This is a genomic window from Halolactibacillus miurensis, assembly GCF_900116255.1.
GTDB lineage: Bacteria > Bacillota > Bacilli > Bacillales > Amphibacillaceae > Halolactibacillus > Halolactibacillus miurensis.
On sequence record NZ_FPAI01000001.1, the window covers coordinates 57,672 to 173,014 of the forward strand.

Annotated in this window: 88 protein-coding genes and 3 pseudogenes (1 of these 91 only partly in view); 74 read left to right on the forward strand and 17 right to left on the reverse strand. The window is 37.3% G+C overall.

The window, feature by feature from the left end:
- From BM390_RS00265 to BM390_RS00335, 14 genes are all read left to right on the forward strand, one after another.
- Positions 1-314 carry the 3' portion of a hypothetical protein gene (locus BM390_RS00265; RefSeq protein ID WP_177220582.1) on the forward strand. 253 nt of this gene lie to the left of the window's left edge, so 314 of the gene's 567 nt are visible here — the last part of the coding sequence; its start codon lies off the left edge, out of view; it ends in the stop codon at positions 312-314.
- Between the two features lie 413 nt (positions 315-727).
- On the forward strand, positions 728-2,434 hold the full coding sequence (locus tag BM390_RS15345) for an IS200/IS605 family accessory protein TnpB-related protein (protein ID WP_177220583.1): 1,707 nt from the start codon (positions 728-730) through the stop codon (positions 2,432-2,434).
- A gap of 145 nt (positions 2,435-2,579) precedes the next feature.
- Positions 2,580-3,506 (forward strand): ABC transporter ATP-binding protein, encoded by a 927-nt coding sequence (locus BM390_RS00280; RefSeq protein ID WP_089852682.1) that lies wholly within the window; start codon positions 2,580-2,582, stop codon positions 3,504-3,506.
- Positions 3,503-4,324, forward strand: a complete 822-nt coding sequence (locus BM390_RS00285) for an ABC transporter permease (RefSeq protein ID WP_062320057.1) — start codon at positions 3,503-3,505, stop codon at positions 4,322-4,324. The genes BM390_RS00280 and BM390_RS00285 overlap by 4 nt, the downstream gene beginning before the upstream one ends.
- A 483-nt stretch (positions 4,325-4,807) precedes the next feature.
- Positions 4,808-5,239, forward strand: a complete 432-nt coding sequence (locus BM390_RS00290; protein WP_062320058.1) for a DUF5412 family protein — start codon at positions 4,808-4,810, stop codon at positions 5,237-5,239.
- A gap of 41 nt (positions 5,240-5,280) precedes the next feature.
- Positions 5,281-5,853, forward strand: a complete 573-nt coding sequence (locus BM390_RS00295) for a GNAT family N-acetyltransferase (RefSeq protein WP_062320060.1) — start codon at positions 5,281-5,283, stop codon at positions 5,851-5,853.
- 74 nt (positions 5,854-5,927) lie between these two features.
- Entirely contained in the window at positions 5,928-6,923 is a 996-nt protein-coding gene (locus BM390_RS00300; protein ID WP_062320062.1) for a virulence RhuM family protein, read from the forward strand.
- 155 nt (positions 6,924-7,078) lie between these two features.
- Positions 7,079-8,038 carry an AAA family ATPase gene (locus BM390_RS00305; RefSeq protein ID WP_062320063.1) on the forward strand — a complete coding sequence of 320 codons (960 nt, stop codon included), beginning with the start codon at positions 7,079-7,081 and terminating at the stop codon, positions 8,036-8,038.
- Positions 8,038-10,470, forward strand: a complete 2,433-nt coding sequence (locus tag BM390_RS00310; RefSeq protein ID WP_089852683.1) for a S8 family peptidase — start codon at positions 8,038-8,040, stop codon at positions 10,468-10,470. The genes BM390_RS00305 and BM390_RS00310 overlap by 1 nt, the downstream gene beginning before the upstream one ends.
- A 207-nt stretch (positions 10,471-10,677) precedes the next feature.
- Positions 10,678-12,270: a type I restriction-modification system subunit M gene (locus tag BM390_RS00315; RefSeq protein WP_062320070.1), complete on the forward strand. Its 1,593-nt coding sequence runs from the start codon at positions 10,678-10,680 to the stop codon at positions 12,268-12,270.
- Positions 12,263-13,507: a restriction endonuclease subunit S gene (locus BM390_RS00320; protein WP_062320072.1), complete on the forward strand. Its 1,245-nt coding sequence runs from the start codon at positions 12,263-12,265 to the stop codon at positions 13,505-13,507. Before BM390_RS00315 ends, BM390_RS00320 begins: the two co-directional genes overlap by 8 nt.
- A 12-nt stretch (positions 13,508-13,519) precedes the next feature.
- Positions 13,520-16,681: a type I restriction endonuclease subunit R gene (locus BM390_RS00325; RefSeq protein WP_089852684.1), complete on the forward strand. Its 3,162-nt coding sequence runs from the start codon at positions 13,520-13,522 to the stop codon at positions 16,679-16,681.
- 571 nt (positions 16,682-17,252) lie between these two features.
- Positions 17,253-18,713: a hypothetical protein gene (locus BM390_RS00330; RefSeq protein ID WP_246806766.1), complete on the forward strand. Its 1,461-nt coding sequence runs from the start codon at positions 17,253-17,255 to the stop codon at positions 18,711-18,713.
- 813 nt (positions 18,714-19,526) lie between these two features.
- Positions 19,527-20,192, forward strand: coding sequence for a hypothetical protein (locus tag BM390_RS00335; RefSeq protein WP_062320078.1), 666 nt, complete (start codon positions 19,527-19,529; stop codon positions 20,190-20,192).
- 513 nt (positions 20,193-20,705) lie between these two features.
- Here BM390_RS00335 and BM390_RS00340 read toward each other — a convergent pair.
- Positions 20,706-21,212 carry a YehS family protein gene (locus BM390_RS00340; RefSeq protein ID WP_062320080.1) on the reverse strand — a complete coding sequence of 169 codons (507 nt, stop codon included), beginning with the start codon at positions 21,210-21,212 and terminating at the stop codon, positions 20,706-20,708.
- 325 nt (positions 21,213-21,537) lie between these two features.
- On the opposite strand from BM390_RS00340, the gene BM390_RS00345 reads away from it, so the two are divergent.
- The 14 genes and pseudogenes from BM390_RS00345 (at position 21,538) to BM390_RS00410 (ending at position 37,900) form a co-directional block, all read left to right on the forward strand.
- Positions 21,538-23,274, forward strand: a complete 1,737-nt coding sequence (locus BM390_RS00345) for a methyl-accepting chemotaxis protein (protein WP_089852686.1) — start codon at positions 21,538-21,540, stop codon at positions 23,272-23,274.
- Positions 23,275-23,394: 120 nt separating this feature from the next.
- On the forward strand, positions 23,395-23,592 hold the full coding sequence (locus BM390_RS00350) for a hypothetical protein (RefSeq protein ID WP_062320089.1): 198 nt from the start codon (positions 23,395-23,397) through the stop codon (positions 23,590-23,592).
- 217 nt (positions 23,593-23,809) lie between these two features.
- Positions 23,810-24,103 (forward strand): 5-methylcytosine restriction system specificity protein McrC, encoded by a 294-nt coding sequence (locus BM390_RS15825; RefSeq protein ID WP_062320091.1) that lies wholly within the window; start codon positions 23,810-23,812, stop codon positions 24,101-24,103.
- A 548-nt stretch (positions 24,104-24,651) separates the two neighbouring features.
- Complete coding sequence (locus BM390_RS00360; RefSeq protein ID WP_062320093.1) at positions 24,652-26,358, forward strand: sensor histidine kinase; 1,707 nt, start codon at positions 24,652-24,654, stop codon at positions 26,356-26,358.
- A gap of 3 nt (positions 26,359-26,361) precedes the next feature.
- Complete coding sequence (locus tag BM390_RS00365) at positions 26,362-27,876, forward strand: response regulator (protein WP_062320095.1); 1,515 nt, start codon at positions 26,362-26,364, stop codon at positions 27,874-27,876.
- A 148-nt stretch (positions 27,877-28,024) separates the two neighbouring features.
- On the forward strand, positions 28,025-29,347 hold the full coding sequence (locus BM390_RS00370) for an ABC transporter substrate-binding protein (protein ID WP_062320097.1): 1,323 nt from the start codon (positions 28,025-28,027) through the stop codon (positions 29,345-29,347).
- 22 nt (positions 29,348-29,369) lie between these two features.
- Complete coding sequence (locus BM390_RS00375; RefSeq protein ID WP_062320098.1) at positions 29,370-30,257, forward strand: carbohydrate ABC transporter permease; 888 nt, start codon at positions 29,370-29,372, stop codon at positions 30,255-30,257.
- Positions 30,254-31,084 (forward strand): carbohydrate ABC transporter permease, encoded by an 831-nt coding sequence (locus tag BM390_RS00380; protein WP_062320100.1) that lies wholly within the window; start codon positions 30,254-30,256, stop codon positions 31,082-31,084. Before BM390_RS00375 ends, BM390_RS00380 begins: the two co-directional genes overlap by 4 nt.
- Before the next feature lie 10 nt (positions 31,085-31,094).
- Positions 31,095-32,381 (forward strand): glycoside hydrolase family 125 protein, encoded by a 1,287-nt coding sequence (locus BM390_RS00385; RefSeq protein ID WP_089852687.1) that lies wholly within the window; start codon positions 31,095-31,097, stop codon positions 32,379-32,381.
- A gap of 20 nt (positions 32,382-32,401) precedes the next feature.
- Positions 32,402-33,793, forward strand: a complete 1,392-nt coding sequence (gmuD, locus tag BM390_RS00390) for a glycoside hydrolase family 1 protein (protein WP_089852688.1) — start codon at positions 32,402-32,404, stop codon at positions 33,791-33,793.
- Positions 33,786-34,685 carry an ROK family protein gene (locus tag BM390_RS00395; protein WP_177220585.1) on the forward strand — a complete coding sequence of 300 codons (900 nt, stop codon included), beginning with the start codon at positions 33,786-33,788 and terminating at the stop codon, positions 34,683-34,685. The genes gmuD and BM390_RS00395 overlap by 8 nt, the downstream gene beginning before the upstream one ends.
- Positions 34,686-34,813: 128 nt before the next feature.
- Positions 34,814-35,719 carry an ROK family protein gene (locus BM390_RS00400; RefSeq protein WP_062320107.1) on the forward strand — a complete coding sequence of 302 codons (906 nt, stop codon included), beginning with the start codon at positions 34,814-34,816 and terminating at the stop codon, positions 35,717-35,719.
- A 363-nt stretch (positions 35,720-36,082) separates the two neighbouring features.
- A pseudogene (locus tag BM390_RS15865) lies at positions 36,083-36,331 on the forward strand (IS1634 family transposase); the annotation flags it as partial.
- Positions 36,332-36,386: 55 nt separating this feature from the next.
- Positions 36,387-37,900, forward strand: a pseudogene (locus BM390_RS00410) (IS3 family transposase).
- A 349-nt stretch (positions 37,901-38,249) separates the two neighbouring features.
- On the opposite strand, the gene BM390_RS00415 reads toward BM390_RS00410, so the two are convergent.
- On the reverse strand, positions 38,250-39,062 hold the full coding sequence (locus BM390_RS00415) for a MurR/RpiR family transcriptional regulator (protein WP_062320114.1): 813 nt from the start codon (positions 39,060-39,062) through the stop codon (positions 38,250-38,252).
- A gap of 225 nt (positions 39,063-39,287) precedes the next feature.
- Between BM390_RS00415 and BM390_RS00420 the strand changes: the two genes are divergently transcribed.
- From BM390_RS00420 to BM390_RS00495, 16 genes are all read left to right on the forward strand, one after another.
- Positions 39,288-40,610 (forward strand): family 4 glycosyl hydrolase, encoded by a 1,323-nt coding sequence (locus tag BM390_RS00420; protein ID WP_062320116.1) that lies wholly within the window; start codon positions 39,288-39,290, stop codon positions 40,608-40,610.
- A gap of 14 nt (positions 40,611-40,624) precedes the next feature.
- Entirely contained in the window at positions 40,625-42,178 is a 1,554-nt protein-coding gene (locus BM390_RS00425) for a DUF3604 domain-containing protein (RefSeq protein ID WP_089852690.1), read from the forward strand.
- 18 nt (positions 42,179-42,196) lie between these two features.
- A complete protein-coding gene (locus tag BM390_RS00430; RefSeq protein WP_089852691.1) occupies positions 42,197-43,564 on the forward strand; it encodes a PTS transporter subunit EIIC in 1,368 nt (455 codons plus the stop codon).
- Between the two features lie 61 nt (positions 43,565-43,625).
- Complete coding sequence (nagB, locus tag BM390_RS00435; protein ID WP_062320123.1) at positions 43,626-44,360, forward strand: glucosamine-6-phosphate deaminase; 735 nt, start codon at positions 43,626-43,628, stop codon at positions 44,358-44,360.
- A gap of 29 nt (positions 44,361-44,389) precedes the next feature.
- A complete protein-coding gene (locus BM390_RS00440) occupies positions 44,390-45,769 on the forward strand; it encodes a sulfatase family protein (RefSeq protein WP_062320125.1) in 1,380 nt (459 codons plus the stop codon).
- A 3-nt stretch (positions 45,770-45,772) separates the two neighbouring features.
- Positions 45,773-46,240, forward strand: coding sequence for a PTS sugar transporter subunit IIA (locus BM390_RS00445; protein WP_062320127.1), 468 nt, complete (start codon positions 45,773-45,775; stop codon positions 46,238-46,240).
- Between the two features lie 119 nt (positions 46,241-46,359).
- Positions 46,360-47,139, forward strand: a complete 780-nt coding sequence (locus BM390_RS00450; RefSeq protein WP_062320129.1) for a sulfite exporter TauE/SafE family protein — start codon at positions 46,360-46,362, stop codon at positions 47,137-47,139.
- 21 nt (positions 47,140-47,160) lie between these two features.
- Complete coding sequence (locus tag BM390_RS00455; protein WP_062320131.1) at positions 47,161-48,087, forward strand: formylglycine-generating enzyme family protein; 927 nt, start codon at positions 47,161-47,163, stop codon at positions 48,085-48,087.
- Between the two features lie 26 nt (positions 48,088-48,113).
- Positions 48,114-49,364 (forward strand): anaerobic sulfatase maturase, encoded by a 1,251-nt coding sequence (locus BM390_RS00460; RefSeq protein ID WP_062320133.1) that lies wholly within the window; start codon positions 48,114-48,116, stop codon positions 49,362-49,364.
- 537 nt (positions 49,365-49,901) lie between these two features.
- Positions 49,902-51,158, forward strand: coding sequence for a M20/M25/M40 family metallo-hydrolase (locus BM390_RS00465; protein ID WP_062320135.1), 1,257 nt, complete (start codon positions 49,902-49,904; stop codon positions 51,156-51,158).
- 36 nt (positions 51,159-51,194) lie between these two features.
- A complete protein-coding gene (locus tag BM390_RS00470; protein ID WP_062320137.1) occupies positions 51,195-51,986 on the forward strand; it encodes a DUF3100 domain-containing protein in 792 nt (263 codons plus the stop codon).
- Complete coding sequence (locus tag BM390_RS00475) at positions 51,983-52,474, forward strand: hypothetical protein (protein WP_062320139.1); 492 nt, start codon at positions 51,983-51,985, stop codon at positions 52,472-52,474. The genes BM390_RS00470 and BM390_RS00475 overlap by 4 nt, the downstream gene beginning before the upstream one ends.
- Positions 52,475-52,741: 267 nt before the next feature.
- Positions 52,742-53,440 carry a dihydropteridine reductase gene (locus tag BM390_RS00480; protein ID WP_089852692.1) on the forward strand — a complete coding sequence of 233 codons (699 nt, stop codon included), beginning with the start codon at positions 52,742-52,744 and terminating at the stop codon, positions 53,438-53,440.
- Positions 53,441-53,893: 453 nt separating this feature from the next.
- Positions 53,894-55,825, forward strand: a complete 1,932-nt coding sequence (locus tag BM390_RS00485) for a sensor histidine kinase (RefSeq protein WP_089852693.1) — start codon at positions 53,894-53,896, stop codon at positions 55,823-55,825.
- A gap of 4 nt (positions 55,826-55,829) precedes the next feature.
- A complete protein-coding gene (locus tag BM390_RS00490; protein WP_089852694.1) occupies positions 55,830-56,981 on the forward strand; it encodes a response regulator in 1,152 nt (383 codons plus the stop codon).
- A 151-nt stretch (positions 56,982-57,132) separates the two neighbouring features.
- Positions 57,133-61,794, forward strand: a complete 4,662-nt coding sequence (locus BM390_RS00495) for an InlB B-repeat-containing protein (RefSeq protein WP_089852695.1) — start codon at positions 57,133-57,135, stop codon at positions 61,792-61,794.
- A 516-nt stretch (positions 61,795-62,310) separates the two neighbouring features.
- On the opposite strand, the pseudogene BM390_RS15870 reads toward BM390_RS00495, so the two are convergent.
- Positions 62,311-62,439, reverse strand: a pseudogene (locus BM390_RS15870) (AAA family ATPase); the annotation flags it as partial.
- 529 nt (positions 62,440-62,968) lie between these two features.
- On the opposite strand from BM390_RS15870, the gene BM390_RS00500 reads away from it, so the two are divergent.
- From BM390_RS00500 to BM390_RS00525, 6 genes are all read left to right on the forward strand, one after another.
- Positions 62,969-63,310: a hypothetical protein gene (locus BM390_RS00500; protein ID WP_062320150.1), complete on the forward strand. Its 342-nt coding sequence runs from the start codon at positions 62,969-62,971 to the stop codon at positions 63,308-63,310.
- A 69-nt stretch (positions 63,311-63,379) separates the two neighbouring features.
- Positions 63,380-64,231 (forward strand): AAA family ATPase, encoded by an 852-nt coding sequence (locus BM390_RS00505; RefSeq protein WP_186808957.1) that lies wholly within the window; start codon positions 63,380-63,382, stop codon positions 64,229-64,231.
- Between the two features lies 1 nt (position 64,232).
- The gene (locus tag BM390_RS00510; RefSeq protein WP_062320154.1) at positions 64,233-65,318 is read left to right on the forward strand and encodes an McrC family protein; all 1,086 of its coding nucleotides are present in this window, start codon (positions 64,233-64,235) and stop codon (positions 65,316-65,318) included.
- Positions 65,319-65,538: 220 nt separating this feature from the next.
- Positions 65,539-66,666, forward strand: a complete 1,128-nt coding sequence (locus BM390_RS00515; RefSeq protein ID WP_062320155.1) for an NAD(P) transhydrogenase subunit alpha — start codon at positions 65,539-65,541, stop codon at positions 66,664-66,666.
- Positions 66,667-66,669: 3 nt separating this feature from the next.
- The gene (locus BM390_RS00520) at positions 66,670-66,975 is read left to right on the forward strand and encodes an NAD(P) transhydrogenase subunit alpha part 2 (protein ID WP_062320158.1); all 306 of its coding nucleotides are present in this window, start codon (positions 66,670-66,672) and stop codon (positions 66,973-66,975) included.
- Positions 66,972-68,372, forward strand: coding sequence for an NAD(P)(+) transhydrogenase (Re/Si-specific) subunit beta (locus BM390_RS00525; RefSeq protein WP_062320160.1), 1,401 nt, complete (start codon positions 66,972-66,974; stop codon positions 68,370-68,372). The genes BM390_RS00520 and BM390_RS00525 overlap by 4 nt, the downstream gene beginning before the upstream one ends.
- 103 nt (positions 68,373-68,475) lie before the next feature.
- Here the strand turns inward: BM390_RS00525 and BM390_RS00530 are convergent, their stop codons facing one another.
- The 7 genes from BM390_RS00530 to BM390_RS00560 form a co-directional block, all read right to left on the reverse strand.
- Complete coding sequence (locus BM390_RS00530; RefSeq protein ID WP_177220587.1) at positions 68,476-69,297, reverse strand: DUF4097 family beta strand repeat-containing protein; 822 nt, start codon at positions 69,295-69,297, stop codon at positions 68,476-68,478.
- A gap of 5 nt (positions 69,298-69,302) precedes the next feature.
- Positions 69,303-69,869: an HAAS signaling domain-containing protein gene (locus BM390_RS00535; protein WP_062320164.1), complete on the reverse strand. Its 567-nt coding sequence runs from the start codon at positions 69,867-69,869 to the stop codon at positions 69,303-69,305.
- 13 nt (positions 69,870-69,882) lie between these two features.
- Complete coding sequence (locus tag BM390_RS00540) at positions 69,883-70,518, reverse strand: response regulator (RefSeq protein WP_089852697.1); 636 nt, start codon at positions 70,516-70,518, stop codon at positions 69,883-69,885.
- Positions 70,493-71,563 (reverse strand): sensor histidine kinase, encoded by a 1,071-nt coding sequence (locus BM390_RS00545; protein ID WP_062320165.1) that lies wholly within the window; start codon positions 71,561-71,563, stop codon positions 70,493-70,495. The genes BM390_RS00540 and BM390_RS00545 overlap by 26 nt, the downstream gene beginning before the upstream one ends.
- Positions 71,560-72,276 (reverse strand): cell wall-active antibiotics response protein LiaF, encoded by a 717-nt coding sequence (gene liaF, locus BM390_RS00550; protein ID WP_062320168.1) that lies wholly within the window; start codon positions 72,274-72,276, stop codon positions 71,560-71,562. Before liaF ends, BM390_RS00545 begins: the two co-directional genes overlap by 4 nt.
- A gap of 72 nt (positions 72,277-72,348) precedes the next feature.
- A complete protein-coding gene (locus BM390_RS00555) occupies positions 72,349-72,978 on the reverse strand; it encodes a PspA/IM30 family protein (protein ID WP_062320170.1) in 630 nt (209 codons plus the stop codon).
- 28 nt (positions 72,979-73,006) lie between these two features.
- Positions 73,007-73,312: a lmo0954 family membrane protein gene (locus tag BM390_RS00560; RefSeq protein ID WP_089852698.1), complete on the reverse strand. Its 306-nt coding sequence runs from the start codon at positions 73,310-73,312 to the stop codon at positions 73,007-73,009.
- A gap of 362 nt (positions 73,313-73,674) precedes the next feature.
- Here BM390_RS00560 and BM390_RS00565 point away from each other — a divergent pair, with 362 nt between their 5' ends.
- From BM390_RS00565 to BM390_RS00580, 4 genes are read left to right on the forward strand one after another with little or no spacing between them, the layout of a single operon-like run.
- The gene (locus BM390_RS00565; protein ID WP_062320174.1) at positions 73,675-74,175 is read left to right on the forward strand and encodes a PTS sugar transporter subunit IIA; all 501 of its coding nucleotides are present in this window, start codon (positions 73,675-73,677) and stop codon (positions 74,173-74,175) included.
- Positions 74,176-74,177: 2 nt separating this feature from the next.
- The gene (locus BM390_RS00570) at positions 74,178-75,026 is read left to right on the forward strand and encodes a PRD domain-containing protein (protein ID WP_062320176.1); all 849 of its coding nucleotides are present in this window, start codon (positions 74,178-74,180) and stop codon (positions 75,024-75,026) included.
- 5 nt (positions 75,027-75,031) lie between these two features.
- Entirely contained in the window at positions 75,032-76,600 is a 1,569-nt protein-coding gene (locus tag BM390_RS00575; RefSeq protein WP_089852699.1) for a PTS transporter subunit EIIC, read from the forward strand.
- An 18-nt stretch (positions 76,601-76,618) separates the two neighbouring features.
- Positions 76,619-77,980, forward strand: a complete 1,362-nt coding sequence (locus tag BM390_RS00580) for a family 4 glycosyl hydrolase (protein ID WP_062320178.1) — start codon at positions 76,619-76,621, stop codon at positions 77,978-77,980.
- Positions 77,981-78,209: 229 nt separating this feature from the next.
- Here the strand turns inward: BM390_RS00580 and BM390_RS00585 are convergent, their stop codons facing one another.
- Genes BM390_RS00585 through BM390_RS00600 form a run of 4 tightly spaced genes read right to left on the reverse strand, consistent with a single transcriptional unit; the run spans position 78,210 to position 85,457 of the window.
- Positions 78,210-80,303 (reverse strand): DUF5054 domain-containing protein, encoded by a 2,094-nt coding sequence (locus BM390_RS00585; RefSeq protein ID WP_062320180.1) that lies wholly within the window; start codon positions 80,301-80,303, stop codon positions 78,210-78,212.
- 12 nt (positions 80,304-80,315) lie between these two features.
- Positions 80,316-82,796 (reverse strand): glycoside hydrolase family 38 N-terminal domain-containing protein, encoded by a 2,481-nt coding sequence (locus BM390_RS00590; RefSeq protein WP_089852700.1) that lies wholly within the window; start codon positions 82,794-82,796, stop codon positions 80,316-80,318.
- Positions 82,793-83,698 (reverse strand): ROK family protein, encoded by a 906-nt coding sequence (locus BM390_RS00595; RefSeq protein ID WP_062320186.1) that lies wholly within the window; start codon positions 83,696-83,698, stop codon positions 82,793-82,795. The genes BM390_RS00590 and BM390_RS00595 overlap by 4 nt, the downstream gene beginning before the upstream one ends.
- Before the next feature lie 16 nt (positions 83,699-83,714).
- Positions 83,715-85,457, reverse strand: a complete 1,743-nt coding sequence (locus BM390_RS00600) for a class I mannose-6-phosphate isomerase (RefSeq protein WP_089852701.1) — start codon at positions 85,455-85,457, stop codon at positions 83,715-83,717.
- Positions 85,458-85,590: 133 nt separating this feature from the next.
- Here BM390_RS00600 and BM390_RS00605 point away from each other — a divergent pair, with 133 nt between their 5' ends.
- The 4 genes from BM390_RS00605 to BM390_RS00620 all read left to right on the forward strand — a co-directional run bounded on the left by BM390_RS00605 (position 85,591) and on the right by BM390_RS00620 (position 88,261).
- Positions 85,591-86,319: a GntR family transcriptional regulator gene (locus tag BM390_RS00605; RefSeq protein WP_062320188.1), complete on the forward strand. Its 729-nt coding sequence runs from the start codon at positions 85,591-85,593 to the stop codon at positions 86,317-86,319.
- A 67-nt stretch (positions 86,320-86,386) separates the two neighbouring features.
- Positions 86,387-87,373: an NAD(P)/FAD-dependent oxidoreductase gene (locus BM390_RS00610; RefSeq protein ID WP_062320190.1), complete on the forward strand. Its 987-nt coding sequence runs from the start codon at positions 86,387-86,389 to the stop codon at positions 87,371-87,373.
- Between the two features lie 127 nt (positions 87,374-87,500).
- Complete coding sequence (locus BM390_RS00615) at positions 87,501-87,833, forward strand: DUF378 domain-containing protein (protein WP_062320192.1); 333 nt, start codon at positions 87,501-87,503, stop codon at positions 87,831-87,833.
- Positions 87,834-88,039: 206 nt separating this feature from the next.
- Entirely contained in the window at positions 88,040-88,261 is a 222-nt protein-coding gene (locus tag BM390_RS00620) for a hypothetical protein (protein WP_062320194.1), read from the forward strand.
- A gap of 123 nt (positions 88,262-88,384) precedes the next feature.
- Here the strand turns inward: BM390_RS00620 and BM390_RS00625 are convergent, their stop codons facing one another.
- The 3 genes from BM390_RS00625 to BM390_RS00635 are packed head-to-tail and all read right to left on the reverse strand — an operon-like array spanning position 88,385 to position 91,652.
- Positions 88,385-89,287 (reverse strand): ROK family protein, encoded by a 903-nt coding sequence (locus tag BM390_RS00625; protein WP_062320294.1) that lies wholly within the window; start codon positions 89,285-89,287, stop codon positions 88,385-88,387.
- On the reverse strand, positions 89,280-90,671 hold the full coding sequence (locus tag BM390_RS00630; protein WP_062320196.1) for a glycoside hydrolase family 1 protein: 1,392 nt from the start codon (positions 90,669-90,671) through the stop codon (positions 89,280-89,282). The genes BM390_RS00625 and BM390_RS00630 overlap by 8 nt, the downstream gene beginning before the upstream one ends.
- A 57-nt stretch (positions 90,672-90,728) precedes the next feature.
- Entirely contained in the window at positions 90,729-91,652 is a 924-nt protein-coding gene (locus BM390_RS00635; protein ID WP_062320198.1) for an ROK family protein, read from the reverse strand.
- A 344-nt stretch (positions 91,653-91,996) separates the two neighbouring features.
- Here BM390_RS00635 and BM390_RS00640 point away from each other — a divergent pair, with 344 nt between their 5' ends.
- The 16 genes from BM390_RS00640 (at position 91,997) to BM390_RS00715 (ending at position 115,310) form a co-directional block, all read left to right on the forward strand.
- Positions 91,997-92,947: an ABC transporter permease gene (locus tag BM390_RS00640; protein ID WP_089852702.1), complete on the forward strand. Its 951-nt coding sequence runs from the start codon at positions 91,997-91,999 to the stop codon at positions 92,945-92,947.
- A 12-nt stretch (positions 92,948-92,959) separates the two neighbouring features.
- Positions 92,960-93,868, forward strand: a complete 909-nt coding sequence (locus BM390_RS00645; protein WP_231631384.1) for a carbohydrate ABC transporter permease — start codon at positions 92,960-92,962, stop codon at positions 93,866-93,868.
- Between the two features lie 98 nt (positions 93,869-93,966).
- A complete protein-coding gene (locus BM390_RS00650) occupies positions 93,967-95,574 on the forward strand; it encodes an extracellular solute-binding protein (RefSeq protein WP_062320200.1) in 1,608 nt (535 codons plus the stop codon).
- Positions 95,575-95,641: 67 nt separating this feature from the next.
- Positions 95,642-98,770 (forward strand): alpha-mannosidase, encoded by a 3,129-nt coding sequence (locus tag BM390_RS00655; RefSeq protein ID WP_062320202.1) that lies wholly within the window; start codon positions 95,642-95,644, stop codon positions 98,768-98,770.
- A gap of 56 nt (positions 98,771-98,826) precedes the next feature.
- On the forward strand, positions 98,827-101,529 hold the full coding sequence (locus BM390_RS00660; protein ID WP_089852703.1) for an alpha-mannosidase: 2,703 nt from the start codon (positions 98,827-98,829) through the stop codon (positions 101,527-101,529).
- Positions 101,526-102,827 (forward strand): glycoside hydrolase family 125 protein, encoded by a 1,302-nt coding sequence (locus tag BM390_RS00665; RefSeq protein WP_062320204.1) that lies wholly within the window; start codon positions 101,526-101,528, stop codon positions 102,825-102,827. Before BM390_RS00660 ends, BM390_RS00665 begins: the two co-directional genes overlap by 4 nt.
- 75 nt (positions 102,828-102,902) lie before the next feature.
- Complete coding sequence (locus tag BM390_RS00670; protein WP_062320206.1) at positions 102,903-103,772, forward strand: sugar phosphate isomerase/epimerase family protein; 870 nt, start codon at positions 102,903-102,905, stop codon at positions 103,770-103,772.
- A 10-nt stretch (positions 103,773-103,782) separates the two neighbouring features.
- Entirely contained in the window at positions 103,783-104,616 is an 834-nt protein-coding gene (locus BM390_RS00675) for a hypothetical protein (protein WP_089852705.1), read from the forward strand.
- Positions 104,613-105,596 carry a Gfo/Idh/MocA family protein gene (locus BM390_RS00680; protein WP_246806732.1) on the forward strand — a complete coding sequence of 328 codons (984 nt, stop codon included), beginning with the start codon at positions 104,613-104,615 and terminating at the stop codon, positions 105,594-105,596. Before BM390_RS00675 ends, BM390_RS00680 begins: the two co-directional genes overlap by 4 nt.
- Positions 105,597-105,606: 10 nt before the next feature.
- Entirely contained in the window at positions 105,607-106,482 is an 876-nt protein-coding gene (locus tag BM390_RS00685) for a sugar phosphate isomerase/epimerase family protein (protein ID WP_062320213.1), read from the forward strand.
- Positions 106,475-107,536, forward strand: a complete 1,062-nt coding sequence (locus BM390_RS00690) for a Gfo/Idh/MocA family protein (RefSeq protein WP_089852706.1) — start codon at positions 106,475-106,477, stop codon at positions 107,534-107,536. Before BM390_RS00685 ends, BM390_RS00690 begins: the two co-directional genes overlap by 8 nt.
- Positions 107,537-107,548: 12 nt before the next feature.
- Entirely contained in the window at positions 107,549-108,850 is a 1,302-nt protein-coding gene (locus BM390_RS00695; RefSeq protein ID WP_062320215.1) for an alpha-L-fucosidase, read from the forward strand.
- Positions 108,851-108,888: 38 nt separating this feature from the next.
- The gene (locus BM390_RS00700) at positions 108,889-109,509 is read left to right on the forward strand and encodes a YesL family protein (protein WP_062320216.1); all 621 of its coding nucleotides are present in this window, start codon (positions 108,889-108,891) and stop codon (positions 109,507-109,509) included.
- Between the two features lie 39 nt (positions 109,510-109,548).
- Positions 109,549-111,741, forward strand: a complete 2,193-nt coding sequence (locus BM390_RS00705) for a helix-turn-helix domain-containing protein (protein WP_177220588.1) — start codon at positions 109,549-109,551, stop codon at positions 111,739-111,741.
- A 14-nt stretch (positions 111,742-111,755) separates the two neighbouring features.
- On the forward strand, positions 111,756-112,787 hold the full coding sequence (locus BM390_RS00710; protein ID WP_062320223.1) for a Gfo/Idh/MocA family protein: 1,032 nt from the start codon (positions 111,756-111,758) through the stop codon (positions 112,785-112,787).
- Between the two features lie 12 nt (positions 112,788-112,799).
- Complete coding sequence (locus BM390_RS00715; protein ID WP_062320225.1) at positions 112,800-115,310, forward strand: beta-mannosidase; 2,511 nt, start codon at positions 112,800-112,802, stop codon at positions 115,308-115,310.
- Positions 115,311-115,343 lie beyond the last annotated feature (33 nt).

The following is a 115,343-nucleotide window of genomic DNA, read 5'->3' on the forward strand; positions in this document are numbered from 1 at the left end:
TAAGAAAATACAATCGTCCCGCTGGTAAAGTTAAGATTAGTCAAGGCGTCAGTATTACTACATCATATAATGCCGAGGCAGGAATTTCGGCAAAACTACTTGAGTCAAAGTTGGGATTTTCAGTATCCTCAACAGATACATTCCAAATTGAATGGGAGGGAACATATTCGTATCCAGTAACATTAAAAGTGTACCCCATTTATCAAAATATAACCGGAGAAATTTGGGATGAGGATATTAAATATGATGACTTTGTTGGAAAGTTCACAGTTAAGAGAGCTTTAGGAGATGATGTAAGAGTATATAGACAATAATGGAATAAATCTATATGTCTAGAGTACAGAATACCGCTTAAAAAAAGTGGCGTTCTGTGCTAATAATTGTTTTAAGAGAATCATTGTTAAATGCATTTGGTCATAGAGATTACAGGATACTAGGTACAAATATGCTCAAGCAGTATAAAGATAAACTAATTCTAACTAATCCTGGCCAATTTATTGGTGGCATTACGGAAAAGAATATTCTTCATCATCCACCAGTAGCAAGAAATGACCATTTAATGGATTTATCGCTTTAGGGCGAGAAGACACCTTCCTCAAGTGCGTCAGCACTAGGTGGGTGATGAATCGTTTGTTTTGAATATTTTTGAAGTGACAAACATATATTCTGCGTGGTATAATTAAAGCATTAACAATGATCGTCACAAAACAAAGAGAGGGTGGGTATCATGGGCATGAAGGCCATTTTTTCAAATCGCTTATATAAGCATAAGCTCGACCCTGATTTTGTTACGTCCATGGATCACACCCTCCGGGTGTTTAATCAAGCTAAACATTTTCGCTATCAAGCGGAGGTCCGTGAGCTTAGGGGCTCGAAAGAGAAAAGTTCCGTCTCCATCCATCAACGGTTAAAGCAACGTTACGACTTAAATGATTATTATGCGAACAGTGCTGTTCAACAAGGACGCGCGCTTCTATCCGCGCAAAAAGAATTAAAGACAATGTATATACGTAATAAAAAAGAACAAATCAACGCAGTAAAAAGAAAAATAAAAGCGACGAAGGCGCGCTTGACGACCCTTCAAAAGATAAAAGGCTCTTTTGTCAAAGGAACGCCGATGTTTAACAAAACGTCACGTGAACAACAAAAAGGGGCCTTTTTTGTTGTGACATATAAGCATTCCACACGCTTATTTTACTGTGCTTATGATTTTGAACATCAATACCTTGATGTTGAAATCAAACACCTAAAGGCTCGTTTGGGTCAGTTGAACTTTAAGAAAGATCGATATGAAAAACAATTGATTGGATTGTCAAACAAAGTGGCGGGTGTGTGTTTCGGGAGTAAAAAACTCGCGCGCGGCCGGTTAACACAAACGTCTTATCACGCTCATCCTGAGCGTTGGCAGAAAGATTGGGTAGCGGCGCGTTACGGTAAGATGACCATTTCGGGAAGGAAAGACGCCAAATCAGGTAACTTTGTCTTTCATTATCACCCAGAGATGCATACCCTTACCTTCAAAGCGATCGACCAATGCGTCATTCGTCTCGCTGACGTTGTTTTTCCTTATGGTCAAGATCATGTTAATCACGCCATTCAGACACAAATGAACCTGAAAGATAAGAAAAAGTACGGGAAGCCTATTGGATGGTCGCTTGAGGATCATGGTGACTACTATATCGTTAAATGCTTAATCGATGTGCCGGCTACACCCTATCTGAATATCTCAACATCAACGGGTATGGTTGGTGTTGATTTGAATGTGAATCATATCGCAGTCGCCAATATCAACGCCATAGGTCAATGTGTGGATGCCTTTATCCTCCCGTTTAACTTAGAGGGTAAAACCAGTGGACAGCAGGCGAAAATAATAGAAGCAGAGGTCATTGCCCTCGTTGACTATGCCGTTAAACATCATAAACCACTCGCTATTGAAAGATTGGATACGACACGGTCCAAAGTGTCGCGTCCTTATGGAAACAAAAAAGCGAATCGACGAATGAGTCAGTTTGCTTATCAAAAGATGATCCAAGCAATCAAGTCAAGAGCTGAAAAAATGGGGGTGGCTGTCTACATTGTTAACCCTGCTTATACAAGTCAAATTGGCAAGATGAAATATATGAAGCGGCTCGGTGTGTCCATTCACATGGCAGCCGCTTATGTCATTGCCCGACGGGCAATGGGCTTTAAAGAAAAACTCCCACCGATGTTGTATTCACTTGTTCCAGAGCAGAAACAAGGTCTACACCATTGGACGCAATGGGCGTATATGACGCGTACCCTGTCTTTTGTCAGAACCCATGTGTTCTACCAGACAGAACGATTCGACCAAAGCAAGTTGTGTTCCTGGGACACACTATTTCCCCAACATGCTTTAACAGATGTTGAGAAAATAGGTTTGCGGCGGTTGGAGAGTAGAAAAACCTATGCTTAGTTGAATGAGCATGGGTCCCCTTTAGGGTGTCCTTACGGAATCCCCTTCCTCAAACATTCGTGAGAATGTTAGGTGGGGGTAGTTCAATAAGTCGATGTGAGTTAAATGCGATGTAAGGTAAAAAAAACGAACAGGAGAACTCATTATGAAGTCAATCATTGAAGTGAGAAACTATACTAAAAAATATGGAGATTTTACGGCAGTAGATGATGTCTCATTTGAAGTAGAAGAGGGCAGTATATTTGCCTTTTTAGGACCAAATGGAGCGGGTAAAAGTACAACAATCAATACCTTATGTACGATGATGGAAAAAACAGCCGGCACACTGTTGATTGACGGAAAAGATGTTTCAACTGAAAAAGATGCCGTACGCCAAGCAATCGGCGTTGTTTTCCAATCACAGACATTAGATGAAAAAATGACGGTAAGTGAGAATTTGAAGATGCACTGTGTTTTTTATGGGGTACCAAAAAAAGAGGTCAAGGATCGAATCAATTTTGTATTGGATCTTGTTGATCTCGTTGATTGGCAGAATAAAAGTGTGTCTAGTCTTTCGGGTGGAATGAAACGTCGAGTAGAAATAGCGCGTGCCTTGTTACATTACCCAAAAGTATTATTTTTAGATGAGCCCACAACCGGCTTAGATCCACAAACACGAAATAGAATGTGGGAATACATTACCAGACTTCAAAAAGAAAAAAACATTACCATCTTTCTGACAACGCATTATATGGATGAGGCAGAAATTTGTGATAAGGTAGCTATCATGGATGACGGTAAAATAATGGTAAACGACACACCTGAGAACTTGAAGCGGCTTTATACGAAGGATAAAGCTATTGTACAGGTAAGTAATTCAGACCTTTTTGAAGCAGCTTTGAATAGAGATGAGCATACGTACAAAAGGGACAAAGAAACTTTTTATATTGATATAGATAGTATTCAACATTTTCTGGAGTTTATTGAACCGTTCAAGAATGAAATAAATAATCTTGAAATCAAAAAAGGGACGCTGAACGATGTCTTCTTAGAAATTACAGGTAAAGAGATTAGAGAGGAATCTGCACAATGAGAACAATCACAGCGCTATGGCTCAGGAACATTAGAGGGTTCGTTCGTGATCGAGTTAAACTTATCACATCACTAATTATTCCTTTCTTTTTCCTTTATATTTTCAGATCGATTTTTAAAACAGATCAGGTAGAAGACCCAACCGCATTCTTACTCGCAGGAATCATTGTAGCAACAGTATTCCAAACGTCCTTGAATATTGCGACCTCGACCATTGATGATACTGTCTCAGGTTATATGAAAGAGATTTTAGTGAGCCCAACCAGTCGTTTTCAAGTAGCTCTCGGACAAATTCTATCTGCGGCTACCATCGCAACAACCCAGGGAATTTTGATACTAATAATCGGTTTCTTTACTGGCTTAAGTTTTGATCATTGGTATACCTTTATTTATGTTCTATTGATTTTGATGTTAGTCGGATTAGTTTTTTCTGGGTTAGGTTTATTCTTAGCTTCAATGGTCAAAAGCTCTTCTACTTTTCAAGTCGTCCAACAAGCTGTCGTTCTTCCGTTTACTTTCTTATCCGGAGCGTATATTCCATTGGCCTTTTTACCTAATGTTCTTCGGTCTTTTGCGTATTTTAATCCTATGACCTATACTACCGCCATCTTTCGAACGATTATGTTAGAAAAAGGTGGATTGACACAGACAGAGTGGGTGGAACTGGGTTTGGCGTTTGATTTGAACGGCTTCATAATCACACCTTGGATGAGTGGAATCATTATTATAGCTTTCGGCGCTTTATTCTTATTCCTAGCGACAAATGCTTTTGTTCGAGCAGACTTTAACAAAATTTCACGCAGTCCAGGTGAAAGCTAAAAGGAATTTTTTTCTCACACCGTAAGCAGGATTCTTCAGGAATTTCGTGGTTTATAAAAAATGAAAAGACAAGAAATAGAAGCGGAAAAAGAATTATGAGGTGCTATAGCAAATTATTAATACACTCTACATTAAACAAACTATTACGATAATTATTTTAATGCGTTATTAAATGGCTTGAACAAGTTAGTGCTAAGCTATATGACTTCAAGCAAAGATAATGATGTTCGTTATATATCAAAACAGATGTTACAACGAAAGGAATAATCTGATTAACTAAATGGAGCTAACATGGCACAATCATTAATTATATTATTAAGAGAACTTGAATTGAAGGATGTAGAATAGAAGTTGAAGTAGTTACTATCTCTAATGTTATTATAATAGTATAGAGGTTGCAGTTATATAAAGGTGGTCAATCAACGCTTTGAGTCATGAGTTAATTCGGTGAGTTTTACATAGATACTTGTTAGGGGGAGCTCTATGAAAAGATCTAAAATGATAATCATAGGTGTGTTAGTAGTTGGTGTAATAGCCGTAGGTGTATACTTTTCACTTTTCCACGTGAATCTTGATCAATATGATTTTCACCAAACACTCACCTTTGAAGTATCCCCAGATGGTCAGTATCAAGTAGAGCTTATTTTGTTAGGAAAACAAGAAGAGCGTTATGATGAAGAAGGAAATGTAATTACTAACAAAAATGAGTCTTACGACCAATACGCAAGGCTTTGGTATGAACCAGAGACAACAGAAGATGGATCGACTATCTGGCATGATAAGCATACTAAAATAATATACTATGAGAAAAATTGTACGGAGGATAATATTGAATGGCTTGATGACGATACAATTATCATTAATGATATGAGATTGAATATTCACAGGGATGTTTATGATTATAGAAGAAAATAGAGGCACTAAATGAATGATCTGACTAACCTAAAGGAGCTAACATGGCAGAATCACCAAATATAATATTAAGAGAATTAAAGTTGAAAGACTTAGAAGACTATTTGTATTGGAATCATCCATCTCGGGAATTCCATAAATATAATGGACCTTATTACAAGAAGCTAAGTGAATCTGACTTACAGGAATATATTGAGGATATAAAAGAGCGGTTGTTGCAGGGTGAAAAGAATGTACTCAAAAATAAAAAGGTCATAGTCAATAAAGAGATAGATGAGATCATCGGTCAAGTGAACTGGTACTGGAAGTCAGTAGAAACACTTTGGATGGAAATCGGTATCGTTATCTTTAATGAAAACTATTGGGGAAATAACATAGGTTCAAAAGCGTTAAGCATGTGGAATGATGAGATCTTTTCTGTTAATCCAAAACTTGTGAGACTTGGATTATCTACTTGGTCTGGAAATAAACGAATGATGAAACTGGCTGAAAAACTGGGGTTTAAGAAAGAAGCGGTATATAGAAAGGCGCGAATCGTAAATGAACAATACTATGATTCGATAAGTTATGGGATATTAAAAGAGGAATGGATCACGCAAAAGACAAACCGAGAATAAAAAACTTAAAGGTCTAGATGTTCTCGCAAGGTTTTGTTTTCAAGAAAACGAATCAAAAACAGGAGGTGAATGAATTGGAGAATGAAAGCAATTTACTTATTTATCAAACAGAAGACGGACACACCAAAATTGATGTAAGGTTAGAAAATGAAACAGTTTGGATGACACAGAAGGCAATCGCAGAATTATTTCAAACATCACCTCAAAATATTACGCTTCATGTGAAAAACATCTATGAAGAACGGGAATTAGACGCAGAAGCAACTTGTAAGTTTTACTTACAAGTTCAAAATGAGGGAACAAGAGAAGTAAAAAGAAAAGCCAAGCATTACAATCTTGAAATGATTCTAGCCATTGGTTACCGCGTTCGCTCCCATAGAGGGACACAGTTTCGTAAGTGGGCGACAGAACGTTTGAATGAATATCTCGTTAAAGGATTTACGATGGATGATGAACGTCTAAAAGACATGCGTAACTTCGGAGAAGATTATTTTGATGAATTACTTGAACGTATTAGAGATATTCGTTCATCAGAGAAGCGGTTCTATCACAAGATTACGGATATTTATGCGACTTCAGTAGACTATGATCCTAATGCAGAGGTCACACAACAATTCTTTGCGACCGTTCAAAATAAATTACACTTTGCTATTCATGGTAAAACAGCAGCTGAACTTATCTCAGATCGAGCGGATGCAGAGAAAGCCAATATGGGGTTAACCAATTGGGACGGTGATAAAGTACGGAAGAAAGATGTGAAAGTGGCTAAGAATTACTTATCTGAAAAGGAATTAAAGTCACTCAATCGCATTGTTACAATGTATTTAGACTATGCTGAAGACCAAGCAGAGCGGCAACGCCCATTGCACATGAAAGATTGGACTGACAAATTAAATGCCTTTCTACAATTTAATGATCGTGACATACTCGAGAACGCTGGTAAGGTGTCAAGAGCAGTTGCTGAAAAAATTGCTGTTGATGCATACGATAAATTTAATCAGTATCGAATTAATCAGGTTAAAGATGATGACTTTGATCAATTTATTGAAAATAATCATTTGAATAAGTAAGAGATATTGAGTATATACATCAGGAAGGAGTTTTAGACACTTCACCTGTAGATATTTGGTGTATTAATAATACGGAAATAATCTCAATAGATATCATATTAATAATAAAATTGGTATACTAAAGAAGAGCGCAAATTAGAAAAGGGGTGTCATAAATGGCAAATGCAGATCAAATAAAAAGTTTAATTAAATCACATTACAGCCATGATGAAAATAGGTTTGATACCCTCGTGAAACAACTTGCTGCGTATGAAGCGCGGAAAGGGAACACCAATTTAGCCAAAGATTTAAAAAACATTGCTGATGAATCGAGAAAAACAGAAAATAACATCATTCAATTTTCTAAAAGTAATGATTTAATCGAATTCAAAGAGCCAAAAATTAATTTAAGTGATATGGTATTAAATGAAAAATTATCAAGTAAGTTAACTAAAATTATTAATGAAAACAAGAATAGCGGTAAACTCAGAAAGCATGGATTAAAACCAAACCAAACAATACTGCTAGCGGGAGATCCGGGAACAGGAAAAACAATGACGGCGTCTGTCCTAGCAAAAGCTTTAAATATGCCATTAGGTATCATATATACCGATAAACTAACAACAAAATATATGGGAGAGACAACAGCGAAATTACGTAAAGTATTTGATACGATTGAACATATGAACGCGGTCTATCTCTTTGATGAATTTGATGCGATCGGTGGCGAAAGATATAGAGATAGTGATGTAGGCGAAATTCGACGCGTGTTAAATACGTTCCTACAATTAGTCGAGAATGTTCATTCGCGCAGTTTGATATTAGCCGCAACCAACTCTGTAACAAGTCTAGATAAAGCGTTATATAGAAGGTTCGATGACATATTATTCTATGACAAACCTTCTCACGATGAGATCAAACAACTTATGTCTAAACGACTGAATAACTATTATCCAGAAAAAAATTATGATGATTTTGTAGAGATGGCTCAAGGTTTAAGTCATTCAGAAATAGTCACAGCATGCGATAACCTAATCAAAGACTGTATTATCAATGATCTTGAAAACATTTCGAAAGAAATGGTTATACAATCTTTAGCTGATAGACAATCTGTGTATCATGAGGTGAATAGCTAATGAAGCATCTAAACCTAAAAAACACAAAGGAAAGTATGGCGTTTACCACTGTGAGTAAAAACGGTGGGGGGAAAGATCCTTATCCGAATAGGCAAGACGAACTCAGTCATATAAAAATACTACAAAATAAATTTAATCAAGTAGTCACTGATTCTAAAGTTAAAAGCTTTGAGGAAAGAGAAAAGTTATACCTCCAGATTACGGGTGAACCCGGGTTGCGTCTTAAATTTGATAGTTTAGAAAATAGAAAAATCGAGTCAAAAGTTATGAACATCCGTGAAATACCTGTACAAAATAGTACAGGAGACGTTGAAAACGTAGAACAAGTTGTAATGTCATTACCTAAAAAGAATGCAAATAAGTTTTTGAAAAAGCTAGAAGAGTATGAAGCGACTTTAGGCTTACCTAATAAAAACCCTACAAATAATGATTTAGTACGCTCAATAAGTAACATAGAGGCGGTTATTCTAGAATCTTTTTGGACAGGTAATACAGAATGGATCCCCACAGATGCTGAAAAGGTATGGTGTGAAATTTGGGTTGATTCAGTAGATGAAACGGTTATTGCAGATTTTAAACGTTTAGTGGCATCATTAAACATACAGATAAAAAATGAACAGATTCTTTTTGAGGAAAGAACTGTATTTATACTAAAAGTATCAAAAACAGACTTATCAGTATTAGTTAAAAGGTCAGACCACATTGCAGAATTTCGTAAGTCAGTAGAAGTGACCCCTTTTTTCATTGAGCTAGACGTGGAAGATCAACACAAATTTGTTGATGAACTACTCAGTATGGTTGAGGTAGAGGCCAATGGTATTTATGTCAGCTTGTTTGATACAGGTATTAATACGGGCCACCCTTTATTAGAAAGAATCTGTAGTGATGAAGATGTCCATAGTTATTTTGAAAATTATGATGGTTTCGATGTAAAAGGCCATGGAACAAACATGTCAGGGGTTATTGCTTATGGTTATTTAGAAAAACTCCTTGAAGGTATTGAGAGTATAAAGATTCCACATCAAATTGAATCTGTTAAAGTACTACCTGATCGTGGCGCGAATGATGAACATCTTTATGGCGCCATCATCCAAGAATCCGTCAGTGATTTGACGATAGATAATCCAGATAGAATAAGGGTCTATTGTATGGCTATTACGGCAAATGATTATGCATTGACTGATGGTAGACCAAGTTCTTGGTCAGGTGCGTTGGATGAACTAATTGCAGGTAGATTTGATGAAGATAGAAAAGTCTTTGTTGTTGCTGGTGGTAATATTGCTCCTCCATTTGAGAAAGGTAACTATCCAGACTTGAACATCCAAACAGGTATTTCTGATCCTGCACAATCTTGGAATGCCATAACTGTTGGAGCGTATGTTAACACAGAAGATAAAAATCAAGAGAATATAGCCTCTTTTGGTCAACTATCACCTTACTCAAGAACATCTCGGGAATGGGATAATAGTAGATGGCCGGTTAAACCTGAGATTGTCTTAGATGGGGGAACTGCTGTGTTATCGGATGAGCAAGCTTATCAGGATGATACGACATCAATTTTAACAACCGGTCATGATGTGACTAAGAACTTGTTCGATATCATTTGGGCAACAAGTGCTGCGACGGCTTTTGCCGCCAATATGGCTGCTAAAATAAGGAGTATCTATCCTGAATATTGGTCAGAAACTATTAGAGGATTAATGATCCATTCCGCAGATTGGACACCAGAGATGAAACAACAATTTCTACAGACGGATAAAAAATCTGATTACACAAAATTGCTGAGAACGTGTGGCTATGGTGTACCTGATTACGACAGAGCAATCAATACAAGTAACAATAGAGTAGCGATGATCATTGAAGATGAACTACAGCCCTTTGAGGGTGACAGTATGAATGAAATGCACTTACACAAAATCCCTTGGCCTACAGATTTACTTCTTTCTGATAAATTTGAAGATGTAAAATTAAAAATGAAAGTAACCCTATCTTACTTTATAGAACCAAGCCCTGGGGAGATTGGTTGGAGAGACAAATTTTTATATCAATCACACGGACTAAGATTTGCATTAAATGGCCATTCCGACAAGGATGAATTTACTAAAAAAATAAATAAGAAGGTTAGAAATAGTAAAGAAGATAAAGGAGAAGATCCAGGAATAAACTGGACGCTTGGTAAAAACAATCAGAGTATGGGATCGATACATTCCGATATCTGGGAAGATTATGCTAGTGAAATGGCGGCTCAACGCTACATAGCGGTTTATCCAGTGAATGGATGGTGGAGGAAAAGAAAACATTTAGGCGCCAGCCATAAAAAAGCAAGATATTCACTAATACTCACTGTAGAATCTGAAAAAGTAGATATTGACCTTCTGACACCGATATTGAATGAGATTAAACAAACGGTGAACATTGAGACGGAAATTTAGAATGAATCTGTATATGGTCGAGGTGAAAATAGGATAAAAGCACGGTCTCAAGAGAGTGGATGATGGATCTACGATAAAAGAGATGGTGCTTTTTCAACAGTAGCTTAGTATTGAACATATTATAAACTCAAAACTAAACACGTAAAAAGCATACAATGTTAAAAAGTATGATATGTATGTATTTAAACAAAGAGGAGCGTTATAACTATGGGAGCAGAATTAAATCAACGATTATTTAGTGCCGCAGATAACCTGCGCAGCAAGATGGATGCATCAGAATACAAGAATTACTTATTGGGGTTAATCTTCTATAAGTATCTATCAGATAAATTACTTGTTCAAGTCGTAGAACTTGCTGATGAATCACTAGATACATATTCAACACAAGAAAAGCAGAAAGAACTTTATCAAGAATTACTCAGCGATGAAGATACAAAGGAAGACTTGTTGGCGACTTTAATTGATACACTTGGTTATGATATTGAACCAGCGTATTTATTTAATGTACTCGCAGACCAAGCGAAACAGAATGTTTTTCAGTTAAACGATTTAAATAAAGCCTTTATTCAACTATCAACCAAATATGATACCTTTAATGGCTTGTTTGACGATGTTGATTTAACATCTAAAAAATTAGGTTCTGATGACCAACAACGTAATGTGACGATCACAGAAGTATTAAAGAAATTAAATGATGTCGATGTTGTGGGTTATGAAGGGGACGTGATCGGGGATGCGTATGAATTCCTTATCAGTCAATTCGCTTCAGAAGCTGGTAAAAAAGCGGGTGAATTCTATACCCCGCATATGGTCTCTGATATGATGGCACGTATCGTCGCCATTGGTCAAGAAGATAAAAAACTCTTTAGTGTGTTTGATCCAACGATGGGGTCAGGTTCACTGATGTTAAATGTTCGTCATTATTTAAACCATCCAGATAAAGTGAAATATCATGGTCAAGAGCTCAATACAACAACGTTTAATCTGGCAAAAATGAACCTCATTCTTCACGGTGTCGATGCAGAAGATATGAATGTGCGTAACGGTGATACGTTAAATAAAGACTGGCCAACTGATGAACCGTATACGTTCGATTCAGTTGTCATGAATCCACCGTATTCAGCGAAGTGGTCGGCAGACGCAACGTTTTTAGATGATTCACGTTTTAACCGTTATGGTAAACTTGCGCCAAAATCAAAAGCAGACTTTGCGTTTGTTTTACACGGTTACTATCATTTAAAAGAAACAGGTACGATGGCGATTGTCTTACCACACGGTGTGTTATTCCGAGGGGCAGCAGAAGGAACGATTCGTAAGAAGCTCTTAGAAGACGGAAGTATTTATGCGGTCATTGGAATGCCGGCCAATCTTTTCTTTGGTACATCCATTCCGACAACGGTCATTATCTTAAAGAAAAACAGAACCAATCGTGATGTCTTATTCATTGATGCAAGCAATGACTTTATTAAAGGCAAGAATCAAAACAAACTATCAAAAGAGAATATTGAGAAAATCATCGAAACATATAAAAACAGAGCAGAGGTTGAGAAATACGCTTATTTGGCAAACTTTGATGAAATCAAAGAAAACGATTATAACCTAAATATACCGCGTTATGTTGATACGTTTGAAGAAGAAGAGCCAGTCGATATGGAATCCGTTGGAAAAGAGATAAAAGAAGTGCGTGAAAGCAAGAAAGAGCTAGAAAAAAGTCTTTTTGAAGCCATTTCATCATTACAGTACAGTGATGAAGATGAAGAGTGGATTAAGGGTGCTTTAGAGGTGTTTAAGAATGATTAATAAAAAGACGCCAAACATAGGTTTTAGTCCTCTTGAAAGTGAACTAAAGAAATTAAGTTTCGAAAAAATTTTTGTCAGGGTAAAATCTTATTCTTTATCTAGAAGTGTGGAATCTAATTCTGAAACTGGAACTAAATATATACATTATGGAGATATTCATACAAAGGTAGCTGATAAGGTAGATAGAGCATCTAATATTCCATATATCGTTCCAGGAGATTATGAAACTTTACAAAAAGGCGATTTGATATTAGCAGATGCATCCGAAGATTATCAGGGAATTGCAACACCTGCAGTAATAATTGATGAGATTCCATTTAATATTGTAGCGGGTCTTCATACAATCGCATTAAGACCGAAAAAAGCTGATTCACTATATCTATACTATTTATTAAAATCTTCATCATTCAGAAAATATGGTTATAGAACAGGAACAGGGATGAAGGTATTCGGAATAAGTGTGACAAATGTCTTAAAATTTGATTATTTATATCCTGATATTCAAGAACAACAAAAAATCGGTGAATTCTTCAAACAACTCGATGACCGTATTGCCCTTCAGCAACATCAAATCAAAAAATTAAAACAGAGCAAGCAAGGTTTCTTGCAAAAGATGTTTCCGAAGGATGGAGAGTCTGTCCCGGGGGTTCGGTTTGATGGGTTTAGTGAGGAATGGGAAATTAAGAAGGTTGATGATATAGCTAATGAAACATATGGTGGAGGAACACCTAAAACGTCAGTTGAAAGTTATTGGAAAGGTACAATTCCTTGGCTTCAAAGTAGTGACTTAAGGCTAGATAATTTTAATGTTGATATCCCTACTAAGTATATTAATGAAGATTCTATCAATAATTCTGCAGCCAAAATTATACCCGCTAATTCAATTGCGGTTGTTACTAGAGTTGGTGTTGGGAAAATTGCATTAATTCCTTATATTTATGCTACAAGTCAAGATTTCTTATCACTGTCTAAGTTAAATGTTGATATAAATTTTGCTCTTTACTCGCTATATTTAAACATTATTAAGGTGGTAAACAAACTACAAGGCACTTCAATCAAGGGAATAACTAAGTCGGAATTATTAAAGAGAAAAATATTACTCCCAAGAGAAATAAAAGAACAACAACAAATCGGAGAATTCTTCAAACAACTTGATGACTTAATCGCTAAAAACGAACGTGAACTTGAGTTACTACAAGAAACGAAAAAAGGTTTTCTACAAAAAATGTTTGTCTAGGAGGTGAGCTTGATGCAAAAATTCACACACCGAGAAGAAGCAGAAATTGAATCGCATTTGATTGATGTCTTAGGTGAAGGACATAATCAATGGACGTATCGGTCGGACTTAAAGTCAGAAGCTGATCTGTGGGCGAACTTACGTCAAAAGATTACACACAATAACCTATCTGAACTCAATGAACAGCCGTTAACGGATAAAGAGTTTGAGGCAGTAAAGACCGAGTTATTATTGCGTACGCAAACCCCATTCGATGCAGCTAAATGGTTAAAAGGTGAAAACGGGATTGCGAGAATCACGATCGAACGAGAAGATAGTCAGTTAGGTTCAGCCTCACTCATTCTTTACTCAAACCAAGACATTGGTGGGGGTATCTCAAGTTATGAAGTCGTGAATCAAATTGCGAAACAAAGCAGTCGAGAGAATGGCCGGGATCGTCGTTTTGACGTGACGTTATTAATTAACGGGTTACCGATTGTTCAGATTGAGTTAAAGAAAGTCACGGCCAAAGACGGGGTCTATCAAGCGTTTAATCAAGTAAAGAAATATGCAGAAGAAGGTATGTTTCGAAACAATATCTTTTCAACCTTACAGCTTTTTGTCGTGTCGAATGAACAAACGACCCGTTACTTTGCGAATGCCTTGCCAAAGAATATGCACCGGAAGTTCTTATTTAGCTGGCGCACAAAAGACAATAAAAAGGTTGAAAACTTATATGAGTTCTGTAAACAGATGTTAAACATTCCTGATGCCCACCGGTTGATTGCGCATTATACGATTGTGAGTGAAGACCAAGATAATAAAATATTAATGGTCTTACATCCGTACCAAGTCCATGCGATTGAAGCATTATTTGTTTCGGCAAATAAACACGAATCCGGTTATGTCTGGCATGCGACCGGCTCAGGTAAAACACTCACGAGTTTTGTTTCGACGAAGCTACTCGCAAGAAAGTCTGGGATTGACCGAACGATTATGTTGGTGGACCGTAAAGATTTAGATAATCAAACCACGAGCGAGTTCACGAAGTTTGCCTCAGAGTTTAATACAGGGATGTCGACAGGGACTGCTGTTTCAAATAGTTTAATTGTTGGGACAGGGAGTTCAAAAGAGCTAAGTAACACATTACTTGCAGAGGCAAACTCTAATGTTGTCATTGTAACAACGAGACAAAAACTTGATTCCGCCTTGAAATATGCGAAAAAACAAGAAGAACAAAAGGGCACCAATCGTTATAAAAAACTGATGGGTCAACACATTGTTTTTATCGTGGATGAATGTCACCGGGCCTTAAGTGCCGAGAACATGGAAGAAATTAAAGCCTTCTTCCCTAACTCAACGTGGTTTGGTTTTACGGGTACACCCATATTTGAAGAAAATAAAAAACAAGCCAAAGGTCAATTAGCACGAACAACGTATGATCAATATGGTGACGTGTTACATACCTATACAATTAAAAATGCTTTAGAAGATGGTTCAGTGCTAGGTTTTCAAGTGGAACACGAAACTACGATTGAACCGACATCATTAGATAATATGATTTTCCAACAATTAAAGCTGAGCGATAAGTATATGTCATCGACACCTGAACAAGTGAATCGTGTCATTGATGAGATGGATGGCATAGAGAAAGAGAAATACTTAGATAATAGTATATATGAACGTGATGAGCACATTGATAAAGTCATTCGTAAAATCTTTCGTCCAGATAACGCGTACACAAAGTTTGATTTTAGAAATGGTCACCCAACAAAGTCAGCGATTCTAACGACAAGCTCGATTGAGATGGCGAAGAAGTATTACTATGCGATTAAAGTAATGACAAAAGAAGCAAATTGGTTAGAGCAGTCGTTTCCTGACCATCCTATCCGTCAAGGACGCACGATGAATGATCCAGATTTCCCGCGGATTGCGATCACCTATTCATTAGATGAAAATACAGAGAATGCCGAAGGCAAACAAAGTGAAATGAATCAGATTATAGAAGAGTATAACGGCTATTATGATACAACTTGGACGTTATCTGATATTGAACGCTATAACGGGGATATTAATAACCGATTGGCACGAAAGAGAGCGGAGTTTAAACAATTTGGTCGTCAAGTGGATTTAGTTATTGTTGTTGACCGGTTACTCACTGGCTTTGATGCACCGACGGTGCAAACGCTTTTTGTTGATCGTAACTTGGAGTATGCTGGACTCATACAAGCATTCTCACGGACGAATCGGACCTATCCCGAAAAGACAAAAGGATTAATTGTCACATTCCGTAAACCGTATAAGATGGAACAGAATGTAGCCAATGCGACAAAACTTTACTCTGAAGCAAGGGATGAATCAGGGTTGATTTATCCTACGTATGATGAATCAAAGAAACGGTTCAAACAAGCCTATAAAAAAATCAATGAATTTACGGTTATCCCAGGGAAGATGGATGAGCAAACACCACTGGAAGACCGGATAGAATATGTTAAAGCTTATCAAGAGCTTAATAACGCCTATGAAGCGCTTGTTACTTATGGTGATTATAATAATGAGATGGATCAATCAAAGGCAATGCAACAACAAGTCTCTATCTTAAAAGAACAAGCGGGTGTTTATGAAACGGTTAAAGGTTCCCTCGTTGATATCGATGAAAAAGATGAAGATGATGCTCCGGATTTCTCTGATATCGCGTTTTATAGTGACAATTCAACGAAGCTCTATGACATCGATGCTGCTTATATTGATCAATTACTAGGCACTTATGCGGCCAACAGTGCTGATGTCCGTGAGGAGATCGAAAAAGCCCTCCAGAAGTTGAACAAAACAGAAGTGGTTAAAGAGGTTTACCGAGAGATATTAAATGCGATTGATCACGATAATATTGATCAATCAGAAGATATCTTTGCGATAAAGCGTCAATTTTTTACTGATCAGAAAAACGAAGTGATTGATGCATTTGCGAGTACATGGCATGTTTCAGTAAATGAACTACATGCATCAGCCATTCAATATGTGTATGGTATGGAATCTATTCCGAACGTTAAAAGCATTATTGAAAGTAAAGACTATGAGGCTTATAAAGAACAGCATCCAGATGTTAAACCATTTAAGTATCCGCAAATGATGAAGCGAGCGTGGCGTAAAGTGCTGGATGAGCAAGTTGTGCCATTAGATAACGAGTTGAAATAATCTTGATTGTAGTATGTTGTTAACTTAGTAACATAAATGAGCCTGTCTATAAAAAGATATGGTTTTATAATGGTAATTAAACGATACTACACTAATATGAAATGATAGTTATACAAAACGAAATACTATATATAGATTTGTGATATATATTATCTGCATTTTGTTTTTTAGCGGTATATTATAATGTATCATTAGATGGTAAATTTTTGAATAGTTTCAAGTTAGAATTATTGGGTTTAATTTAATGAAAATGAGTACATTAAGTGCCGAATTATCATAATGTTAAGGCGATATTGCTATGTCTAATATAAATACCCTATGAAATAATTGTATATATGGCGATAGGGAGCTGTAATCTTCTAAGTTAAATTAAAGAAGAATATTAGCTCTGAAATTGCTATATTAACATTTTCTTAGACTTTTTAGGTGATTTGTTGAAGTAGTGTGGTTAGCTTTTTTCGAACAAATAAAAAAATGTGGAGGGATATTATGAGTTTACCGAAATTATCTATTTTTTTTTGGTGCAGGTGCAGAAATAGGGTATGGTTTACCTTCTGGAGGGAAATTTGCATTGGATATCTTTAGAACTTCAAATGAAGAGGACAAAGAAATTTTCCGAAAAAAAATTCATTCAATAGATAGAATGTCTCAATTGGCTACTCAATGGTTACCTGATAATTATGCAAATAAAAGATTAAATGTATTTGGTAAAGGTGAGTTTGAAGGTCTGATTGCATCTAGTTTAGAGAATAGAAGACAGAATATTTTAAATTATCTTAACAACTTTGATGAAAATGTTTTAGTGCTATTAAGCGATTGGACAGTGACAGATAACATTATTAATAGTAAATTCACTGAAGAGACAGAAGAACAAATTGGTCAAAAGAGGTATAGTCAGACCATAAGATTAAATGAAAAACTTGCTACTCAAGTTCCATTGTTTGATTCTGCTTATTTTTCAGCATTTTTAAGGTTATTGCAAATTCATCCTCAGGATAGGTACTTGAAGAGGATTATTCGTGCTATTTTAGAACTATTGGTTGGGGCGTTTGGTCAAAATTTAGTTTCTCAACTAAATGAAGAATTATTTACCCAAGCTCCCGATGAAATCAGTGTATTTGATGATTTAACTGGTATTTTCTCATTAAATTATCAAGGTGTAGGACAAACAGGTATGGAGATTATAATTGAAGAGCAACCTATTGAAATAGATGATACTACAGAGGGAATAACAATTTTTAAAGAGTTAGGACGATCCATTTTAGAAGACATATACTGTCAAGCAATGGATTATCAATCATTAATAGATAGCCATTTTAGATATCTCTATAATCCTAAAGCGCACTGGGCTAAATTTAGTCGTATTGCTATCTTTCTTCATACTGTTCAACGATATATTATAGAAAATGTCAACATTGATGCACAAAGGTTAAAGGACGGTCCCGGATATTATCATGACTTGATAGATTTACAAGAAGAATTTAACTTGATTGCAGTTGGCACAACTAACTATAATAATTTTGTTAAACAAGTAATTAAAGGAACAAGTATAGAACAGACTCCGGTGTATCATTTAAATGGCAGTGTCAATGATTATTATGATCCTTATAAAAATGAAATATTAACAATACCATCAGCTATTGAAGAAGAAGGAAGAATCTTAGTGCCATTTATGTTTACCCAAAGTGGGGTAAAGCCTTTAACTTCTGTAGAAATGTCTCGTAAATACGTTGAACTATATGATCACTTTATCGATTCTGACATTATAAGTGTTATAGGATATGGGTTTAATAGCGATGATGGACATATAAATGGTTTGTTTAGGAGTTTAGTAGAAAAAGAAAATAAAAAACTTTATATCTTCCACTATAAAGATAGTAATGAAACGAATACCCAAATCGAAAGATATTATCAAGAAAAATTGCGTCTAAATTCAACTAGTAATATAAAAGTTTTTCTAATGGATAAACAGCGCAATGTTAATGATGAGATTTGGTTTAATAGTCTTGTTAAAGAATTAGTAATGAGTTAAATATAAGAATCTTTGGTATAAAATTAAATATATATTTTAATCAAAGAAATGGTGTTCTAATTGCTTTACATGCTAACAGTATGACACCTTTATTACAATTATTCATAATAGCCTCTCAGATTTTATTGGTAGCGGGCAGGATATTATTCGCATTGTTATAGTTGTTAGTATCGAAAATTAATGCGGGTGTTCAAATACTAGTTCTTTTCAGAAGTTACTCATATAGCGATCATCATAAGGTTTGTTATTGCTGTGTCTTCTTTTCTCAATACGGCACTCAATTCAATAGTCAAAATCAAAATACTAGATTTATCTACAAGCGCTAAAATACCATTGTTCGTAAATGTTAAAGCAATATTTACTTTGTTTAAGGCAAAGGAATTAACATTTTCATCTGTGAGCATGACTTTTTGGCCGTATTTTACCAACAAGAATTAATTACGATAAACTACATTTCAATTATGCTATATACATTACCACTAGTGACAAGTTATTTAGCACCACATACTAAGGTATTTACCACCCAATCCGAACCTATTCATCAGCACGTTAAAATAACTATATATCATGGAGATTTCTAGAGAGATCCAATGGCTTCACACCGAACCTCATGCGGACATGGTTCTTGGCCAGAGAATCAACTGAATTCATGCTGAATCAGACCAATGAGGTAACCATGCCCGCTGCTCAATATAAAATCTAGATCCATACGAGTAATGGTAAGTCATTTGTCATACGTTGGTACATTTCTTGGCAAGCCTGGTAAATATCATTGGCAGTAGTCACTTGAGTCTGAATATGAGGAGAGGTTAAATGTTAATTGCTGACTTATTGAAGGTTTACAATGAAAATTACGGATTAGTGCGTAGATTTATTTATAGTTTTAAGAAAAACAAGTTCATTATAATTCCATATATTGTTATTATAGCGTTGCCAGGTGTTTTTTACTTAAGTTTAACAGTAGATGATAGAATAATAAGTACATTAATGATGGTATTGACTGTGAGTTTCTATTTCAGTTCAATTGTTTATGCTAGTTATATTCACCAGAAAATTATAGTTAGTGATTATAAAAGTATAAACGAATACGAAGAACATAAAATAGAAAAAATTGATCTATGTATAAAAGAAAATGTCAAAATAAACTCTGAGGAAGATTACCAACTAATAGATACGTTATTGGTAAAAGAGATTAAACTTCTTGAAGATAGCAAGAAGATTCCCCTTTCTATTATCATAAGACAACTAATTGTTTCAGTTTTAATTACAGGATTGTTAACATATAGCTTAAGAGAGTTGATGAATGGGAATAATGAAGTTGGAATGCCATTATTTAAACTTTATATGTTGATTTTAGGAACTATGATAATGATTAGCTCATTTCTGTACATGTTAAAAGAGTTTTCGAAAATAAATAAGTTGAAGCAAATAAGTAAAATTATCACAGAACTTCAATTGAGGAAGTATCAAAATAAGTGAGAGAATGAGACGGTTTATAGGAGAAAATGAAATAATAGCGAGGTAAAACCTTTCACTTTTAAGCTTTTACCTCTTGTGTGCGCAGGCATGGGTGTCTTCTATGAGGAAGAATCTAAAGGAAGCCGGAAGCAAACAGTTGAACGGAAGATAGAGTCACCCAGGTTAAGGAGAACTTGATATATCGACTAAATCTTATTCTTTCAATGTTAGGCCCATGTGACGTGCTCTCATTTCCACAGGTTTAACCGACTTTAACGAAACTCTCTAGTCTAGTATAACTTATTAATTACACTTGAATTGTAAAGTCAAATGTATAAACTTTATTTAAAGTGAATATAAATATATGGAAAAAAGTATACTTATGATATGCCAACCCTAAAATATCCTTTTTTATACTATAATTATAATAATAGGATTGGTAAATCTATAAACGAGCACGTCAAACATCGAGGATCTAAGCATTCAAAAAAACTGTACTAACGTTTGTATTTAAATTACTGCTATTAGTAGAATTTAAAGCCGGTATTCAAGCGCTAACCCCTTTAAGAAGTTCCTCATGTACCGGTCCCCACAAGGTTTGTAATTACGATGGCCTTCTTTTCTCAGTACAGCACTCAATTCACTAGTGGAGATTGAAATACCCGCTTTCTCTAAAAGCGCTAAGATATCATCGCTCGTCAGTGTTAAAGCAATCTTTACTTTCTTTAAGACCAAGTTATTAACATTTTCATCTGTTAAGCTGACTTTTTGCGGCGCTTTTTTAGCGGGGTCTTGTTTACCGCGTTTAAAGATAATGAAGCCATCTAAGAAAGCATTCAACTGTGGGTTCGTGCAAGCTATCTCGTATTCATTTTCAGTGAATGCATCGGTATCATCTGTTTTTCCGTTCGTTTTTGTTAACATGTCCTGGACCGTTTCTTTGTCAATCTTCTCTTCACCTAAGGCGAAAATGTCGACCATTTCTTCATCTTTTAAATCAAGCGCATATCTTAACCTAATCAATAAATCATTATTATTCATTATGGACCTCCATTAGTTATCTGCTTATTCATCATTTCGAACGCGCGTGCAATCCGAGCGAATGTTTAGGTTAATTCTAGACCAAACAGATAGAAGCGTCAATCAGCGTAAGTGCAACATCGTTACACCCGTTTGTTGTTTAGTTATAATCAGGCCGCTGCTTTCAATTATTCGTTGCTAGATAGATACAGCTTGTAACCATATTAATGAGCAATCTGATAATCATTAATTGTTAGGCATCTAAAATATTAGTCAAAGGGCTTTTACTTTTCACCTGTTAAGACGATATTAATTTAGATAGACAGATGAAAAGAGGAACTTTACTATGAGACTTAATATTCGAAAAAAATTATTGATTATTACAACGTTACTTCTATTACTTCCAAGCTTAACGATTGGTATGGTCAGTTACTATTCGGCCAGTGACCACTTAAACACCTCAGGTGAAACAACCATTCAAAATGCAGTGGAAATGGCACTTCAGTTAATAGATTCTATGGACCAACAAGTAAAGAGCGGTCAACTCACACTTGAAGAAGCGCAAGAACAAGTCAAAGTGTATTTACTTGGCGAACGTCAAGCAGATGGTACACGACCGGTGACATCAACGATTGACTTAGGTAAGAACGGTTATTTTGTTATTTATGACCAAGAAGGGCTAGAAGTCGCTCACCCAACAATTGAAGGCGAAAATGTCTGGGATGTTCAAGACCGCGAGGGTCAATTCCTTGTCCAAAATCAAATCCAGGCCGCTCTAGATGGTGGTGGTTTTACGACGTATGCTTGGGCTTTTCCAGATGACCCCAATCGTATTGGAGATAAAATCATGTACAATGCACTCGACCCTAACTGGGGCTGGGTGGTAACAGCAGGTTCTTATATGGAAGACTTTAATGAAGGCTCACAAGATATTTTGTGGACCGTCGTGATCACAACGACTATTGCCTTAATTGTAGGCATTATCTTTTCCGTTCTATTTGCTAACCATATTTCACGCCCAATTAAAGCAATCAGAGCGTACCTACTCGACCTTAGTCAAAATCAACTAGACATGCCTGATCTGGTGTATAAACGTCAAGATGAAATCAATGATTTAGCTGAAAGTTTAAATCTTATGAAAAACAATCTTAGTGACATGATTGGTAAAATTTCAAGCGTGTCGCATACCTTGGCTGCTTCGTCTGAACAACTAAGCGCAAGCAGTGAAGAGACGAATAAAGCAACGGAGCAAATTGCGTCATCAATTATGTCCGTCTCTGAAAGTTCAGATCGTCAAAGTCAGATGGCTCAACAATCGATGACGACCGTTGAAACGATTGCGGAGCGGATTAATAGTATTGAAGACAGTATTAGTCGAGTGAATACATCAGCTGAAACGTCTGCTGAGCGAGTAGAACGTGGACAAGAAGGCATTAAAGCGAGTGCAAAAGTCATGACGAACATTAAGGGTACAACGTCTAATGTATCGACATCTGTACACAAGCTCGGGGAAGAATCCAAACAAATTGGTAAAATTATTAACGTTATTACTGATATTGCTGAACAAACGAACTTACTTGCCTTAAATGCCGCGATTGAAGCCGCCCGCGCGGGCGAGCACGGAAAAGGCTTTGCGGTCGTCGCAGACGAAGTAAGAAAATTAGCGGAAGAATCGAGTCAATCGGCGACCGATATTCGTACGTTGATTGAAAAAATCCAAATAGAGATTGAAAAGTCCGTCGACATGATGAAAGAAAACGAGACCGTTGTGATTGAAGGTCAACAAAAAATTGATGGCACGGGTAAAGCCTTTGATGCGATTCAATCAGCGACAACGGATATTGTTTCACGGACGAAAGAGATGCTTGGTGCTATTCAGAGCATAAGCCAGGGTACAACCGACATGGTGAAGCGCAGTCAAGAAACAACGGATGATGTGATGCAGTCGGCAAGTGACGTCGAAACTGTTGCTGCCGCTTCTGATGAACAAAGTGCATCGATGGAAGAAATTGCGGCTTCTTCTGAGTCTCTCTCTCATATGGCTGAAGAATTAAGTGATATTGTAAATCAATTTAAGCTATAAGATCAGTAAAATAACTTGATTATAATAGAACGAACCATATCTTCTAGTGAGTATTGAAGATATGGTTCGTTTTTATAATGAAAATGGCAACGTCACTTTGAAAATCAAGAGGTATCGCGTATGCTGATTGAAAAGATATTAAAAGTTACGGAGCAAATTAATCAGGAGATACAAAATGATTTCCAATTATGGGCAGGATGCACGACTGGTCATTCTTTTTTAACTACTAAACCAAGAGATATCGAAGAAACTGATTGGTTTAAACAAGTCACGCCTTATGAGTTTAAGCCATTGAGCAAGAGAAATTTCTCAATATAAAAGATGATACATCTGGGGCAATTACTTTATGAGCTGCGATTGCTTTCTCATCAACATGGTGATTGGAACTTGTTCACCGTACAATTATCTCCAAGCGAGATGCATAATTTATTTGAAAAAATTTACTTTACTTTTATCAACGGGAACAGTCCGGTTATGCGGTTGAGTAAAAAATCTTACAATGTCACCTTATAGGAACCAATCATTACTTCCAAAAATGCGGACAGACTTATCTCTTATTCATCAAAATGATAGTAAACGGATAGTGATAGATGTTAAGTTCTATCAAAATATGTTTCACCAATACTTTGATAAGCAAAGTATTCATAGTAAGCATCTTTATCAAATTGTCACTTATCTCATGCACCAGCCGCAGGATGAAGATCTCAGAGGGATATTAATTTATCCACACTGTGGATACGGAGAAGTTCAAGAGTGTTATAGGTGGAATGATCGAATAACAGTGAAGATATATAATATAAATCTCGATCAACTTTGGAATGAGATTTAAGACAAGCTGTTAATAATCATCAGAGAGTGATTCTAGAAAGATTGGCCACACCGTTAAAAGATTAATAATCCTCGGTTTTTTTTCATACAGACTGCACCAGCAATTATATTCTGATAGGAAATATGTGCAGGACAATCGATGATAGTTTCTTCAGTTAGGTTAATACTAATTATTCCTTAAGTGTATTGAAGGTGCACCTGATGACAGTAGGGCTGTTACGAGGACGTCAAACTTTATGATTGGTTTTAGCAGTTGATATTAGAATTTTAGATAACTAATTTGACGATTGTTTGTTCAAATGCCTGACTCTCTATAGCGAATAATAATGAGCTAGAAAATCTTTGGGAATCTTAGAGAAATTTTAGCTTTTTTAAATGATTAAGCTGATTTTTTGAAACTAAGCTGAGTCTGTACATAATGTAATCACCTCAAGATTAATGTGATAAGTTAATTGAGTGTAGTGCAACCCAAGCTTGTGTTATTTGATTGTATGGTTTACTATATAGAAAAATTAGCACCATACATATTGTTTAATGGAGATGATTATCTTGAAGTTTTTCAAGAAAAATAGCTTGCAATCTCGTATCTTTATATTTACCTTGATCTTAGTTCTAATACCATTGTTACTGATTGGATTAGTGACTTATTCAAACTACAAAGATTTGGCCATTACTAACCTCATTAATTCTAATAAAAGTACAGTAACTCAAATTAACGAGAATTTAACTTTTATTTTAGAAGATATTCATGACCTGTCTTTGTTTGTGATACAAAGCAATCAGGCCCAAAATTTATTACAAAATAAAGATGATAACGAAAGTTTTTCTTTTCAACAACAAAAACGAGAAGTAGAAGAGTTATTGGTCCACCTTATTGGCTCTAAAGATTTTATCAAGTCTATCCACATTGGTACAAACCGTTCTTTGTTAATTGATACAAATAGATCGGGCGCTACTTTGAGTGAGGAGCAATATAAGACGATATTAAATTTAAATGGACAAGCCCATTATTTTATTGATGCTGAGAGTGGGCTGTTTACATATTCTCGAATTATTAAAAATTTGCAAGATATCACCGAACCTGTTGGTTATATTAGCATTCATTTAGATATAGATTATTTAAATAGTTTGTTGACAACTTATAATAAAGATTTACATGAGAATTATTATTTGATTCACGACAATCAGCAGGTTGTTTTATCAAGAGAAAGCAGGGATCTACCACAACAGAATGATAAGGTTTTTCAGGATGTAGTGCCGTTAACTAAAGAAATTTCTATCGATAACTATGACTATATTCAAACAATAAGCCAATTGGAAAAATACCCCTTTAGACTTGTTCATCTTATTTCTCTTGAGCAATTACTTCAACGAAATGTCGTTGTACCTCGATTAGTTATCGGATCCTTACTTGTCAGTTTGTTTGTCTGTCTGATTGTCGCCTTTTATTTCTCTAGATATATCGTAAAACCAATTAAGGGTCTAGAATTACTAATGAAAGAAGTTGAAAATGATAACTTAAATGTATCGTTTACTGAAAAAGGCACGGACGAAATTAACCAATTAGGATCTGGCTTCAATGCTATGCTGAAAAGAATTAAGTTTTTAATTGAAAGAGTCTATCAAGTTGAAATTAAGAATAAAGACGCCGAATTAAAAGCTTTAACCGCACAAATTAACCCCCACTTTTTATACAATACTTTGGATACTATTTATTGGATGAGTTATTCAGAGGGGAGTGAAAAATCAGCGGAGATGGCTTACTCTTTATCACAACTGTTTCGCATGATTTTAAAAGAAGAAGGTTCGGTGACGACGGTAGAGAATGAACTTTCTTACGTTACCCACTACTTAAAAATCCAGGAAGTACGCTATCAAGGCATGATTAACTTTGACATTGATGTTGAACCAGGTATTGAAAACTATAAAACCGTAAAAATGGTAATTCAACCACTCATTGAAAATGCGATTACACACGGTATTGAACACCGTGGTCACGGAAATATTTCTATTCAAATTAAAACGACCGATCACTATTTAGATATTAAAGTTGAAGATGACGGGGTTGGTGCCGATATTACTAAATTGTTGGCGCTGTTGGATGATATCAGGTTTAAACAGGATATGAAAGGTTATGCCCTACGAAACATCAATGATCGGATTAGATTAAACAATGGCGTAGATTATGGTTTGATCTTTTTAACGAATAAAAATCAAGGCTTAACGGTTATTGCTAGACAGAAGAAGGAGGTGTAAGCATTGAAGATTTTAGTTGTAGAAGATGAACCGATGATTAGACAAGGGATTGTCGCAGCTATTAAACAGATGGATGAACACGATGTTTTTGGTGCGTCAAATGGCCAAGTTGCTTTAGATATAATGGACAAAGAAGCACCAGATATATTAATAACCGACATTCGTATGCCGGTCATGGATGGTTTTGAATTAATTCAAGAAACGTGTAAAAACTTCCCTAAAACAAAGATGATTATCTTGAGTGGTTATCAAGACTTTCAATATGCCCAAAAAGCAATACAATTTGGTGTGAAAGAATATTTAACAAAACCTGTGGGTTTTCCAGATTTAGTGCGCTCATTAAATAAAGTGACCAATCAAATTTTAGGCGAGCGAACACGCCAAAGTTTTTATAAAGAAAATAAAGTATTACTGCAGCGAGAATGGCTCAGAACCATTATGCAATCGCAAACAGACTTGACAAGCTTTCAACTTCAAACCGCTAAAAAATTAGGGATTCATTTTGATGGGCCATTCTTCCGTGTTGTATCAATGGAGTTTGACCAACCTGTTGCTAGAAATGAAGGAGACCATCTCCTACAATTCATTAAAGGAAGCGCGCACTCTTTTTTTCCTTCTGAATATGAAATAGCGGTGGTCATAAATGTACCAGATGTAAAAATAAAAGAAATTAAAGGAAATTTTGTAAGCGCTTTAAATTATACTAAAGCGAAAGACTATACGATTACAATCGGTGTAAGTTCTGTCGTTGGTTCAAGAGAAAAACTAGCGATCCTGTATACTGAGGCGGTCGATGCAAGAAGACAAAAGGTTTATTTTGGAGAGAACAAAGTATATGAGGTATCTGATATGCCGCATGAAGATGAGCAAGATCACTTGCCAGTTATTTCTGAGGAAATAACTATAGCCATTATGGATTGCTTAAAGAATTGTGATCTAGCAAGGTTAGAACAAAAAATCGATCAGGTATTTCAGATGTTTGTAAAAGAGCGCTATTCTTTAACTAAAGTGCATCAGTGGGCGGTACGTATACTTATTCGTTCTTATATTGAATTGGACCGAGAGGAAGAATTAGCTCAACTCGATCAGACGGAAATCTTCGCTTTAAATAACACTGTAATGAAAATTCAAGTGACACTGGTTCATGCATTTAAACATTTATTGAAAAAACGAGAGGCGGAGTCAACAAGTACACGCTTTAACCTTGTAAATCAAACAATCGATTATATAAAAGAACATTACCAGGAAGAATTAGCGCTTGAAGTCTTAGCCAAACAAGTCTTTATTTCCCCAACATATTTAAGTAAAATTTTCAAAAAAGAAAAAGGCGTATCACTTATTACGTGGTTAAATGATTACCGAATAGAACAGGCGAAAATCACGATAAAAGAACAACCGGCTTGGCCGATGTATCGCGTGGCAGCTGAAGTGGGCTTTAAAGATTACAAATATTTTGTGCGCGTATTTAAAAAGAAGACCGGTGACTCTCCAACGGAATTTAGAAATAGAAGAAAATAAGTCATTTTTTTGAGAAGTTAAGTTGTTACTTACTTCTCTTTTTTTGATGATAGACAAAAATGGAGAACATTTCACAAGAACGTGTAACGTCAAAAGAATTATGAGGCGGTATAATCAAACTATAAATTAATTCTTAGGAGGAATAAAAATGAAAGCGTTTATTTTAAAGCTCACTTTATTTGTTGCTATTGTCAGTCTACTTACTGCATGTGGAAGCGGGGATGATAATGCAACCGGTTCTGAAAATCAAGACGGTGATGATGTAAGCATTTCACTTATGCACTATTACAACAAAGAATTAGGGGAACCAGCACCAACGGCTCAATTAGAAAAATTAGATGAGTTTGCCGCTAACAACCCAGATGTAACAATTAACCAAGAAATTCAGTCACATGATAATTACGAAACGAAAGTTAAGACACTAGCAGCTGGTGATGAATTACCAGATGTATTCCTAATTAAAGGTTCAATGACGCAACAATTTTTAGAAAACGAACAAGTCATGAACTTAGATGCGTTTTTGAATGAAAATGATGGTTGGCAAGATCAATTTGTTGATGGAACACTTACGCCGTTCCAAGTAGATGGTAGTGCTTATGGCGTGCCAATTTCAGGCGGTGCGACGCATATCGTTTATTATAATCAAGCAATCTTTGATGAAGTAGGTATTGAAGCATTCCCTGCAACATGGGATGAGTTCTTAGCAGCTATCGATACATTAAATGAAAATGACGTGACCCCAATCGCTCTAGGAAACAAAGGCAAGTGGGTACTTAATTCAAGTTATTTAAGTACGCTAGGCAACCGCTATACGGGTGATGAGTGGTTCAATAACATTTTAGCAAACAATGGTGAAGCAGCCTTTACTGATCAACCATTTATTGATGCACTCGGTGCAATTAATCAATTAGCTGATAGAGGTGCTTTTAATGAAAATATGAACAGTATCGATAACAGTGAGCAACAAGCTATGTACATGAACGGTAAAGCAGCGATGTTTATTGAAGGCGACTGGGCGGCTGGTTCTATTTCAAGTAATGCTCCAGAAGACGTATTAGAAAATACACATGTAGCTATTTTCCCAGCGATTGATGATGCTGGTGGAAACCAAAATACCGTATCAGGTGGCGGTGGTTGGGCTTATGCCATCAACGCTGATGTTACAGGAGAAAAACTTGAAGCAATTAAAGACATGATTTATCACCTAACGAATGAAGATGCTGGAAAACTTATTTTGGAAAAAGGTCAAATGCCAGCAATTAAAGTATCAGGTACGGAAGACATGGACTTAGGTAGATTAACACGCGAAATCTTAGAATTACTCGAAGATAATAAATATGTACCTATCTATGATACGATCTTAGAGCCTGCTTTAATTGAAGAAATGAACAACAACATGCAAATCATGGTCATTGATCAAGTGACACCAGAAGAAGCTGCGGAGAATATTCAAAAAGTATATAGTAAATAATCTTTACATTTGAGGGGATAAAATGAAAACAAAAAGTGCAATAAAGCCTAGAAATTCTAAGATTTATTTATACCTTTTACCTGGATTAGCTATCTACGCTTTTGTCGTACTAGTTCCACTTGTTATGGCATTAAGATATAGTTTCTTTGATTGGTCAGGTGGACCGAATATGGACTTTATCGGTTTAGACAACTTTGTAGCACTCATTCAAGATGATGTGTTCTGGCAATCGTTCCGAAATAACTTATTTATCATTATTATGAGTATTATCGGTCAAGTTGGGATTGCTTTCTTAATTGCTGTCTTATTAACAAGATCATGGGTAAAGTGGAAACAGTTTCACCGAACGGTTATTTTCATCCCCAATGTACTAGCCGCTGTTATTATCGGTTTTTTATGGTCAATGATTTACAATCATGATTATGGTTTATTAAATTATAGTCTGAATGCTGCTGGTCTTGAGTCATGGATTTCTCCATGGCTCGATGACCCGAGTATTGTTATGACCTCAGTTACGATTCCGATTGTGTGGCAGTTTGTTGGGTTTTATTTAATTATCTTTATGTCTGCGATGCAAAATATTCCAGATGAACTATATGAAGCCGCCAAAATAGATGGTGCAACAAGTTGGAAGCAAACATGGCATATTACGATGCCTATGCTAAAGAGTACATTTAGAGTAGCCATCATGCTCTGTATTGCTGGAAACATGAAAGTGTTTGATCATATCTTTGTTATGACAGGCGGCGGGCCGGGTAGCAGCTCAACTGTTATGGCACAATATGCGTACGACGTATCATTTAATCGTTTTGAATTAGGTTACGGTAGTGCTGTATCTATCGGTATGTTAGCACTTAGTCTTGGACTTATTCTCATCAGTCAAATAATAGGAAGGGGAGAAAAAGAATGAAATGGCTCACACCTTTAGGTAAAACGATTGTAAATATACTATTGCTGATGTTTTCTTTATCTGCCGTCTTCCCTATTATTTGGATGCTCTATTCGTCATTTAAAACACAGAAAGAATTCACATTAAATACGATTTCTTTACCTGAAACGTGGCAATTCTCCAATTATATTGAAGCGATTCAGGTTGGTAAATTACATGAGTACTTTTTTAATAGTGTGTATATTAGTTTATCATCCGTATTCTTAATCATCTTCTTAGGTTTTATTATTGCATATATGATTGCAAGATTTTCTTTCCCAGGAAGAAAAGTGATTTATATATTATTTATGTTTGGTATGTTGATTCCAATCCATGGCTTACTAGTCCCTATTTTTATTGAATTTAAAAATGTCGGGCTATTAAACAAACCGTACACACTTATTTTGCCTTATGTCGCCTTCGGTTTGCCGATTGTGATTTTCTTATTTGAATCGTTTATTAAACAAATTCCAAAAGAAATTGATGAGGCCGCAATCATGGATGGTTGTACAACTTTTCAAGTTATTTTTAAAATTATTTTCCCAGTTGCCTCACCCGTCATTGCAACAGCAGTTATTTTAAGTTTCTTAACAGCTTGGAATGAGTTCCCGTTTGCGTTAGTACTTATTCAAGACGAAGCGCTTCGAACCCTTCCTGTTGGTTTAACGAACTTTAATGGTCAGTACACAGTAAATTATCCGCAAATGATGGCAGCGATGTCAATCACGGTATTGCCAGTCTTACTGATTTACTTAGCATTCTATAAGAAAATTATCCAGGGTATGACAGCGGGATCTGTGAAAGGTTAAAGGTGAAAAAATGAAGCAATATCCAGAAATTATTCAAGATGTCATGGATGAAGTCCATATACAATTAAAAAATGAACCGAAATTACAACAGCTATTTACAAATTGTTTCCCGAACACACTTGAAACAACGACCAAACGTTTAGCTGACGGGACAACTTTTGTTTTTACAGGTGATATTCCGGCGATGTGGCTACGAGATTCAGCTGAACAGGTCGCTCATTATTTGCCCTTTTTAACTAAAAGTGACGAACTACAAGAACTAATCAAAGGGTTGATTAAGCGCCACTTGTTTTATATTAACCACGATCCTTACACGAATGCATTTAATGAAGAAGCAAATGATCAGCACTGGAATAAAGCAGATAAATCGGTGCTCACACCATGGATTTGGGAGCGAAAGTACGAAGTCGATTCGGTCTGTTTCTCACTAAAGCTAATCTATACCTACTGGAAAGAAACAAGTGATGACAAGGTCATTGATGCAACGTTCTTAAGAGCACTGGATAAGATTATTTCAATGTGGGAAATAGAACAATATCACGACAAAAAATCTTCATATACTTTTGAACGAGATGATTGTCCCGATATAGATACTTTGTCTAATAATGGAAAAGGAACACCTGTGAATTATACAGGTATGACTTGGTCGGGCTTTCGACCAAGTGATGATGCATGTGAGTATCATTACCATATTCCTGACAACATGTTTGTTGTTGTTGTCCTTGGCTATGCGTTAGAAATGATCTCACACCTTGAAGGTGAAGATATTTTAATAACACGGATGCAACGACTACAAAAAGAAGTTCAGCGAGGCATTGAAAGTTATGGTATAGTACATCACCCAGAATTCGGGAAAATTTACGCCTATGAAACAGATGGATTTGGCAACCATGTGTTAATGGATGATGCCGGAACTCCTAGTCTGCTTTCTGCACCTTATTTAGGCTATTGTCGTGTTGATGATGAGATTTATCAAAATACACGTAAATTTATTTTAAGTGAAGGTAACCCGTATTACTATGAAGGCACATATGCCAAAGGTCTTGGAAGTCCGCATACGCCGGAAGGCTATATTTGGCCAATTGGTCTGTCAATGCAAGTTTTAACTGAACAAGACCCTATAAAGATAAAAGCGCTTATAGATACTTTGGCTTCGACTGACGCTGGAACAAACTATATGCATGAAGGTTTTGATGCGAATGATCCTTATCAATATACCCGTGAATGGTTTGCGTGGTCTAATAGTTTGTTCTCGCAAGCATTGCTCTATGCACTTGAAAAGAAAGTATTTGATTAATTTAGAAAGGATGATCATGAATGGTTCATTATGATTTCCCTCCCGAGTTTTTATGGGGAGCAGCATCTTCTGCGACGCAATCTGAAGGAACGGTAGCAGGTGACGAAAAAGCAGAAAATATTTGGGACTACTGGTTTAAAACGAACCCTGAAAAGTTCTATCATGGTGTAGGTCCTAGTATCACATCTGATTTTTACCAACAGTTTGAAGAAGATATTCAGAGAATGAAAGACATTAACTTTAATTCGTTTCGGACATCAATTTCATGGTCGCGGCTACTTCCAGATGGTGAACACGTTAATCCAGAAGCAGTGACCTTTTATAATCATGTTATTGATCGATTAATTGATGCAAAGATTAAGCCGATTATTAATCTGTTTCACTTTGATATGCCGATGCACTTACAAGAAAAAGGTGGGTGGGAAAACCCTGATATTATTAAAGCTTTTTCCTATTACGCAGAACAAGCCTTCAAGTTATTTGGGGACCGAGTGATGATGTGGACAACGTTTAACGAGCCTATTGTGCCAGTGGAAATGGGTTATCTCAATACATATCACTATCCTGCGGTTATTGATATGAAACGGGCTGTTGTTGTTGCTTATCATTCAATGCTCTCAAGTGCAAAAGCGATAGAAACGTATCGAGAACTTAAGTTAGACGGTGAGATTGGAATTATTTTAAACTTAACCCCCTCTTATCCTAAGAGTGAAAGTGAAGCAGATATTAAAGCGGCTCATTTAGCTGATTTATTCTATAATCGAAGCTTCTTAGACCCCTCTGTGCTCGGGGAGTATCCAGAAGAGTTAGTTCAACTTATTGATGAGTACGCCCTCTTGCCTGAAAGAATTGCAAATGATGCGGAGCTATTAGCATCTAACACGGTTGATTTTTTAGGTGTCAATTACTATCAACCGCGCCGGGTAAAAGCAAAAGAAACAACGGATCAACTCGAACATATCACACCAGAAAGCTTTTTTGATTATTATGAAGACCCTAATCGTCGAATCAATCCGCATAGGGGTTGGGAGATTTATGAAAAGGGTATGTATGATATTGCGATGAACATTAAACAAAACTATCACAACATCCCGTGGTACATTTCGGAGAATGGTATGGGTGTATCTGGTGAAGAACGCTTTATCAACGATGACGGAATGATTGAAGATGATTACCGCATTGAATTTTATGAAGAACATTTAAAGTGGCTTCACTTAGCAATGCAAGAGGGAGCCAATTGCTTTGGCTTCCATACGTGGACATTCATTGATAACTGGTCATGGTTAAATGCATATAAAAATCGGTATGGTTTTTACCGGCTTAATTTAGAAGACCAGACACGCCACATGAAAAAGAGTGGTTTATGGTTTAAAGAACTCGTAAAAAGAAATGGGTTTGACACCAATGAGTGATGTATTAGCAATTGATATTGGTGGAACAAATATCAAAGTCGGCCTTGTTGATAACAAGAGCCAATTATCACAGCAACAATCTTACCCAACACCTACACTATTTGCTGATTTTACGATGCTATTAAATACAATCAAACAAGCCTATGTACCACATGATTACCGCGGTGTGGCGGTTAGTAGTCCAGGTATACCTTTATCTAGCGGGATGATTGGAGCAGATAGTGCGGTACCGTATTTACATGAACATAACATTTTGAATCTGTTTAAAAGAACTTTTCACTTGCCTGTAACAATTGAAAATGATGCTAATTGTGCTGCACTGGCAGAAATATGGAGTGGAAATGCTCGAACAGAAAAAAATGTGGCAACATTAATTATTGGAACGGGTATTGGTGGTGCTATTATTCAAGACCGGAAGATCTTTCATGGTAACCATCACCATGCAGGTGATTTTGGTTATATGCTCTTTCCGACTGAGACCGGAGAATTATCAGTATTTAGTCGTTTAGCTTCGACTTCTTCAATCATTCGTTATGTCGCTAAGAAGAAAGCTGAACCCGTATCTTCTTGGTCAGGAGAAAAGGTATTTGAGCTTGCTAAAGCGAAAGACCCGATTTGTCAAGAAGCAATTGACCGCTTCTATTCAATGTTATCGCTAGGTATTTATAATATTCAGTACGTCTATGACCCAGATGTCATCTTAATTGGTGGTGGGATTAGTTCGCGAAAAGAATTATTAGATGAGTTGAGAAGTCGTTTAATCACTATTCAAACAGAGACACCAGAAAAACTCGTGGTGCCAAAAGTGATGGTTTGTTATCATAAAAATCATGCTAATTTACTCGGAGCTGCCTATCACTTTATGATTTCAGGAGAGGTAACTGACAAGTGATTCGTTTTTTTAGAACAACATTATGACATAGACATCATTACGTCAGGATTAAGATGATAGCTCATGTATGGCTATGGTCCTTTTTCTGACGTTTCTGTTTATACTATAATAATAAAGGATGTGGCGAGATGTACGCGGTTGGTATTGATATTGGTGGAACCAAAACAGCACTAGCGATTGTAGACCAAAGTGGAAAGATTCTTTCTCGAACGAAACTTGTAACAGATACGAGCATAGACCCTTCACGGATGATTAAAAGCATAATTGAGACTGTAAAACAGATGTTAGTTGACCATGATATTAAAGAAGAGATGCTGGCTGGCATCGGTATAGGGGCGCCGGGTCCGTTGGATATTTCTTGTGGCATGATTACTTATCCACCCAACTTGCCACTTTGGCGCAATGTTTCGATTGTTGCTGATTTTAAAAAGCAGTTTAATGTCCCTGTTCGCTTGGAAAATGACGCCTCTGCTGCAGCGGTTGCAGAGCATCATCTAGGTAACGGAAGAGGGCATAAGGATATTCTTTATGTGACGATTAGCACTGGTATTGGTGCAGGTATTATCTCAAATAATCAATTACTATCAGGCAACAAAGGAAATGCTGGGGATATTGGTCATATGGTTGTCGATCCTAGCTTTGGTGAATGCACATGTGGCCAACTTGGTTGTTTTGAACATGTATGTTCAGGGACAGCTATTAGTCGAGAAGCTTCAAAGATTAAAGGTATAACGATCTCTACTGCTGAAGCTTTTAGTCTTTATAAAGAGAAAGATGAAGAAATCACCCGGTATTTAGACGTAGTGATTAACCGAATGGGAATGGCGGTTACGGCTATGATTAATACACTTGACCCGGAAATTATCGTTATTGGTGGTGGCGTCAGTCAAGCAGGGGAAACGCTATTCCAGCCTATTCGTGATTATGTTAAGCAGTTTACTTTAAATCGAGATGCGAGTGATACTCCTATTGTACCTGCTGAATTAAATCAAGAAGCAGGTGTTATTGGCGCAGCTTTACTTATGTTTGAATAAAACGTCTTTAAATAAAAATCATCGTGTACACATAGGAGTATCCTTGTAAGGAACTAAATACCAGAGAAAATCAATGGATTGAAGAATGCAAAAAAGAAGTCCCTTTGGTACGATTAATGTCATTGATGACCTCTAATTCAAATACTAAAAGGAAACCTCCACAAGAGATTTTACACAAAATTAACGCTTAATGTAAATTACATAAAATAAGTGTATGTGTCAAGTTGATCTCGATTAGATTGTCAAATAAAGATTTAAGTGCGCGTTTTTTTCCGATTTCAGCATTTTTTTGCTACTGTACTATCGTTTGCTGCCTGCATTCCCAGAATTTATAACGAGGTGGTAATTGTGAGAATAATCTATCAAATCAATAAACAAACGGGGATCTATGAGGATTTAAAAGCCATCTTTCCTTCTCGCTATAAACAGATACTATCAATTGCATATTGCTTAATACTTGAAGGAAATAATTCTTTAAGTCATTTTTTGCATTGGTGGAAACTGCACCACCATTTGTTTAAACAAGATATAGCCTCTTAGAGAAGCAGTGATTTATTTCAACAGATTGATGAGGAAGGTCGTATAACCTTCTTGAATATTGCGGACAAAAAGAGCCACTTGGAGGTGTGGACATAATCTTGGACAACTATAAGACAGGAGAATGTCCATTTACTCTTACGAAGAAAGAATAAAAGCTGTAAAGTTTTACATTAAATACGAGCACTCATTGGCGTCAGTCATTCAGGAACTAGGCTATCCTTCTTCAAAAGCTCTGTACAAATGGTTTAAGGAATATGAAGAGATTGGGGATCTTTAGATAACCTCAACAAGAAAACGTGAATTTACCCATGAAGAAAAACAGTTTGCTGTTAATCACTATATCGAATACGGTCGTAATTATTCGAGAACTGTTCGTATGTTGGGTTATCCCGACAGAAACATGCTTAGTGATTGGTGTAAAGAACTTGCTCCTGAAGCTCGTAAAATCAGGCGCAGTAAGTTAAACTATTCTCAAGAGCAGAAAAAAGAGGCCGTTATCCATCTTGTGAGCCGCAAAACCTCTGTCCAAAAAATAGCTGAGCACCTTCATATCAGTCGTAAAACGCTCTATAATTGGAAAGAAGAGCTCATTGGAGAGGAACTTCCACCAAATATGACTAATATGCCTGATAGCCCTCAACTAGAAGCGTTAAAAAGCGAAGTTGATGTTTTAAAGCGAGAAGTTTATCGACTACGAATGGAAAAAGATATCTTGGAAAAGTCTGCTGAACTCGTAAAAAAGAACGGGGGTATCAATCCAAAACATCTCTCCAACAAAGAAAAAACACGTGTGATTGATGCCTTAAGAATCTTTTATCCATTGGGACTTCTGCTAGAAAATCTCGATTTAGTTAAGAGTAGCTATTTTTACCACAGAAGCCAGTCTAACCTTCCGGATAAATATACTGATCTACGGGTAATGCTTAAGGACATTTTTATTGAAAGTCGTTGTACGTATGGCTATCGTCGTATGTATTAGGTCTTAAAAAACGACATGTTGTCGTTTCTGAGAAAGTTGTTAGACGACTTATGAAGGAAGAGCATCTCATTGTTCGTTCAGTAACTAAAAAGAAATATAGTTCGTATGCAGGTGAAATTACTCCCGCGACATCTAATCTTATTCAACGAAATTTTAAAACTGAAGCGCCTGATGAAAAGTGGTTGACAGACATTACAGAGTTTCGTATTCCTGCCGGAAAAGTCTATTTATCGCCCATTATCGATTGTTTTGATGGGGGCATAGTTAGTTGGTCAATCAGTACACAACCGAATGCGGAGCTCGTTAATAGTATGTTTGATCAGGCACTTGATACACTCTCTGATCATTCAAAGCTAATCGTACACTCTGATCGCGGAGTACACTACAGATGGCCAGGTTGGATTGAAAGGATTAAAACCAACGGTCTGACACAGTCCATGTCTAAAAAAGGATGTTCACCAGATAACTCGGCTTGCGAAGGTTTTTTTGGAAGACTTAAGAATGAGTTTTTCTATGGATTTAAATGGGAAAACATATCAATTGATACATTCATTAAACTACTTGATGATTACATGCATTGGTACAACAATAAAAGAATTAAACTGTCTCTAGGAGGACTCAGTCCGATAAATTATAGAAAGACACTAGGTTTAATTGCATGAAAAAAGTCCAAGAAAACATCCGCACCTCCTACTAATGAAATATCCTAAGCTTAGACCGTCCTATGCGTTCATCACAGGTTTTTGACAAGCATTAAAGGATAGAGATATGCTTGAGTTTCGCGAACTCATTTTATATGAAAAAGATCGACATGATTTATTAACTACATACTTCATTTCAAGGCTACTATCTGATTTCTCACCTACTTTAAACACCATAGAACTTAATGAAAACAATGGCTTCCTAGAAGGTCAAGTTAATCGATAAAATTGCGTAAGAACTTACTTTTTTTAGCCGTTATACCTTTAAAAACATTTAGTTTAGTTAACATTTTAGACTAAAACCGTTGAGTTATAGCATATCATCATGCACTTCAGATGTTTCTATAGAAGTTGTCGTATTTAATATTTCATGATTATGCAAGTAACGTAAAAATATTTTTTCTAAGATATAATCAATCATTAAATTAGATGCAATGCACTCATTATTCTTAGGTTCATAAATCACAGAATAGTAAGCCCAAAAGTTTAACGCACATAATTTTGATAGCGAATTTTTTGTTATTGACGTTATTGATATTGCCGTTGCTCCGACTTGTTGGGCTTTTTTTGCATATTTAATAATATTTTTACTCTCACCTGAAAAGGATAGAAAGATGATTAATGTATTATTCGATATACCGTTTAAAAAAGCTATTTCAACTTCTTCTTCATTTTGAGGCGAAATAAACTTACTGTCGTAATAATTGAACCGCATAGCCGTAAAATAAGCGCTCGATTTCAACAACCAAGATCCTATTAAATATACTCGATCAGCCTTTTCAATAGCCTCCACTGCTTGAGAAACACTTTGCTCTTTTAATAAATCTGATGTCTTCTTTAAATCTTCAATTAAAAAACTACGAGAAATCTCACCCGAACGTGCTTCATCAATAGTAGTTTTATTGAACTTGATATAAGATTTAAACTCTGAATATCCTGAAAAACCTAACTTTTTTGCTAATCTGAGGATTGTAGCATGTGATACGAAACAATGATCTGCTAAAGTGTTGATTGAGAATGTGTCTACTTTTTCAACATTTTCTAAGACAAAGTTTAAAATTTTATAATCTGTTGTTGAAAGTTTTTCCTCATTTTCTTTAATCAACTTGGATAAGTATTTCAATTCAGCACGCTCCTAGTGATTATATTTAATAAAATTATTATGGCATTTAAAATATAGAGTGTCAATTTGGTATATTTTAAATTCATATATATGTAAAAAAGATAGTTTTTAACGTTAGGTGTGATTTATATCAGTTGAATTAACGCTTTAACTATGATCTCACGATATATTGAAAACGCTTTAAATGCTGTTATGATGAGGTTAACAACACAAAGGAGTGAGGTTATGAAAAAAGTTAACATTACTATAGTTGGAGGGGGAAGCACGTATACTCCTGCACTGCTGGATACGTTAGTTAGATATCAAGACCAAGTGTCTATTGATAATCTCGTATTATTTGATACTGATGAGGCTAGACAGCGGGAGGTGGGAGATTTTGCAGAAGTCTTGTTCAAAGAAAGATATTCATCCGTTAATAACATCAAATGCACTACGAATATTGAAGAAGCTTTTAGTGATACAGATTTTGTTCTAATGCAAATTAGATCAGGTGGATTGGAAATGAGAAAGCATGATGAGAAAATTCCTTTGAGTCATGGTGTGGTAGGACAAGAGACATGTGGACCAGGTGGATTTTCTTATGGTATGCGAACTTTAAAAGACTTCATTGAGATAATTAAAGAAATTAGACGGCAATCTCCAGATGCGTGGATTATTAATTATTCAAACCCAGCAGCTATTGTCGCAGAAGCAACAAAAAGAGAGTTTCCAAACGATCAGCGTTTAATAAATATTTGTGATATGCCAATCGGGATAATGGATGCATTCTCAAATATTTTGGGAGTATCAAGAAAGCAACTATCACCAAGATACTTTGGATTAAATCATTTTGGTTGGTTTACTAACCTGTATGACCAAGAAGGAAATGATCGATTACCAGAAATTAAAGAATACCTTAAACATGACGCGATTCTTCCTACTGAAAAAGCTATGTCGGATGATTCGTGGAAAAAGACATTTGAACAATTAGCTCAAATGACTAATGATTTTGATGGCCCAGTTCCAAATACGTATTTACAGTACTATCTGTATCCTAAGAAGATTGTGAAAGAATCCGATCCTCATCATACAAGAGCGGATCAGGTTATTGCTGAGAGAGAAAAAGAAGTATTTTCGATGATTTCAGCTGTCAAACAGCAAAATTCCACAGAGGATATCGAAATATCTTCAGGGGTACATGGTGACTATATTGTCGATTTAATGACAGCAATCATTAATAATAGAAATGATTTATTTATCATAATGGTTGAAAATAAAGGGGTTATTGAAAATTTACCTTCAGAGGCTATGGTAGAAGTACCATGTTTAGTAAATAGCAATAATATTGAACCCTTACGTGTTGGACCGATTGATACTTTTTATAAAGGCTTAATAGAAAATCAATACGCTTATGAAAAGCTAACGGTAGACGCTTTTTATAATAATTCGTATGACGCGGCTTTAAAAGCTTTAACTCTGAATAGAACAGTAGTAGATACAGACTTAGCTAAAAGTATTTTAAATGATCTTATAGAAGCTAATAACGATGCTTGGCCAAAATTAAATTAAGGGGGAAAATGAGTATGAAGAAAAAAGAATTATTGTGGTCGGATTTCCACTCGAATATCCATCCAAAACAAATTAATGATTTAGAAAACTGGTATGATTTTGCTAAAGAAATGCTTGATTTCTGGGGGGTTGCTTACTATCCGTTCCTTCATCGTAAATCTAAACATGGATTACCTTTAGAGGATACGATTCCTCTAGAGGATATGCAAAAAGATTGGGAATACATTCGTCAATTTGCTGAAGAAAAATCTGAAGACGATTTTACATTCTTTATGGGATATGAATGGCAAGGAAATGGAGAAGATGGGGATCACAATGTTTATTATTTAAATAATGATCAAGATATCCATCATCCAATGACTTATAAAGAATTATTAAATAAAATACCCAAAAGTCAAGCGATGGCCATTCCACATCATACAGGTTATGCAGTAGGCCATAGAGGAAAGAATTGGGCCACTCATGATTATGAATATTCTCCTTTCACCGAGATATATTCTTCGCACGGTTCATCAGAAAGTGACTATGATGACTTACCGATGAATGTTCATATTCATATGGGCCCCAGAGACTCTAAGGGAACAGTCATGCAAGGGTTGAAAGAAGGAGCGGTTACAGGGATTATCTGCTCAGGTGACAATCACGTTTGTCCTGCAATTACTGGTAACGGGTTTTTAGCCGTTTGGTCGGAAGATAGATCGAGAGAAAGTATTTTTAAAGCTTTACTCAACCGCAACGTTTATGGTGTAACTCGAAGCCGGATTCAATTAAACTATGAACTTAACGGGGCATTAATGGGTGATTTTATTGAACCCTCTCAAACAAGCGAAGCAAAAGTTGAAGTTAAAGGAACAAATGCGATTGATAGAATTGAATTTATTAAAAATAACGTGGTAAAAGACACATATATTCATAATGGACAATGGGAAGAAGAAACACTGACTGGAAATGTAGTATTTAAGTTTGAGCTGGAACTTGGATGGGGTCCTGATCAGCGAGTGTATCCTGATATTCAAGAAAAGCACTGGACAGGCTCTCTTAAAACCACAGGTAAAATACTAGATATTGAAAAGTTATGGACAACCCCAGGCCAAAGCGTAAGTATGATTGGTGAAAGTGAAGCAGAGTTTGATATCAATACAACGAAGGGTGGATATGGTAATGAAAAATTATCTCAGAAAAACCACCAGACACCTTATATTCAAAATCAATCAATGATATTTGAGATTGAAGCAGATGTTAATTCTGATTTAGAAATAATTATCGATGATAAAACTTACTCATATAAAGTCAAAGATATTTTATCTGAATCTCATTTAATTGGCTTAGTCGATGAGGCTAAAAAATTAGCCAAAGAACGTTTTGATAAAGATAACTTTTATCGCTCAGACCCATTCTGGCACAATGCATATAAGGTTAAGATTCATAGAGGGGTTCCTGCTACCGCTTATGAAGTAACTTATGAGACGGAATTGGGTGAATTGGCACAAGATGATTATGTATTAGTTAAGGTATATCAAAGAAATGGTGAGCGCGCATGGGCTTCACCAATCTGGGTAAAAAACTAATAGAAAAGAGGGGTTCAAATGGCTTTAAACTATAAAGTATTGGCTCAAGATATTATTGAAAATGTTGGTGGAAAAGATAATATTCGAGCAATGGAACATTGCGCTACCCGATTAAGGCTGATGCTAAAGGATGACTCACTTTTTAATAAGGCTGCTATAGATGATATGGATGGAGTGAAAGGTGTACTTCATAAGGCTGGGCAATTTCAAATTATATTAGGAACGGGTACAGTTAATCAAGTCTATAATGAAGCAGAAAAATTAGTAGATGACACGGGTAATGTTAAAGATGAAGCGTATGATGATATGACAGTGGTTCAGAAAATTGTGCGAGTATTTGGTGATATATTCATTCCTATTATTCCAGTAATCATCGCTTCAGGTATATTAATGGGGCTAAGATCGTTTATGGTTAATCTCGGTTGGTTAACTGAAGGTTCATTTTGGTTTGGATTTTCACAAATATTAACTGATACACCGTTCGCTTTTCTTCCAGCTCTTGTAGGTTGGTCTGCAATGAAGCGATTCGGCGGCACGCCAATATTTGGTTTCATCATTGGATTAATGCTCGTCCACAATTTCTTGCCATCTGCAGGCGCGGTAGGGCGCGGGAATTTAGAACCTTTATTTGTTGATTTGTTTGGATTTGAGGCAACAGTCGTAGGTTATCAAGGTTCTGTATTGCCTGTTCTTGGTATCGCGTTTGTGGTAGCGTATCTTGAGAAAAAAATCCGTAAAATTGTTCCGGATGCATTAGATTTAGTGCTAACACCATTTATCGTTATGACTATCGGTCTATTTATTGGCTTATTCATGGTAGGACCTGTTGCACGTATCCTTGAAACAGGTGTTGCAGATTTATTCGGCTTCTTATTTACTTTACCATTAGGGATAGGTGGTTTCATAATTGCTGGTTTGCAGCAAGTGTTGGTTATTACAGGTTTACACCATGCTCTTTGGGTTATAGATATCAATTTCTTAGAACAAATGGGAGAAAATTTATATCAACCAATTCGATCTGCTGCTGTAGCGGGTCAAGCCGGCGCAGTAACAGCTTTTGCTATCTTTGCTAAAGGTAAAAAGATGAAAGCGTTAGCTATTTCTTCCGCTGTTTCAGCGTGGTTTGGTATTACAGAGCCAGCTATTTTCGGTGTTAATTTAATTAACTTCTGGCCGTTTATCTTCGGTTTAATTGGAAGTGCTCTTGGTGGTATGTATTCTTCCCTTGTGGGGTTAGCTGGAGATGGAATGGGTATCGCTGTTATACCAGGATTTTTACTTCATTTAGATGGAACAATGTTCCATTATGTTATGGTGAATCTCATCGCTGGTTTAGTACCATTTATCCTTTCAGTCATTTGGATTAAGAAGAAGGGAAACATCTAAATAAATAAGGCAACAGACTGGGTTCATCCCAGTCTGTTGATTAGTTTTAGGGGGATTTGTAATGGATTTAATTGTTTTCAATACTAAAAATGAAGCAAATGCCTATGTGGCTGGTTTGATTGTTCAAGAGGTCAATAAGTATGCCTTTTTGACCTTAGGATTAGCAACAGGAGAAACTCCTAAAGGCATATACAATGATTTAATTAAACGATATCGAGAAAATAAAGTGAGTTTTAAAAACATCACAACATTCAATTTAGATGAGTATATAGGATTGCATCCTGAAAGCCCTGATAGTTATCACTTCTATATGCATGAAAAACTCTTTAATCATATTGATTGTCCAAAAGAAAATAGCCACATACCAAATGGTTGTGCAGAAGATTTGAATAACGAGTGCGAAAACTATGAAAAGCTAATAGAAGAATCGGGCGGAATTGATCTGCAATTGTTGGGGATTGGAACTAATGGGCATATCGGTTTTAATGAGCCAGGTACCGCATTCGATACACATACACATATAACTAAATTAGCTCCTTCAACAATTGAAGCAAACACGCCATTGCTAGTAGAAGAGAAGAAATTACCATCACACGCACTATCGATGGGTTTAAAAACTATTAGACAGGCTAAAAAGATTATTTTAGTAGCATTCGGAAAACAAAAAGCTGATGCGATTCAAAGACTATTGAATGGGAAAGTTTCAGAGGATTTCCCCGCATCAATTTTGAAGAAACATTCAGACATTAAAATTGTTATTGATAGTGAATTAAATAACGAACTAAAGGCAGAGTAGTTAATCTTTCTTCAGGAGGTGATGAAGTCATGAAGCATCATATAATTTATATTCACACGCATGATAGCGGGAGGATATTAAGTCCGTATGGCTACGATGTCCCGACGCAATCACTTAAAGCATTCACAAAAGATGCGACGATATTTAGAGAAGCCTATTGTGTTGGACCCACGTGTTCACCAAGTCGTTCAGGACTACTAACAGGTATGTATCCTCATAGTAATGGGATGTATGGATTATCGCAGCGTGGATTTAAACTCCATGATTATAACCAACATTTAGTAAACTATTTAAACAAACGAGCGTATAATACAGTGCTTTGCGGGATCCAACATGAAGCAGGAAGCTATATAGATCATGAAGCAGGGGCGAAAATTATTGGTTATAAACAAGATATTACAGCTGATAACACTGGCTTAGCAGAAGAGGAACTTGCTAAGTGGGATTATGAAAATGCCTTGAAAACTAAAGAGTGGTTAGAGTCTTATCAAGAAGATAAACCTTTCTTCCTTTCTTTTGGTTTATTTTCAACACATAGAAAATTTCCGGAAGAAGGACATGAGAATAAAGAAGAGATTGATCCAAAATATGTTATGCCACCGACACCTTTATCTGATGACTATCCTATTCGTGAAGATTATGCTGGATATCTAAAGTCAGCGACATGGGCAGATGAATCATTTAAGGTTGTTATCGAAGCCATTAAGGAAGCCGGATTCTATGATAATTCAATCATTATCTTTACAACCGATCACGGTATTTCTTTCCCGTTCAATAAATGTAATCTTTTCGACGCGGGTATCGGTGTTTCATTAATTATGCGTGTGCCTGGCAGTCGCATGAATGGGGAGGAAGTGGAAGGTTTGGTTTCACAAGTTGATGTTTTCCCTACCTTATGCGATCTACTTAATCTCGATAAACCGGATTACTTACAAGGTGAGTCCTTTGCTTATCTTTTTGAAGATAAAGAAGGGACAGAAAGAGAAGAGATATTCTCTGAAATTAATTACCACACAGCTTATGAACCTGCGCGAAGTGTTCGTACGAAACGTTATAAATACATTAAATTCTATGATAAATCGTATTTGAAAATTAACCGGACAAATATTGATAACTCAATAAGTAAAGATTATTATCAAGCAAATGGTCTAGAACAAATAGAAAAGCCAGAAGAAGCGCTTTACGATTTGCTGTATGATCCAAGTGAAACAAATAATCTTATCGAGGACGTAAAATATCAATCAATAGCTGATGAATTAAGACAAAAACTATTACAACATCAATTAGAAACGAACGACCCGATTCTAAATGGACATTTTAAGTTAGAAGAAGGCTGGAAAATTAACAAAAGTGAAAATTATAATCCGAGCTCTAAGGATCCAAATGATTTTCTAAAGGTGGGGGAATAACGCGTGTTTAAAAAATTCTTTAATAAACCACTATTTGTAAGTCCTGTTTCTGGCATATTGAAACAGATCGAAGATGTTGATGATGAGATGTTTGCTGGTAAGGTGCTTGGAGATGGCTTTGCCATCTACCCTACTAGTCATTCTATTAAATCACCCATCACTGGGGAAGTAACTTTTGTATATAATACAAAGCACGCGATTGGATTAAGAGCGACGGATGGATTAGAAGTACTCATTCATGTTGGGGTTGATACTGTGAAGCTTAATGGAAGGGGTTTTACCGCTCATGTTAAGCAGCACCAAAAGGTGAGGCAAGGTGAAACGTTGTTAACAGTCGACTTTGAAACAATTAAACCGGAAGTACCTTCAATTGATGTCATTGTGGTGTTTAGCAATGGAGAGAAATGCACCGTTCATAACCCTGGTGAAACGGTTGCTGTTCTTGACCAAAATATTATTGATATAAATTAAGTAGACCACTTGGGGGGATGTCATTCCCCCTTACTCTAATGACAGCTAAAGCATAAAGTATATCGTTATATACGATGAGTGAGAGGTATAAATTCTTTAAATTTAAGGGAGAACCGGTTATGTATGTTGTATATTTTTTCGTAGGGTTAATTTCCACCGCATTAGGAGCTGCAGCAGGGCTAGGTGGAGGAGTCATTATCAAGCCTATGCTTGACTTACTCGGTGATTTTAATTTGAAGTCAATAGGGGCATTATCAGCAATCACCGTTTTTACTATGGCTGTCGTCTCGCTTTTCGGATCAAGAAAACTCGATGTTCAACTTCAAAAAAAACAAAGCTTTACTCTTGCTATCGGTTCTATTATAGGTGGTGGCATAGGGAAAAGCTTATTTAATAGTAGTTTGAAATATGAACCAATTAATCATATGATTGGATTAGTTCAGTCAGCACTGCTTATCGGCATTTTAATCATCATATTATTATTAATGAAATATCGTCATTTCTATAAAACATATCACCTCAAAAACGCTGGGATCATTTTAATGATTGGTCTTATATTGGGCGTTGTCTCCGCATTTATCGGCATTGGGGGAGGGCCATTAAATATTGCTGTTTTAAGTTTATTGTTCTCCATGGATACAAAGCAAGCGCGTCTTAATTCTATTTTCATTATATTTTTCTCGCAACTCGCCGCTATCATACTTATATTTACAGAGGGCAGTCTCGTTGAATATGACTTAAATATGCTCCCGGTCATGGTTATCGGCGGAGTCGTTGGAGGTTTTATAGGGAATTATTTATCCTTACATTGGGATAGTAGACGAGTTGAGTTAATTTTCAACGCAACAATTATATTGATTATTGCTATCAATATTTATAATGTTGTACAAGCCATATAATTAAGAAAGAGGGTGAATTACATGAGTTGTTGTCATAGTAATCGAATAAATTGCGATCAAAATACGGATGAAAACATGAAAACCTCCAACTTGATTAAACCTGGACAGCATCATCAAGAAGGAATGGTTAAATTAACTGGTGGAACATTTTTAATGGGAACGGAGGATAGTGATGCCAATAAAGGCGATCAAGAAGGTCCTATAAGAGCCGTTAATGTTGAGTCTTTCTATATTGATCCAACTCCAGTTACGAATCAACAATTTCTTGAGTTTATAGAGGATACGAACTACCTAACAGACGCAGAACGATACGGATGGTCCTTTGTTTTTTACAACCTTTTATCGGAAGAAACAGCTAAATCTGTCACACAAAGACCCGCCCATACCCCGTGGTGGCGGGTGGTAGAAGGAGCAGATTGGGCGCATCCTGAAGGACCGGATTCTTCCATCCAAGATCGTTTAAATCACCCCGCTGTTCATATTTCATGGAATGACGCTACCGCCTATTGTACATGGTCAGGGAAAAGACTATTAACTGAAGCGGAATGGGAATATGCCGCAAGAGGGGGGCTTGTCCAAAAACGTTACCCTTGGGGAGATGAATTAACACCAAACGGTAAACATCTATGTAACATTTGGCAAGGAGATTTTCCGATTGAAAACACTCAAGATGACGGATATAACAGTACGTGTCCTGTTGATGCTTTCCCTTCAAATGATTTCGGTATGTTTAGTATGGTAGGAAACACGTGGGAGTGGTGTGATAACTTTTTTGATCATTCAATAGCTACATCCATCACACAAGATCATCAACCAAGAGCCATAAGAGGTGGATCGTATTTATGTCATGAATCATACTGCAATCGTTATCGGGTTGCAGCACGAAGCTCTAACACGCCAGATAGTTCATCTGGTAATATGGGCTTTCGATGTGCCATGAATGCTTAGTTACAATATTTAAGGAGGTGACAGACATGTCTAATCAACCAGCGGTTAAAATCAAACCTAAAATTTCTAGTGTGATGTGGAAAACGGTATCAGAAGCTTGTAACTTAGCCTGTGATTATTGCTACTATAGTACATGTAATGGCCGTCCTGGAAAATTCAATCAAATTGAGGAGCAAACACTCGAAAAATTCATTAAAGAATATATGGAGATGTCTCAAGGACTTGTATCTTTTATTTGGCAAGGAGGAGAACCATTACTTGCCGGGTTAGATTTCTTTGAAAAAGTGGTTTATTATCAAAAGAAGTACAGTACAAAATTTAAACGCGCCAGTAATTCTATTCAAACGAACGGCACATTAATTAATAAATATTGGGCGCAATTCTTTAGTCAACATGGTTTTTTTGTCGGGGTAAGCTTAGATGGTCCGAAAGAAATAAACGATCAAAGACGCGTCACACGTACAGGAAAACCGAGCTTTGATTTAGTCATGCGAGGTATTGAACACCTTCGTAACCATCGTGTTGAATTTAATATTTTGACGGTCATACACGAAACGAATGTGCATCGTGCTAAAGATTTAATGAACTTCTACCAGCAAGAAAACTTTCCGTATGTTCAATTTATTCCTTGTATGGATTTTAAAGCACAACAAGTAGAGCAACCGGGTGTATTTGCGATTACACCAGAAGAATATGGGAGCTTTCTCTGTGAAGCTTTTGATCATTGGTATCATGATGGGCAACCAGTCACGTCTGTTCGCTTCTTTGATAATATGTTGACGGGATATTTAAATCAAACGGCTGAACATTGTATTCATCAAGAAACGTGTCCTAAAGCCCTTGTTTTCGAACAAAATGGTGATGCTTATCCTTGTGATTTTTATATGGATGAAGCTTATCGACTTGGAAATATCACTGTCGATTCCTTCGAAGATATTGCGATGAACCCCAAATTAGACGCATTTGTTAATCAAAAGAAAGATTTACCCGAGACATGCAAATCTTGTGAGTTTCTAAAGCTATGTCAGGGTGGTTGTCCGAGAAATAGACGTAATAGCGCTAGTGAAAACGAACAAAGTAAAACGTATTTCTGTCATAGTTATAAACGAATTTATCGTTATGCGCACAACCGAATGAAGCTATTAGCTGATAAAATTAAACAAGATAAATTGAAGACGCTTATTAAGGCGGGTTATCCTTTACCAAAAGACAGCGACATGTGTATGTGTGGAAGTAATACCACTTTCGCCTCTTGTTGTAAGAGGTTAATGATCTAAACAGCTAGTTAAGAAAACTTATGCTGTAGATGATTGGAATCGCGAACTTGAAACGGTCCCTCATGGAATAGTATTTCATTATAGAAGTGAAGAACGAACAAAAAATAGGGCACTAACAAGAGCATGGATCGAAAGACAAATCCATGCTCTTTTAAGATATAGGTATTAAAAAAGAATATTAGAAGTGAATATATAAAAACAACACATTATTTGACAAAATAAAATTGACAATTAAAGTTATATAAACGAATAAATAAACTCATATTAATAATAATGTTCGTTTATTGTGTTTTTACTGAAAATTCATTATTTTTTTGTAATCATTGGTAAAATAGAGTGGGTGGATAGGGTAATGAATATATATATGCTTAAAATGCTGTGTTTATAAGGTTTTTATGAAGTGGGTACACATGTGTGTAAAATTATTCAACTGAATAAACGAAAAAGTTTTCTTAAATGTATTGACGTCAAATAACGAACGATGGTATAACTAGTACTATTAGTTTTAACATTCGGATATGACAAGAAGGAGGACATATGACTATTAATGAACAGTACGAGAAAATAAAAACACTCGCAGACCAGATTTATGCAAATCCAGAATTGGGTTATAAAGAAACAAAGACAAAACAGACGATTGTTGAGTATTTAAAAAATGTTCATCCGGAAATTCAGATCGAAGAATTCAGTACAACAGGCTTTAAAACAACGCTAGGTGAGAAGAAGCCAGTACATATCGCTTTTATTGCTGAATTAGACGCGGTATATGCTCCGTCACATTTTAAAGCAGATCCTACGAACGGGGCGGCACATAATTGTGGGCATTATACACAAGTGGCGATTGCGCTAGCCTTATACGAACAGCTATATGCAACGAAAGCTTACGAAGCGTTTGATTTTCAACTGTCCTTTATTTTTGTTCCAGCGGAAGAATATCTTGATTTACCTTACCGGGAACAATTAGTAAAAGAAGGGATCATCACACATTATGGTGGTAAACCAGAAGCGATGAAGTTAGGTGTGTTTGATGATATTGATCTTGGTATCTGTGTTCATGCGATTGGTGGAGAGTTCGATGAACGTACGATTGAAATTAACTGTGATTTAGCTGGGTTCCTTTATAAGAAATATCATTTTAAAGGTAAAGCCTCACACGCTGGCTTTGATCCGTTTTCTTCTGTTAATGCTTACAGCATGTCAACACTCTTTAATACAGCCATTGGCTTATCAAGACAACAGTTAGATGAGAAACAAATGGTGCGAATAAATCCGATTGTGATGCAGTCAGATATGTCGACCAATGTCATTCCTAATCATATTACCGTTGGAACAGATTTACGTACGCAATCTGTTGACTACATGCAGGAGGTCGCCATTCGCTTAGACCAAGCGGCTACCGGTTCAGCACAAGCTTTAATGGGAGAAGTCGATGTTGAAACACAAATGGGTTATTTACCGTTCCAACAAAGTCGCTACCTCTCAACTTTTGTCGCCTCAGCATTCAACAAAGATGAGCGCATCAAGTCGATGCTTAATAACCAAGCCATTAGCGCAGCGGGTGATATCGGGGATTTATCTTATATGATGCCATGTATTCAAATAGGTTACAGTGGGTTCACGGGTACGATTCACGGTGATGATTTTATTGATGTTGACCCAGAATTTATTTATACTGTTTTTCCTTCATTTCTACAAAGTGTTCTTAAAGAAATGGTCGGTCAAATAGATCAAGATAAATTGTATAAAAAAAGTTATCAAGACTATTTAAAGGTGTTAGACACACTCGCAAAATAGAAAAAATATGAGAGAGATTTAAGGGGGAGAATGAGTATGAAGCGTGATTTTGGCTTTTTAATTATCTTTGCGGTAGTCATTATTTTTGCAGCGGAGTGGATTGGTTTTCAAAGTATCACCATTGGCTCCATTACCATTACGTTGTTGCCACTTGTCTTTGCAATTTTATTAACAATGGTATTAGGGATGAGTGTTTTTAGAAAGGGTATCATGAAGAAAGTATACAGTAAAGCAAACATTGGGTTTGCGAGTCAATATTTGATCTTCATTATGCTGCCACTTATGGCAAGATACGGTGCTGACGTTGCCCCGCGAATAAAAGACATTCTTCAAGTCGGTTGGGTGTTTATTATTCAAGATTTAGGTAACTTAGGAACGGTCCTTATTGGACTACCGATTGCTGTTTTGCTTGGTTTACGCCGAGAAGCGATCGGGGCGACACTCGGTATTGGTCGTGAAGGTGAACTTGCCTATATTTCTGAAAAATACACCCTTGAATCAAAAGAAGGGCGAGGCGTGCTGTCACTCTATATTATTGGTACACTGTTTGGTGCCCTCTTCTTTAGCGTGTTTGCACCCATCTTACTCGATTTAGGCTTTCGTCCAGAAGCGCTAGCAATGGCATCAGGTGTTGGTTCAAGTAGTATGATGACAGGGGCATCTTCAACACTAGTTGCTCGTTTACCTGAGATGGAAGAAACGATTCTATCTTATGCTGCGGCTAGTCAGCTTTTAACGAGTTTCTTAGGTACCTTTACGATGATCTTTTTAGCTGTACCATTACAGAAGTTCATGTATAAATTATTAGTGCGAGGTGATGAAGCATGACAAAAACAACAGGACTGAATCAATATGTTAAATATGGTCTTATTCTACTTTTAAGTATTTCGCTCATTCTTTTAACGCAAGGGATTAAGCTACTTAAGTATGGTGGAGGCGCACCAATTGACGGCATGGCGATCATGGGTCTATTAACGTTATGGCTATTTTCGATGATTGGTATTATGATTACTGATGTGATTAAAAAAGCGGATATCCCTGTGTTGCGTAGTTTTCCTATCTTAGGCTGGGTGTCGATTACGTCACTTGTGATGTGCTTAATCTTTGACTTTTTTGTCACAGCCATTCAAGCGGTTGACTTTTTATCTATTACGACACCGATTCTTACTTTTGCGGGTATTTCTGTTGCGGACCGGTTAGTTGACTTAAGAAAAACGTCATGGAAGGTTGCGATTGTCGCGGTCTTTGTCTTTATGGGAACGTACTTAGCGAGTGCATTACTGGCTCAATTTGGTTTGATGATTTCAGGTAATTAATTTTACTAATTACTGATTATCGTTAAATAGGATGCCTGACTAACAAGCATTAAATAAAAGATTAGAAGGTTCTTTGTGATATCAAAGGACCTTCTAGTCTTTTTAAATAGTTCCTATGAAGTTATTGAGCTAATAGAGCTTCTTTATCATGTTTCGATACGATTTAAAGATAAACATTTAAAAACGAGAGATTTTCTATTGAGAATAATTCTCATTTGTAGTATGTTAAATAGTAACAACACGTAAACAGATGAAGGAGAATGAGGCATGCAAATCTATTGGACTAAGATAAATAAAATTAAAGAAGAGGCATCTGAAGTAAATACGTATTTACTAGATTGCCCGAAAGACTTTGAATGGGAAGAAGGCGCTCATACACATTTAGCTATGAAGGGCTTTAACGCAGGAGATAAGCCTAATCGAAGTCTTGTTCGTCATATGTCTATTTCGACGTTACCATATGAAGGTTCTATCGGTATTACAACACGTATCAAAGAACAATGCTCTGAATATAAATCGATTTTAGGACATCTGAAAGTTGGAGATGAGGTGGCCTTATTTAAGACAGGTTCTAACGTTACGCTTAAAAGAGAAAATAAACCGATTTATTTACTGTCATCTGGTGTAGGTCTTGCTACTTTCAGACCGCTTGTACTTGACTATCTGAAGTGTACTGATAATATTACTCATCTTCACTCGCTTAATATTGAGTCATCAAAACAATATTTATTTACGGATGTGTTTAAAACGGCAGTGGATAAACAATTTAAGGCGCAGTTTGTTGGTCGTCGTCAAGACTACTACGAAGAAGTGAATAATCTTACAGAAAATAAAGAGGGTCTCTTTTATATTGTCGGTAGCGATGACTTTCTTAAACAAAACATTGATATTTTGCTTGAAGAAGGTATCAGTACCGATCAGATCGTGCTCGATAAACATCCGCAGCAACTGTCTGCATTTATTTAAATGAATAGTGATAAAGTAAAGCCTGCCTGCTGATTTTTCAATGAAGCAGGTAGACTTATTTAGATAAAAATTCAAATGCTGATACAGGAATATATAATTTCGCGCAATAAATATATGTCAATAACCCGTGCCTTGAGTCAACGATTGCTGGCTAATGATGTCTATGTACAATTAGTTTCTAGTGCTTATTTTGAATTATCACTTTATGTTATGATAAAGTCATCCAACATATTAAGATATTGATATACTAGAAAAAAACGTGAAGGGCATTCAAATTTTATCTATTGATGGAACACAGAAAAAGACAATATTTAATAGAATAGCTATTGGGCCGCCTATCAGGTCTTCAGTAGAGTCTTGAAGAGTTCTCTTCAATGAAAATTCACAAAGGTATAGAATGGTGCTTATTTGATTTTTGGCTTGTTAAAACTATTAGAAAAGAGTCGTTGCATATTGGAGCGAAAAAAATATATTTATGTCTGTGTGTTTATTGTTATCTTAATTTCATTAGGATTTATCTACTATAGCGTATTACATCAACCGAATATAGTGAATGAAGGTCAATTGTCACTAGAGGGGACAGATTTTCGAAATAGTGGGATGATTGAATTGAACGGTGAATGGGAGTTTTTCTGGGAAGAGATATTATTTCCAAAAGACTTTCCAAGTGATAAAACACCAGTTTTTATGAATGTACCTGGGAGTTGGTATACAGATATTGAAGGGAATCATTATCAAAATAAAGGATTTGCAACATATCGTATGGTGATTGAAGATATACCAAATGACATGTTTTTTGGACTCAAAAAATCAAATATCCGGAATGCGAGTGCAATTTTTATTAATGGGAAGAAATATTTAGAAGATGGTCGAGTTTCGACTACGCTATCTGAGAGTGTTCCCGGCAATAATCCTGAAATGATGTACTTTGAGCTGACGAGCGATACAGTTGAGATTATTATTCATGTGTCAAACCATGAATATATTGTAGGCGGCATATCAAAGCCACTGTTATTTGGTTTACAGCAACCGCTGTTAACTCACCAATATCAATCGATAACGTTTGAATTTGCGATAATCTTAGTTGTGTTTATCGTTGGCATTTTTTATACTATATTATTTTTTACAAGTAAGTATTATCGCATGATGGAACCAGCTACGTTAATGTTGGCTTTGAGCTGTTTATGTTTCGGAGTTATGGCGAGTATGTACAGCGAGCGCATCTTAACGATTATCTTTCCTGATCTTACACTAACCGCTACTTTTAGAATCGGACATTTACTGAATGCGCTGACTGTGATTTTTGTATTACATACTGTCTATCGTATCAATGATAAGTTTTTAAGTAAGCGCCTAACATGGTTCCTTACTTCGATGTTTAGTATTTTCATTCTGTTTGTATTAATATTTCCACTTGAGATATATTTGAGCACGTTAACTTTTTATATGTGTTTTGCCGTAGCCCTCTTTTTATTGATTTGGTTAAGACTTGTAGTACTGCTCTTTAAAAGTAGAGATAAGAATAATGATTTAACTGAACACAGCTTATTAAGTGTTGCAATCTTTAGTGTTTTTCTGTTTTGGGTGGATGTTCTTTTATATAGCACGGGGATTACTTCTAATATGTCTATTGCGTTTTTTAATATGGCGGTTTTCAGTATCTCACTTGCAGCTTTACTCATTTATCGCTATACCTTGTATTATAAAAAAAGCGAAGAACTTTCGAATGAATTGCTTGAAACATTAGAAGTTGTGACCGAGAAAACTAATTTAGTCAAAGAGAATGAAATAGCTTTTTTACAAGCACAAATTAAACCGCACTTCCTTTTTAATGCGTTAAATGTTATCTCATCAATTATTCTTACGAACCAAGACAAAGCTTATGAATTGGTGTTATCATTAAGTGATTATTTACGCGCTAAATTTGATTTCTATAACAAAGAAAAGTGGATTAGTATCCATGAAGAAATAGAATTAATAGAGTCTTACGTTATAATCGAAAAAGCGAGGTTTGAAGAGCGTCTGTCTATGTTTATTAACATACCTGAGCAAGTTGACTTTATGGTTCCACCATTATTAATACAACCCCTTGTAGAAAATGCGATACGTCACGGTGTTAATAAGAAAAAAGCAGGGGGTGTGGTCTCATTATCAATTAACTGCACAGGTGAGGGACATATACTTAAAGTGAAAGATAATGGTGTAGGCATGTCAAAAGAAACAGTAGCGCTCATTTTATCCAGTAATCAAACAGCCAGTAATGGAATTGGGCTAATGAATGTTCAAATGCGTATGCAACAACTATTTGGATATGGTATGGAGATTCAGAGTGAAGTAGGTAAAGGAACGACTATTATCATTCATATACCGAACCAGAAAGGGTGATACAATGAAGTTATTACTATTAGATGACGAACGTATGGCTATAGAACATATGAAATATTTATTAAATAAAAGTGAAGTAATTAAGTCTGTTTCTATGACCTCATTTTTATCACCGACTGATGCGTTGAAGTGGATGGAGGACAACATAGTAGACGTAATCTTTATTGATATTGAAATGCCTGAGATGGATGGTTTAGTTGTTGCGAATAAAATGAAGGATATTCAGCCGAATCTTGAAATAGTATTTGTGACCGCTTTTCAAGAGTATGCAGTAGAAGCGTTTGAATTGCATGCGCTAGATTATTTGTTGAAACCTGTACGTTTACAAAGAATGGATCAGACGTTATTACGAATAGAGAGGCGTTTGCAAGAAAAAGTTAATGAACAAATAACCCTATCTTCAACACAATCTATACATTTGTTGGGAAAAGTATCGATTGAATCGAGCGGTCAGCCGATTGATTTTAAATGGCGAAAAGGCAGAGTGAAAGAGTTATTTTTATTATTACTCCACTCCCGTCATAGAGCGATGTCTAAATTTGATATCATTGATTATATTTGGTCGGATTTATCAGATAAAAAAGCTTCAACACAACTCCATATGACCATCTATCGTCTGCGACAAATTATTAACACGTTCAATCTCGATTTGTCGATAGAATTTCAAGATGAGGCTTATCAAATGCTGTTGGGAAAAACAGCCACTGTAGATGTTGATCGATGGCTTGATCACATTAATCACTACCCAACGATTCACTCTGATAATCTAGATCATGCTATTGACGCGCTATCTTTAGTTAAGGGTGATTATATGCAGAACTTGGAGTATAGTTGGGCTCAGAATGAACAAGTCTATTTAAAAAACAGCTATCTTAAGAGGCTCATCGATATTGCGAGTTTTTTGATTGAAAACAAAAAAGAAGAAGAAGCAATAAATTACTTTGAAAAAGTAATTTTTGAAGATCCTTACAACGATGTCGCAAAAGAGCGCCTACTTCGATTGTATGAGAAAAATAAACAGGGTCAAGAATTAAAACGATTTACTAAATACTTAGTAACGGTTTATACCCAGGATCAAGAACATGAACAAATCAAAGAGTTAAATGATATGTATCAACGAATTTTAACAAATATGAAAGATAAGTATGCCGATTAATTATCGAGCATGCTTTTTTTTATAAGATCGATACTTCCTATACCTTTCGTTATGTTAAGTCTATGTTAAGTGTTAAGAGCTATAATAGTGGGTGAATATTTCCGAAAAAATAGTAACATAGGTGTATTTTATAACAAAACGGAGGGATTTTATGAAGAAGAAACAAAGACAACAATGGGAAAAATGGATTAGCTTATGGATGGTAGTAGCGCTCTTATTATCGATCGTACCAATGCCAGCTAATCAAGTGGAAGCAGCATCGACAGAGCCCATTACAATCGCTCAAGGCGATAATACAATAGGAGTAACTAACACATTTGATGCACAGTATTGGAATATTGGGTATGATGCTACTTTAGCATCGAATCGCATTCAATTAACACCTGCTGAAGGGGGTAAAAAAGGATTTGCTTATTTTAAGGATAGTATTCGTTTAAGTAACGATCTATCTTTTAACGCAAAGTATACAGTAAATATCTCTGATTCTGATTATGCCGGCGCCGATGGCATTGCTTTTGTGATACAGAGTAATAGTAATACGGCCGGGGCTGAAGGAGAAGGGATTGGCTATAGCGGGATTACGCCAAGTGTGGTAGTAGAAATTGATACGTATAAAAATACGGCGGATGCCAACGGTAGTCAGATTGCGATTATGAAAAATGGGGACTATCAAACGCATTTAGCCGCTAAAAATCTTCCTACTATTGATCAAGATACTAACTTTTATTCGGTGTGGGTAGATTATTCTGGTGATAATATGAAAGTTTATTTTGCAAAAGATAATGAAGGAAAGACACCTAAGCCATCAGTAGCGGATCTTGATTATAATATTAGTCTGCAAGAAATCTTTGGTGATACACAAGACGTGTTTGTTGGTTTTTCATCAGCAACAGGCGGCTCTTACTCTAAACATGAGTTATTAAGTGTATTCTTTGATAGTGTATACACGTCAACAGGTATTACAGAAAATGGACAATATACACAAGCTCCTAAACCAGATGCACCTGCAAATATAAATGTAGAAAAAGCGGAAGGTCAACCTATTACGGTTACACCTGAGGCAGGGAAGAACTATGTCTTTTACGAAAATTCAACAGATGTTAAGCCAATTAGTTCGGGAACAGACTTTATTATTGATGCGAGTATGAATGAAGATGGTAAAGTCTATAACTATACGTTGATTGAAAATGGTGTGCAAAGTGAACGTGCCCAGATTACTGTAGATGTTATACCAGAGCAATTATCAATCAAGTTAAATGAAAAAACAAATCAAGATCGTCAATTTTCATTTGAAGATTTAGCTGTTACAGGATCGGGTATTAAATCAATCTTAATCAGTTTTAATCAATCGGTTACTTTAGGTGATAAAATTATCTTACCATCCTCATCTTCAGGTTTTACTGTATCAACTAGTTCCGCAAGCAATGACTACACAAAACGAATTAATCTATCTGATAGTGTGACGACAAGTGACGTACAGGACTATTTAAGAAATGTCAGTTACGAGTTAGGCAGTAGTGAACAATCGGTTCAAGTTGTTGTGACGTCAGAAGATATTCAATATGATACGTATTATAGTATTGATACAGAACATTATTATCAGTACGTGACGGAAAAGGTATCATGGACAGAAGCTTATCAACAAGCAAAAAATATGGAATATATGGGGCGTACAGGTTACTTGGCTACCATTATGAGTAAAGATGAAGATGTCTTTGTTAATTCTTTATCTGGTGGACAAGTTGGTTGGCTAGGTGGTGCGATACTAAAACCAACGTCTGAGAAGGTGAATGCGTCAGGCGGAACAGATGGCAAGCTTTTATATTATGATGGTTTTGATACAAACCAAACAACGGATGGCTGGTACTGGATGAACGGGCCAGAAATTGGGACGAAGTTTTATACGAGTACAGGTACAAGGGATACAAGTAATAATATTGTCTTTACGATTGATGAATTAGATCAACAGTCACGACTATCTTACTTTAATTGGGGTGAAAGGTCCGTTGTATCATCTGATGATGATCGCGAACCGAATACGCAAATTGGACCAAGTGAAGAAAGTGTTTCGGGAACAAGTATTCCTGCAAATAAAAAAGAAGTCGTTCTTTCCACACTTAGTGATCCTAGTTTAAAACGTGTCAGTCGACAAGAAACAGACTTTTGGTGGAATGACCGGCCAAATAATCCGACAGGTAGTGCAACTTGGGATGCTACAGGCTACTTTGTTGAATTTGGTGATTTGCTAGTTGGTCATAATGAAGGTACAGTTATCACAACTTTCGCAGATGATACAGCAGAATTAACTATATCAAAACCTGCCGCTCCAAGTCCGATTTCTATTACAAAAGATATCGATCAAGAATATATCGTAACACCAGCACTTGGAAGTGTGTATTATTTTTATGAGAATGAAACGGCTATGATGCCGATAGATACTGGTACATCATTTACGGTTCCTGCAGAGATGAATACGCATGAGAAGCGCTATTATTATGCAGTTAGAGAAAATGGTGTGGAAAGTGACAGAGCATATATCGAAGTCTTGATTGCAGATAATAGCAGCCATTACGCGAAAGTGAACAATGGAATAGGAAGTGGCGAATATCAAGCTGGAGAAATAGTGACGATTGAAGCAGCCACAGCTCCCGAGGGCAAACAGTTCAAAGGTTGGGAAGTAACGAGTGGAAATGTCACTCTGGCTGACGCAACAGAAGTAGAAACAAACTTTGTCATGCCGGGAGAAACAGTAGAGATAACGGCAATATACCAAGCGATTCCGACGTATGAAGTGACAATCACAAATGGAACGGGAAGCGGCGAATATCAAGCCGGAGAAACAGTGACGATTGAAGCAGCCACATCTCCCGAGGGCAAACAGTTCAAAGGTTGGGAAGTAACGAGTGGAGATGTCACTCTGGCTGACGCAACAGAAGTAGAAACAAACTTTGTCATGCCGGGAGAAACAGTAGAGATAACGGCAATATACGAAGCGATTCCGACGTATGAAGTGACAATCACAAGTGGAACGGGAAGCGGCGAATATCAAGCCGGAGAAACAGTGACGATTGAAGCAGCCACAGCTCCCGAGGGCAAACAGTTCAAAGGTTGGGAAGTAACGAGTGGAGATGTCACTCTAGCTGACGCAACAGAAGTAGAAACAAGCTTTGTCATGCCGGGAGAAACAGTAGAGATAACGGCAATATACGAAGCGATTCCGACGTATGAAGTGACAATCACAAGTGGAACGGGAAGCGGCGAATACCGAGCCGGAGAAACAGTGATGATTGAAGCAAACACTCCTAATGCCGTACAAAAATTCGTGAGGTGGAATACATTCACAAGTAAAGTGAATGTGACTGATCCTTTAAAGAGTCAAACAACGTTTGTCATGCCGGCAAACGATGTGCAAATTCAAGCGGTGTATGAGGATTTATCAGATGAAGAGATTAAAAAGCAGCTTCAAGAGGCTGCAAATGATTTAACGATTTCAAAAGCCTTTACTTTTAGTGAGGATGATACATGGGAAAGTGTCACATTAGAATTCTTAATGCTAACAGAGGGAATCAACAACACAACCATTAATTGGGTTTCAAGTAAAACAAATGTTATTTCAATTGACGGCAGTATAGCTTCTACCAATCGACAAGAAGATGATGAGTCCGTCATATTAACAGCAACAATTTTAAAAGCAGGACAGTCAATCCAGAAGACATTCTTACTCATTGTGAAAAGCGATCAAATAGATAATAAAGTCTATGAGGTCGAGAGACGTCCAGCGGATGTACAAATGAATACAAGCCAACAGGCACATGATTTAATCCAACGTATTAGTTTATATAATAATAAAGATGAACTCATTAACAAAATTGATAAGATCATAATTAATGATGATTTAGTTGGACTGGATACCCCTAATCTTTTTTCTGTCTATTTATCAGATGATTTGACTAACTTGGCAGATGAGTTAGCTATTGAAATCACAAATAGCGCCCTTAAAAAAATGACGGGCAATTTAGAAGTTAAAACAGATCAAGCAATTATTCAAATAAATGAGGAAGAATTAATACGATTAAACGAAAGTGTGCTTGATTTATTCTTCCGTATTGTTCCTGTTCGCGATGTTGAATCTAAAAAAGCTATTCAAACTAGAATGGAAGCAGATATCCTGTACCAAGAGTTTATCCAATCATTTTCTCCAGATGCTCAAGCTAAAATCGTTGGAACACCTAAAGAGATTGAAACAAATTACTCAGGTTATCAAACAACCGTGACATTGCCATTGGATGAATTTTATGCGTCACTAACTAACTTAAACAATCTTCGTGTTTATATTGAGCATAGTGATGGAACAATAAACATTCAAGCAGGTCAAATTATTTATGACCAAGGTAATCCTATAGGTTTCCAGTTTACTATCGACAAATTTAGTACATTCACATTGTTCGAAGTTGAAATGCAATCAGAAACTAATCCTGATCCGGAGGATAAACCAGACCAAGATAATGGTAATTCTAATGATTTAGAAGGAGAAATACCTATAGATGAGGATAAAAATGAGGATAATCAATTCAACGATGATGATCAAGAACTGAGCAATACAAATAGTAGTGACGACCAGACAAATACTGATACAACTGATGATGAAGATTATATGAATGACTCTGACACAGATAAGACGATTAATGAATCAGAATTGCCAAATACCGCATCAATAATGTTTACGAATATGTTAATAGGTATGATGCTTATGGTGAGTGGCTTTGTTTTGGCTCTTATTTACAGAAAAAAATATGTAAATCATCAAGAATAGTTCATAACTAAAAAGAAATAAAGTGCATCTATATCCCCTGAAATTTGGTTGTAAGTCAGTCATATTTTTAGGGGATTCTTATGCTTGTATAATATTTGGTGTTGGTGAAGGGGTTTTTAGTGTGGCAGAGATTGCTCACTAAAATAACTCACTAGCACCTTTCTTCTGGTTAAATGTAGAAAATAAGTGGGCTTCCCTGTAGAATTGAAGTCGACTAAAACTAATCCTTAGGAGGGGACTCACGTCTCTATATCTCACACTATTAGAATCACCTTTGATATTCAAGATGAAAAGATTATTTTTGAAGAGGATTGTGACCGCGCGGGCACAAAGAATGGCCATACCTGCACATTTATGGAAGGCGCACTAACGTATACCCCGACGCACTGTGATTGCTGTCACGTTGAAAATAAAGACTATACCATTATTAAAAATGGCACGAAGAAGTTGACGATTGTTATCTTGAATATTGCGGACAAAAGAGCCGGTCGGTGGCCAGTGTCGTGTTTTAACATTTTAGTAACTTCTTTTCAATCCGTATCGTTCACGTATAGAGATTTCGCCATCAATAATGATGTTATATGAATTATAGACAATTCGATCAAGTATGGCATCCGCAACGAGCGCTTCGCCTAACTTGTCATACTATCTTTCAGGCTAAGGGCAATTCATCAATAATCAATAAATCAATCCCTTTATACTTTTTGATTAAGCGACGAAAGCTACCATCTGCTTCTGTCACCATCAAAAAAACCAACTGTAATAATGTCGTACCGTTAGGTACGCAAGCTCATTATACAGAAGATTTTGTCATATTAAGAATGAGGCGTGGAAGTAAACCAATTTTTGTATGTAAATTCTCCTCACTCTTTTTTGCCTAATCATGAAGCAAATCTAATCTTATCGCAGATTATTCATACTCGAAAGAATTTTTCGACAGTTAATGGGATTTTAGAATAATAAATGATTTTTATAACCAGGCATTTAGGAGACCAGTAAGAAGTAATAAGAGAATTTTCTATGTGTTTAATACCCTCTTTTATAATGTTAGGGTATTAATGATGCATTAAATGATTGTGCTAGTTTATACTTGGACAAGAAAAGGGTATCTATTGAATATATATAACGTCTTAGACATGACACTGTTTAAATTCGTTAGAGAGGAGTCACGCTGATGGATAAAAAAACTATAAGTGAACAATTGATACCAGATCACTATGCAAATGAGGATGTATTTACTAAAGAGGAGTGGCTTGAATTATTAAAAGATTGGTCAATTGTTAAAGAAAAAGATCTTCTAATGTTAAAACAAATGTATGAGTTCGGCGGGTCTGCAACCGCAACAGAGTTATCTAAAGTTTTAGGACGACATTATACACATTACACCGCTTTAGTTATTGCGCTTGCAAAAAGAATCTATCAAGTTACATCAATAGATCCATTCATTGGAACTGATGGAAAAGTAGCTTATTGGCGTGTGTTTTTCAATGGATATAAAGAAAATAATAATCACTAAAAGTGGGTTCTGAAAGAAGCGCTGAATGAAGCAATCGGTGACTATCTGTTACTAGCGGCTAATAAAAGTGTGCCTCCGTATGCAAAGGAAGATTTTTTAACAGATATCTTTATTGATGAAAGTCAATATGATACTTTAGTAGGGCTCTTGCATCATAAAAAGAACCTGATATTGCAAGGCCCTCCTGGTGTGGGCAAAACTTTTATTGCAAAAAGACTTGCCTATAGTTTAATTGGTGAACAAAATCCGAGCCGTGTAGAAATCATCCAATTTCATCAGAACTATGCCTATGAAGATTTCGTGATGGGTTTCAGACCAATGGAAGGTGAAGGATTTACGCTTGAGTTTGGTGTGTTTTATGAATTTTGCATCAAAGCGATGCAAGACCAGGAACATGATTACTATTTTATTATTGATGAAATCAATCGAGGGAATCTCTCGAAGATTTTTGGTGAGTTATTTATGTTGATTGAAGGTGACAAGCGCGGCGATAATGTTACGATGGGCTATTCTAAGGAGACTTTTACGGTACCTAAAAATGTGTATCTAATTGGGACAATGAATACAGCTGATCGTTCACTCGCCCAATTAGAGGTTGCTTTACGGCGGCGCTTTTCTTTTTACACGCTAACACCGAGTTACAATGAGAAATGGAAAAAACACTTAAAAGTTCAAGGCGTGACCGCTCCCTTAATCGAAAAGATTCTATCTATCATAAATCTGATCAATGAAGAGATACAAAATGATTTTCAACTAGGTAGAGGTTATGCTATTGGTCATTCGTTCTTTACAACCAAACCAGAAGGTATGGAAGAAAATCAGTGGTTCCAACAGGTTATGACTTATGAAATTCAACCATTACTTGAAGAGTATTACTTTGACCGTCCCGAAGTTGCTCTTTCATTAATGGCAGGATTTTAATATGTCAGCAACTTATAAAGTTCCTATCAGAAATATTTTTTGTATGCTGAGTTATGTCACTGATTTCCCTGAATTTATCGATCAACTCAGTGAAGTCAATGAGGATTTAATCACGTATGATTTCTTAGCCAGTCGATTTATCTATGAGTGCGAGCAATTAATTAAACGTGGTGTAATAAAAGACTACATCGTACAAATTGAACAAACAAATATCATGACAGGTAAAATGATTATGCATGAATCTTTACCCTACCTTGCTAGAAAACGTCTGATAGTTGTCTGTCAAACCGATGATTATTCTAGCAATGTATCGTTGAATCAAATCGTTGTGGCAACGTTACAATCCGTATACAAAAATCAACAGGTGACAGAAAGAATAAGAAGAAAGAGTTTTATGGTGAGAGAAAAGTTACCCTATGTTGACGTTATTCCATTAACCGACAAACTATTTTCACAGATTCATTGGACAAGAGAAACAGCGCATTATAAGCAGGCGGTTCAGTTAGCGCATTTACTATATGCTATACGGCTACTCTCTCACCAAGAAGGGGATTGGCGTCTATTTTCAGTTGAATTATCTGATAAGGCATTGGAAAAGTTATTTGAAAAGTTCCTGCTTTCTTTTTATCAAAAGGAACAGAGTGAGTATGTTGTGAAAGCAGAGAATTTACAATGGAAACTAAAAGGGAATCAGGCGCTCCTACCAAAGATGAAAACAGATATATCATTTATGAATAAGAGAGATAAAAAATGTATCGTGATGGATGCAAAATTTTACCGAGATATGTTTCAACATAATTTTGAAAAACAGAGTTTCCATAGCCATAACCTTTATCAAATTTTTACTTATCTTATGCATCAACCAGAGAGTGAAAGTTTAAGAGGAATCTTAATTTATCCAGAGTATTTATATGGAAAAATCGATGAAAGTTATAGGTGGGATGAACAAACAACAATCGAGATATATAGTCTTAATCTCAATCAGCCTTTTAGAAAAATAAAAGATAGGTTGCTTCTAATATTAGAAGCAACAAGCTGTTCAAAAAATATGAAGCTTGTAAAAAAATCAAAATATAACACGAAATGAAGCACCTTCTCCAATTTAGGAGCGGTGTATTTTTCTGAAAAGATTACTTTCGTAAAATTTGCTCATTTGTTCACATTTTATTGTCGATAGTACATTGACATCCCTTCATGGCAGTGTTAAATTACATTTAATTGACTGAAAATTCTGCATGTTTTTTACTTAAAGGTATAAAAAGTAGAGGAAGAGTCAACAGAACAATCACTAGAAAGGAACAGAGCCCATGAAAATTGTTGCGTTAAAAGAAAGTCATGAACCACGCGTGGCCTTAGTACCTGATGCGGTAAAGAAATTGTGTCAGCTTGAAGGGATTGAGGTGGCAGTAGAAAGTCAGCTATCACCTATGATCACTGACCAAGCTTACGAAGAAGCAGGTGCTGAAGTCGTAGAAAGTAGACAGGACTTGTTAGCATCTGCTGATATCAACGTATCAGTTAATGCCCCATTAATCGAAGATATTAAACAAATGAAAAAAGGATCGTTATGTATTAGCTTTTTAGATCCGTATAACGACACAGAACGTATTAAAACATTACAAGCGAGTGGCGTGAATGCGATCAGTATGGAGATGTTACCACGAACAACACTCGCACAGAAGATGGATGCGATTAGTTCACAAGCATCCCTTGCGGGATACGTCGCGGTTGTTTTGGGTGCGAATAAGTTAGACCGCATCTTCCCCATGATGATGACCCCGTCTGGTACGATTCCGCCGGCCAAAGTGTTTGTGATTGGCGCAGGTGTTGCTGGTCTTCAAGCCATTGCGACGGCAAAACGTCTGGGCGCGCGTGTTGAGGCATTTGACACAAGACCGGTCGTTGAAGAACAAGTCACGTCACTTGGCGCGAAGTTTGTCAAAGTCGATTTAGGTGAAACCGGTCAAAATAAAGACGGTTATGCTAACGCCTTAACTGATGAACAACTTAAAATTCAACAACAAGCCATGGCTAAAAGCTGTGTGAATGCGGATTTAGTGATTACCACCGCTAAACTCTTCGGTAGAAAAGCACCGGTCATTGTAACGGACGATATTTTAAAAGACATGCGTGACGGCGCGGTTATTATCGACTTAGCTGCCGGTTGTGGGGGAAATGTGGAAGGTACTGTTGTCGATGAAACCGTGAACGTTCACGGCGTTAACATTGTTGGGATTGACAACTTACCAGGTGAAGTCGCGTATGATGCTTCTAGTATGTATGCGAGTAACTTGTATCACTTAATCTCACACTTCTATGACCAAGAAACGCACACCATGTCACTCGATCAGTCAGATGAAATTATGAATGGCTGTCTCGTTGTGAGAGACGCTCAAGTAGTAAACGAACGACTAAAAGAAATTTATGGAGGGTAACTAATGGGTATGATGCTCGTGTTTGTCTTAATATTAGCTTCTTTTTTAGGGTTTGAACTTATTTCTAAAGTACCAGCACAACTACATACACCACTGATGTCAGGTTCTAATGCGATCTCAGGCATCACGATTGTCGGTGCCATTCTTAGTCTTTCTGGTGCCTTTGTTGTTGATAGTGATGCGATGACGATTATCTTAGGGACGTTATCGGTATTTTTTGCGACAATCAATGTGGTCGGTGGTTATATGGTAACGGACCGGATGTTGTCGATGTTTAATACAGGTAAGAAGGAGGACCAAGTCTCATGAATGACACGGTGATTAATGGATTATATATTGTCTCAGCCATTTTCTTCGTCTTCGGATTAAAGATGTTAGGAAAAGCTGACCAAGCAAGAAAAGGAAACCTCATCTCAGCTGTTGGTATGCTCATTGCGATTGTAACAGCACTCGTCAGTCAAAGTGTTTTAGAGTGGCAATGGATTGCGATTGGTATGATTGCCGGTTCGATCGTTGGAGCAATGGCTGCAAGGCTTGTGGCGATGACAGCCATGCCAGAGATGGTCGCCTTATTTAATGGTTTTGGTGGGGCGGCCAGTTTACTTGTTGGTTGGTCAGAATATCATCGTTATACGGTCACCTATACGTATATGGATGCGAATGCCTTGTCTTTACTTATTATTATTCTCACCATTGTGATCGGTGGAGCAACCTTTACCGGGTCACTTGTCGCCTGGGGTAAGTTATCAGAAAAGCTGCCAAGTAAAGCGATTCAATACCCTGGTCAACAGTTTGTTAATGTTCTACTCGTAGCCTTACTCATCGGTTCAGCGGCTTTATTTGGTCCTCTACGTGAATCATTGAGCATAGATAGTTATCTCTTAGTCATTGCGACGATTCTTGTGGCTTGTATTTTAGGGATTACCTTTGTTATTCCTATTGGCGGTGGCGATATGCCGGTTGTTATTTCACTTCTTAACTCGTTTAGTGGAATGGCAGCGTGTGCGGCTGGTTTTGTCATCTCAAATAACGTCTTAATCGTCGCGGGAGCGCTCGTTGGTTCAAGTGGCATCATTCTAACGAATATTATGTGTAAATCGATGAACCGTAAATTAACGAATGTGCTCTTCAGTGGCTTTGGTGCAAGTACAGCGAGTGCTGGTGCTGGCTTCCAAGGTGAAGCGAAGCCGGTGTCTGTTGAAGATGCTTACCTTATGCTTGAAGCGGCAAGTAATGTATTAGTCGTTCCTGGCTATGGTATGGCCGTAGCCCAAGCACAACACGCCATTCAAGAACTAGCGGATCAATTAGAAGCAAACGGAACGGAAGTGAATTTTGCCGTCCACCCGGTTGCTGGTCGGATGCCAGGACATATGAACGTGTTACTCGCAGAAGCAAATGTGCCCTATGAGCAGTTAAAAGAAATGGATGATGTTAATCCAAACATCGAAAATGTTGATATTGCGATTGTCATTGGGGCCAATGACGTGGTCAATCCAGCGGCTCGAACGGATGAAACGTCACCGATTTATGGCATGCCAGTGATTGATGTCGACAAAGCCCGAACGGTCATTGTGATGAAACGTTCCATGAAGCCTGGCTTTGCCGGGATTGATAATCCGCTCTTCTTTAATGACAATACCCGCATGTTGTTTGGCGATGCGAAGAAGTCAACGCAAGGCCTGGTGGCTGAATTCAAAGGATAACTAGTTGATATGCTTTTCATCTAGCGTACATTAGTCGTCTATCGATGTATATGTATATAACAAAGCGCGCTTTCTGTTTAATCAGAAGGCGCGCTTTTTAACATTAATCATATTGAAGTGTGAGGCTACCTAAGTCAACAGATGCTTCTATCCTCGGACCATTTGTGCCGGTACGACGTTGCCACGCTTGGGTTGTGTCAACATCGGCGTTGTCAAAGCCCTTCGTTTGAATATTGCCTAAATCAACCTCAAGTGCGATGGAATAAGCTTCAGGTAGTGCTTTGGTTGTTATATTAATCGCACCGAGCGCAACTTCAGCGATAATGTCTTTTTCAAAGCTTTGTAGCTGAAGGTCGATTTCACCGACATCTGTTTCAGCATGCCATTCACCCGTCCCATCAGCGACAGAGATTTGCCCTATGTTTATTTCAACAAAAGCTGTCTCTGTTTGGGTGTCAGACGCATTGACTGCTCCGACATGGTTTTTAGCGGTAAGTCTATCGACTTGAACGCCGTGTATCTCGATTTCACCAACCGCAAGCTTCATATCAAGTTGGTTATATACCTCATCTGGTAGAGCGATGATTACTTCTGATCTGTTACTACCGAAGAGATTGAAGTGGCTTAAGTTAAACGCCTGATCTTGCTCAAGTAAAATGGTTAACTGTTCTGATTCTAACTGGACAGATAAGTCCGATCTATCTCTTTCACTGACAAAAATATGAATATCATCATCTGAACTCGGTTCAATCACAAGGGAGCCGACACTGGCTTCAATATATATATCAGAGACCCTCTCACTTATCGTCTCACTTTCAATCATCGCTCTGTCATGATCTGAGTCTGTTAAAGGTGCGCCAAAGAAAAATAATCCAATGATCCCTAACACTATGAAAAGTATGCCTAAACGCAGCGTTGTTTTCAACATCCTCACCCCTTTACCCAGTCTGATAAGACTTGACTATATTTTTTAATCAACATGACCGTGCCTTTTGATAAGAGATACCATAAACTTAAGGCAACGAGCGTTGTACCAATGATCACGAGTAACCAAGATAGTTCGGTTAGTAAAAGTGCTGGTGTGCGCCATAATAATGAGAAGGCCCAAATAACAGGACTTAGAAAGCCTGTCGCAATTAGTGCCCAACCACCGATTAGCACGCCCAAAAAGCCAAAAACAGGTCCGACGATAAAGAGAATGTTAACGATAAGAACGACGAGTAACCGACCTAGGTGAGTAGTCTTTGGTTCTGATTGGTACGAATAAAGTGGGTCTTGTTCAGACTCGTTCACGGGTGGACTTTCCGTTATCGTCGTATATTGACTGGCGACTTCATCCGGTGGTCCAAGCTCTAAAATGAGTGTCTGTTCGTCTTTTCCATCAATTGCCCCAATGTTAAATTGGTCGTCAATATCGGCTAAAATCCGTTGTTTTTCCGCTACCGGTAAGGAGCGGAGGTGATAAGTAAGTTCTTTTACATAGCTTCTTTTATCCATTTTATCTCCCCCTCTATGACTTTGTCAGATGATGTTCATGGGCGTAGATAGCAGCCTGGGTCCGGTCGTTGACCATCAGTTTACTCAAAATATTACTGACGTGTACTTTGGTCGTTTTTAAGGCGATAAAAAGCGTATCAGCGATCTCTTGATTCGTCTTACCAGCGGCAATGAGTTGTAACACGTCCATTTCACGCGCCGTCAGAGTCTCATGGAGCGAGACATCTTGTGCCCCTCGCATACGGGCAAGGACCTTACTCGTCACTTCGCTTTCAAAGATAGATTCCCCAGAATACGTCCGACGGATCGCTTCGGCCATATCACTCGCTTTTGTTGTTTTTAGGACGTAGCTCGTCGCCCCTGCTTCTAATGCTGGATAAACTTTATCGTCATCAATGAAACTCGTCATCATTAACACTTTTGCTTCTGGCCATGCGTGAATAATTTGACGTGTCGCTTCAATGCCGTCCATCTGATCCATGACAATATCCATAAGTATAATATCGGGTTTTAAATCTATGGCCTTTGTGATGGCCTCTTTACCACTATCAGCTTCACCGATGACATCGATATCAGGCTGAGTAGAAAGATAGGTTCTGACGCCGAGGCGAACCATTTCATGGTCATCGACTAATAATACTGTAATCATTGTTTTTCACCTGCTCCTTAATAATGGGCACGAAACAATCGAGTTTGGTTCCTTCACCGGGAATACTCACGATGCGTAAGGTGCCTCCAATTTCTGCTGCGCGTTCATTCATATTACTTAAGCCGTATGAACTGAACGGTTGGTCTGTCACTTCAAATCCAATCCCATCATCGACAACGGTAAGAATTACCTTTTCTTCTCGTTCGATTAAGGAAATATCAAGGGTGTCAGCTTTCGCGTGACGTAAGGTATTTGATACCGATTCTTGTAAAATCCGAAACAGATGATCTTCAATCCCCTTTGGTAGATCGACAGCTTCAATCTGCCAGGTAATCTTCATGGGAACTTTGGCAACGAGGTCTTTGAGTAAAGCGTCAATACCATCTTTTAAACTGTTGTCTTTTAGTGCCACTGGACGTAAATGAAGCAGTAACGCGCGCATTTCTAGTTGCGCTTGTTGAATCATCTGTTCGACTTGTTCAATTGGTGTTTGAATCTGTGTCTGTTGTGTCTCGGGCATTTCATTAATGGCTGAGACGAGCATCGATGCGGCGAATAATTCTTGACTCACAGAATCATGAAGTTCACGGGCTAAACGGTTTCGTTCAGCAGTAATGCGCTTTTCAATCGCTTCTTCTTGGTCTTCCACGCGTTGACTAATAAGATCTTGTGAACGTTTCGTTTGTTCTTGCAGTTGCTTATGAATTTTTGTTAAAGATTGGATAAGTTGTTTTCTTATCTGTGAGTCTTTACTTGTCTGCTTCACGTTCGGGATTCGTCCTGCTTCCAGGTCCTTTAATGCTTGTGTAAAGCTCTGCCACTCAGAATAATAGCTAAAGGTATGAATGAGGCCTCTGACTGTGCCAAACCCAGCGGTGACAGTAAGTACGAGTACAGGGAATGGCAATGGTCCAAGTGCACGTGTGAAGAAAACGTCCCAATCAGTCACGGGGAAATGGATGAGAAAGAGACCAAGTAGTACCGCCGCAAATAAAAGTGCGCTCGCGATAGATTTCCCTACAGCTTTTAAAGAATAAACAATCATCCGCGTCTCACCTCAATCTCACCAAACAAAAGTGTGGTGTGTAACTTCACCCGTTTTGTAGCGGTGTGATAGTTAGGGGTCATAATATGAAGGTTTTTATTTGTCATCCGCGCATCTTGATAGCCTAATAAGTTAACTTTTCCAGCCAGGATCGAATGATTAAGACTCACTTCTACGTCATAAGGCACGATAATGACTAATTTACCAATCCATTGATGGACCGTTACCACTGGTTCACCTTTAGGTAGAATAGTCGCGGTAAGGTCAATAATCGTTTCACCGATCACGGATTGAATGTTGATATCTTTAAATGGATAGCCTGTAGGTGGTGTCGTTTGTTTACCAAACCACTTATTTACCATTAAGACCGGTTCATGTTTGACATCAGCGTCGTCTTGAAATTGTGGTTGAATATACGTTGGCGCTTGTTTTTGTTGGTAAGTCCGGTAACCCCAGAGCACTAAAAGAAGAAAGAGACCAAATTTAAACAAGGTCGTGTTAAGCAGTGTGATACTGATGATGACAATGCCTACCCAAAACCCCGCCCTTCCTTCTGGTCGGTAATAATGTTGCCAAGCGATATAGGTAATAACAGCACCAATAATAAGCCAGATAAACGTGCTTGTTTGAATAAAAATCAGTTCAAATAAGAAAAATAGAAATAAAAAAAGAATGAGATAACGCACAATGTGGTCGTGATCATGTTTAAACATAATAGTCCCCTTTTCATCTACAATAAGTAGGAAGGTGCGTAAGCACCCTACTACTTATAAGAATAACTGAACTTAATGAGGAATTGAATCCTTTTCTTCTAATTCAGCAAATCGGGCATCTAATGTCTGTTGACGGTGTTGAGTTTTTGTCTTATTTTCTAAGCGTTCGATATAAGCTTCGACATCTTTAAAGGTCACTTGGCTTTTTTCGAGTTGATCCGGATTTAAGACATGGTTCAGACCATGGTGGACGCGTGCTAAGTTCTCACGTCCGCGTAGTTCTAACCGTTTCACATATAAATCTTTTAGTTGATGCTGCATTTTTTCATATTTTAATTCAATGTCAGCGATATGTGTTGTCGCTTGGTCATACATACTTTTCAGTTGTTCGGCACGTGCTTGATATGTTTCTACATCAGCCTGTGCTTCTTCTTGTAAGTCAAGACGGTCATGTGCTTCGGCTAAAGCGACTTGTTGGGTGCGTTTTTCGACCATTTGTTTTGCTTTATGCCATTCTTTCTGATATTCCCGTTGGATGTGGTACTGTTTTTCAATAAGGCTTTTTAGTTTTTTTACTTCATCTTCACATTTACGAATATATTGATTGAGATGTGTCATTGGATGTTTTTCCTCTTTTTGATCAAGCATGTGATGAATATCGGCCGTAATCGTATCCTTTAAGCGGGTAAAGATGTTTGTCATAGTAATCGCTCCTCAGTTAATTTTTTTTTTACATTTGCCAATCATAAGGGTCAGCTTCAACTTTCGGTTTTTTCCAAGCTTTCATTGTGTAATACAATAGAATGACAGCGCCGAGTCCGATGATTGCTGGACTGTTAGATAGTGAGAGTGATAATCCGATTAAAGCTACTATCCCAAAACCGATTCTTTCTAGCGCTGTGTCAGCTAAGAAAAAACCACGAATGCCGTAATAAAGTATCGCGAGTGTTAAGGCAAAACCGATTAATGGACCAAGTGTAGCTAAAATAATGATCCCGGTAATAAAGGTGAAAATAATCAACATAATTGAACGCATCAAGCACGCCCTCCTTTCTATAACTCAAGTTTACTGGAGTCCGCGTCATTCGGTAATGGGCGCTAGTGGTATCTTTTACTAAGACTTGAGGCGTATATAACAAGCGTCTTACGAACAGATGACTGGGTTATTTAGTATTGTGAATGTCAGTTGCAATTAACATAGACCTTGGCTTATCTGTGAAAACGATTCATAAAAAAATGAAAAATATATTTGAAAGGGCTTGCAATTATATTCGTCATCAGTTACAATCAATTTAAATTAAACGTGTGACTATTAAATTAGGCGCGAGTCAGAGTGAAGTTTTACTTTACCTGACTTGCGCCTTTTTTGTTGTCTAAATTATTTTGGGAGTGATTAATATGATAAGGAAATTATTTAAAAGAGATAACAAGACTATTAAAATAAAAAGTCCTGTAACTGGAATGTTAATGCCTATTGAGGAAGTAAAGGATGAGACATTTGCATCGAAGACACTAGGAGAAGGTGTTGCTATTATTCCCGGTCGTGGTTCGATAAGTGCTCCTTTTGATGGTAAAGTTCTAATGATAGCGCAAACAAAACACGCCATTGGATTGGAATCTGAAGATGGTATTCAAGTAATCATTCATATTGGTATTGATACAGTAAAAAGGGGAGGAGAGGGGTTTAGTGTTGAAATTAATAAAGATACTAAGCATGTGAAAAAGGGACAGTTATTAGTATCTTTTGATAATGAGAGAATGATTAAGGAAGGAGTAGATACCACTGTTTTATTAATTATGACAGAAGTAAATGGGCACATATTATCACAACTATTAACGAAGGGAGAAGTGAGTGAGGGTGAAAGTAATGTATCTGAATATATCAAAAAGAAGGTGTAAAAATGATCGTTTTACGTGTGTTTAATAATAATGCAGTCGTTGTAGAATTTGAAAAAGATAGCGGTGATAAAACTGAAGCTGTGGTGATAGGACCAGGATTAGGTTTTAAGAAAAAAACGGGTGATCCAATTGATCCGCAGTATGTTGAAAAAATATACTATGTTCAATCTGAGTTGCAGAATCGATTCTTGAATATCCTAAACTCCACTAAAGAGGAACACTTATACATTGCTGATACGGTACTTTCAGAAGCAGAAAAATTGGGCTACGAAAAAACAACAGTAGGAATAGTAGCGCTAACAGAGCATATCAGTTTTGCTATAGAAAGATATTTGAATAATATAACTTTACCAAATTTAATGTTGAATGAGATACAGTCTTTTTATCCTAAAGAATACGAAATTGGCGAATGGGCAGTTAATTATATTTACAAAAAATTGAGTTTGAACTTAGGTCAAGATGAAGCCGGGTATATCACACTTCATATATTAAATTCCATGATGAACCACAATACCAAGGACACTGTAGACTTACTTAAATTTGTAAGCGGAACGCTTGAGCTAATTGAAAGATTTTATGATATAAATTTTGAAAATAATTTATTTGATAAGAACCGCTTAGTGACACACTTAAAGTTTTTAGCTCAAAGAATGTTTTTAAACAAGGTAGAAGGAAGAAAAGATGTTGAAGATTTATACAATTACTTAATTAACAGTAATGAAAAGCATAGAGAATTTGCACCAAAATTTCTTAAATATGCTGAAGATACTTACAATATTAAACTTGATAAAGGTGAGATTGTTTACATTTTAATTCATATTACAAAATTTATCAAAAATGATCGGAGCTGAAAAAGATGAAGGCTAAAATTTATGGTAGCTTAGAAAAAGTATCAAAAACAATGGTACAACCTTTAATGTATCTTTCTGTTATAGGTATTATCATGGTTTTTGGTGTGTTAATCACGAATGATGCAGTAAAAGGAGTTTTACCTTTCTTGAATTGGGGTCCTATCCAGTTATTTGGTAACCTTATCTATGCTGGGATGATGTCTATTATTAACAATCTATCAGCCCTCTTTACCATTGGTATTGCAGGAGCGCTTGCTAAAAAAGATAAGCATCATGCGGTCATTATTGCGTTTATTTCATACATGATTTACTTGACTGCCAATAATGTCTCTTTAGAATCATTCGGTAAATTAGCCGAGCAAGATTCTATGTTAGGTCTTTATGGAACGGGTCAGAACACTGTTCTAGGAATGCAAGTACTAGATACTGGTGTGTTTAGTGGGATTATATTAGGCTTTATTGTTGGATATATATTTAATAAAACCTCAAATAAAACATTTAAGAAAACGTGGTTACAAATGTGGAGTGGCACAAGATGGTCAATGGTTTGGATGGCATTTGTATCAATTGCCGTTGGTTTTATCACAGTTCTTGTATGGCCTCCGATTCAAAATGTTATTGAAAGTTTAACAAGTGTTATTTCTGATACAGGTAATTTTGGTTTATTCTTATATGGTTTTTCAGAGAGAATTTTAATTCCTACGGGTTTGCATCATTTAATTTATACACCGTTCCAGTTCTCCGCTCTAGGTGGTTCGATTCAAATGGGAGGAGAAACAATTTCGGGAGCATATCCAATATTCATGGCTGAAATGAGTAATCCTGCGATAACGGAATTCTCTGATACAATTCGATGGATGCAAATCGCGTTTACTAAAACATTTGGCTATATCGGTATTGCAGCAGCATTTATAAAAACTGCGAAACCAGAGAATAAGAATAAAATTAAAGGGATGTTAATCCCGTTAGTTATTACTTCTTTTTTAGTATCAATTACAGAGCCAATTGATTTTCTTTTTGTTTTTGCTGCACCAGTATTGTTTTTAGTTCATGCTGTAATTGCTGGATCGTTTATGGTTATCTTAAATATCTTTAATATACGAGCAGCAACGAATGGTTTAAGTAGTATTATCTTAAATATTGCACTAGGACCTGAAATGACAAAATGGCCATTATTAATTGCTTTAGGAATTGCTCAAATAATTATATATTATTTCCTATTTACGTTCTTAATTAAAAAATTTAATTTTAAAACACCAGGTAGAGAAGATAAAAAGGTAAGTAATGAAGAAAAGAATAACGAGGTTGATTCTGACTTTAATATGAGAGCGCCATCAGAAGACACAAATATACTTGCTGTTATTGAAGGTTTGGGAGGGAAAGAGAATATTAATTCAGTGGATAACTGTTTTACTCGGTTAAGAGTAAATATTAAAGATGTAGATAAAGTTGACAAAGACAAAATAAATGAAGTGGAAAACAGCGGTATAGTTGTAAAAGATAAAGACATTCAAATAATACTAGGTTTAAGCGTTGGAGAAGTAACAGAAAAAGTGAAAAACGCATTAAATTAATTGGAGAGGTGAGACATAATGAAGAAAAATAAAATTTGTCTAGTTGGCGGAGGAAGTACATTTACACCGGGAATTGTAAAGTCTATTGTAGAGAGAAGTGAAGACTTAAATTTAGAAGAAGTTGTTTTATATGATATTGATGAAGAAAGACAAAAGAAAGTATCGGTTATAGTAGAATGGATTTTAAGAAAGCAATTAAAAAGTAATGTAACACTTACAGTGACAACAGATGCGGAACAAGCATTTACAGGAGCTAAGTTTATCTTTGCTCAGATGCGAGTTGGTGGTTATAAAATGCGAGAACAAGATGAGAAAATTCCATTAAGCTTTGGTTGTGTTGGGCAAGAAACATGTGGAGCCGGAGGACTTGCCTATGGACTTAGAACCATTGGTCCTATGATTGAACTAATAGATCAAGTAGAAAAGTATGCTTTAGCAGACCATTGGATTCTAAACTATTCTAACCCTGCAGCAATTGTATCTGAGGCATGTAGAAAAATACGACCAAAGGCAAGAATCATAAATGTATGCGATATGCCAATTGCAATAATTGATATGATCGCAGGTTCATTAAACATTACTGATACATCAGAGATTAAGTATGACTATTTTGGGTTAAATCATTTTGGTTGGTTTACGTCAATTACTTATCGTGATCGTGATTTGTTAGAAGAAATTAAAAATTATGTAAATGAACATAAAATATTATTACCGCCTCAATACATTGAACGGTTAAAAGAGAATAGAGCGACAGGTGACCGTCATGCAGTTAGTAGTTGGATACATGTATGGGAATCGGTATATACAATGTTACAGGCCTTCCCAGATTATTTACCTAATACTTACTTGACGTATTACTTATTACAAAAGGAAACTGTTGAACATCAGAATCCTGACCTAACAAGAGCAAATGAAGTAATGAATACCCGAGAAAAAGCATTATTTGAGGGTGTGGATAAATATTTGTCAACAGGAGAGGTTGATGAAAGTTCATTCCATGCAGGTTCTCACGGAGATTGGATAAGTGATTTAGCTGTTGCGCTTCTCAATGACACGAAAACTAGATTTTTAGTGATCACAGAAAATAAAGGAGCTATACCAAATATGCCTTATGATGCAATGGTGGAAGTACCTGCATATGTCGGGAAAAACGGCCCGGAAGTTATTGCGCAAGAACCAGTTCCGCTATTTTATCAAGGATTAATGATGCAACAGTTAAATTCAGAAAAGTTAATTGTGGAAGCGTATATCGAAAATAGCTATGAAAAAGCTCTACAATCATTTAGTTTAAATAAAACTATACCAAGCATTAATGTTGCGCGGTTAGTGTTAGAAGCACTAATTAAAGAGAATGAATCATATTGGCCTGATTTAAATTAAGTGATATCTTAATTAGAAAAAAATACAGTTTTTATACAATGTTGTGAAAATGTTTTACTTGAGAGCTTAGTGGAAAACAAAAACAATATGAAACAAAAGAAAGCACCACCGAATTGGAATGTTTAGCTAAATTACAATTTAGTGGTGTGTTTTTATCTTTGTTATTAAATTTAACTTGCGCTATAAAATTACAAACAGATATTATTTACCTAATACCGTCATGTTAAAATTACTGGATAATTTCATTTGTTTTCCATTTAAATGACAGATGATAAGTCATGTCACCTTCATACCATGCCGGGAAATTTGTCCCCCAGATGTTATTAAATAGGTTGATAAACAAACCATCATTTAAGTTCGGTAACGTATTATCAAAATTTAATAATGTGCGACGCCCCATTGACATGAGGGGAGCATCTTTTGATATTAAGTCAAATTGACCCTCATAACCTGTATAAGTCATGCCTTCATCAGACAAAATATGCATATTTCGATTGCCATTCTCTATAACATTAAGAGGATTAACGGGATAATTCATCTTATGAATAACCCACCGTGTAGGGTTTGCTACATGAATACTTGTTTCTAACCAGTAGCCCTCTGGCATCCGATTGGCTTTTTTATTTTGCCACTGGTAACTCAAATCTATTTGATGATTTTGTAAATCAACACGATAAACCAAGATGTTTTTGTTAGGTAAGCCCCATTTTTTTACATCATCTTCACGATAAGATAAATCGAACGTTATGTCGATCTGCTTGCCATGAACTTTCATGCCAGCATCTATAATAAAAGGTTTTATAATTTCATGCCTTATTTCTTTGAAAGCTTCAATCCCACGGCGACCAAAATCGCCCATAGCCCAACTCGTAGTCCAACGATTTAGCCGACTGTACTGACTAAAAAACGTTGAATAATTGCTAAAATCGAAAGGTTCATAAGATAAACCACCAAATTCTTTACCTTCATCAATTAATTGATAACCGTCAATGATGAGTTCGGATAGACCGCCGGTTTGACTGAAGGTAAAAGAGACATTATCGAAGTTATAAGGCATTCCAGGTGTGATTTTTGGTTGTTTTTCAACAATAGGCATGTTCTTTTGTTCTAATAGATAGGCACGTGCATCTTTTTGAAGGTCTTCTGGTAGTGTTTGCAAGCCCTCTTCTAAATAATGCCGTTGCTCTTGCCAGGATGCTTCATAAATACTATACCTGCGACGATCAGCCATTGAAGTCCAGTCAATGTCAGTTCTTATATAAGACATTAAATCTGCAAAATCCATCGTGTTACGATCGTGATTAAAGGTAACCAAATCTTTCTTGCGTGCAGTTTCAAAGTCATCTAAGAGGAAATTGCGATACTCAGGTAAATATACATTACCGTTTACCCCCCAAGTATGTTCTGCGACTAATAACAAATGAGCAGATAAATTTTTATATGCTTCTGAATCTCTATTCAATCTACCTGTTTTAAGCCATTTTGTGCGTAAACGAAGTAAAGCTTTATATTCAGCAATTTTCTTAGGATCGGCAGCTACTCCGTGGATCCAAGAATCTGCGATTTCTTCCTCTATAACAGGGAGTGCATCTTTATATACCATTATCCCACGCGCAAATGCATCTAATGATGAGGGGATAATATCGTATTCTGGATACTCTTTTTCTAACTTTGAGAATAACGCCTCAATTTCTTCCGTACTTTGAGGCGGTCCCATATTATCGTGACTATGAGCAAAATAAAGCGCGTCAGACCAGTCGTCGCGAGCAAAAACTTCTCCATAGTCAGTCGCGTAATGGACAATAACTTCTGAACCTTCAACCCCTCTCCAAACAAACATATTAGGGACTTTAGGAATAGCTGAGCTGGCATTAACACCAATATGCATATAGTCAATGCCAGCTTTCTTCAAGTACGGTACCATACTAATCGTGTGACCAGGAATATCTGTCATTTTAGAAGCAATCGTCGTCTTATCAAATGCGCAGTCTAATTTTTGAGAGATAGATGTTGCATAATCCATCAATTCACCGTCCATTAATTCTGTATGAATGGTAAATGGCAGGGCATGCCAATGTATGGTGCCTTTTTTAATGGCTTGCCGCATACGTTCTTTGTTTATCTCTGTTACATCAGGATGCTCCAAATACAAATCGATCAGCCACGAACCAGTTGTCCAAGTGAATTTCTCTGGTATTATTTCACCAAGTTCAAGTGCTTTCGGAATAAAATCATATAAGTATTGATGAACAACATTCTTTGCTAAATCAGTAAATCCGATATCTAAGTGCGTCTTATAAACAACATGTAAACGTTTCTGCATATTAGTTCCTTTCTAGAAAAGCATTTTTTCATTGTCATTTGGATTATAAGGAATCGTGATGACCCCTTCAATTAAATGGCGAGCGCTTTGAATAGGATGTTTAATATCTTTTTCTTTATCTCTGATCAAGTAGAGAGCATAATCCAATTCATAAAAACCGGACAGATCAACTTTAAAGTTTGTTTCCCAGAAGTTATTCATAGCCCAAGAGTACAAAATTTCTTTGTTTTTCTCATGGCTATTTTCACAACTTAACTCAACTAATTGACTATCTAATGAACCCAATGTGACAAGGGGGGTGTCTTTCATTGAAACGAATAAATGCTTGTCTTGATTTTTAAAGATGGCGCCATTATCAAGAGAGTAAAAGCTTGTGTTTGACCCTGGTAATTGATCGATACCTGGTCGGAAAATCGTACCTGATTTTTCAAAAAAGCTGTCTGTTTTTTCTGGTTGTCCATAAGTAAATGGTAAGGCAACGTATAAATTTTCAGGTGCCCATGAGCATGTTTTTTGTAAACGAATGGTGATATCTATTTGTGGAGCGTGTTTATGGACTGTTAAAATCACATCGTATATGCCAGTCCCTTCAAGTTCATATTTTAATAGCAGGACCGCGAATAAAGGACCATCAGCCAATTGTTTAATGTTTACTAATTTTGACGTATAACGTTTAGTTGATGGCGCTTTACGGTTACGTCCCATGATACTTCGGATAGAATAAGGATTAGAATCCTTAAACGAAGTCACTTCATAAACACCCATAAACGGGGCGTGTAACGCATCGGGATGAATCAGTTGTGCGCCTGTTTTTAAATCAATAATAGAGGAAATCCCCTTATGTTGATCAAGAGTAATATCTAAGTGATCTGTTTTAACACCATAAATAGAGACAGGGTGATTGTATCCTTCATACGGTGCAATGTCTTTAACTTGTTCGGCCCCGATATGGGCATGGTTATAATATTTTGCATTCATGTTGTTTTTGTTTTCTCGACGTCTTAAGTGAACGATCCGCTCTTCATTGGCCGCTAAATTGATGTTAAATGAAACTTTTTTCCCTCGAGAACTATCAGATACTTGAGATGTCAATACGTCGCCTGTTTGGCAGTCAACAACTTCAACGAAATTATCTAAAGAAGTATAGAAATATGAATCATCAACTGTTTGCCAATGTTGGACATAAATAGTTGCTAATGTTGTTACTTGTTCATCGTGTGGATTAATCACTTTATAGAAATTTTCACGGTCTAACTGGTTAGCTTCCTCTCCGTATGTTTCCAAAATATCATCCAAGTGGTTAGAAATAATCCGATTTCCATTAATGGCGTAGGACAACTTGCGTGTGTCTAGTAAGTTGACGAAAGCATCCCAAGGTTCTGATACAGACGAATGAAAGCCCCAAGTGTGCTCGGCATACATTAATAAATGATCTTCTGCCTCTTTCAATTGCGTTGGGTTCGCCTTTAATCCCTTAGGATCTAATTTATTGACTAAGCGATATTTACGCTGGGCGTCACGGTATAACTTCACACCTGCTGGAGTGGAAGATACACCATCTGCCCACCAGTCAGGCCAATCTCCGTAGTATGTAGGTATGTCTAATTCTTTACTACGTAAAATCTCAAAGAAATGGTTTAAGGTGACGAGTTCAACTTTAATATCATCTCCATACACCTTATTCCAGCGATGGATACCCTCCATCATACGCGGACTTGGTGGAGAATTATCTGTGACAATGCCACTCATCATGACAGGACAAAAATCAAAAGGATAGTTTTCTTCTTCTAAAAGGTCAAAGTAACCAAAGATACGCTGTTTTGTGACTTCGAATTGATCTTCCCAATCCTTCTCAGTAAACCCGTTTATATCGTATTGTTTACTTTGATCTGTATTTGGGGCAAATAAAAAGTCATTCCCAATTTGGTAGTGATCACCATTCCAAACTAAAACTTTTTCACCAGATTGCCCTTCCCAGTAAAAGGGCAGTTGCTTTTTGAATAGCGGGAACATACCATGGTGTGTGTGTAAACAAGAAAAGAAGTTACGCACGCCATTTTTATACATAATATCAACATACCCCCAAGAGAATCCATTGATATCTGCTGTCATGGCGGAATCAAATTTACGATTGAATTGGTTAACATAGTCTTTTGCAGTTGCGAATTTCTTATCTAACATGACAGGGTCAACTAGCTCAGTAAAGTTGAGGTATGTTAAAGAAATATCGATGAAGCCTTTTTCTACATACTTTTCAAATGCCGTTTTCTCTTCATCTGTAGCCTGTGCTAAAAATTGCTCCACTTGCCAATAGTTTTCACAAACATATTTGTATCCCTCCCACTGAGGGGTTTTACCGGCTTCAAGATCATTTAAAAAGTGAATGACTTGTCGTATATAGTTAACATGATGACGCGATATTTTTTCTTGACGATCTGTGTAACCAATATCGGTATGAGAGTGATGAATTAAATACAATGTCTTTTGAGTCATAATGAATCTCCTTTATTTTTTAAAATAATGTGATAAAGTCCGTATAGTGTTGCTGCTGTTGTATCTAGACTTCGCCTAACCACAGGGTAAGTAGTACCCCACTCCTTTAACATCGAATGTTTAAATAGGTCAAGGCTTTGGCTAATTTGCCCGCCGAAAACAACCTCATCTGGTTGGAATTCAGCTATAAAGGATGCGAGGCCTTCTCCAACGCATATCCCGAAGGTACTAAAAACGTCTCGAGCGAGAGTATCTCCTGAAAAAGCGTTGTTTGCTAATGCCTTACCATTAGTAAATGGATAATTTTTATCTAAAGCTATTTTCTTTAGACCATTAATAGACAAGTGTTCATCAATGATGCCAGTTCTAAAGGGTATATCAAAAATCATCCCTGCAGAATTAAGTCCAAAACCAGATGTGACTACTTGATTATCTGCAATGAAACTAGACCCACATCCAGTTCCAAGCGTTATATACATTCCTCGATTAATGTCGGATGTTTGGTGATACTCTCCTAAAGCAAAACAAGTCGCATCGTTTTCGAAAATAATGGGAATGTTTATATAACCCTCATCAAATAGCCAACTTTCAATTCTTCGACGCAAATTCACGTTATAAATGGCTTCATACTTTCGTAGGCCTGTCATTAGACTTACTCCATTTAGGTAATCAAACGGACCTGGAAAAGCAAAGCCAATACCGCTAAAGTGGTAATCGTGTTTAAAACGATGAATAAAATCTAAAATGATTGAACGGAAATGATCTAGAATAACCTCGCTGGATTGATCAGATAGCGAAGGGAAATGCACATGGTGTTCTAATAGTAATGCCTTGTCTTGTGTAAGGGCGTTTATTTTTATTTCAGTTCCTCCGACATCAAGTAATAAATAATAATGTTTCATTGTTGTTCTCCCATCATTAACGGATATAAGCTTTCATGGTTATACACTTTTTCCCTTTCGCCCTTCCACTAGGAGAAATCTTATATTTTTTAACGCTTTCTGGTATGATAACGGTTTGCGCATAATGAACGACAAACGTTTCAAATGATTGATCTAAACTTTCTACCGTTACTTCTTCCCCTTCAACTAAGTTGAAGACATTCACACTATTATGATTGTCGTGAATCACAGGTGAATTAAACGTGTGTCGTCTTGTCTCGATAAACTCCATCTCATGTAAACCTGTTTTTTCTTCTATCCACCCTTCACCTTCATCAACCACTATGAATTGATTAACCAACTCTTTCTTGACCCAATCTTCATCTCGGCGCATATCTAAGTTAGGTTCACCATGGTATAAATGAACGGTACGTGGTTTTCCATCTAAATCTACACGTCCCCAATCCCATAATTTAAATGTAAAACGATTAGGTGTGGAACTGATTTCTAGTACCACGCAATCAGCACCACTTGAGTGAATGGTACCAGCTGGAATTAAATAATGATCATGTTTCTTTATTTTATGTTGATAAATGTACTTTTTATCATCAAAAACCTCATCACCGGATTCCGCCCGTCTTAAGGCACTCATTAATTCTTGTTTCTCAACCCCTTTATTAAAGCCTAAATAAACGTGAGCATCATCACGATCTGCATGCAAAATGTAGTAACTCTCATCTTGTGTATAATGCGAACCAAACGTGTCTTGTAGATAACTTAATTTCGGATGGACTTGTAAACTTAAGTTTTGTCCGCCAACAGTATCTAGGAAATTAAAACGTATCGGAAACTCTTCTCCAAATTTTCCAAAGACCCGGCTTCCTAAAATATCTTCACCATAAAAAAATAACAAGTTGCTTCCAGGTGATTCAAATTCAATGCCATTAAAGTTCAGTAACAAACTATTCTCTTCTGGAACGCCATTAAAACTCCAAGCAAGGTTGACTTTATCTCTTTCTAAATTAAAAGTGTCCTGCATCCAATGGCCACCCCATACACCTGAGTCAAAGAATGGTACGAGTGAAAAGGGTTGTTTTGAAACTTCTTTTAATCCGGCTAAGTAATCATCTGTTCGAATCATGACGGGGACTCCTTTATGATGAGTATCTAAGACGTATGCCGATTTTGGTAAGACATATTTTTTTTGTTTATCTGCTACACGCCATTCAAAGAAATAGCCTCTTTTTAACATGCGATTTGGATCTTCCCCAGCATTATTGGCGCGCCAATTGCTAAAAGCACCTGAACGATAGCGCTGTTGGATTTCCCACCGTGACAGATCGGCATAGACCAATAAATCAGATATTGTAACAAGACTTGCGCCAACACCGTAAACAACAACTAATCCATTCGATGCTATGACAGCATTAATTTTTTCTTGCACAGCTTGGTGTTTGTCCTGATTGATAAAATCTGATAATGCGTGATGACTCATCACACCAAAAATACGGTCATCGGTTAAATTGTGAGCAATCATTTCATCTATTTGCATCTGTTCAATAAGGATCTCATCTGTATGGATAATTAAATCTGGCTGTAGCTTATTAATGAGTGAATTCTTGATTTCTTGCTCGTCTACTATCGGATAATTTTCTATTGTTATGACATTAATACGTTTATGCGTTATTTCTTGCTTTAATTGTTGAACAATGGCAGTATAATTTATATACGCTGTAATTTGATTTTTAATATTTACGGAAGGGCGACAATTATAATTCATTGATATAACACTCCTTATATAGGTTTAATAAATTATATCATGATTACTTTGTCTATTTTGTTTATTTTAAACCCTTTTAAATCAATGTTTTTGTGATATTGTTATATCATTAGAACAAAAGGAGCGATAATTCATGATAAATGATAAAAAATCACAACCACTTTATGCGCAAATTGCTAACGACTTAAGAGAGAATATTCGTACGGAGAAATGGACCGAAGGTCAACGCATTCCAACAGAAATGGATTTATGTGATATGTACCACGTCAGTCGTATAACAATCCGTAAGGCTGTTGAAGAACTTGTTCGTGAAAATCTGTTAGTTCGAAAAAAAGCTAAAGGTACATTTGTTAATCACTACTCACCTGAAAAAACGAATCATATGACGATGATTAAAAGTTTTACTAGAGAAATGCGCGAGCAGGGAAAAGTTGCGTCAACTATTCACGCAGAAGTCAAAAAAGTCACAGCCGATTATCAGGTTGCAAAATATTTAAAAATTAATCCGGGTGAGGAAGTTTTAATGTTGAAACGTATTCGGGGATCTGATAAAGATTTTTTAGCATATTTTGTGACTTATGTACCTTATCAAGCTTACTTTTCATTAGAATCTAAAGACTATTACGGATCATTTTATGAGTATTTAAATAGCTTTAACATATTCCCAACACAACAAGTTGAATATGTCGAAGCGATACTTTCTAATAAAGAAATTCAAACATTATTAAAATTAACAAAACCCGAACCAATATTAAAGCGTGTTAGGTTTACTACAGATTTAACTAATGGTTTTTCTGAGTACACAGAATGTTATTATGTTGGGAAAAAATATAAATATTATTTAGATTTTTCAACGAACTAAGAAACATGAGAGACACTCACTTTTGTCTTACTTGAGTGTCATTTACTGAAAAGGAGCTGTTTAAAAGATGAGATATATTACTACAGTGATTGTTGGGGCAGGTTTAACAGGGATTATGTCTGCCCGTACGTTAAAAGATAAAGGATATGAAGTATTACTGATTGATAAGGGGAAAAGTGTGGGTGGTCGTATGGCGACAAGACGCATAGATAGTGGGAAAGTCGATCATGGGGCACAGTTTTTTACTGTACGAAACGAACGATTTCATTCCGAAGTTGATCAATGGCTGAAACAAGGTTTTGTTAAGCGGTGGTTTGGTGAGAGCCATCCACGTTATATGAGTCCAGGTGGAATGAATGCTCTAGCGAAAACACTCGCAAAAGATTTACCTGTTCAGCTAAAGACAGAAATTAGTCAAATTGAACAGCAGCGTGATGGCTATATTGTACGTTCAACAACGGGTGAAGAAATTAAAACAAAAACCATCATTCTTACTATTCCAGCACCTCAAGCAGAAGCGTTGTTAATCAATAGTAAGATAGAAATTAATGAAACGGAAATGGAAAAACTTAAACACATTACGTTTAATCCTTGTTTCGTAGGTCTGTTTAAACTCTCAGATAAACCGGAACTACCTGAAAATGGTCACTTAGATCAAGGCTTGCCAGAGGGTATGATGAGAATCGTTGATCACTACAAAAAAGGTATCTCTGATGAACGAACTGTAAGCGTGTATATGACTGGTCAGTGGAGCAAAGAATATAATGATGAAACGAGTGAGCATGTTTTAAATCATATGATTAACTTATCGAAAGATTATTTTGATCGTCAATCAATTCTGTCCCAACAGTTGAAAAGATGGCGGTATGCTGAAGCGGTACAATTTTTAAAAGAACCTTACCTTGAAATGTCACGTGATAACCGCGTTATTCTAGCTGGAGATGCTTTTTTATCTAATGAAGATCCCGCAACACATACAAGGTTAGAAAGTGCTTTTATATCAGGTGTATTAGCAGCAGAGCATCTGGCTCAAATGTTGACTCACAAATGGTAAATGATAGAATCATGTGCACAAAAAGTCATCATTCACATGTGCCGTTTAAAAAAAATAAATTATGCATGAAGAAGAGGGATTTTGTCCATACTACTTCCATGAGTCAATCAAAAGGAGGAGTAGTAAAATGAGAACGTTTCAAAAATTCGCTTTAACCCTTGTCATTATCGGGGCGATCAACTGGGGATTAATAGGTTTCTTTAACTTCGATTTAGTGGCGGCTATTTTTGGTGGTCAAGGTACACTACTTGCGCGTATTGTGTATAGCTTGGTAGGTCTGAGTGGCCTTGTCTGTTTATCCATCTTATTTAGAGACTGGGATGAAGAACACCAAGAAGAAAAGACGCCGATGCGTCATCGAGGTAAATTAAATTACGGAACAGAGTTTGGTGAAGAAGAGGATTTTTCATCACTAGATAAGTTTTTAGATGAAGATCAGAACAAAAACAATCATCGTTAATGAATCCAAGAAGATGAATAAGACCAAAAAAGCCATGTCAATTGATATGGCTTTTTTGATGCTTGCATGTGTTAATGAAACAGCGAATGATTGAAGTAACAAAGACAGGTTACCCACTCCATGATAATTTGTTATAAATGGTGATATAATGGAAGAAGAAAAGAAAAAGCAGTATTATTTTCACTCATACGAAAAGGAGAGAGCAAATGATTCGTTTTGAAAGAACACGTAAATTAGCGTATATCTGTTTTGGTTCTACCTTTATTTCTATTTTCTTATTCATTTTTAATTTACAACAATTAATGGTAGACAGCCTGAGCCAGACGATCTTCATCCTTGTTGGGGTGTTTTTCTGTGTATTAGGTTTAGCATTATTAATGATTGCGAGAGATGCAGAAGAGTCATTTAAAATCATTCAGCGACCTTAGCAGATAATATTTAAAGGATGAAAAAAATGACTTAGTATAGACTATGAGATGTATAAAGATAAATAGAAAGCGTGTCACAACAGTGACACGCTTTCTATTTATTATAGTTTAATTATTTGACTGTTAGTTATTTGATGCTTTTATGCTTTGAAAATAACAATAAGCAGCACCGATAAGATTGGCATGACTTTTATGATCACAAATATCTACTTTAGGTATAATCAATGTTTCTTCCACTTCTTGTTGTAGTTGATGTAAGTGTTGATTAAGTTCATCAAGCAAAGTGGGTCTTGTACTAATGCCGCCGCCGATTAAGATAACATCAGGATTGTAAACATACTGGATATTAAAGATACCTAGTCCAAGCATCGTGTAGAATTGATGAATCGCCTCTTGGCAAATAATATCGCCTTCTTCAGCTGAATTGAACACTTTTTCACCGGTCCAATCATTTTTAGACATCGCTTTTTTATCAGCTACTCGCCTAATGATAGATCCCGTAGAAGCAAGCCGACTAAAGACAGAATAACCGCCATTCTCTCGATTGGGTAGTAACATATAACCGAAGTCGCCGGCATGTTGATCAGCGCCTCGGTGGAGTGTTCGATTCTGAATCAACGCGCCACCAATGCCAGTCCCGATAATCAATACCGCCGCATTGTCGATTGATTTCGCTTTACCTGTCCATACTTCTGCTAGGGCTGCACAGTTTGCATCATTTTCAATAACAACGGGCAAGTGAAAGATCTTTTCAACCGCCTGTTTAATATTATGTTGATGCAAATAAGGGACAGCACTTTCTGCTCCAATGGTACCGTCAGGTTGCGGTAGACCGGGGCTGCTAATGGCGATGCTAGTTAATGGGATATCTTGAAACTGTTCTTTTAATGTCGTTAGGTGTTCAATAAATCCTTTGAAATCAGTAGGTGTTGTAGATGTATTCATTGTAGAGATGGTACCTATTTCATCTACAAGTCCGTGTTTAATGTGCGTTCCCCCAATATCAATGGCGAGTATATTAATCATCATGACTAAATCCATTGCTTTGTGCGACTTGACTGAACCATTGCCCACTCTTTTTTACCGTTCTCTCTTGCGTATCTAAATCGAGACGGTAAAAACCGTAACGGTTTTTATAAGCGTTTAGCCATGACCAGTTATCAATAAAGGTCCATGCATGAAACCCAAAACAATTCGCGCCTTCTTCAATCGCTAAGTGCAACCACTTTAAGTGTTCTTGATAGAAGTCAATGCGGTAATCATCTTGGATCACACCGTCCTTGTCCATAAAGCGCTCTTCATCTGATACACCCATGCCGTTTTCTGATACATACCAAGGGATATTTTGATAATCTGCTTTTATCCGCATGGCAATATCATATAAGCCGCGCTCATATATTTCCCATCCACGATAAGGATTCATCCGTCGATTAGGATCTTGGTAATAGCTAAAGAATGATTCAGGTGTGATGTTTTTATCATCAATAGGTGCTTCAGATTGTTTTATCCGTCGTGGTTGATAGTAATTGACCCCTAAAAAGTCAACCGTATTTGCTTTAAGAAGTGTTGTATCGCCCGTTATCCTTTCTGGTAAGAGGTGATAAGTATCTAAAAGCGTCAATAAGTCTCCTGGATAATAGCCTAGAACGGAGGGGTCTAAGAAGCTACGATTATAAAAAAGATCCGCTAAATAAGCCCCTTGTTGATCCTCTTTATCATCACTTCTAGGGTAAGAGGGCGTTAAGTTTAAAATAATCCCAATCTCTCCGCCTATTTTTTCGAGTTTAAAGGCTTCTATTGCTTTCGCACTCGAAAGCATGGAATGATAAGCTACAGTTACGGCGCGCTTCATATCAATAACTGCAGGATAATGATACGTATTCAAATATCCCATTTCAACAGGCACAATCGGTTCATTGAAAGTTGTCCAGCGCTTAACTCGGTCACCAAATAACTGAAAAGCTGTTTGGGCGTAATAACGAAATGCCTCGATAATGTCTGGGTTCTCCCAGCCCCCGTTATCTTGTAAATACATCGGCATATCAAAGTGAAATAGATTGATGATTGGCTCAATGCCTTGTTTGATCATTTCATTGATCATGTTATTATAAAATGTTACCGCTTCTTGGTTAAGAGTCTTTCCATTAGGTAAGAGGCGTGACCAAGAAAGAGACGTGCGGAACGAATTGAAATTAAGCGTTTTCATTAATGTGATATCTGTTTCGTATTGTTGGTAAAAGTCCGATGCTTTACCAGGCCCTATTTGTTGATAAAAAAGATGAGGCTTTTCTTTAAACCAATAATCCCAAATATTTTCTCCTTTTCCGTCTCCAGGTACCGTCCCTTCTGTCTGTGTGGCTGATGCCGCTGCTCCCCATAAAAAATGGTCAGGGAATGTATAATGTGTCATCTTCTTCACTCCATTTCTATAATAAGTTATCTAAATTCCTCTTTTTGACCGTTACGATTATAATAGTAGCTTATTGCTTAAGACGAGAGCCGCAGCGCCAATGACGCCGGCGTCTTGTTTTAATTCTGCTGGAACAATAGGCGTCTTTCGGTTAGCGGGGTTTAGCGCATAATGACGCACATACTCACGAATCGGTTCAAATAACAAATCACCTACACTAGACACACCACCGCCGATAATGATTTTATTTGGTTCAAACGTGTTAATCATGGAAACGCAAGCAGCACCTAGCGTTTGAAAGACACGGTTAAGGTAGTCAACAATCTGTGGCTCGCCTTCTTTATATAGAGAAAATACATCTAATGTAGAAAGTTGTTTACCCATCAGTTTACTACCTTCTCGTGCGATAGCGGTACCTGAGGCAATATGTTCTAGACAACCAAATTGACCACACACACATTGTCCAAAACTCGGATCAATAACCGTATGACCAATGTCACCGGCGTTTCCTTTTGCACCCGTTAATAGTTGCTTATTAGAATAGATACCTGCCCCAATCCCTGTACTAATTGTCATATAGACAAAGTCTGTTTCTGCTTGTCCTGCGCCTAACCATTTTTCAGCAAGAGCAGCTGCACTAGCGTCATTTTCAAAATAGATCGGTAATTGAAAGTGTTGTTTAAAGATATCAACAACAGGTATATTTCTCCAATCTGGCAGGTTGGGGGGAGATGTGATTTGTCCTGTTTTTGTATCGATTGGTCCAGGAGCTCCGATACCTATGCCTAGGATTTCTTTTTTTGATGTACTATTTTCCGATAATAGTTTAATGGTGTGTTGATAGATTTCCTTAACCATTGCTTCAGGTGAGATGGTTTGATCTGTTGGTAGTATTTTCTTTGCTAAAAGTGTCCCTTTTGTATTTAATAAACCAATCGCTATTTTTGTTCCACCAATATCAATGCCAATTATTTTATCCATTATTTATGCCTCCTCTAGACAATTTAACTTACCTAACTTCACTCTATAATTTAAGAAGATATGAGGCAATATGTTAAAAAAGTTATTTATTGTCCTCTAGCTATTAGTTTTGTACTTAAAACAGTTATGTTGTTAAAACGCCTGTTGTAAAGGCTTTCAATAAATACATAGTAAGAAATAAATACATACGCTTACCGTGTGAAACGCTTGATAAATCTAATCGGAAAGTCACTAACACAAGTGACGTGAGGTAAAAGGATAAGTTCGACATATTGAAACAATTGTTGAATCCGCTTACATTTGGTGTAGCAAAACAAAACAATTGAAAAGTAGGAGGTTAAATTATGAAACAGCAGGCTCCACCTATATCCGGTGTACCGGGTGTAACATCCAAAAAGAAAAACCGTAAGATTATTCAAAATTGGCAACTCTACTTATTTATTCTACCAACCGTTTTATACTTCATTATCTTTAAGTATATTCCTATGTACGGTATCCAAATTGCTTTTAAAGATTATGTCCCGTCATTAGGGTTCGGAGGTAGTGAATGGGTAGGATTCGATCATTTCATCCGCTTTTTTGATTCATATTATTTTTGGGATCTAATTAAAAATACATTAGGTATTAGTATTTATGAGTTAGTGGTCGGCTTTCCCTTACCGATTATACTGGCGTTATTATTAAACGAAATCAAGGATAGCGCTTACAAGCGGACGGTTCAGACGGTTACATACGCACCGCATTTTATCTCTGTCGTTGTTATTGCTGGTATGATTATCGCGTTTCTATCACCAACAACAGGTATTCTCAATAGCTTTATTGAATTACTAGGTTTTGAACCGATTCCGTTTATGACCGATCCAAAATGGTTTAAAACAGTCTATGTATTTTCTGGTGTATGGCAAAGTACAGGTTGGGGTACGATTATTTACTTATCTGCTCTTTCTGGTGTGGATCCTCAACAACATGAAGCGGCCATTATTGATGGTGCGACGCGTTTACAACGGATTTTCTACATTAATATCCCAACGATTATTCCGACAATGACGATTCTCCTGATTATGAATCTTGGAAATATTATGGCGATGGGCTTTGAGAAAATCTTATTACTTCAAAATCCACTTAATAAGTCAGCATCAAATGTCATTGCTACTTTTGTTTATGAGGCTGGTTTATTAGATGCTCAATACAGTTTTGCGGCAGCGATTGGATTGTTTAACGCAGTCATTAACGCCGCCCTGTTAATCACGGTCAATCATATTGCGAAGAAAACGAGCGAAACAAGTTTATGGTAAGGAGGGATTACGTTGGATCTTAATAAAATTAATGAAACAAAAGCAGATAAAGTATTTATGGGTTTTGTCTATGTCGCGTTAACATTTGCCTTACTCGTTGTGTTGTACCCGCTCATCTATATTATTAGTGCGTCAATCAGTGATCCTAGCGCCGTTAACTCTGGCGAGATGTGGCTTTGGCCAAAAGACATAACGTTTGAAGGTTACCGGATTATTTTACAGAACGAAGCGATTTGGCGCGGGTATATGATGACGATTTTTTATACGGTATTTGGAACGTTTATTAACCTCGTCTTTACATTGCCAACGGCGTATGCGCTTTCAAGAAAAGATTTTTACGGCAGAAGATTTTTCACCTTTATGTTTGTCTTAACAATGTTTATTGATGGGGGGCTTATCCCGACTTATCTTGTGGTCCGTAATTTAGGTCTTATTGATACAGTATGGGCAATGGTCTTACCAAATGCGGTAGCTCTGTGGAACATCATTATTACACGTGTCTTCTTCCAGTCAACGATTCCTAGAGGATTAGAAGAAGCAGCGACGATTGATGGAGCAAGTAACTTTAAGTTATTTGTTAAAATCATTATCCCATTATCAGCGCCAATTATTGCTGTTATGGCCTTATTCTATGGTGTAGGGCATTGGAATAGTTATTTCAACGCCTTGATTTATTTAGCCGACAGAAGTCTCTATCCACTCCAACTCGTGTTACGTGAGATTCTCGTACTACAAGAGATGTCGTCTAACAGTGTGAGTATGACAGGCGGTATGGCTGAATTTATCCACAGTCAGCAACAACTCGCGGCCATCATTAAATATGGTGTCATGATTGTGTCCACCTTGCCAATTATTATCGTCTATCCGTTCCTACAAAAGTATTTCGTTAAAGGTGTCATGATTGGTTCAATTAAAGAATAACACCGAACGATTTAACTGTAAGGGGGTGAGACGGAAATAAATCATGGTAGTATGAGAATAATATTTCAAATGAACAGTAAAAATAGGAGGGTTTTAAGATGAAAAAGTTCTTACTTAGTTTGTCAATGATGTTTGTTCTTTTAAGTGTCCTTGTCGCATGTGGAGACGATCAATCTGATGCGGAAGGTAATGGAAATGACGCTAACGGCGAAAAAGTTGAAGTAAACAAAGAGGGTTTCCCTATCGTTGACGAAAAAATCGAATTGTCACTCATGGCTCCTGGTGTAGGTATTGAAGAATGGGAAAACATGGTGACATTACAGGAATATGAAGAAATGACCAATATAAGTTTTAAATTTACAACACCACCCGTCAGTGATTTTCAAACACGATTAAACCTCGCATTCGCCAGTCAAGATTTACCGGGGATTATTCTAGGGGCAGGTACAGATAATTTAACTCCTGGTATGGAAGTTGATTACGGTAGTCAAGGGGTATTACTTCCGCTTAACGACCTGATTGATGAATATGCACCAAATATCAAAGCGTTAATGGAAGAAGACCCAGAAATTGCACGTTCAATTACAACACCAGATGGTAACATCTATTCGTTGCCATTTATCAATAATCATCCGACCGCTGTATGGGCGCGTGGTCCACTCTGGTACAACGGTGAGTGGTTAGACAATTTAGGTGTGGAAGAATTACCTAAGACAGTCGATGAATTCTATGACTTATTAGTAAGATTTAGAGACGATGACCCTAATAATACAGGTGAAGATGATACGATTCCATTCACAGATGTTCAAATGAACAGTAGCCGTGCTTGGTTAATGGCTGCCTTTGGTATGAAAGAATGGGGCATTGAAGAACATAATGGTGATGTTCGTTATGCACCGATGACAGACAACTATAAAGCATATTTAGAATTCATGAAAAAACTATATGATGAAGAGTTATTAGATCCAGAAACGTTCTCACAAGCGGATGAACAGAAGAAAGCGAAAGGTCAGGAAAACCGTCTCGGTTTATTCCCAGACTGGTTCTCATTCTTTACAACGGGTCGTACAGAAGAAGAAGCACTTAATGATCCAATGTTTTATCCTTTAACAAGTGAATGGTCAGAAGAACGTATCGTACCAGGAAACCCTGGCATGGTGCGAGGGACTTTCTCAATCACAAAATATAATGAAAATCCAGAAGCATCCATGCGTTGGATTGATTACTGGTATTCACAAGAAGGCCGTGACTTCTTTGATAAAGGGCCAGAAGGCTATCTATGGGAAGCAAATGATGATGGTACACGCACACCACTTCCGGCACCAGAAGGTTTTGAATCACCAGAAGAGTATCGCGCAACACTGACACCAACATACGGTATTACACCGCCAATGCTTGGTGGTTTAGTCGAAGGTGAACCGCGTTCAGATTTTGATTTATTTATTCAAGCAGAAACAGAAGAAAAAATTACACCGATTGCTGAGACGCCATTCCCACTCGTTTATTTAACAGATGAGGAACAAAAGACAGTTAATACGATTCAACAAGATTTAAGCTCATATGTTGAACAAATGGAAGCACGTTTTATCACAGGTGTTGAGCCAATCTCAAATTGGGGTGACTATGTCGCTACAATTGAAAGCATGAATGTGGATGAATATGTTCAGATTCACCAAGAAGCTTACGATCGCTGGGCTCAAAATTAATTAGTAACATTTTAAAGGCTCGGTAAATGCTTGCCGAGCCTTTAATTTAAGTAGAGGAGGAAGACCAATGTTTTTTACGATTGATAAATTAAACAGTCGTATTCAAGAATTAAGTCAGTACCGTTATCGAGGAACAACATCTATTAATGAATGGATGTTCACGATTGATCATGAGAAAGCGGTTGGGCAATACCCTGTTGAAGAAACAGAAGATACGCGTGTCATCACTTTAGGTGAACACTGGAAAGGTCGCGATTGTTATGCGTGGCTATCGCAAATGGTTACGGTCCCAAAAGAGTGGGAAAACGAGCGCGTGATTGGTTTATTTGATTTTGGACAAACCGGTGGTGGTAATAACTCTGGTTTTGAATCGCTATTATTTGTAAATAATCAACCTTATCAAGGCGTTGACTCCAATCATAAAGAAGTACTATTCAATGATGTAGCTGGTGATGTGTTGAAACTAGATTTTCGTTTATGGAGCGGACTAGAAGGTGGGGGAAAACCACGGGACCAAGAATTTCAGCTTAAGCGCGCCGCGATTGCGTACCTTGATCAAAAAGTTGACCAATTTTATTTTGATAGTTGGACAGCGCTTGAAACAATAAAAACGCTTGAAGACAATGATCCTGTTCGTCACCGTTTAACGACAGCTTTAAATACAGCATTTAAAGAGATTAATTGGTTAAACAAAGGCTCAGAAGAATTTTACGCAACGATTTACTCAGCGCAAGCATCTTTCGAAAAAGAGCTTCAAGACATCGGTAAACAAAGTGATGTTACTTATCACAGTGTGGGTCATACCCACATTGACGTGGCCTGGCTATGGCAATTAAAACATACACGTGAAAAATCAGCGCGCTCATTTTCAACCGTTTTAAAGTTAATGGAAGACTACCCAGAATATTTATTTATGCAAAGTCAGCCCCAACTATATGAATATATTAAAACAGATTATCCAGAGATTTATGAAAAAATCAAAGCACGAATCACGGATGGAAAATGGGAAGCAGATGGCGGTATGTGGTTAGAAGCGGATTGTAATATCCCGTCTGGTGAATCGCTTGTTAGGCAATTTCTTGTCGGAAAACGCTTCTTAAAAGAAGAGTTCGGGAAAGAAAGTACGTACCTTTGGTTACCGGATGTGTTTGGCTATAGCTGGGCGCTGCCACAAATATTGAAAAAGTCGGGTATTGATACCTTTATGACGACCAAAATTAGTTGGAGTCAATACAACCGCATGCCGCACGATACCTTTAAGTGGCGTGGTATTGATGGCAGTGAGGTATTAACTCACTTTATTACAACCATTGAGCCTTGGCCAGAATCACGTTATTACACGTATAACGGCTATATGGAACCAAAGATTTTACAAGACTCATGGAAAGAGTATCAAGACAAACCATTGAACACAGATCTATTACTTTCTTATGGCTATGGCGATGGTGGAGGCGGAGTTAACCGGGACATGCTTGAAATCCAACGCAGTATGGATAAAATGCCAGGCTTGCCGCACATAAAACCAGCTAAAGCAAAAGATTATTTTGATCAGCTACATGAAACGGTCGATCAAACAGATCAATATGTGCATACGTGGGACGGGGAACTTTATTTAGAATTTCACCGCGGGACTTACACCTCACAAGCGTATATGAAAAAAATGAACCGAAAACTTGAGTTATTATACCGTGATACAGAGTGGCTAAATGGCTGGGAAGCGGTTGAAACAAAGGCTTTTGATCAATATCCTACTGCTGATTTAACGGCAGGATGGAAAACGATTCTTCGGAATCAATTCCATGACATTATTCCAGGGTCTTCTATTAAAGAAGTGTATGAAGATGCGAAAGTTGAATATGAAGAGGCAGAGGCCCTTGCGATTCAGCAAATAGACAACGTTTTACACGTGCGTCAAAGTCAAGATTCACATGCGTATACCATTTATAATAGTTCAACGACAAAACGGGAGGAACTTGTTGAATGTCTAGATCATTTAGATGGGGATGGTTCTTGGACAGATAAAGCGGGTAACACACTTGAATCCATTAAGCTTGAAGATAAGTGGTTAGTTAAAGTGACAGATATTCCTGCATTAGGAAACAAGGGCATCTATTTTAATGCTGAAGTTGAATCACAGCCAAGCGAGCAGAATATAACGTTTGTTATGAAAGACCATACGTTAAGCACGCCATACTACGACATTGAGTGGAATGAACATGGTCATTTAACAAAGCTATTTGATAAACGAGCGGAGAAATCCGTATTGAAACCAAATGAAAACGGTAATGTGCTCCATGTATTTGAAGATAAACCACTGATGTTTGATGCGTGGGATATTGATATCTTTTATCAAGAGAAATTTGAGACGATCTCAGATTTACAGAAAGTCGAGTTAGTAGAGATGACACCAATGCGTGCTAAGGTGTTATTCACATGGCGCTACAACCATTCAGACATTAACCAGACGATGATTGTTTATCGTGATTCAGCCCGCATTGACTATAAGACAGATGTTCATTGGCAAGAACGTCAACGGCTATTAAAAGTTGCGTTTCCAGTGAATGTGCGTCAAACAGAAGCGACGTACGATATTCAATTTGGTAACGTGAAACGCCCAACACACTGGAATACGAGCTGGGATTGGGCTCGTTTTGAAACAGTTGGTCATCAATGGGCCGATTTATCTGACGCTGGTTATGGGGTGAGTCTACTCAACGATTCGAAATACGGTTATGACATTAAAGATCACGTGATGCGGTTGTCGTTATTAAAAGGCGCCACCTATCCAGATCCTGATTGTGATCTTGGTGACCACCACTTTGTCTATAGTTTATATCCACATATCGGCGATTGGCGAGAAGCTGACACGGTAACGGAAGCATGGGCACTTAATAATCCATTAACGCTAACACAAGGTCAAGCGAACTATACGCATACACAACTATTTGACTGTCCAACAGACCATGTGATGATTGATGCGGTTAAAAAAGCAGAAGATCATGATGGATTGATTGTTCGACTTCATGAATATCAAGGTAAATCAGGTAGAATTTCATTGATTTCACCATATAAGATCGCTTCATATCAAGAAGTGAATTTAGTGGAAGAACCTGTAGGAGAGGTAATTAGTCAATCTGTGATTGAAGACAGCATCAACCCTTATGAAATTAAGACGTATTTAATCACCTTTAATTAAAGAAGTAAAGGGTGCTCGCATCCTTTACTTATACATACAAAAGTGGAGGGAATCTCATGAATAAAAAGAAAACGGTACATATCATTTCTCATACCCACTGGGACCGGGAATGGTATTTACCTTATGAACAGCATCACTACTTATTAATTGAAGTGATGGACCAACTATTAGATACATTAGAAGCAGATCCGAACTTTAAAAGTTTCCATTTAGATGGTCAAACCATTATTTTAGATGACTATTTACAAGTTAGACCAGAAAGACGTGACCAAATTAAGAAGTTAATTGAAGCTGGAAGAATCGAAGTAGGTCCTTGGTATATTCTACAAGATGAATTTTTAACTAGCAGTGAAGCGAATGTGCGTAACTTACAATACGGGATGCGTGATGCTAAAAAATGGGGAGGGCTCAGCAAAATTGGTTATTTCCCTGACTCATTTGGGAATATCGGTCAAGCTCCGCAAATCTTGCAACAAGCTGATATTAAAGCAGCCGCCTTTGGTCGAGGGGTGAAACCAACCGGTTTTAACAATGCGGTCATTGACGCAAGTGCTTATGAATCACCGTATTCTGAGATGAAGTGGCAGTCACCAGATGGAACAGAAGTCACCGGGATTTTATTTGCTAACTGGTATTGTAATGGAAATGAAATTCCAACCGATGAACAAAAAGCAAAAGCATACTGGGATGAACACTTGGAGAATCTCGAAACATTCGCATCAACGACACACTTGTTAATGCTCAATGGTTGTGATCATCAACCGATTCAAACGGATTTATCGACCGCTATTGATTTGGCTAATCGTCTCTATCCTGATTACACCTTTGTACATTCTACATTTAATGATTATATCGCGGCTATTACCGAAGAATCAGCAAGTCAAGATTTAAAAGTTGTTGAAGGCGAATTACGCTCACAACACACAGATGGCTGGGGCACGCTTGTGAATACGGCCTCTTCTCGGGTGTACTTAAAACAAATGAACCAAAAAGTTCAAACGTTGTTAGAGAAAGTAGCCGAGCCATTAGCCACTTTTCGTTACTTCATAGACCAGACATATGATCATGACATGTTTGCATATGCCTGGAAAACCCTCATGCAAAACCATCCGCACGACAGTATTTGTGGTTGCAGCGTAGATGAAGTGCATGATGAAATGGTGACGCGCTTTAACAAGAGTGAACATTTCACCGAAATGTTAATCGATCGTACGTTAGATCAGTTGGTTAAACACATTGATACATCAACTTTTAATGCGTCAGATGTTCATCCTTTTGTTGTTTTTAATACGTTAGCTGATAATCGAACGGATCAAGTCAGTGTAACTTTAGATTTAAAACGGGCCTATTATCGAGATGGCGTCAATAAAGACGTATTAAGACAGATTGATGTTGATGGCTTTGTCATCGTAGATGAGAATAAAACGATGTATCCAGTTGAAGTTGATGACCATGGACTCGTGTTTGATTATGACTTACCAGAAGATAAATTTAGACAGCCATATATGGCGCGTCGTGTGACTGTAACATTCAATGCAGAATCTTTACCGGCACTAGGTTATCAAGTCTTTGCACTTGTGAAAGGTGACGTTGACGTAGCAACACTCGTGACGAAAGAAAATCAGATGGAAAATGATTATCTAGCTGTTGAGATTATGCAGAATGGGTCACTGAGTATAACAGATAAGCGCACAAACCAACATTATCAAGGTTTAAATATCTATGAAGATACAGGTGATATCGGTAATGAGTATATGTATAAACAATCAAGTGATCATCTTGTCAGAACGACAGAGGAAGAAACCGCAACAATTGAACTCATTGAGAATTCTGCGGTTAAAGCAACATATAAAATCACCCATGAATGGCTCTTACCAGAATCAGCCCAAGAGACATTAATAAAAGAACAACAAGAACTCGTCTGGTTCACAAACCGCAAGTCAGAACGGTCACTCAAAGAACAACCGCTTAAAATTGAAACGTACGTGACGCTTACGCATTCAGCGACGTATGTTGATGTAAAAACAACGATAGCAAATAACATTAAAGATCACCGCTTGCGCGCGTTATTCAAGTCAAATATCGAAACAGATCACCATTATGCAGAAAGTGTATTTGAAGCAGCTAAGCGTCAAAATACACCAAATCGTGAGTGGACGAATCCAGATTATTCACAACACCAACAAAGTTACGTGGATGTTTGTAATCAGGACCGGGGATTATGTATCGCCAACAAAGGCTTAAATGAATATGAAATCCTTGCGTCAGATACAACGATGGCCGTCACACTGTTACGTTCCGTTGGTGAACTTGGGGATTGGGGATACTTCCCTACACCACAAGCACAATGTCTCGGTGAACAGACGGTTGAATACCGGATTATTCCGCATGGTGGTGAGAGAGAGCGTTTTGAGGCTTATCAATTAGCACAAACGTTCCAGGCGCCGCTTATTAGTAAAGCATTACCTGTTCAAACAGGCACGTATCCTTCTACCTACAGCTTTATTGAGCTAGAAAAGCCGGCAGCACTAAGTTATTCAAACGTAAAAGTAGCTGAGGCATCTAACGACGTCATGGTACGCCTTGTTAACTTGGATGAAGAGGCTCACGCATGTGCGATAGAACAAAGAAATAACAGAACGTACTATCAAAGTGATGTGATTGAACGTAAACATCAACCATTAAAGAATGATAAAGTGACGATGGATGCTTACGAAATAGTTACGATTGGTATTCATTCGGATAAGGAGAATAAATGATGACAACAGACTTACCAAAAGTCATGCTCGATTTAATTGAAGAAGTCAAAGACCATTTTCACGCGACGCCAAAAATCGGGCGTATGTTTGAGAAGGCATTTAAAAACACTTATGAAACGACGATTCAAAGAAACGGTGATCACACATTTGTGATCACCGGAGATATTCCTGCCATGTGGTTAAGAGATTCTGCTGCACAAGTAAGACCTTATTTGATACTTGCTGAAAAAGATCAAGACTTTCAAGCGTTGATTCGTGGGGTGATTAATCAACAAATTACCTTTATTAATCACGACCCTTATGCGAACGCCTTTAACAAGGAGCCAAACGGTGCGCGCTACCATGATGATGAAACGTTTATGACAGATTGGATGTGGGAGCGCAAATACGAAATAGATTCCTTGTGTTACCCGGTTCAACTTGCATATCTGTACTGGAAATCAACCCATCAAACAGATGTGTTTACGGCTGACTTTAAACAAGCGCTTGAAACGATGATCGCCACGTGGCGTCTTGAACAAAACCACGAGCAATCTGACTACACCTTTATTAGAACAGGTTGTCCTGCTCAAGATACCCTTTCCCATGATGGAAAAGGTGCGCCAGTAAAAGAAACGGGCATGACATGGAGCGGTTTTCGTCCGAGTGATGATGCTTGTCAGTATGGTTATCTCATTCCTTCAAATATGTTTGCGGTCGTCGTTCTCGGTTATGTTGCTGAACTAGCAGAAGACATATTTGATGATCAAGTATTAAAGCAAGCCGCTCAAAGTTTAAAACAAGAAATTGAGGCAGGTATTCAGCAGTATGGCGTTGTTAACCATCCTGAGTATGGAGAGATATATGCTTATGAAACAGACGGCTTCGGACATCACGTCTTAATGGATGATGCGAATGTGCCAAGCTTACTATCTGCGCCTTATTTAGGTTATCTCACCAGTGACGATCCTATTTATCAAAACACACGTCGATTCTTATTAAGCAAACACAATCCATATTACTATGAAGGTGATGTAGCCAAAGGCATAGGGAGTCCCCATACGCCGTCAGAGTATATTTGGCATATCGCTCTTGCGATTGAAGGCATGACAACAACCGATTCCGCAGAACGAGAACGTCTGTTAAATTATTTCATGACAACAGATGCTGACACAGAACTGATGCACGAAGGGTTCCATGTTGATGACCCAGAGCAATTTACACGACCATGGTTCTCATGGGCCAACATGATGTTTAGTGAATACGTCTTAACTGAAATGGGCGTTTACGTGAAAGGCAGTCCATTAGAAAAAAAGTAACAGCAGTCTGAATGAGATATATAGGATTTTTATGAGCGTGATCCATACAGGATAAAACTGAAAGGATGAATCAATATGAAGTATGGTTTAAGCAGCTATAGTTTATTAGATGCGATTAATAATGACGAGATGGACATTTTAGATGTTGTTACATGGGTGAGTGAACAAGGCTTCGATCACTTAGAGCTAGTCCCTTATGGTTACACGTTAGTCGATAATTACGCCTTGGCTGACAAACTAGTCGACAGAGCTAAATCACTAGGTTTAGAGCTATCTAACTACGCCTTACCAGCAAACTTTATCCATGAAACAGAAGCGGACTTTCTCGAAGAAGTCGAACGGCTAAAAAGTCATGTTGATCTTCTTAATCATATGGGGATTAAGCATATGCGTCACGATGTTACCTTGTTCACCTTGCCACCTGAGTGCCGTACGATTAGTTATTTAGAAAAGCATTTAGATCAAATTGTCAGAGGGAGTCAACTGTTAGCTGATTACGCGGCGCAATTTGGTATTACGACAACGATTGAAAATCACGGGATGGCGGTACAGCATAGTGACCGTGTCCTTCGTGTCGTTGAGAAAGTCAACCGCGACAACTTTAACGTCACCTTAGATGTCGGGAATTTTCTTTGTGTCGATGAAGATCCACTTGTCGGTATTAAAAAACTATTGCCGCATGCATCGCTGATTCATTTTAAAGATTTTTACCGAAAACCTTATTACGCCCCACCATTAAATGGGAAGTGGTTTGATACAGCTAGTGGCAATTATATTCGCGGTGCTATTTTAGGTCAAGGTGACCTTCATTTAGTCGAAACAGCGAAGTTAATTAAAGCGAGCGGTTACGATGGATACCTTACCTTAGAGTTTGAGGGTATGGAAGAGTGCCGGATGGCAAGTCAATTAGGTTTAGAATACTTAAAACATTTATTTGAAGAGTAGGGGGGATTATATGACAGCGATTAGACTAATCGGTGAGCATCATCAGGCATTTGTTGAACAGTTTAAACAACTGAATGCTTCGCGTCATACACATAACGAACCAGACGATAACATTGTCTATCTAGCCCACAATACCGTAACAGTTGATGAAATAAAAGCACTCCTAGATAAAGACGCGGGACTTGTGTTACCGATCTCTGCGATTCAGTCAGTGACCTATTATCAACAAGTCAAACAGTTCGTTGATCAAATTAATGCCGAGGTGAAGTGGGTCAATACCTGTGCGAGTCATCCACATTTTCATGCGATGGCCGAGCAACTTGAAGCCGTTGATTTCACTGATAAAGCTATTAATCGTATCACTGTATATAAGAATCAAGCAGATAAAACACAAACCTTAGCGCAACAACTGCTTGGTTTATACATGTGGTTAGAGTCAACGATGTCTCCTGTGACGTCTATTATGGCGGTTGAACGAGAGAAGGCTACACATAGAGTGCTTGTGCTTTCGATTCAACATGAGGCAGGTACTATGACGAATGTACAACTGGTCTACACGGATGACACTGAACATGTTGCTATTGAAGTAACAGGCGCTAACGGTATGCTGGTACAACAAAGTGACAGTGAACAAGGGGCCGTCGTGTTATCAAAAGGTAACAGAGCGGTGTTAGATAGTGTGTTTAGTAAGAAAGAAGTACAAAATGTGTGGCAGGCGATACATCAAGGCGTTGATGAAAAAAGCCAAGAAAAACGAATAGAAAAGGGCTTAGGCCTTGTTGAAGCAACGGAACAATCACTTGAGAGTAAACGACCCGTAAGTGTGAAGGGAGTGAGTCAATGATGAACATAGCGATACTAAGTTTTGCCCATATGCATGCTGAAAGCTATGCGCAAGCCTTATTAGCACAAGAAAATGTAACTTTATCCGGTATTTGGGATGATGACGTAGCGCGTGGTAAGGATGCGGCTCATCGTTACGGCACAACCTTTTATGCTGATTTAACCGCCTTGCTTCAGACAGATATAGACGCCGTCATTGTTTGTAGTGAAAATTACCGCCATAAAGCGTTAGTAATTGAAGCTGCTAAGCATCACAAACATATTTTATGTGAAAAGCCGATTGCAACGGAAGTAGAGGATGCAAAGGCAATGATCAAAGCGTGTGAAGCACATCAAGTGACGTTACAAATTGCGTATCCTGTTCGCTTTATCCCAGCCATTGAAGCAGCCGTTAGCTATATTAAAGCAGGTGGCATAGGAGACGTCATCGCGATTAATGCTGCCAATCACGGTCAGCTACCTGGTGGTTGGTTTATCGACAAAGAAAAAGCAGGTGGTGGGGCAGCGACTGATCACATTGTACACATCATGGATGTTGTTCGCTGGATGTTAGACGATGAGGTAAGTGGTGTCTATGCTAGGTTAGCGACGTTATTCCATAATATTGACGTGGAAGATTCAGGACAAGTGGTAATTGAGATGGAAAAAGGCACGCTTTTAAATCTAGATCCAAGTTGGTCTCGTCCGCGCACGTTTCCGATGTGGGGAGACGTATTAATGGAAGTCATTGGGACAGAAGGTACACTGAAAATTGATGGTTTTAAAGATACGACGACCTTTTATGATGACCAAGCGAAACAAGTGACAGCACTCTCATGGGGAATCGATATGGATGAAAGGCTCGTTCAAGACTTTGTTTCCTGTATTAATGAAGGTAGAAAACCATTTATTACGGGAGAAGACGGTCTGAGAACACTTAAAGTTGTAAAAGCAGCCTACCAATCGAATGAGACGAATCAATTTGTAAAAGTGACGCGATAGGAGGGTTATGATGAAACTTGGTATTAGCTCATATAGTTTACAGCAGGAAATGAATCAAGGAAGCATGTCCATGTTGGATGTGATGGATTGGGTTAAACAGCAAGGCGCAAGTCATGTTGAGATTGTGCCACTACATGTTGATTTGTTAGACACACCGTCACTCGTTCATGATATAAAAGAACAGGCAAAAGCCTTGAACTTAGCCTTATCAAATTATGCAATTGGTTCTAACTTACTACAACAAGGTGACGATTTAAGAAAAGAACTCGATCGAATTAAAGCGCACGTTGATATTGCTCATGCGCTCGGTGTTAAAAATATGCGCTTTGATGTGGGTTTCTTATCAAAAGAAGAATCAACCATCATTCGGTTTAATAAAGAATTACCTAAGATTGTGTCAGCATGTCAAGAAATTGCTGACTATGCGAAAAGATATCCTTTAACCGTTACAATCGAGAATCATGGTTACTTTGTTCAGCATAGTGATCGGATTATCACGATTTTAAATCAAGTGAATCGCGATAATTTTAAATTGACTTTAGATGTCGGAAACTTCTTATGTGCAGATGAATCACCCTTACTTGCAGTGAAAAAATGTTTACCTTACGCTTCGATGATCCACTTAAAAGATTTTTACTATCGTGAAACCGGTGTGGCGCTCGGGGAAGGTTTTTTTGAAACAATAAACAACAATCAGTTACGGGGCGCCGTGACAGGACATGGTGATATTCCGTTACGAACCATAATAGGTGAAATTGTCGCCTCCGATTATGATGGTGATGTTTCCATTGAATTTGAAGGCATTGAACCGTGTTTAATGGCGACTCAAACAGCTTTAAAACTTATGACAACATATCAACAATTAGAGGAGCGATCTTGTGAGTAAATTACGTGTAGGTATTATTGGGGCAGGTTCTATTTCTGATATGCATTTTCAGTCATATCACAATCATCCTGAGGTTGAATTGATGGCCGTATGTGACTTAAAAAAAGAACGAGCAGAAGCAAAAGCAGAGCAGTATAACATTGAGCATGTGTATACGGATTACAAAGCATTATTGGCATCAGAAACGATCGATGCGGTTAGTATTTGTACATGGAATAATTCACATGCTGATATTGCCATTGCAGCTTTAACAAATGATAAACATGTGTTAGTTGAAAAGCCATTAACGAAAACAGTTGAAGAAGCGATACGTGTTCAACAAGCAGCCGAACAATCAACGAAAACCTTACAAGTGGGGTTCGTTAGAAGGTTTGCAACAAATACAACCGTGCTTAAGCGGTTCATTGATGCAGGAGATTTAGGGCCGTTATATTACGCTAAAGCTTCGTCATTACGCGTCTTAGGTAACCCAGGTGGTTGGTTCAGTGATATCGAACGCTCAGGAGGTGGCCCGCTCATTGATATTGGTGTTCATATAATCGATATGTGTTGGTATCTCATGGGCAAGCCTAAAGTACACTCTGTTACTGGCAGTATGTATAAAGCGCTTGGCAACCGTTCAAATATCGAATATAAATCATTTTACCAGGCGGCTGATTATGACCCAGAGAAGAATACGGTAGAAGATTTAGCAACGGCGATGATTAAGTTTGATAATGGTGCCACACTTGCCGTTGATGCAAGCTTTACACTTCACGGCAAAGAAGATAAAACAGAAGTGCATCTGTTTGGTGAAAAAGGTGGGGCTACCATTGAACCATCACTAAGTCTCTATACAGAAAAGCATGATGTCTTAACAGAAATCATACCAAAGATCGATGCACCAACGTTTGATTTTAACGAAAGCTTTCAAAATGAAATCAATCACTTTGTCGCATGTGCCAGTGGCCAACAGTCAACGATTGCGCCGGTTGAAGACGGGGTAGAAGTGATGAAGATCTTGGCGGCTATTTACGAGTCCAGTCAGACAGGAAAAGAGATTCGATTTGATTAAGGAGGCGTTGACGTGAGACACCCATCTTATAGCAACTGGCCAGATGAGTATCATGATCCAAGCTGGTTTACGCATGATCGCTGGGGTCTGTTTATCCATTTCGGCTTATTCTCATTAGCAGCAAGACACGAATGGCTCATGACAACAGAACAAATCACACCTGAGGTTTACCAACAATATTTTGATCACTTTAATCCAGATAAATTAGCCATCTCGACATGGCTAGATGAAGCAGTTCAAGCGGGGATGAAATATGTTGTATTAACGACAAAACACCATGAAGGGTTCGCTTTATGGGATAGTGATTTAACCGATTACAAAGTAACTAACACCCCGTTTAAACAAGATATTGTGCGCATCTATGTTGATGAAGCACGTAAACGCGGATTAAAAGTCGGTTTTTATCATTCATTAATTGATTGGCATCATCCCGATTTTACTTTGGATGGTCTGCATCCATTGCGTAATCAAAAAGAAGCACGTGAGTTGATGGATAAACGAGATATGACCGTCTATCGAACCTATTTAAAAGGACAAATTACCGAGCTGTTAACACGCTACGGGAAAATTGATTACATGTGGTATGACTTTTCTTATCCTCACCGAGATTGGGGCTGGTCGAAAGGCAAGGGAGAAAAAGATTGGGATGGCTATGGTATTGAAACATTAACACGTCAATTACAGCCACACATTCTTATAAATGACCGCTTAGATATTAAGCGAGGGATTCGAACGCCGGAACAATATCAACCTGAGCAACCAATTATCGAGAACGGGAAACCGGTGCTTTGGGAAGCGTGTCAAACGTTAAATGAGAGCTGGGGCTATGACAGGTATAATAGTAACTGGAAGAGTGTTGATCAGATTTTAAAAATGCTGATTGATACAGTGAGTAAGGGCGGCAATCTATTACTGAATATTGGTCCAAACGCTAGGGGGCTAATAGATCAACCATCACAAGCTCGCTTAGATGGTGTGAAAGAGTGGATGAGGTATCATGAAAGGTCAATTATTGGCTGTGGTCCGAGTCAATTTTCAGATCCGTTAGATTGTCGATTGACGCAGAAAGATGATAGATTATACGTTCACGTTTTTTCTTGGCCATTTCGACATATTCATATGAAAGGCATAAAAGAACATGTGCGGTATGCGCAGTTTTTACATGACGGATCCGAAGTGTTTTTCGAGACATTTGATCCGAATCAAGTGATCACTAGCACAGAAACAACAATTGGCCCAGATGATATTGTACTCGACTTGCCAGTTGTTCAGCCTAAAGTAACCGTACCGGTTATTGAAATTTTCTTAAAGTGAGCTATACTAGATGAATGTGTGAGAGGGGATGTACGACAATGAATGGTTTTATGCAAAAGTTTTATGAGGTAGGCTCATGGTTAAGTAAGGTGATGATGATTCATTTTATTTGGTTAGGTCTGACTATTTTAGGTGCAGGTGTGTTAGGAATATTTCCAGCTACATTTGCGGCTGCAAGTACGGTTTACCAAATGATTCGAGGAGAAGATAAAAAAATACACTTAAACATGTGGCAAGAATATAAACGTCGATTTCTTAAAGCGAATATTTTAGGATATGGTTGGGTGCTCATTGGCTTTATCCTATTTGTTGATTTTAGGATCTCTGAAGTTTTCATTCAGTGGCCGTTCATTCACTTCTTTTTAATCTTAATTAGTTCAATCGCGCTTGCGAGCTTTTTGATATTTATTACCGTCTTTTCTAGATATGAATTAACACCGCTTCAGTATTTTAAGCAGTCCCTTTTTATCGCCCTTGTTCAACCGATGGAAACCATTGCTGTTTTAATTAGTGCGGTATTAATGTTTTATCTATTTATGTTTCTACCTGTTTTAACCGCTTTCTTTGGTGTCGCGCTTGTGCTTTATCCTGTCCTTTGGTTCGGACATCGTGCGTGTGCTTCAATTGAGAGTAAAAAGTTAAAGGCAAGTCTTAGTTAATGTGAGAATTCAGGAATAATGAGTCGAGGAGAGAGTATTATGTTCACTATCTTTAAACAAAAAATATTTTATCGTTATTTACTATCGTATTTCGTCGCATTCATTATTCCCTTTCTACTATTAGGAACCTTTGTCTATGTGAACTTTATTGCTGATTTGCAAGAAGAATTAGAACAAGCAAGCTTTAATAACTTACAACAAGTGAGTGAATCTATAGGAGACAGAAAGCGAGAGTTTACCAATATTGCCACACGCATTTCAACAGACACTCGCCTTACTAGTTATCAACTCAATCATCCTTACTATAGCTATGAAGCTATTAAGGAACTCGGTAAATATCGGTCTAATAGCATTTTATTTGACGAGATCGCCCTCGTCTACCATGAGAATCCGGATGTAATATTTACGAGTCGAGGCTACCACACCTTAGAAAATTTTATTGCGCGTTATGACATGACTAATCTAACAGTTGAAGAACTATCGATGTTAATGAAAGAAGAGACACCTAAAGCTAAAATTGTTCATACAGGTGAGGGGCGAGATTATCTAGCTATTATTCAACCGATTATGCCAAATAGTCTATTCCCACATGGTAGTGTGACTTACATGATTGAAAAGAAACACTTTGTCTCAACGATGAGCACCGCCTTATCTGATTTAGTTGGCCATACGTATATTTTAGATAGCGAACAACAAGTCTTAGCAGAGTATATGAATGATGATGACTTCGCAACTGACATGTTAGATTTTGATGATATCTTAGAAAAAGCAAATAATGACGAAACCATTACCATTGAAGGAAAGGATTACACGTTAAACTTAGTCGAAGGTGATGACGGATGGTCCTATATTAGTATTCTTCAGGAAGGTCAATTATTTGGTTTGTTTAAAGGCACATTAACAAGCTACGTGTTAATGCTATTGGTTGTGTTTTTTGTAGGGGTTATCATTACGTATGTACTTAGTAAATACCAATACAAGCCGATAGATTTATTAGTAAAACAAGTGAAGACGACTCAAAAGCAAAGCAATCAAGAAGTCAATGAGTTAAGACAAGTCATGCATGCTTTTGAACAGTTGAATCATGATAAAGCAACCCTGTCAAAAACGTTATATAAACACCGACCTTTTGCGCAGCAACAATTTTGGATGCATCTATTAAAGGGAGAGTATCCTACAAAAGAAGCGATGTCTGACATGGCTTCATCACTTCAGTTAGAGTTAAATAAAGCGTATTATTTTGTCGTGATTTTACATTCAGATAGTGAAGGAATCAAAACATTTAAACAACAAGTTGAAGATCACTTAAACTATAAAAACATGCAAGGTTATGCTGTTGATTTATTAAAAATGAATGATAAAGCATTGATTGTAGGAATGGATCAAAAAAATAAAGAAGAACAATCAGCTTATATTCAGCGTATTAAGAAGTTGATGAAAGTTGAACCGACCGTCGTTTCAGGTACGATTGTTGAAAGTGTCTACCAAGTGCATACGTCTTATTTAGAAGCGATGGTAGCCTATAGCTATATGAGTTATTATACGGCTGGTAGCACGATTTTCTTTGACGACATTACAACATCGACAGAAGAAAGTTTAGGTTATTTAAAAGAAGAACAGTTAAAGCTACTACAAGCTATAAAGCAAGGACAACCGACGATTGCTAAGGATACATTGGCAATCATCTTTAAGAATTTAAGAGAACGAGAGCGCTCGTTGAATGCATTAAAGGCCGTATGTTTTGATGTGATTAATTCTGTTGTAAGAACATTGTCTGAGCTCGGCGTACCTCTAGAAGAGTCTACATTTAATCAGCTCGTTGATTTTGTGACACTTGATCAGTTAGAGCATCATTTGGCACAGTTGATTTCGTCTACTTGTGAAGTTGTACAAGAGCGAATGGCTAATGATAATAATCGGATGGTACAAGAGATTATTCAATATATTCAAATACATTATAAAGATTATGATTTATCACTAGAAAGTATTGCTGAAAAATATCATATTTCGGCTTCTTATGCCTCTAAGTTGATTAAAGAACATTACGGGCTAAGTTTTAAACAATATGTTCAAGACTTACGTATGGCGTATGTGAAAGAACAGTTAACGATGACGACAAAGCCAATTAAGGCTATCGTTCATGACGTCGGCTACAAAGATGTCGCCAACTTTACACGTAAGTTTAAAAAAGAAGTCGGTGTCACACCTGGACAATATCGAAAGTCAAATTAAGGAGGTTTTAATTTATGAAAAAAATACATGTGGCGATTATCGGATGTGGGAATATCTTTCCGATGCATGCCCAATCAATTATCGAAAATGATAGCACAGACCTTGTCGCTGTCTGTGATATAAAGCCTGAACGTGCTGAGGCTAGAGCAAAAGAATTAGGGTGTCAAGCGTATACAGATTACATGCAACTGTTTGATGAACAAGCACTGGATGCTATTCATATTTGTTTGCCACACTATTTACATGCACCTGTTTCAATTGAAGCAACAAAAAGAGGCTTACATGTTTTAACTGAAAAGCCAATGGCGATTGATTATCAAGATGCGGTGGACATGTTAGAAACGGCAAAAGAAGCGGGAACACACTTCGGAGTTATCTTCCAAAACAGATATAATGCCGGCGTTCAATTGATTAAACGCTTATTAACGGATGGAACACTCGGTAAGATTAAATCAGCTAAAGCGAGTGTCACGTGGGACCGGTCGGATGATTATTATGCTAAAAGCGATTGGAAAGGGACATGGGATAAAGAAGGTGGCGGTGTCTTGATTGATCAAGCCATTCATACCCTTGATTTATTGCGCTTTTTTGTTGATGCGGATATTGAGTATATCGACGCGACGATTAGTAATCGTGGTCATGAACAAATTGAAGTGGAAGATGCCGCAGAAGGTATAGTCAAGTTTAAGACCGGTACAGTTGCTGCCTTTCACACCATCAATTACTACGGCTACGATGCTTCGGTAGAAGTTGAACTATATTGTGAGCGAGGCCTTGTTAAAATGGTGGGGGATAAAGGCACTGTAGACTTATTTGATGGACGAACATTTATTGCTGATAATGATCCTAATGAAACCTTCTCTTATGGTGAAAGTGTTAAAAGTTATTGGGGAGTTAATCATGTCAAACAAATTAATAACTTTTATGATGTGTTAGTAAATGGCGGAGAACTTTACATTAAGCCTGAAGAAGCCTTGAAAACGCAAAAGATGATTAACGCGATTTACCAATCAGGTAAAGAAAAACAACGGATATGGTTTGATTAAGGTGGTGAAGGCTTGATTATTAAAAGACAATTAACGGAGTGGGCATTTAAACAAGAACATGATACACGTTGGCGTCAGGCAACCGTACCTGGAACGATTCATACCGATTTAATTGATCATCAGCTTATTCATGATCCGTTTTATGGCGAAGAAGAAAAGCATGTGCAATGGGTTGACAAAGTTAACTGGGTATACCAGACGACGCTTGATGTAGACAAGGATCTACTAGGTAATGATCACATTAAACTTGTGTTTCATGGACTTGATACTTATACAGATATCGCCATTAACGGTCAGTCTGTTTATAAGACGGAGAATATGTTTAGACGGTATACAATGGATGTGAAAAAGTATCTTCACCAAGGTGAAAATACATTACAAGTCACGTTTGAGTCACCAATTAACCGGGATATAATGAAACCGTTAACAACGGGTGTGAATTACCCGGCAGATAATGATGATTCACAATTAGGTGGTGTGGGTCAACATAAATTAAGTGTCTTTGCTAGAAAAGCTCCTTATCATTATGGTTGGGACTGGGGACCAAGGTTTGTGACCAGTGGTATCTGGAAGCCGGTAGAACTTGTCGCTTATTCCGTCGCTAAGATTGAAGATGTGTATGTGAATCAAAAAGAAGTGAGTGAAGAATATGCGCAATTACTGATTTCTATTGAAATTGAAGCCTCACGTTCAATGTCTGTCGATTGCCTACTGCAGTATGGCGATATCAGAAAACATATAACATGTGACTTACAAAAAGGTACAAATCACCTTGAAGTACCTGTTAATCTGACACATCCGCGTTTATGGTGGTCCAGAGGATTAGGAGAAGCTTATCGTTATAATGTTCAAGTATCTGTTTCTAGGAACAAACAAGTCATAGACACCACAACATTTAAACATGGTATCAGAAAAGTGGCATTAGTCCGGGATCATGATGAACATGGCCAAACTTTTTATCTTAAGCTAAATGACGTTCCGGTTTTCTGTAAAGGGGCTAATCATATCCCAAACGATAGTTTTATTCCTAGAGTAACGAAAGAACGTTATGAGCATGAAATTAATAGCGCTGTCGAAGCGAACATGAATATGCTACGCGTATGGGGCGGCGGTATTTATGAACAAGATATCTTTTATGAACTTTGTGATGAAAAGGGTCTATTAGTATGGCAGGACTTTATGTTTGCCTGCTCAATGTATCCTGGTGATCCGTCCTTTTTAGAAAATGTGAGACAGGAAGCGATTGATCAAACCAAGCGTCTGAGGCGATATGCCTCTGTCGTATTGTGGTGTGGTAATAATGAAATTGATGTCGCTTGGGCAGAATTTGAAGAAAACGCCGGTTGGGGATGGAAACAAAAATATTCTGATACAGTAAGGAAGCAGCTCTGGTTAGATTATAAAAATCTCTTTCATGGTGTGTTAGCTGAAGTTACCTCAAACGTCGTGCCTAATGAACCTTACTGGCCGTCATCACCATTAGCTGATCTGACACATGATAAGGAACAACATGCCTTGGGAGTAAAAACATCAGGCGACGTGCATTATTGGGATGTATGGCATGGAAAGCAACCGTTTGAAGCTTATAATGAGAACGTCGGTCGTTTTATGAGTGAATACGGTTTCCAGTCTTTCCCTTCAATTGAAACAATTAAAACCTTCGCGGAACCATCAGCTTATGATATAAGCTCAGATGTTATGTCACACCATCAAAAAAATGGCGCAGGTAATCAACTGATTAAAACGTATATGGACAAGTATTTACCAGAACCAAAAGATTTTGAGTCGTTTTTATATATGAGTCAAGTACTCCAAGCAGAAGGTATACAACATGCGATTGAAGCACATAGGCGCAATAAGCCCTACTGTATGGGTACGCTTTACTGGCAAATGAATGATTGTTGGCCCGTCGCATCATGGTCTAGTATCGACTACTTCGGACGATGGAAAGCGCTCCACTATCAAGTGAAAGAATCTTTTAAAGATGTGTTAGTATCGATTGAAGAAAAGAATGAGCAGCTGAATATCTTTATCGTTTCAGATGTATTAACGTCTCAATCTTTAACCCTATCAGTATCGCTACTAGATTTAGCTGGACAAGTCATGAAGCATCATCAGTCGGAAGTCGATGTCGCTAAAAATATGAGTCAATGTGTTCAGACAATCAACCTATCAGAGTTATTAGGAGATATGCCGAGAGATACGGTCGTACTTAAAGTAGAACTAGGCAATAAAGAAAATGTAGTCGATGTTAAAAAACATTATTTTGTTTCAACGAAACAATTATCCTTAGAGCCGGCAGATATTTCGGTGCAAAGAGATGAAACAAATCATTGTTTTAACATATCAACGACAGCGTTTGCTAAAAGTATTGAGTTAAAATCAGAGGAGGCAGGCTATTTCTCAATGAATTATTTCGATTTATTACCTGGAGAAACAGTCAACGTACAATTTTTCAAACGGAATCAATTAACACCTGAGTTACCAGAAGTGACAATAAGGTCTTTAATCGATACGATTTAAAGAAGATGCAGGAATGTCTATAAAGACAAACCT

Bases quoted from the DNA above. Each gene is read 5' to 3' on its own strand.
- BM390_RS15345 (WP_177220583.1), top strand. From the start codon at position 728: ATGGGCATGAAGGCCATTTTTTCAAATCGCTTATATAAGCATAAGCTC.
- BM390_RS00280 (WP_089852682.1), top strand. From the start codon at position 2,580: ATGAAGTCAATCATTGAAGTGAGAAACTATACTAAAAAATATGGAGAT.
- BM390_RS00285 (WP_062320057.1), top strand. From the start codon at position 3,503: ATGAGAACAATCACAGCGCTATGGCTCAGGAACATTAGAGGGTTCGTT.
- BM390_RS00290 (WP_062320058.1), top strand. From the start codon at position 4,808: ATGAAAAGATCTAAAATGATAATCATAGGTGTGTTAGTAGTTGGTGTA.
- BM390_RS00295 (WP_062320060.1), top strand. From the start codon at position 5,281: ATGGCAGAATCACCAAATATAATATTAAGAGAATTAAAGTTGAAAGAC.
- BM390_RS00305 (WP_062320063.1), top strand. From the start codon at position 7,079: ATGGCAAATGCAGATCAAATAAAAAGTTTAATTAAATCACATTACAGC.
- BM390_RS00310 (WP_089852683.1), top strand. From the start codon at position 8,038: ATGAAGCATCTAAACCTAAAAAACACAAAGGAAAGTATGGCGTTTACC.
- BM390_RS00315 (WP_062320070.1), top strand. From the start codon at position 10,678: ATGGGAGCAGAATTAAATCAACGATTATTTAGTGCCGCAGATAACCTG.
- BM390_RS00320 (WP_062320072.1), top strand. From the start codon at position 12,263: ATGATTAATAAAAAGACGCCAAACATAGGTTTTAGTCCTCTTGAAAGT.
- BM390_RS00325 (WP_089852684.1), top strand. From the start codon at position 13,520: ATGCAAAAATTCACACACCGAGAAGAAGCAGAAATTGAATCGCATTTG.
- BM390_RS00335 (WP_062320078.1), top strand. From the start codon at position 19,527: ATGTTAATTGCTGACTTATTGAAGGTTTACAATGAAAATTACGGATTA.
- BM390_RS00340 (WP_062320080.1), bottom strand. From the start codon at position 21,212: ATGAATAATAATGATTTATTGATTAGGTTAAGATATGCGCTTGATTTA.
- BM390_RS00345 (WP_089852686.1), top strand. From the start codon at position 21,538: ATGAGACTTAATATTCGAAAAAAATTATTGATTATTACAACGTTACTT.
- BM390_RS00350 (WP_062320089.1), top strand. From the start codon at position 23,395: ATGCTGATTGAAAAGATATTAAAAGTTACGGAGCAAATTAATCAGGAG.
- BM390_RS15825 (WP_062320091.1), top strand. From the start codon at position 23,810: ATGCGGACAGACTTATCTCTTATTCATCAAAATGATAGTAAACGGATA.
- BM390_RS00370 (WP_062320097.1), top strand. From the start codon at position 28,025: ATGAAAGCGTTTATTTTAAAGCTCACTTTATTTGTTGCTATTGTCAGT.
- BM390_RS00375 (WP_062320098.1), top strand. From the start codon at position 29,370: ATGAAAACAAAAAGTGCAATAAAGCCTAGAAATTCTAAGATTTATTTA.
- BM390_RS00380 (WP_062320100.1), top strand. From the start codon at position 30,254: ATGAAATGGCTCACACCTTTAGGTAAAACGATTGTAAATATACTATTG.
- BM390_RS00385 (WP_089852687.1), top strand. From the start codon at position 31,095: ATGAAGCAATATCCAGAAATTATTCAAGATGTCATGGATGAAGTCCAT.
- gmuD (WP_089852688.1), top strand. From the start codon at position 32,402: ATGGTTCATTATGATTTCCCTCCCGAGTTTTTATGGGGAGCAGCATCT.
- BM390_RS00395 (WP_177220585.1), top strand. From the start codon at position 33,786: ATGAGTGATGTATTAGCAATTGATATTGGTGGAACAAATATCAAAGTC.
- BM390_RS00400 (WP_062320107.1), top strand. From the start codon at position 34,814: ATGTACGCGGTTGGTATTGATATTGGTGGAACCAAAACAGCACTAGCG.
- BM390_RS00420 (WP_062320116.1), top strand. From the start codon at position 39,288: ATGAAAAAAGTTAACATTACTATAGTTGGAGGGGGAAGCACGTATACT.
- BM390_RS00425 (WP_089852690.1), top strand. From the start codon at position 40,625: ATGAAGAAAAAAGAATTATTGTGGTCGGATTTCCACTCGAATATCCAT.
- BM390_RS00430 (WP_089852691.1), top strand. From the start codon at position 42,197: ATGGCTTTAAACTATAAAGTATTGGCTCAAGATATTATTGAAAATGTT.
- nagB (WP_062320123.1), top strand. From the start codon at position 43,626: ATGGATTTAATTGTTTTCAATACTAAAAATGAAGCAAATGCCTATGTG.
- BM390_RS00440 (WP_062320125.1), top strand. From the start codon at position 44,390: ATGAAGCATCATATAATTTATATTCACACGCATGATAGCGGGAGGATA.
- BM390_RS00450 (WP_062320129.1), top strand. From the start codon at position 46,360: ATGTATGTTGTATATTTTTTCGTAGGGTTAATTTCCACCGCATTAGGA.
- BM390_RS00455 (WP_062320131.1), top strand. From the start codon at position 47,161: ATGAGTTGTTGTCATAGTAATCGAATAAATTGCGATCAAAATACGGAT.
- BM390_RS00460 (WP_062320133.1), top strand. From the start codon at position 48,114: ATGTCTAATCAACCAGCGGTTAAAATCAAACCTAAAATTTCTAGTGTG.
- BM390_RS00465 (WP_062320135.1), top strand. From the start codon at position 49,902: ATGACTATTAATGAACAGTACGAGAAAATAAAAACACTCGCAGACCAG.
- BM390_RS00470 (WP_062320137.1), top strand. From the start codon at position 51,195: ATGAAGCGTGATTTTGGCTTTTTAATTATCTTTGCGGTAGTCATTATT.
- BM390_RS00475 (WP_062320139.1), top strand. From the start codon at position 51,983: ATGACAAAAACAACAGGACTGAATCAATATGTTAAATATGGTCTTATT.
- BM390_RS00480 (WP_089852692.1), top strand. From the start codon at position 52,742: ATGCAAATCTATTGGACTAAGATAAATAAAATTAAAGAAGAGGCATCT.
- BM390_RS00490 (WP_089852694.1), top strand. From the start codon at position 55,830: ATGAAGTTATTACTATTAGATGACGAACGTATGGCTATAGAACATATG.
- BM390_RS00495 (WP_089852695.1), top strand. From the start codon at position 57,133: ATGAAGAAGAAACAAAGACAACAATGGGAAAAATGGATTAGCTTATGG.
- BM390_RS00500 (WP_062320150.1), top strand. From the start codon at position 62,969: ATGGATAAAAAAACTATAAGTGAACAATTGATACCAGATCACTATGCA.
- BM390_RS00510 (WP_062320154.1), top strand. From the start codon at position 64,233: ATGTCAGCAACTTATAAAGTTCCTATCAGAAATATTTTTTGTATGCTG.
- BM390_RS00515 (WP_062320155.1), top strand. From the start codon at position 65,539: ATGAAAATTGTTGCGTTAAAAGAAAGTCATGAACCACGCGTGGCCTTA.
- BM390_RS00520 (WP_062320158.1), top strand. From the start codon at position 66,670: ATGGGTATGATGCTCGTGTTTGTCTTAATATTAGCTTCTTTTTTAGGG.
- BM390_RS00525 (WP_062320160.1), top strand. From the start codon at position 66,972: ATGAATGACACGGTGATTAATGGATTATATATTGTCTCAGCCATTTTC.
- BM390_RS00535 (WP_062320164.1), bottom strand. From the start codon at position 69,869: ATGGATAAAAGAAGCTATGTAAAAGAACTTACTTATCACCTCCGCTCC.
- BM390_RS00540 (WP_089852697.1), bottom strand. From the start codon at position 70,518: ATGATTACAGTATTATTAGTCGATGACCATGAAATGGTTCGCCTCGGC.
- BM390_RS00545 (WP_062320165.1), bottom strand. From the start codon at position 71,563: ATGATTGTTTATTCTTTAAAAGCTGTAGGGAAATCTATCGCGAGCGCA.
- liaF (WP_062320168.1), bottom strand. From the start codon at position 72,276: ATGTTTAAACATGATCACGACCACATTGTGCGTTATCTCATTCTTTTT.
- BM390_RS00555 (WP_062320170.1), bottom strand. From the start codon at position 72,978: ATGACAAACATCTTTACCCGCTTAAAGGATACGATTACGGCCGATATT.
- BM390_RS00560 (WP_089852698.1), bottom strand. From the start codon at position 73,312: ATGCGTTCAATTATGTTGATTATTTTCACCTTTATTACCGGGATCATT.
- BM390_RS00565 (WP_062320174.1), top strand. From the start codon at position 73,675: ATGATAAGGAAATTATTTAAAAGAGATAACAAGACTATTAAAATAAAA.
- BM390_RS00570 (WP_062320176.1), top strand. From the start codon at position 74,178: ATGATCGTTTTACGTGTGTTTAATAATAATGCAGTCGTTGTAGAATTT.
- BM390_RS00575 (WP_089852699.1), top strand. From the start codon at position 75,032: ATGAAGGCTAAAATTTATGGTAGCTTAGAAAAAGTATCAAAAACAATG.
- BM390_RS00580 (WP_062320178.1), top strand. From the start codon at position 76,619: ATGAAGAAAAATAAAATTTGTCTAGTTGGCGGAGGAAGTACATTTACA.
- BM390_RS00585 (WP_062320180.1), bottom strand. From the start codon at position 80,303: ATGCAGAAACGTTTACATGTTGTTTATAAGACGCACTTAGATATCGGA.
- BM390_RS00590 (WP_089852700.1), bottom strand. From the start codon at position 82,796: ATGACTCAAAAGACATTGTATTTAATTCATCACTCTCATACCGATATT.
- BM390_RS00595 (WP_062320186.1), bottom strand. From the start codon at position 83,698: ATGAAACATTATTATTTATTACTTGATGTCGGAGGAACTGAAATAAAA.
- BM390_RS00600 (WP_089852701.1), bottom strand. From the start codon at position 85,457: ATGAATTATAATTGTCGCCCTTCCGTAAATATTAAAAATCAAATTACA.
- BM390_RS00605 (WP_062320188.1), top strand. From the start codon at position 85,591: ATGATAAATGATAAAAAATCACAACCACTTTATGCGCAAATTGCTAAC.
- BM390_RS00610 (WP_062320190.1), top strand. From the start codon at position 86,387: ATGAGATATATTACTACAGTGATTGTTGGGGCAGGTTTAACAGGGATT.
- BM390_RS00615 (WP_062320192.1), top strand. From the start codon at position 87,501: ATGAGAACGTTTCAAAAATTCGCTTTAACCCTTGTCATTATCGGGGCG.
- BM390_RS00620 (WP_062320194.1), top strand. From the start codon at position 88,040: ATGATTCGTTTTGAAAGAACACGTAAATTAGCGTATATCTGTTTTGGT.
- BM390_RS00625 (WP_062320294.1), bottom strand. From the start codon at position 89,287: ATGATTAATATACTCGCCATTGATATTGGGGGAACGCACATTAAACAC.
- BM390_RS00630 (WP_062320196.1), bottom strand. From the start codon at position 90,671: ATGACACATTATACATTCCCTGACCATTTTTTATGGGGAGCAGCGGCA.
- BM390_RS00635 (WP_062320198.1), bottom strand. From the start codon at position 91,652: ATGGATAAAATAATTGGCATTGATATTGGTGGAACAAAAATAGCGATT.
- BM390_RS00640 (WP_089852702.1), top strand. From the start codon at position 91,997: ATGAAACAGCAGGCTCCACCTATATCCGGTGTACCGGGTGTAACATCC.
- BM390_RS00650 (WP_062320200.1), top strand. From the start codon at position 93,967: ATGAAAAAGTTCTTACTTAGTTTGTCAATGATGTTTGTTCTTTTAAGT.
- BM390_RS00655 (WP_062320202.1), top strand. From the start codon at position 95,642: ATGTTTTTTACGATTGATAAATTAAACAGTCGTATTCAAGAATTAAGT.
- BM390_RS00660 (WP_089852703.1), top strand. From the start codon at position 98,827: ATGAATAAAAAGAAAACGGTACATATCATTTCTCATACCCACTGGGAC.
- BM390_RS00665 (WP_062320204.1), top strand. From the start codon at position 101,526: ATGATGACAACAGACTTACCAAAAGTCATGCTCGATTTAATTGAAGAA.
- BM390_RS00670 (WP_062320206.1), top strand. From the start codon at position 102,903: ATGAAGTATGGTTTAAGCAGCTATAGTTTATTAGATGCGATTAATAAT.
- BM390_RS00675 (WP_089852705.1), top strand. From the start codon at position 103,783: ATGACAGCGATTAGACTAATCGGTGAGCATCATCAGGCATTTGTTGAA.
- BM390_RS00680 (WP_246806732.1), top strand. From the start codon at position 104,613: ATGATGAACATAGCGATACTAAGTTTTGCCCATATGCATGCTGAAAGC.
- BM390_RS00685 (WP_062320213.1), top strand. From the start codon at position 105,607: ATGAAACTTGGTATTAGCTCATATAGTTTACAGCAGGAAATGAATCAA.
- BM390_RS00700 (WP_062320216.1), top strand. From the start codon at position 108,889: ATGAATGGTTTTATGCAAAAGTTTTATGAGGTAGGCTCATGGTTAAGT.
- BM390_RS00705 (WP_177220588.1), top strand. From the start codon at position 109,549: ATGTTCACTATCTTTAAACAAAAAATATTTTATCGTTATTTACTATCG.
- BM390_RS00710 (WP_062320223.1), top strand. From the start codon at position 111,756: ATGAAAAAAATACATGTGGCGATTATCGGATGTGGGAATATCTTTCCG.